At 68.2% G+C, this 110,874-nt stretch carries 117 protein-coding genes and 4 tRNA genes (2 of these 121 cut by a window edge); 62 read left to right on the top strand and 59 right to left on the bottom strand.

The genetic code is table 11. The features are described 5' to 3' along the window. Both recA and recX read left to right on the top strand, forming a co-directional pair. Positions 1-953, top strand: partial view of a recombinase RecA gene (gene recA / locus V4U86_RS16340; protein WP_395307006.1) — the 3' portion only. It extends 91 nt beyond the left edge of the window; only the last 953 of its 1,044 coding nucleotides appear in the window; the start codon falls outside the window, past its left edge; it ends in the stop codon at positions 951-953. Further along, a complete protein-coding gene (recX, locus tag V4U86_RS16335) occupies positions 922-1,464 on the top strand; it encodes a recombination regulator RecX (RefSeq protein ID WP_395307005.1) in 543 nt (180 codons plus the stop codon). The genes recA and recX overlap by 32 nt, the downstream gene beginning before the upstream one ends. On the opposite strand, the gene V4U86_RS16330 is transcribed toward recX, so the two are convergent. The 5 genes from V4U86_RS16330 to V4U86_RS16310 all read right to left on the bottom strand — a co-directional run bounded on the left by V4U86_RS16330 (position 1,461) and on the right by V4U86_RS16310 (position 5,466). Next, complete coding sequence (locus V4U86_RS16330) at positions 1,461-2,219, bottom strand: 3-oxoacyl-ACP reductase family protein (protein ID WP_395307004.1); 759 nt, start codon at positions 2,217-2,219, stop codon at positions 1,461-1,463. The two genes, recX and V4U86_RS16330, sit on opposite strands and share 4 nt — an antisense overlap. Positions 2,220-2,285: 66 nt before the next feature. Then, positions 2,286-3,152, bottom strand: coding sequence for an amino acid ABC transporter permease (locus tag V4U86_RS16325; RefSeq protein ID WP_395307003.1), 867 nt, complete (start codon positions 3,150-3,152; stop codon positions 2,286-2,288). A gap of 63 nt (positions 3,153-3,215) precedes the next feature. Then, positions 3,216-3,896 carry an amino acid ABC transporter permease gene (locus tag V4U86_RS16320; protein ID WP_395307002.1) on the bottom strand — a complete coding sequence of 227 codons (681 nt, stop codon included), beginning with the start codon at positions 3,894-3,896 and terminating at the stop codon, positions 3,216-3,218. 15 nt (positions 3,897-3,911) lie between these two features. Then, positions 3,912-4,721: a glutamate ABC transporter substrate-binding protein gene (locus V4U86_RS16315; protein ID WP_395307001.1), complete on the bottom strand. Its 810-nt coding sequence runs from the start codon at positions 4,719-4,721 to the stop codon at positions 3,912-3,914. Between the two features lie 16 nt (positions 4,722-4,737). Further along, positions 4,738-5,466: an amino acid ABC transporter ATP-binding protein gene (locus V4U86_RS16310; RefSeq protein WP_395312079.1), complete on the bottom strand. Its 729-nt coding sequence runs from the start codon at positions 5,464-5,466 to the stop codon at positions 4,738-4,740. An 81-nt stretch (positions 5,467-5,547) separates the two neighbouring features. Here V4U86_RS16310 and miaB point away from each other — a divergent pair, with 81 nt between their 5' ends. Then, complete coding sequence (gene miaB / locus V4U86_RS16305) at positions 5,548-7,074, top strand: tRNA (N6-isopentenyl adenosine(37)-C2)-methylthiotransferase MiaB (protein ID WP_395307000.1); 1,527 nt, start codon at positions 5,548-5,550, stop codon at positions 7,072-7,074. Beyond that, positions 7,062-7,661, top strand: coding sequence for an Rv2732c family membrane protein (locus tag V4U86_RS16300; protein ID WP_395306999.1), 600 nt, complete (start codon positions 7,062-7,064; stop codon positions 7,659-7,661). The genes miaB and V4U86_RS16300 overlap by 13 nt, the downstream gene beginning before the upstream one ends. Here V4U86_RS16300 and V4U86_RS16295 read toward each other — a convergent pair. Beyond that, positions 7,658-9,034 carry a DUF349 domain-containing protein gene (locus tag V4U86_RS16295; RefSeq protein WP_395306998.1) on the bottom strand — a complete coding sequence of 459 codons (1,377 nt, stop codon included), beginning with the start codon at positions 9,032-9,034 and terminating at the stop codon, positions 7,658-7,660. The genes V4U86_RS16300 and V4U86_RS16295 overlap by 4 nt on opposite strands. Positions 9,035-9,239: 205 nt before the next feature. Here V4U86_RS16295 and V4U86_RS16290 point away from each other — a divergent pair, with 205 nt between their 5' ends. Genes V4U86_RS16290 through hflX form a run of 5 tightly spaced genes read left to right on the top strand, consistent with a single transcriptional unit; the run spans position 9,240 to position 14,038 of the window. After that, positions 9,240-10,127: a DMT family transporter gene (locus tag V4U86_RS16290; protein WP_395306997.1), complete on the top strand. Its 888-nt coding sequence runs from the start codon at positions 9,240-9,242 to the stop codon at positions 10,125-10,127. 4 nt (positions 10,128-10,131) lie between these two features. Next, complete coding sequence (locus V4U86_RS16285) at positions 10,132-10,812, top strand: hypothetical protein (protein WP_395306996.1); 681 nt, start codon at positions 10,132-10,134, stop codon at positions 10,810-10,812. Between the two features lie 8 nt (positions 10,813-10,820). Further along, a complete protein-coding gene (gene miaA, locus V4U86_RS16280) occupies positions 10,821-11,726 on the top strand; it encodes a tRNA (adenosine(37)-N6)-dimethylallyltransferase MiaA (RefSeq protein WP_395312078.1) in 906 nt (301 codons plus the stop codon). Positions 11,727-11,734: 8 nt separating this feature from the next. Continuing rightward, positions 11,735-12,604 carry a diaminopimelate epimerase gene (gene dapF / locus V4U86_RS16275; RefSeq protein WP_395312077.1) on the top strand — a complete coding sequence of 290 codons (870 nt, stop codon included), beginning with the start codon at positions 11,735-11,737 and terminating at the stop codon, positions 12,602-12,604. A gap of 33 nt (positions 12,605-12,637) precedes the next feature. Continuing rightward, on the top strand, positions 12,638-14,038 hold the full coding sequence (hflX, locus tag V4U86_RS16270) for a GTPase HflX (RefSeq protein WP_395306995.1): 1,401 nt from the start codon (positions 12,638-12,640) through the stop codon (positions 14,036-14,038). 69 nt (positions 14,039-14,107) lie between these two features. Here the strand turns inward: hflX and V4U86_RS16265 are convergent, their stop codons facing one another. Next, positions 14,108-15,637: a PE-PPE domain-containing protein gene (locus V4U86_RS16265; protein WP_395306994.1), complete on the bottom strand. Its 1,530-nt coding sequence runs from the start codon at positions 15,635-15,637 to the stop codon at positions 14,108-14,110. Between the two features lie 105 nt (positions 15,638-15,742). Here V4U86_RS16265 and V4U86_RS16260 point away from each other — a divergent pair, with 105 nt between their 5' ends. Genes V4U86_RS16260 through V4U86_RS16245 form a run of 4 tightly spaced genes read left to right on the top strand, consistent with a single transcriptional unit; the run spans position 15,743 to position 20,173 of the window. After that, complete coding sequence (locus V4U86_RS16260) at positions 15,743-16,948, top strand: thiolase family protein (protein WP_395306993.1); 1,206 nt, start codon at positions 15,743-15,745, stop codon at positions 16,946-16,948. After that, positions 16,948-17,364: a Zn-ribbon domain-containing OB-fold protein gene (locus V4U86_RS16255; RefSeq protein ID WP_395306992.1), complete on the top strand. Its 417-nt coding sequence runs from the start codon at positions 16,948-16,950 to the stop codon at positions 17,362-17,364. The genes V4U86_RS16260 and V4U86_RS16255 overlap by 1 nt, the downstream gene beginning before the upstream one ends. A gap of 12 nt (positions 17,365-17,376) precedes the next feature. After that, positions 17,377-19,602 carry an acyl-CoA dehydrogenase family protein gene (locus V4U86_RS16250; protein WP_395306991.1) on the top strand — a complete coding sequence of 742 codons (2,226 nt, stop codon included), beginning with the start codon at positions 17,377-17,379 and terminating at the stop codon, positions 19,600-19,602. Between the two features lie 7 nt (positions 19,603-19,609). Continuing rightward, complete coding sequence (locus V4U86_RS16245; RefSeq protein WP_395306990.1) at positions 19,610-20,173, top strand: TetR/AcrR family transcriptional regulator; 564 nt, start codon at positions 19,610-19,612, stop codon at positions 20,171-20,173. Here the strand turns inward: V4U86_RS16245 and V4U86_RS16240 are convergent. Further along, complete coding sequence (locus tag V4U86_RS16240) at positions 20,122-22,446, bottom strand: molybdopterin guanine dinucleotide-containing S/N-oxide reductase (protein WP_395306989.1); 2,325 nt, start codon at positions 22,444-22,446, stop codon at positions 20,122-20,124. The two genes, V4U86_RS16245 and V4U86_RS16240, sit on opposite strands and share 52 nt — an antisense overlap. Before the next feature lie 96 nt (positions 22,447-22,542). Here V4U86_RS16240 and V4U86_RS16235 point away from each other — a divergent pair, with 96 nt between their 5' ends. Continuing rightward, a complete protein-coding gene (locus V4U86_RS16235) occupies positions 22,543-23,700 on the top strand; it encodes an acyl-CoA dehydrogenase family protein (protein WP_395306988.1) in 1,158 nt (385 codons plus the stop codon). Between the two features lie 116 nt (positions 23,701-23,816). Next, the gene (locus tag V4U86_RS16230; RefSeq protein ID WP_395306987.1) at positions 23,817-25,913 is read left to right on the top strand and encodes an LGFP repeat-containing protein; all 2,097 of its coding nucleotides are present in this window, start codon (positions 23,817-23,819) and stop codon (positions 25,911-25,913) included. A 19-nt stretch (positions 25,914-25,932) separates the two neighbouring features. Here the strand turns inward: V4U86_RS16230 and lexA are convergent, their stop codons facing one another. Together lexA and V4U86_RS16220 are read right to left on the bottom strand one after the other, a co-directional pair. Continuing rightward, positions 25,933-26,622, bottom strand: coding sequence for a transcriptional repressor LexA (gene lexA, locus V4U86_RS16225; protein WP_395306986.1), 690 nt, complete (start codon positions 26,620-26,622; stop codon positions 25,933-25,935). 32 nt (positions 26,623-26,654) lie between these two features. Then, entirely contained in the window at positions 26,655-27,608 is a 954-nt protein-coding gene (locus V4U86_RS16220; protein ID WP_395306985.1) for an oxygenase MpaB family protein, read from the bottom strand. Positions 27,609-27,752: 144 nt separating this feature from the next. Here V4U86_RS16220 and V4U86_RS16215 point away from each other — a divergent pair, with 144 nt between their 5' ends. The 3 genes from V4U86_RS16215 (at position 27,753) to nrdR (ending at position 29,487) form a co-directional block, all read left to right on the top strand. Beyond that, positions 27,753-28,319, top strand: a complete 567-nt coding sequence (locus tag V4U86_RS16215; protein WP_395306984.1) for a TetR/AcrR family transcriptional regulator — start codon at positions 27,753-27,755, stop codon at positions 28,317-28,319. 158 nt (positions 28,320-28,477) lie between these two features. Then, positions 28,478-28,963 carry a LysM peptidoglycan-binding domain-containing protein gene (locus tag V4U86_RS16210; RefSeq protein ID WP_395306983.1) on the top strand — a complete coding sequence of 162 codons (486 nt, stop codon included), beginning with the start codon at positions 28,478-28,480 and terminating at the stop codon, positions 28,961-28,963. 62 nt (positions 28,964-29,025) lie between these two features. Then, positions 29,026-29,487: a transcriptional regulator NrdR gene (nrdR, locus tag V4U86_RS16205; protein ID WP_395306982.1), complete on the top strand. Its 462-nt coding sequence runs from the start codon at positions 29,026-29,028 to the stop codon at positions 29,485-29,487. Here nrdR and V4U86_RS16200 read toward each other — a convergent pair. The 4 genes from V4U86_RS16200 to sthA all read right to left on the bottom strand — a co-directional run bounded on the left by V4U86_RS16200 (position 29,484) and on the right by sthA (position 33,781). Continuing rightward, positions 29,484-30,182: a PhzF family phenazine biosynthesis protein gene (locus V4U86_RS16200; protein WP_395306981.1), complete on the bottom strand. Its 699-nt coding sequence runs from the start codon at positions 30,180-30,182 to the stop codon at positions 29,484-29,486. The two genes, nrdR and V4U86_RS16200, sit on opposite strands and share 4 nt — an antisense overlap. Positions 30,183-30,207: 25 nt before the next feature. Further along, complete coding sequence (locus V4U86_RS16195; RefSeq protein WP_395306980.1) at positions 30,208-31,230, bottom strand: alpha/beta fold hydrolase; 1,023 nt, start codon at positions 31,228-31,230, stop codon at positions 30,208-30,210. A gap of 43 nt (positions 31,231-31,273) precedes the next feature. Then, positions 31,274-32,266 (bottom strand): proteasome assembly chaperone family protein, encoded by a 993-nt coding sequence (locus V4U86_RS16190; RefSeq protein ID WP_395306979.1) that lies wholly within the window; start codon positions 32,264-32,266, stop codon positions 31,274-31,276. Positions 32,267-32,365: 99 nt separating this feature from the next. Further along, a complete protein-coding gene (gene sthA / locus V4U86_RS16185; RefSeq protein WP_395306978.1) occupies positions 32,366-33,781 on the bottom strand; it encodes a Si-specific NAD(P)(+) transhydrogenase in 1,416 nt (471 codons plus the stop codon). 171 nt (positions 33,782-33,952) lie between these two features. Between sthA and V4U86_RS16180 the strand changes: the two genes are divergently transcribed. From V4U86_RS16180 to V4U86_RS16170, 3 genes are all read left to right on the top strand, one after another. Continuing rightward, complete coding sequence (locus V4U86_RS16180; protein WP_395306977.1) at positions 33,953-35,296, top strand: hemolysin family protein; 1,344 nt, start codon at positions 33,953-33,955, stop codon at positions 35,294-35,296. Beyond that, entirely contained in the window at positions 35,293-36,282 is a 990-nt protein-coding gene (locus V4U86_RS16175; protein ID WP_395306976.1) for a hemolysin family protein, read from the top strand. The genes V4U86_RS16180 and V4U86_RS16175 overlap by 4 nt, the downstream gene beginning before the upstream one ends. Before the next feature lie 90 nt (positions 36,283-36,372). Next, positions 36,373-37,425, top strand: a complete 1,053-nt coding sequence (locus V4U86_RS16170) for a DUF4192 domain-containing protein (RefSeq protein ID WP_395306975.1) — start codon at positions 36,373-36,375, stop codon at positions 37,423-37,425. A gap of 4 nt (positions 37,426-37,429) precedes the next feature. Here V4U86_RS16170 and V4U86_RS16165 read toward each other — a convergent pair whose 3' ends face one another. The 3 genes from V4U86_RS16165 to V4U86_RS16155 form a co-directional block, all read right to left on the bottom strand. Beyond that, positions 37,430-38,134 (bottom strand): metal-dependent transcriptional regulator, encoded by a 705-nt coding sequence (locus V4U86_RS16165; RefSeq protein ID WP_395306974.1) that lies wholly within the window; start codon positions 38,132-38,134, stop codon positions 37,430-37,432. A gap of 143 nt (positions 38,135-38,277) precedes the next feature. Beyond that, positions 38,278-39,237 carry a sigma-70 family RNA polymerase sigma factor gene (locus V4U86_RS16160; protein WP_087022366.1) on the bottom strand — a complete coding sequence of 320 codons (960 nt, stop codon included), beginning with the start codon at positions 39,235-39,237 and terminating at the stop codon, positions 38,278-38,280. A gap of 147 nt (positions 39,238-39,384) precedes the next feature. Beyond that, a complete protein-coding gene (locus V4U86_RS16155) occupies positions 39,385-39,798 on the bottom strand; it encodes a DUF3099 domain-containing protein (protein WP_395306973.1) in 414 nt (137 codons plus the stop codon). A 58-nt stretch (positions 39,799-39,856) separates the two neighbouring features. Here V4U86_RS16155 and V4U86_RS16150 point away from each other — a divergent pair, with 58 nt between their 5' ends. Next, the gene (locus V4U86_RS16150; protein ID WP_395306972.1) at positions 39,857-40,093 is read left to right on the top strand and encodes a DUF3039 domain-containing protein; all 237 of its coding nucleotides are present in this window, start codon (positions 39,857-39,859) and stop codon (positions 40,091-40,093) included. Here V4U86_RS16150 and V4U86_RS16145 read toward each other — a convergent pair. Together V4U86_RS16145 and V4U86_RS16140 are read right to left on the bottom strand one after the other, a co-directional pair. Further along, entirely contained in the window at positions 40,083-41,006 is a 924-nt protein-coding gene (locus tag V4U86_RS16145) for a YihY/virulence factor BrkB family protein (RefSeq protein WP_395306971.1), read from the bottom strand. The genes V4U86_RS16150 and V4U86_RS16145 overlap by 11 nt on opposite strands. Positions 41,007-41,067: 61 nt before the next feature. Then, a complete protein-coding gene (locus V4U86_RS16140) occupies positions 41,068-41,259 on the bottom strand; it encodes a DUF7455 domain-containing protein (protein ID WP_395306970.1) in 192 nt (63 codons plus the stop codon). Positions 41,260-41,394: 135 nt separating this feature from the next. Here V4U86_RS16140 and V4U86_RS16135 point away from each other — a divergent pair, with 135 nt between their 5' ends. The 4 genes from V4U86_RS16135 (at position 41,395) to V4U86_RS16120 (ending at position 44,034) form a co-directional block, all read left to right on the top strand. Then, complete coding sequence (locus tag V4U86_RS16135) at positions 41,395-41,763, top strand: DUF952 domain-containing protein (protein ID WP_395306969.1); 369 nt, start codon at positions 41,395-41,397, stop codon at positions 41,761-41,763. A gap of 84 nt (positions 41,764-41,847) precedes the next feature. Next, positions 41,848-42,663, top strand: a complete 816-nt coding sequence (locus tag V4U86_RS16130; protein ID WP_395312076.1) for an SDR family NAD(P)-dependent oxidoreductase — start codon at positions 41,848-41,850, stop codon at positions 42,661-42,663. Between the two features lie 59 nt (positions 42,664-42,722). Further along, the gene (locus V4U86_RS16125; protein WP_395306968.1) at positions 42,723-43,517 is read left to right on the top strand and encodes a hypothetical protein; all 795 of its coding nucleotides are present in this window, start codon (positions 42,723-42,725) and stop codon (positions 43,515-43,517) included. Positions 43,518-43,641: 124 nt separating this feature from the next. Beyond that, positions 43,642-44,034: a nuclear transport factor 2 family protein gene (locus V4U86_RS16120; RefSeq protein ID WP_395306967.1), complete on the top strand. Its 393-nt coding sequence runs from the start codon at positions 43,642-43,644 to the stop codon at positions 44,032-44,034. A gap of 5 nt (positions 44,035-44,039) precedes the next feature. Here V4U86_RS16120 and V4U86_RS16115 read toward each other — a convergent pair whose 3' ends face one another. Both V4U86_RS16115 and ppgK read right to left on the bottom strand, forming a co-directional pair. Continuing rightward, the gene (locus tag V4U86_RS16115; protein WP_395312075.1) at positions 44,040-45,470 is read right to left on the bottom strand and encodes an RNA polymerase sigma factor; all 1,431 of its coding nucleotides are present in this window, start codon (positions 45,468-45,470) and stop codon (positions 44,040-44,042) included. 137 nt (positions 45,471-45,607) lie between these two features. Further along, positions 45,608-46,387, bottom strand: coding sequence for a polyphosphate--glucose phosphotransferase (gene ppgK / locus V4U86_RS16110; RefSeq protein ID WP_395312074.1), 780 nt, complete (start codon positions 46,385-46,387; stop codon positions 45,608-45,610). 54 nt (positions 46,388-46,441) lie between these two features. On the opposite strand from ppgK, the gene V4U86_RS16105 reads away from it, so the two are divergent. Continuing rightward, complete coding sequence (locus tag V4U86_RS16105; RefSeq protein WP_395306966.1) at positions 46,442-47,263, top strand: inositol monophosphatase family protein; 822 nt, start codon at positions 46,442-46,444, stop codon at positions 47,261-47,263. A 1-nt stretch (position 47,264) separates the two neighbouring features. On the opposite strand, the gene cei is transcribed toward V4U86_RS16105, so the two are convergent. Beyond that, complete coding sequence (gene cei / locus V4U86_RS16100) at positions 47,265-47,924, bottom strand: envelope integrity protein Cei (RefSeq protein WP_395306965.1); 660 nt, start codon at positions 47,922-47,924, stop codon at positions 47,265-47,267. A 173-nt stretch (positions 47,925-48,097) separates the two neighbouring features. Between cei and V4U86_RS16095 the strand changes: the two genes are divergently transcribed. Further along, complete coding sequence (locus V4U86_RS16095; protein WP_087032037.1) at positions 48,098-48,400, top strand: DUF4193 domain-containing protein; 303 nt, start codon at positions 48,098-48,100, stop codon at positions 48,398-48,400. A gap of 9 nt (positions 48,401-48,409) precedes the next feature. Here the strand turns inward: V4U86_RS16095 and V4U86_RS16090 are convergent, their stop codons facing one another. Continuing rightward, positions 48,410-48,907 carry a DUF3093 domain-containing protein gene (locus V4U86_RS16090; protein WP_395306964.1) on the bottom strand — a complete coding sequence of 166 codons (498 nt, stop codon included), beginning with the start codon at positions 48,905-48,907 and terminating at the stop codon, positions 48,410-48,412. Positions 48,908-48,932: 25 nt separating this feature from the next. Here V4U86_RS16090 and dut point away from each other — a divergent pair, with 25 nt between their 5' ends. Both dut and V4U86_RS16080 read left to right on the top strand, forming a co-directional pair. Further along, the gene (gene dut, locus V4U86_RS16085) at positions 48,933-49,397 is read left to right on the top strand and encodes a dUTP diphosphatase (protein ID WP_395306963.1); all 465 of its coding nucleotides are present in this window, start codon (positions 48,933-48,935) and stop codon (positions 49,395-49,397) included. A 9-nt stretch (positions 49,398-49,406) separates the two neighbouring features. After that, positions 49,407-50,129, top strand: coding sequence for a DUF3710 domain-containing protein (locus tag V4U86_RS16080; protein ID WP_395312073.1), 723 nt, complete (start codon positions 49,407-49,409; stop codon positions 50,127-50,129). Here V4U86_RS16080 and V4U86_RS16075 read toward each other — a convergent pair. Further along, the gene (locus tag V4U86_RS16075) at positions 50,126-50,827 is read right to left on the bottom strand and encodes a serine aminopeptidase domain-containing protein (protein ID WP_395306962.1); all 702 of its coding nucleotides are present in this window, start codon (positions 50,825-50,827) and stop codon (positions 50,126-50,128) included. The genes V4U86_RS16080 and V4U86_RS16075 overlap by 4 nt on opposite strands. A gap of 120 nt (positions 50,828-50,947) precedes the next feature. On the opposite strand from V4U86_RS16075, the gene V4U86_RS16070 reads away from it, so the two are divergent. Then, entirely contained in the window at positions 50,948-51,319 is a 372-nt protein-coding gene (locus V4U86_RS16070) for an OB-fold nucleic acid binding domain-containing protein (protein WP_395306961.1), read from the top strand. Next, entirely contained in the window at positions 51,316-51,972 is a 657-nt protein-coding gene (locus V4U86_RS16065) for a DUF3159 domain-containing protein (RefSeq protein WP_395306960.1), read from the top strand. The genes V4U86_RS16070 and V4U86_RS16065 overlap by 4 nt, the downstream gene beginning before the upstream one ends. Here the strand turns inward: V4U86_RS16065 and V4U86_RS16060 are convergent. Both V4U86_RS16060 and V4U86_RS16055 read right to left on the bottom strand, forming a co-directional pair. Next, a complete protein-coding gene (locus V4U86_RS16060) occupies positions 51,969-52,634 on the bottom strand; it encodes a potassium channel family protein (RefSeq protein WP_395306959.1) in 666 nt (221 codons plus the stop codon). The two genes, V4U86_RS16065 and V4U86_RS16060, sit on opposite strands and share 4 nt — an antisense overlap. Beyond that, positions 52,634-53,305 carry a potassium channel family protein gene (locus V4U86_RS16055; protein WP_395306958.1) on the bottom strand — a complete coding sequence of 224 codons (672 nt, stop codon included), beginning with the start codon at positions 53,303-53,305 and terminating at the stop codon, positions 52,634-52,636. Before V4U86_RS16055 ends, V4U86_RS16060 begins: the two co-directional genes overlap by 1 nt. A gap of 109 nt (positions 53,306-53,414) precedes the next feature. Here V4U86_RS16055 and V4U86_RS16050 point away from each other — a divergent pair, with 109 nt between their 5' ends. Beyond that, complete coding sequence (locus tag V4U86_RS16050; protein WP_395306957.1) at positions 53,415-55,415, top strand: APC family permease; 2,001 nt, start codon at positions 53,415-53,417, stop codon at positions 55,413-55,415. Next, on the top strand, positions 55,403-56,596 hold the full coding sequence (locus tag V4U86_RS16045) for a class I SAM-dependent RNA methyltransferase (protein ID WP_395312072.1): 1,194 nt from the start codon (positions 55,403-55,405) through the stop codon (positions 56,594-56,596). Before V4U86_RS16050 ends, V4U86_RS16045 begins: the two co-directional genes overlap by 13 nt. On the opposite strand, the gene V4U86_RS16040 is transcribed toward V4U86_RS16045, so the two are convergent. Together V4U86_RS16040 and V4U86_RS16035 are read right to left on the bottom strand one after the other, a co-directional pair. Then, positions 56,597-57,862, bottom strand: coding sequence for an HNH endonuclease (locus V4U86_RS16040; RefSeq protein ID WP_395306956.1), 1,266 nt, complete (start codon positions 57,860-57,862; stop codon positions 56,597-56,599). 46 nt (positions 57,863-57,908) lie between these two features. Beyond that, positions 57,909-58,454, bottom strand: coding sequence for a TetR/AcrR family transcriptional regulator (locus V4U86_RS16035; protein ID WP_395306955.1), 546 nt, complete (start codon positions 58,452-58,454; stop codon positions 57,909-57,911). 63 nt (positions 58,455-58,517) lie between these two features. On the opposite strand from V4U86_RS16035, the gene V4U86_RS16030 reads away from it, so the two are divergent. From V4U86_RS16030 to V4U86_RS16005, 6 genes are all read left to right on the top strand, one after another. Beyond that, on the top strand, positions 58,518-58,814 hold the full coding sequence (locus tag V4U86_RS16030) for a hypothetical protein (protein WP_395306954.1): 297 nt from the start codon (positions 58,518-58,520) through the stop codon (positions 58,812-58,814). Positions 58,815-58,876: 62 nt separating this feature from the next. Further along, positions 58,877-59,161, top strand: coding sequence for a helix-turn-helix transcriptional regulator (locus V4U86_RS16025; RefSeq protein ID WP_395306953.1), 285 nt, complete (start codon positions 58,877-58,879; stop codon positions 59,159-59,161). Further along, a complete protein-coding gene (locus V4U86_RS16020) occupies positions 59,154-59,690 on the top strand; it encodes a hypothetical protein (RefSeq protein ID WP_395306952.1) in 537 nt (178 codons plus the stop codon). Before V4U86_RS16025 ends, V4U86_RS16020 begins: the two co-directional genes overlap by 8 nt. A 64-nt stretch (positions 59,691-59,754) precedes the next feature. Next, positions 59,755-61,044, top strand: a complete 1,290-nt coding sequence (gene nhaA / locus V4U86_RS16015; RefSeq protein WP_395306951.1) for a Na+/H+ antiporter NhaA — start codon at positions 59,755-59,757, stop codon at positions 61,042-61,044. 27 nt (positions 61,045-61,071) lie between these two features. Next, complete coding sequence (gene dxs, locus V4U86_RS16010; protein WP_395306950.1) at positions 61,072-62,979, top strand: 1-deoxy-D-xylulose-5-phosphate synthase; 1,908 nt, start codon at positions 61,072-61,074, stop codon at positions 62,977-62,979. A 5-nt stretch (positions 62,980-62,984) separates the two neighbouring features. Continuing rightward, positions 62,985-63,347, top strand: coding sequence for a glyoxalase superfamily protein (locus tag V4U86_RS16005; protein WP_395306949.1), 363 nt, complete (start codon positions 62,985-62,987; stop codon positions 63,345-63,347). On the opposite strand, the gene V4U86_RS16000 is transcribed toward V4U86_RS16005, so the two are convergent. Together V4U86_RS16000 and V4U86_RS15995 are read right to left on the bottom strand one after the other, a co-directional pair. After that, complete coding sequence (locus tag V4U86_RS16000; RefSeq protein WP_395306948.1) at positions 63,301-64,578, bottom strand: HRDC domain-containing protein; 1,278 nt, start codon at positions 64,576-64,578, stop codon at positions 63,301-63,303. The genes V4U86_RS16005 and V4U86_RS16000 overlap by 47 nt on opposite strands. A gap of 1 nt (position 64,579) precedes the next feature. Next, positions 64,580-65,116, bottom strand: a complete 537-nt coding sequence (locus V4U86_RS15995) for a DUF3000 domain-containing protein (protein ID WP_395312071.1) — start codon at positions 65,114-65,116, stop codon at positions 64,580-64,582. 124 nt (positions 65,117-65,240) lie between these two features. Between V4U86_RS15995 and hemE the strand changes: the two genes are divergently transcribed. From hemE to V4U86_RS15975, 4 genes are all read left to right on the top strand, one after another. After that, positions 65,241-66,290: a uroporphyrinogen decarboxylase gene (gene hemE / locus V4U86_RS15990; protein WP_395312070.1), complete on the top strand. Its 1,050-nt coding sequence runs from the start codon at positions 65,241-65,243 to the stop codon at positions 66,288-66,290. Next, entirely contained in the window at positions 66,287-67,630 is a 1,344-nt protein-coding gene (locus V4U86_RS15985; protein WP_395306947.1) for a protoporphyrinogen oxidase, read from the top strand. The genes hemE and V4U86_RS15985 overlap by 4 nt, the downstream gene beginning before the upstream one ends. Positions 67,631-67,634: 4 nt before the next feature. Further along, positions 67,635-68,327: a hydrogen peroxide-dependent heme synthase gene (gene hemQ / locus V4U86_RS15980; protein ID WP_395306946.1), complete on the top strand. Its 693-nt coding sequence runs from the start codon at positions 67,635-67,637 to the stop codon at positions 68,325-68,327. A 76-nt stretch (positions 68,328-68,403) separates the two neighbouring features. Further along, positions 68,404-70,698 (top strand): putative bifunctional diguanylate cyclase/phosphodiesterase, encoded by a 2,295-nt coding sequence (locus V4U86_RS15975; RefSeq protein WP_395306945.1) that lies wholly within the window; start codon positions 68,404-68,406, stop codon positions 70,696-70,698. On the opposite strand, the gene msrB is transcribed toward V4U86_RS15975, so the two are convergent. The 4 genes from msrB to V4U86_RS15955 are packed head-to-tail and all read right to left on the bottom strand — an operon-like array spanning position 70,646 to position 74,740. Beyond that, a complete protein-coding gene (msrB, locus tag V4U86_RS15970) occupies positions 70,646-71,074 on the bottom strand; it encodes a peptide-methionine (R)-S-oxide reductase MsrB (protein WP_395306944.1) in 429 nt (142 codons plus the stop codon). The genes V4U86_RS15975 and msrB overlap by 53 nt on opposite strands. Next, the gene (gene aftC, locus V4U86_RS15965) at positions 71,071-72,345 is read right to left on the bottom strand and encodes an arabinofuranan 3-O-arabinosyltransferase (protein WP_395306943.1); all 1,275 of its coding nucleotides are present in this window, start codon (positions 72,343-72,345) and stop codon (positions 71,071-71,073) included. The genes msrB and aftC overlap by 4 nt, the downstream gene beginning before the upstream one ends. A 35-nt stretch (positions 72,346-72,380) precedes the next feature. Beyond that, complete coding sequence (locus tag V4U86_RS15960; RefSeq protein WP_395306942.1) at positions 72,381-73,940, bottom strand: alpha/beta hydrolase; 1,560 nt, start codon at positions 73,938-73,940, stop codon at positions 72,381-72,383. A gap of 17 nt (positions 73,941-73,957) precedes the next feature. Further along, positions 73,958-74,740, bottom strand: coding sequence for a pyrimidine reductase family protein (locus tag V4U86_RS15955; RefSeq protein ID WP_395306941.1), 783 nt, complete (start codon positions 74,738-74,740; stop codon positions 73,958-73,960). Positions 74,741-74,775: 35 nt separating this feature from the next. Here V4U86_RS15955 and zapE point away from each other — a divergent pair, with 35 nt between their 5' ends. Further along, entirely contained in the window at positions 74,776-75,810 is a 1,035-nt protein-coding gene (gene zapE / locus V4U86_RS15950; RefSeq protein ID WP_395306940.1) for a cell division protein ZapE, read from the top strand. On the opposite strand, the gene V4U86_RS15945 is transcribed toward zapE, so the two are convergent. Genes V4U86_RS15945 through V4U86_RS15920 form a run of 6 tightly spaced genes read right to left on the bottom strand, consistent with a single transcriptional unit; the run spans position 75,807 to position 79,239 of the window. Continuing rightward, on the bottom strand, positions 75,807-76,331 hold the full coding sequence (locus tag V4U86_RS15945; protein WP_395306939.1) for a GNAT family N-acetyltransferase: 525 nt from the start codon (positions 76,329-76,331) through the stop codon (positions 75,807-75,809). The two genes, zapE and V4U86_RS15945, sit on opposite strands and share 4 nt — an antisense overlap. A 4-nt stretch (positions 76,332-76,335) precedes the next feature. Continuing rightward, entirely contained in the window at positions 76,336-76,878 is a 543-nt protein-coding gene (locus V4U86_RS15940; protein WP_395306938.1) for a hypothetical protein, read from the bottom strand. Positions 76,879-76,899: 21 nt separating this feature from the next. Continuing rightward, positions 76,900-77,325, bottom strand: a complete 426-nt coding sequence (locus V4U86_RS15935) for a PPOX class F420-dependent oxidoreductase (RefSeq protein WP_395306937.1) — start codon at positions 77,323-77,325, stop codon at positions 76,900-76,902. 8 nt (positions 77,326-77,333) lie between these two features. Then, the gene (locus V4U86_RS15930) at positions 77,334-78,050 is read right to left on the bottom strand and encodes a Clp protease N-terminal domain-containing protein (protein WP_395306936.1); all 717 of its coding nucleotides are present in this window, start codon (positions 78,048-78,050) and stop codon (positions 77,334-77,336) included. Positions 78,051-78,081: 31 nt separating this feature from the next. Next, the gene (locus tag V4U86_RS15925; protein WP_395306935.1) at positions 78,082-78,567 is read right to left on the bottom strand and encodes an SRPBCC family protein; all 486 of its coding nucleotides are present in this window, start codon (positions 78,565-78,567) and stop codon (positions 78,082-78,084) included. Between the two features lie 12 nt (positions 78,568-78,579). Beyond that, the gene (locus V4U86_RS15920; RefSeq protein ID WP_395306934.1) at positions 78,580-79,239 is read right to left on the bottom strand and encodes a class I SAM-dependent DNA methyltransferase; all 660 of its coding nucleotides are present in this window, start codon (positions 79,237-79,239) and stop codon (positions 78,580-78,582) included. A gap of 24 nt (positions 79,240-79,263) precedes the next feature. Between V4U86_RS15920 and V4U86_RS15915 the strand changes: the two genes are divergently transcribed. After that, a complete protein-coding gene (locus tag V4U86_RS15915; RefSeq protein ID WP_395306933.1) occupies positions 79,264-79,449 on the top strand; it encodes a hypothetical protein in 186 nt (61 codons plus the stop codon). Between the two features lie 226 nt (positions 79,450-79,675). Continuing rightward, positions 79,676-80,728: a 3-deoxy-7-phosphoheptulonate synthase gene (locus V4U86_RS15910; protein WP_395306932.1), complete on the top strand. Its 1,053-nt coding sequence runs from the start codon at positions 79,676-79,678 to the stop codon at positions 80,726-80,728. Between the two features lie 18 nt (positions 80,729-80,746). On the opposite strand, the gene V4U86_RS15905 is transcribed toward V4U86_RS15910, so the two are convergent. Then, complete coding sequence (locus V4U86_RS15905) at positions 80,747-81,586, bottom strand: class I SAM-dependent methyltransferase (RefSeq protein WP_395306931.1); 840 nt, start codon at positions 81,584-81,586, stop codon at positions 80,747-80,749. Positions 81,587-81,661: 75 nt separating this feature from the next. Between V4U86_RS15905 and V4U86_RS15900 the strand changes: the two genes are divergently transcribed. From V4U86_RS15900 to V4U86_RS15890, 3 genes are read left to right on the top strand one after another with little or no spacing between them, the layout of a single operon-like run. Next, positions 81,662-82,558 carry an extracellular catalytic domain type 1 short-chain-length polyhydroxyalkanoate depolymerase gene (locus V4U86_RS15900; RefSeq protein WP_395306930.1) on the top strand — a complete coding sequence of 299 codons (897 nt, stop codon included), beginning with the start codon at positions 81,662-81,664 and terminating at the stop codon, positions 82,556-82,558. Between the two features lie 44 nt (positions 82,559-82,602). Then, positions 82,603-82,908 (top strand): hypothetical protein, encoded by a 306-nt coding sequence (locus V4U86_RS15895; RefSeq protein WP_395306929.1) that lies wholly within the window; start codon positions 82,603-82,605, stop codon positions 82,906-82,908. 54 nt (positions 82,909-82,962) lie between these two features. After that, on the top strand, positions 82,963-83,304 hold the full coding sequence (locus tag V4U86_RS15890) for an LppA family lipoprotein (RefSeq protein WP_395306928.1): 342 nt from the start codon (positions 82,963-82,965) through the stop codon (positions 83,302-83,304). Positions 83,305-83,353: 49 nt separating this feature from the next. On the opposite strand, the gene V4U86_RS15885 is transcribed toward V4U86_RS15890, so the two are convergent. The 5 genes from V4U86_RS15885 to V4U86_RS15865 all read right to left on the bottom strand — a co-directional run bounded on the left by V4U86_RS15885 (position 83,354) and on the right by V4U86_RS15865 (position 85,144). Next, positions 83,354-83,428: transfer RNA gene (locus V4U86_RS15885), tRNA-Val, on the bottom strand. Positions 83,429-83,442: 14 nt separating this feature from the next. Continuing rightward, positions 83,443-83,516: transfer RNA gene (locus tag V4U86_RS15880), tRNA-Cys, on the bottom strand. A gap of 27 nt (positions 83,517-83,543) precedes the next feature. Further along, positions 83,544-83,616 (bottom strand) — tRNA-Gly (locus tag V4U86_RS15875). 95 nt (positions 83,617-83,711) lie between these two features. Further along, positions 83,712-84,125, bottom strand: coding sequence for a DUF6636 domain-containing protein (locus V4U86_RS15870; RefSeq protein WP_395312069.1), 414 nt, complete (start codon positions 84,123-84,125; stop codon positions 83,712-83,714). Beyond that, on the bottom strand, positions 84,125-85,144 hold the full coding sequence (locus V4U86_RS15865) for an alcohol dehydrogenase catalytic domain-containing protein (protein WP_395306927.1): 1,020 nt from the start codon (positions 85,142-85,144) through the stop codon (positions 84,125-84,127). Before V4U86_RS15865 ends, V4U86_RS15870 begins: the two co-directional genes overlap by 1 nt. Before the next feature lie 149 nt (positions 85,145-85,293). On the opposite strand from V4U86_RS15865, the gene V4U86_RS15860 reads away from it, so the two are divergent. Further along, a tRNA-Val gene (locus tag V4U86_RS15860) sits at positions 85,294-85,365 on the top strand. 38 nt (positions 85,366-85,403) lie between these two features. On the opposite strand, the gene V4U86_RS15855 is transcribed toward V4U86_RS15860, so the two are convergent. The 3 genes from V4U86_RS15855 to V4U86_RS15845 all read right to left on the bottom strand — a co-directional run bounded on the left by V4U86_RS15855 (position 85,404) and on the right by V4U86_RS15845 (position 87,383). Then, a complete protein-coding gene (locus tag V4U86_RS15855; RefSeq protein WP_395306926.1) occupies positions 85,404-85,772 on the bottom strand; it encodes an STAS/SEC14 domain-containing protein in 369 nt (122 codons plus the stop codon). A gap of 21 nt (positions 85,773-85,793) precedes the next feature. After that, complete coding sequence (gene fdxA, locus V4U86_RS15850) at positions 85,794-86,147, bottom strand: ferredoxin (RefSeq protein WP_395306925.1); 354 nt, start codon at positions 86,145-86,147, stop codon at positions 85,794-85,796. A gap of 75 nt (positions 86,148-86,222) precedes the next feature. Further along, entirely contained in the window at positions 86,223-87,383 is a 1,161-nt protein-coding gene (locus tag V4U86_RS15845) for a sulfotransferase family protein (protein WP_395312068.1), read from the bottom strand. A 111-nt stretch (positions 87,384-87,494) separates the two neighbouring features. Here V4U86_RS15845 and V4U86_RS15840 point away from each other — a divergent pair, with 111 nt between their 5' ends. Beyond that, positions 87,495-88,067, top strand: a complete 573-nt coding sequence (locus V4U86_RS15840) for a TetR/AcrR family transcriptional regulator (protein WP_395306924.1) — start codon at positions 87,495-87,497, stop codon at positions 88,065-88,067. Continuing rightward, positions 88,064-89,167: a DUF1214 domain-containing protein gene (locus V4U86_RS15835; RefSeq protein WP_395306923.1), complete on the top strand. Its 1,104-nt coding sequence runs from the start codon at positions 88,064-88,066 to the stop codon at positions 89,165-89,167. Before V4U86_RS15840 ends, V4U86_RS15835 begins: the two co-directional genes overlap by 4 nt. Here V4U86_RS15835 and V4U86_RS15830 read toward each other — a convergent pair. From V4U86_RS15830 to V4U86_RS15820, 3 genes are all read right to left on the bottom strand, one after another. Further along, a complete protein-coding gene (locus V4U86_RS15830; RefSeq protein ID WP_395306922.1) occupies positions 89,139-90,515 on the bottom strand; it encodes an NtaA/DmoA family FMN-dependent monooxygenase in 1,377 nt (458 codons plus the stop codon). The two genes, V4U86_RS15835 and V4U86_RS15830, sit on opposite strands and share 29 nt — an antisense overlap. Further along, on the bottom strand, positions 90,512-91,651 hold the full coding sequence (locus V4U86_RS15825) for an LLM class flavin-dependent oxidoreductase (RefSeq protein ID WP_395306921.1): 1,140 nt from the start codon (positions 91,649-91,651) through the stop codon (positions 90,512-90,514). Before V4U86_RS15825 ends, V4U86_RS15830 begins: the two co-directional genes overlap by 4 nt. Positions 91,652-91,747: 96 nt before the next feature. Next, complete coding sequence (locus V4U86_RS15820; RefSeq protein ID WP_395306920.1) at positions 91,748-92,842, bottom strand: NADH:flavin oxidoreductase; 1,095 nt, start codon at positions 92,840-92,842, stop codon at positions 91,748-91,750. A 111-nt stretch (positions 92,843-92,953) separates the two neighbouring features. Here V4U86_RS15820 and V4U86_RS15815 point away from each other — a divergent pair, with 111 nt between their 5' ends. Then, on the top strand, positions 92,954-94,234 hold the full coding sequence (locus V4U86_RS15815) for an HNH endonuclease (protein WP_395306919.1): 1,281 nt from the start codon (positions 92,954-92,956) through the stop codon (positions 94,232-94,234). Positions 94,235-94,246: 12 nt separating this feature from the next. Here the strand turns inward: V4U86_RS15815 and V4U86_RS15810 are convergent, their stop codons facing one another. From V4U86_RS15810 to V4U86_RS15795, 4 genes are all read right to left on the bottom strand, one after another. Further along, positions 94,247-95,482 (bottom strand): DUF445 domain-containing protein, encoded by a 1,236-nt coding sequence (locus V4U86_RS15810; RefSeq protein WP_395306918.1) that lies wholly within the window; start codon positions 95,480-95,482, stop codon positions 94,247-94,249. Next, on the bottom strand, positions 95,479-96,141 hold the full coding sequence (locus V4U86_RS15805) for an Abi-alpha family protein (protein WP_395306917.1): 663 nt from the start codon (positions 96,139-96,141) through the stop codon (positions 95,479-95,481). Before V4U86_RS15805 ends, V4U86_RS15810 begins: the two co-directional genes overlap by 4 nt. Before the next feature lie 338 nt (positions 96,142-96,479). Next, a complete protein-coding gene (locus V4U86_RS15800; RefSeq protein WP_395306916.1) occupies positions 96,480-98,858 on the bottom strand; it encodes a phosphoketolase family protein in 2,379 nt (792 codons plus the stop codon). 10 nt (positions 98,859-98,868) lie between these two features. Next, positions 98,869-101,367: a glycogen/starch/alpha-glucan phosphorylase gene (locus V4U86_RS15795; protein WP_395306915.1), complete on the bottom strand. Its 2,499-nt coding sequence runs from the start codon at positions 101,365-101,367 to the stop codon at positions 98,869-98,871. An 83-nt stretch (positions 101,368-101,450) separates the two neighbouring features. Here V4U86_RS15795 and V4U86_RS15790 point away from each other — a divergent pair, with 83 nt between their 5' ends. From V4U86_RS15790 to V4U86_RS15775, 4 genes are all read left to right on the top strand, one after another. After that, a complete protein-coding gene (locus V4U86_RS15790) occupies positions 101,451-102,503 on the top strand; it encodes a phosphotransferase family protein (protein ID WP_395306914.1) in 1,053 nt (350 codons plus the stop codon). 71 nt (positions 102,504-102,574) lie between these two features. Further along, on the top strand, positions 102,575-103,453 hold the full coding sequence (locus tag V4U86_RS15785) for an acyl-CoA dehydrogenase family protein (protein ID WP_395306913.1): 879 nt from the start codon (positions 102,575-102,577) through the stop codon (positions 103,451-103,453). Next, on the top strand, positions 103,440-104,522 hold the full coding sequence (locus tag V4U86_RS15780) for an acyl-CoA dehydrogenase family protein (protein ID WP_395306912.1): 1,083 nt from the start codon (positions 103,440-103,442) through the stop codon (positions 104,520-104,522). Before V4U86_RS15785 ends, V4U86_RS15780 begins: the two co-directional genes overlap by 14 nt. Before the next feature lies 1 nt (position 104,523). Continuing rightward, positions 104,524-105,291 (top strand): enoyl-CoA hydratase/isomerase family protein, encoded by a 768-nt coding sequence (locus V4U86_RS15775; RefSeq protein WP_395306911.1) that lies wholly within the window; start codon positions 104,524-104,526, stop codon positions 105,289-105,291. Positions 105,292-105,296: 5 nt separating this feature from the next. Here the strand turns inward: V4U86_RS15775 and V4U86_RS15770 are convergent, their stop codons facing one another. Genes V4U86_RS15770 through V4U86_RS15760 form a run of 3 tightly spaced genes read right to left on the bottom strand, consistent with a single transcriptional unit; the run spans position 105,297 to position 107,669 of the window. Continuing rightward, positions 105,297-106,199 (bottom strand): hypothetical protein, encoded by a 903-nt coding sequence (locus tag V4U86_RS15770; RefSeq protein WP_395306910.1) that lies wholly within the window; start codon positions 106,197-106,199, stop codon positions 105,297-105,299. A 3-nt stretch (positions 106,200-106,202) separates the two neighbouring features. Beyond that, complete coding sequence (locus V4U86_RS15765; protein WP_395306909.1) at positions 106,203-106,676, bottom strand: DUF1990 domain-containing protein; 474 nt, start codon at positions 106,674-106,676, stop codon at positions 106,203-106,205. 39 nt (positions 106,677-106,715) lie between these two features. Then, complete coding sequence (locus V4U86_RS15760; protein ID WP_395306908.1) at positions 106,716-107,669, bottom strand: GlxA family transcriptional regulator; 954 nt, start codon at positions 107,667-107,669, stop codon at positions 106,716-106,718. 121 nt (positions 107,670-107,790) lie between these two features. Between V4U86_RS15760 and V4U86_RS15755 the strand changes: the two genes are divergently transcribed. The 4 genes from V4U86_RS15755 to thrS all read left to right on the top strand — a co-directional run. Beyond that, on the top strand, positions 107,791-108,441 hold the full coding sequence (locus V4U86_RS15755) for an HD domain-containing protein (protein ID WP_395306907.1): 651 nt from the start codon (positions 107,791-107,793) through the stop codon (positions 108,439-108,441). 32 nt (positions 108,442-108,473) lie between these two features. Next, positions 108,474-109,094 carry a PaaI family thioesterase gene (locus tag V4U86_RS15750; RefSeq protein WP_395306906.1) on the top strand — a complete coding sequence of 207 codons (621 nt, stop codon included), beginning with the start codon at positions 108,474-108,476 and terminating at the stop codon, positions 109,092-109,094. After that, entirely contained in the window at positions 109,091-109,513 is a 423-nt protein-coding gene (locus V4U86_RS15745; protein WP_395306905.1) for a TIGR02611 family protein, read from the top strand. Before V4U86_RS15750 ends, V4U86_RS15745 begins: the two co-directional genes overlap by 4 nt. A 71-nt stretch (positions 109,514-109,584) precedes the next feature. Beyond that, on the top strand, positions 109,585-110,874 hold the 5' portion of the coding sequence (thrS, locus tag V4U86_RS15740) for a threonine--tRNA ligase (RefSeq protein ID WP_395306904.1). It continues 774 nt past the right edge of the window; only the first 1,290 of its 2,064 coding nucleotides appear in the window; its start codon is at positions 109,585-109,587; the stop codon falls past the right edge of the window.

Raw genomic sequence — 110,874 nt, 5'->3', positions numbered from 1 at the left:
TCGGTGAAGAGGTGCGCCAGCCCATCTCGGTGATCCCGACGGGATCGATCTCACTCGATGTGGCGCTGGGCATCGGCGGTCTGCCGCGTGGCCGCGTCGTCGAGATCTACGGCCCGGAATCCTCGGGTAAGACCACCGTGGCGCTGCACGCGGTGGCCAACGCGCAGGCCGCCGGCGGCATCGCGGCGTTCATCGACGCCGAGCACGCACTGGATCCCGAGTACGCCAAGAAGCTCGGTGTGGACACCGACGCGCTGCTGGTGTCCCAGCCCGACACCGGTGAACAGGCCCTGGAGATCGCCGACATGCTGGTGCGCTCCGGTGCCATCGACCTCATCGTGATCGACTCGGTGGCCGCGCTGGTGCCGCGCGCCGAGATCGAGGGCGAGATGGGCGACAGCCACGTCGGTCTGCAGGCCCGCCTGATGAGCCAGGCGCTGCGCAAGATGACCGGCGCCCTGAACAACTCGGGTACCACCGCGATCTTCATCAACCAGCTGCGCGAGAAGATCGGTGTGATGTTTGGTTCGCCGGAAACCACCACGGGCGGAAAGGCGCTGAAGTTCTACGCCTCCGTGCGTCTGGACGTCCGGCGCATCGAGACCCTCAAGGACGGCACCGATGCGGTCGGTAACCGCACCCGCGTCAAGGTCGTCAAGAACAAGGTCTCGCCGCCGTTCAAGCAGGCTGAATTCGACATCCTGTACGGCCACGGCATCAGCCGGGAGGGCTCGCTCATCGACATGGGTGTCGAGCACGGCTTCATCCGCAAGTCCGGATCCTGGTTCACCTATGAGGGCGAGCAGCTGGGTCAGGGCAAGGAGAACGCCCGAAAGTACCTGCTGGAGAACATCGATGTCGCCAACGAGATCGAGAAGAAGATCAAGGAGAAGCTCGGCATCGGCGCCGTGCTGACCGACGATGACGTCCTTCCCGCTCCCGTCGACTTCTGAGCCGGCTGATCCTCCGAAGCCGGCCGGCCCAAAGCGCGAGGAGCAGGCGCGGGACTTGTGCCTGCGCCTGCTCACCGTGCGCGCCCGTACCCGGGCCGAGCTCGAAACCAGGCTGACCGACCGCGGATTTCCCGACGAGGTCAGCACCCGGGTGCTCGACCGGCTGGTGGAGGTCGGACTGCTCGATGACGCCGCGTTCGCGCAGGAGTGGGTTCGTGCCCGACGGACCAATGCCGGAAAAGGCAAGCGCGCGTTGGCCGCCGAGCTACGCACCAAGGGTGTCGACGCCGATCTGATCGCCGCGACGCTGGACAGCGTGGATCCGGGGGAGTGGCGGGTTCGGGCCGAGGAACTGGTGGCGACCAAGCTGCGCCGGGAGAACCTCGACGACGAGACGAAGGTGACCCGGCGGTTGGTGGGCCTGCTCGCCCGACGCGGCTACAACCAGGGGATGGCCTTCGACGTGGTCAAGACGCAACTGGCCCAGGAGCGTGAACGGCGCTCCGTCTAGACCAGGAACCCGCCGTCGACGTTGAGTGCGGCGCCGGTGATGTAGTTGGCCTCCGGTAACGCCAGATAGGCCACGGCGCTGGCGATGTCGCGGGTGTGACCGTAGCGGCCGAGCGCCAGCAGGCTGGTCATCTGTTCGGCGAGCGGTCCCTCGGCGGGATTCATGTCGGTGGCGATCGGTCCCGGCTGGATGTTGTTCACGGTGATGCCGCGCGGTCCGAGTTCCTGGGCCAGGCCGCGGGTGAACCCAGCTACCGCGGCCTTCGACAGGGCATACACCGAAAACCCTGCCACCGGAACACGTTCGGCGTTCACGCTGCCGATGTTGATGATCCGCCCGCCGTCGCCCAGATGCGGTACGGCGGCCTGTGTGGTGGCAAAGACGCCGCGCACGTTGACGTTCACCACTCGGTCGAACTCCTCCAGGGAGAACTCCTCGATCGGGGCGCCGGAGGCGACACCGGCATTGTTGACCAGGATGTCCAGGCCGCCCAACGTGTTCACCGCCTGCTCGACGGCCGCGGTGGTGGCGGTGGCGTCGGCGCTGTCGGCCTGAATGGCCACCACCTGCGCACCGGACGCGGACACCTCGGCGACCAGTTTCTCCGCCGGTTCCGGGGACGAGTTGTAGGTGAACGCCACTGCGGCGCCGTCGGCGGCCAGCCGACGCACGATTTCCGCCCCGATGCCGCGGGACGCTCCGGTGACCAGGGCCCGGCGTCCGGCCAGTGGGGTGGAGTGCGAGTTGTCTGTCATGGCAGGTGAAACAGCCGCCGCCGAACTTCGTTCCCCGCTGTGGCGCACATCACCCCACCCGCCGGATCAGACCACCGGGGTGTCCTGGACGGCCGACTTCGCGACCGGTTCCGGGCCCTTCTTGGACCGCCGCAGCCGGGCCTCCAGGCGGGTGGCGAACGCCGAGAGTGCGAAGTTCAGCGCGATCATCAACGCCGCGATGACGATCAGGGCGGGGATGTAGTTGCCGTAGGCCGAACCGATGCTCTGCCCCTGGCGCACCATCTCCACGAAGGTGATCTGGTAGCCGATCGCGGTGTCCTTGAGCACCACCACCATCTGCGACACCAGCACCGGCAGCATCGAGGTGATGGCCTGCGGCAACTGGATCGAGCGCATCGACTGCCCCCAGGTCAGGCCCAGCGCCGAGGCCGCCTCGGCCTGACCCCGCGGCAGCGCGTGCACCCCGGTGCGCACGATCTCGGCGATCACCGCCGAGTTGTACAGCGTCAGGCCGGTGATCACGCCGGCCAATGCCAGGTACTGCGACGCGAACACGTTGTACTGCGCGAACAACGCATACGAGAACAGCATCATGATCAGCACCGGCACCGCGCGGAAGAACTCCACGAACACCGCGCACGCCCAACTGATCGCCCGCACCGGCGAGAGCCTGCCGATGCCCAGCGCGCAGCCCAGTACCAGAGCCAACACGATGGACACCGCGGCCGCGGTCAACGTGCCCTGGACGCCGGGCAACACGTAGGTCGTCCACAGATTGCCGGTGAGGAACGGCTCCCACTTGGAGGGGGCGAACTGATCGGCGGCCGCGAACTTCAACATGACCCAGCCGAGGATCGCGGCGAACACCAGCACTGTGGCGACGGCCAGGATGGCGTTGCGCCGACGCGCCCGCGGGCCGGGTGCGTCGAACAATACGGAGGCGCCCGTCATCTGTGCCCTCTGTTCTTCGCGCAAGCGCTCATCTGTGTTCTCTGTTCTTCGCGCAAGCGCTCATCACCGCAACACCGCCAATCGCTTGCCCAGCCACCCGAACAGCAGCCCCATCGGCAACGTCAGGATCACGAACCCGACCGCGAAGATGCTGCCGACGACCAGCAGTGCCGAGGTGTTCTCCACCATCTCCTTCATCAGCAGCGCCGCCTCGGCCACCCCGATCGCCGAGGCGATGGTGGTGTTCTTGGTCAACGCGATCAGCACCGAACCCAACGGGATGATCACCGCGCGAAAGGCCTGTGGCAGCAAGATGATCCGCAGATTCTGGGAGAAGGTCAGGCCGAGTGACCGGGCCGCCTCGGCCTGACCGATCGGCACCGTATTGACCCCGGAGCGGATCGCCTCACACACGAATGCCGCTGTGTAGACCGCCAATCCGAGCACTGCCAACCGGAAGTTGCTGTCCACGATGGAGGTCGGCGACATCGGGTCGGTCAGCGTGATGTGCAGCGTGTTGGCCAGACCCAGCGAGCAGAACACCAGAATCAGGGTCAGCGGGGTGTTGCGCACCACGTTCACATACGTGGTGCCCAACCACCGCATCACCGGTACCGGCGACAACCGCATCGCCGCCAGCACGGTGCCCAGCAACAGTGCGCCGACCGCGGCGTACACCGTCAACTGGATGGTGACCCAGAACGCGGCATAGATCCGGTCCTGGTACTCACTGAAGATCTCCACGCCACCGCCTGCCGGCTACTTGTCGACGGTAGGCGGCTCGGGCGCAGTGATACCGGCGGGCCCGAGGTTCTTGTCGAAGGCTTCCTTCCAGGCGCCCTCGGACACCATCTTGGTGATCGCATCGTTGATCTTGGTGCGCAGTTCGGTGTCGTCCTTCTTCAGGCCGATGCCGTAACGCTCCTCGGAGAACGGCTCACCGACGATCTTGAAGGTGCCCGGTGTCTGGGCCGCGTACCCGGCCAGGATCACCTCGTCGGTGGTCACCGCGTCGATGGCGCCGGTCTTGAGTGCCTCGACGCACGCCGAGTAGGTGTCGTACTGCTGCAGCTGCACGCCCGGATACTTGTCCTTGATCCGCTGGGCCGGGGTGGAGCCGGTCACCGAGCACAGCTTCTTGTTGTTCTCCAGCGACTCCGCGCCGGTGATGTCGGTGTTGTCGGCGCGCACCAGCAGGCTCTGCCCGGTGATCAGATACGGCCCGGCGAAGTCCACCTTCTCCTTGCGGGCGTCGGTGATGGAGTACGTCGCGACGATGTAGTCCACCTGTCCGTTCTGGATCAGCGTCTCGCGCTGCCCGGACGGGGACTCCTTCCACTCGATCTGCTCGGGTGTGTAGCCGAGCTGCTCGGCGACGTAGGTCGCCACGTCCACGTCGAACCCGCTCACCGTGCCGTCCGGGTTCTTCAGCCCCAAGCCCGGCTGGTCGAACTTGGTGCCGATGGTGATCTTGTCGCTGTCATCGCCTCCGCCGCCGCAGGCGGCGAGGGACAGCGGCAGCGCCGCAGCCAGAATGGCGGCAGCGGCCACCCGAACGCGAAATGACATCACGTGCTCCTTCGATTCAGTGATTGAGAATCTTGCCGAGGAAATCCTTGGCACGGTCGGACTTGGGACTGCTGAAGAACTCTTCGGGTTCGGCGTCCTCGACGATCGCCCCATCCGACATGAACACCACGCGGTGCGAAGCGCGGCGGGCGAAGCCCATCTCGTGGGTCACCACCAGCATGGTCATGCCCTCGCCGGCCAGGTCGGTCATCACCGCCAGGACTTCCTTGATCATCTCCGGATCGAGGGCACTGGTCGGCTCGTCGAAGAGCATCACCTTCGGGTTCATCGCCAGCGACCGGGCGATCGCGACCCGCTGCTGCTGCCCGCCGGACAACTGCGCCGGGTACTTGTCGGCCTGATTGGCCACCCCCACCCGCTCCAGCAGGGTCATCGCCTCCGCGCGGGCCTTGTCCTTGGCCAGCTTGCGCACCTTGACTGGGGCGAGCATCACATTCTCGACGATTGTCTTGTGCGCGAACAGGTTGAACGACTGGAACACCATGCCCACATCGGAGCGCAGATGCGCGAGCCTGCGGCCCTCCTCGGGGAGCAGTTCGCCGTCGATGGAGATGGTGCCGGTGTCGATCGGCTCCAGCCGATTGATGGTGCGGCACAAGGTTGATTTGCCCGAGCCCGACGGGCCGAGCACCACGACGACCTGACCGCGGGGGACATCGAGATCGATATCCCGGAGCACGTGCAGATCACCGAAGTGCTTGTTGACAGCCTGTAGCGAGATCATCGGGACCGAGGCCGCGGTGGTCATGGGGAAAGACCCTACCCACGGAACGCTCGGAATGGTGCGTATCCACCTCCCCGTAACATGAACGTCGTGACTTCGATAGTGGCCGACGGTGCGTTGGGGGCCGAGCAGGGGACCCCCGGCGAGCCGCAACGCACCTATCAGGTCCGCACCTACGGATGCCAGATGAACGTGCACGACTCCGAGCGGCTGTCCGGGCTGCTGGACGCGGCCGGCTACCGGCGCGCCCCCGAGGGCGCCGACGCCGACATCGTGGTGTTCAACACCTGCGCCGTCCGGGAGAACGCGGACAACAAGCTCTACGGCAATCTGAGCCATCTGGCTCCCCGCAAGAGCACCGACCCGAACATGCAGATCGCCGTCGGCGGGTGCCTGGCACAGAAGGACCGTGAGACGGTTCTCAAGAAGGCGCCCTGGGTCGACGTGGTGTTCGGTACCCACAACATCGGTTCGTTGCCGGTGCTGCTGGAGCGCGCGCGCCACCAGCGTGAGGCCCAGGTCGAAATCGCCGAGACGCTGCAGGAGTTCCCCTCGGCGCTTCCGGCCTCACGCGAATCTGCTTATGCCGCTTGGGTTTCCATTTCGGTCGGCTGCAACAACACCTGCACGTTCTGCATCGTGCCCTCGCTGCGGGGCAAAGAGGTGGACCGCCGGCCCGGTGATGTCCTGGCCGAAGTGCAGACCCTGGTGGATCAGGGTGTGCTCGAAGTCACGCTGCTGGGCCAGAACGTGAACGCCTACGGCGTGTCGTTCGGCGACCGGGGTGCCTTCGCCGATCTGCTGCGGGCCTGCGGGACCATCGACGGCCTGGAGCGGGTCCGGTTCACCTCGCCGCACCCCGCCGAATTCACCGACGACGTCATCGAAGCCATGGCACAGACCCCGAATGTGTGCCCCACACTGCACATGCCGCTGCAGTCCGGTTCCGACCGCATCCTCAAGGCGATGCGCCGCTCCTACCGCGGGGAGAAGTTCCTGGGCATCCTCGACCGGGTCCGCACGGCGATCCCGGAGGCCGCGATCACCACCGACATCATCGTCGGTTTCCCGGGGGAGACCGAAGCGGACTTCCAGGCCACCCTCGACGTGGTGGCCCAGTCCCGCTTTGCGAGCGCCTTCACCTTCCAGTACTCCAAACGTCCCGGCACCCCGGCCGCTGTGCTCGCCGATCAGTTGCCCAAAGAGGTCGTCACCGAGCGTTATCAGCGGCTCATCGAGCTGCAAGAGCAGATCTCGTTGCAGGAGAACCAAGCTCAGGTGGGTCGACAGGTCGAACTGCTGGTGGCCGCGGGCGAGGGTCGCAAGGACGCCGCCACCGCGCGGATGTCCGGGCGTGCGCGCGACGGCCGGCTGGTGCACTTCACCGCCGGTGACGCCGAAGTCCGCCCCGGCGACATCGTCACCACCACGGTGACCCGGGCGGCCCCGCACTTCCTGGTCGCCGACGGCCCGGTGGCTACGCATCGCCGGACCCGGGCCGGCGACGCGCACACCGCCGGGCTTCGTCCGGTGACCGGCGTCGGGCTGGGTATACCGGGCATCGGCGCACCGCCGGCCGCCCCCGTGACACAGGGATGTGGGTTGTGAACGCCAAGGATCAGAACGGCTTTGATCAGTTCAAGGACGATATCGAGGACGTCGAACGCCGCGTCGCCTCCGAGATCGACCCCGGCGCACGGGCGCTGGTGGTGGCGATCCTGGTGTTCGTCGTGCTGCTGTCGTTCCTGCTGCCGCACACCGGGTCCGCCCGCGGGCTCGACGTACTGGTCGGCACCGATGCCGCGACCGCCGACGGCATCTCGCTGCCGTCGCGGGTGTTCGTCTGGCTGGCCCTGGTGTTCAGCATCGGGTTCTCGATCCTGGCGCTGCTGACACGGCGCTGGGCGCTGGCCTGGATCGCCCTGGCCGGCACCACGGTGGCCTGCCCGGCGGGCATGCTCGCGGTGTGGTCACGCCAGACCGCCGGTGAAGGGATGCCCGGTCCGGGCATCGGGCTGATCATCGGCTGGATCGGTGTGCTGCTGCTGGCGTTCCACTGGGCCCGGGTGGTCTGGTCGCGCACCGCGCTGCAGCTGGCCGCCGAGGCGGAGCGTCGTCAGGCCATCGCCGAGCGGCGGCCCAGAACGGTCCTGGACAACACGTTTCCCGACGACCGGGGCGACGACCCGAACTAGCGCTTCTTGGTGACCGCCTCCGCGGCGGTCTCCGCCCACTCCCGCCACTGCGCGGCACTGGCCCGGGCAGCCTCGGCGTCCTTGGTCTTCCCCGCGGCCTCGGCCTTCTCGGCCTGGCGTTCGAACTGCTCGGCCCGCTCCCGGAACTGATCGGCACGCGCCTGCGCCTCGGCGTCGGGCTGGTTCGCGGTCCCCGCCTCGCGGACCTTCTTCTCCACCGCGCGCAACCGGCGTTCCAGGTCGGCGGATTTCTCGCGCGGCACCTTGCCGATGGCGTCCCATTTGTCGCCGATCGTGCGCAACGCCGCCTGGGCGGCTTTCGGGTCGGCGATGTCGATGCGTTCGGCCTCGGCCAGCAGCTTCTCCTTGGCCACGGCGTTGGCCTCGAACTCGGCGTCCCGTTCCGCGTTGATGGCGTTGCGCGCCTCGAAGAAGGTGTCCTGCGCCGCCTTGAACCGCGCCCACAGCGCGTCGTCGACATCCTTGGCGGCCCGGCCGGCCGCCTTCCACTGCGCCAGCAGATCCCGGAAGGTGGCCGCAGTGCCCGACCAGTCGGTGGACCCGCTGAGCTGCTCGGCCTTCTCGCACAGGGCTTCCTTGGCCTGCCGGGCCCCGACCCGCTCGCGATCCAGTTCCGCGAAATGTGACCCGCGGCGCCGGTTGAACGTCTCCCGGGCCGCCGAATACCGCTTCCACAGTGCGTCATCGGTCTTGCGGTCCAGACCGGTGATGGTGCGCCATTCGTCGAGAATCGCGCGCAACCGGTCGCCGGCGGCCTTCCACTGGCCGGTCGCCTGGGCGATTTCCTCGGCCTCGGCGGCCAGCGCCTCCTTGCGGGCGGTCTGGGCGGCGCGGTGCTCGTCACGGCGCGCCCGCTCCTCGGCGGCCGCGTCGTCGGCGTGCTCGACGATGGCGGTGAGGCGCTGTTCGACGGCGTCGACATCGCCGAGCACCGCGGCGGCCGGCAACGTCTCCAGCAGCGCCGACGCGGCGGACTTGATCTTGCGGGCGTCACCGCTGCCCGAGGCCAGCCGGGTCTCCAGCAGCGCCACCTCGGTGGCCAGGTCGTCATAGCGGCGGCCGAAGTGGGCGAACGCGGCTTCGGCGTCCCCTGCCTGCCAGGACCCGATGATCCGCTCGCCGGCCGCGGTGATCAGCACCACGGTGCCGTCCGCCTCCACGCGGCCGAACCGGTGCGGGTCCACCGAGGGCGGGACCGCGACAGCCGGAGCGGCGGCCGCTGCCGGGCGGGGATGGGGTGCGGGACGCGGGCCCGGGCGGGGAGCCGGTTTGGGGGTGGGCTTGGGCGTTGCCGGGGCCTGCTGTGCCGACGCCCCGGTGGTCTCGCCGGACCCTGGTTCGTTGCTGGTCATCTTCGTTCCTCACCCCTCCGCGCGGGCTGACCCACGCACCTGCCGCGCGACGCGGCGCCCAATAGCTTCCGTCGCTATTCAAGCAGGTCGCCTCGCGCCGTGCGCACAGCTTCGCGATGCGTGGTGTGCCGCGGTTGCGATCGGAGCCCATTTACCGGCACCCTCGGGGCCCGGACCGGTTGCATGGCCTTCGAGGGAGAACGGGTTGGACAAGGCGGATATCGCCGCGCTGTTGGCGCTCGGCGCTGCGCTTTTCGTCGCCATGGGCGACGTCATCCACCAGCGCAGCGCGCACGAGGTGACCGATCAGCCGGTCGGGCACCTGCAGCTGTTCGCGCAGCTGCTGCGCGACCGGATGTGGTGGCTCGGCAGCCTGGTCTCGGCGGTCGGATTCGGCCTGCAGGCCGCGGCGTTGGGGCTGGGATCGGTACTGCTGGTCCAGGCCCTGCTGGTGACCTCGCTGCTGTTCGCGCTGCCGCTCAACGCCCGCGCCAACCACCATCGGGTGAGCCGGTTCGAATGGACGTGGGCGGTGCTGCTGGCGGCTTCGGTGGTGGTCATCGTGACCGTCGGCAACCCCACCGCCGGGCAGGCGCGGGCCGGGTCGGAGGTCTGGCTGGGGGTCGCGGCGGTCCTGGGCCCGGCGTTGGTGCTGTGCGTGATCGGCGCCCGCGTGCTCAGCGGCAGCAAGGCGAGTGCGATCCTGCTGGCGTGCGTCTCGGGTGCGCTCTGGGGTCTGTTCGCGATCCTGACCAAAGGGGTGGTCGACCGGCTGGGCAACGGGATCTGGGCGGTGCTGACCGCCCCGGAGCTCTACGCCTGGGCACTTGTCGCGGTGGCCGGCACCGCCTATCAGCAGGCCGCGTTCCGGGCCGGGTCGATGACCGCCTCGCTGCCGACGATGACCGTCGTCGAGCCGGTGGTCGCCTCGGTGCTGGGCGTGGTGGTGCTCGGCGAGACGCTGCGGCCCGGCGAGTCCGGCTGGATCACCCTGGCGGTGGCGTTCACCGTGATGGTGGTCGCCACGCTGGCACTGGCGCGCGGGGAGGCGGGCTGGGCCGCGGAGCCCGATGCCGACAAGGCGATAGCGTGAAGGCGTGTTGGCGGCCATTGCACTGATTCCCTCGGCGCCGGTGCTGGTGCCCGAACTCGCCGGTGCGGCGGCGGCCGAGGTCGCGGATCTGCGTGCGGCCGTGCTCGCCGCGGCGGCGCTGCTGCCGGCGCGCTGGATCGCCGTCGGGGCCGGCCCGCAGGACGCGAACATCGGCGAGCACACGGTCGGCACCTTCGCCGGCTACGGCGTCGACGTCCCGGTCCGGTTGTCTCCGGAGGCCACCGGGCCGGTCACCGAGCTGCCGTTGTGCGCGCTGATGGCGGGCTGGGTGCGTGCGCAGGTGGCTCCGGCGGCCGTCGTCGACGTCTGCGCCTACCGGGCCGAGCACGGCGCGGACACCGCCCTGGCCTGCGGACGCGCGTTACGCGCCGAGATCGATGCGACGGGCGAGCCGGTCGGGGTGCTGGTGGTCGCCGACGGCTGCAACACGCTGACCGCCTCGGCGCCCGGCGGGTACGACCCCGATGCGGCAGCCGTGCAGGATGCCCTGGACGACGCGCTGGCCACCGGTGACGCCGCGGCCCTGGCCGATCTCCCGGCCCAGGTGGTGGGCCGGGTGGCCTATCAGGTGCTGGCCGGGCTGTGTGCCCACGCCTCGGCCGAGCAGCTCTACCGGGGTGCGCCCTACGGCGTCGGCTATTTCGCGGGTACCTGGCGCCCGTGACCGCGGACGTGCGTCCCGTCGCCGTCATCGGCCCGACGGGGACCGGGAAGTCGGCGTTGGCGCTGACCCTGGCCGAGCGCCTGGGCGGGGAGATCGTCAACGCCGACGCCATGCAGTTCTACCGCGGCATGGACATCGGGACCGCCAAACTGGCCCCCGAGCAGCGCCGCGGCGTACCGCACCACCAGCTCGACGTGCTCGACGTCACCGAGAACGCCTCGGTCGCGCGGTATCAGGAGAACGCGGCCGCCGACATCGAGGCGATCATGGCCCGCGGTGCCGTCCCGCTGATCGTGGGCGGATCCATGCTCTACATCCAGTCGCTGCTGGACCAGTGGTCGTTCCCGGCGACCGACCCGGCGGTCCGGGCCCGCTGGGAGGCCCGGCTCGCCGAGGTCGGCGTCGCCGCCCTGCACGCCGAGCTGACCCGGGTCGACCCCGCCGCCGGCGCGGCGATCCTGGACACCGATGGCCGCCGCATCGTGCGTGCGTTGGAGGTCGTGGAGATCACCGGGCAACCGTTCGCTGCATCGGCGCCGCGCATCGGCACCCCGCGCTGGGACACCACGATCATCGGGTTGGACTGGGAGACCGCCGTTCTCGATGAACGGCTGGCGCGACGCACCGACGGCATGTTCGACGACGGCCTGGTCGAGGAGGTGACCGGCCTGATCGGGCGTGGCCTGCGTGACGGCGTCACGGCGGCCCGCGCGCTCGGCTACGCCCAGGTGCTGGCCGCGCTCGACGCCGGCGACGACCCGGACAACGCGGCGGCCCGGTCCGCGACGTTCATCGGCACCCGCCGGTACGTGCGCCGGCAGCGGTCCTGGTTCCGCCGGGATCACCGGGTGCACTGGCTCGACGGATCGGCGTCGGACCTGGCCGATGCCGCGCTGCGTATCCTGGACAGGTGAAATCCGGCATTGCCTTCGCGAAGGGTCACGGCACGCAGAACGACTTCGTCGTGCTGCCCGACCCCGACGCCGCACTCGTGCTGACCCCCGACTGGGTCGCCGCACTGTGCGACCGCCGCCGCGGGCTGGGTGCCGACGGCGTGCTGCGGGTGACGACGGCCGGTGCCGCCGCCGCGGCCGGGGTATTCGCCGAGCTGCCCGAGGGGGTGGCCGCGACGGACTGGTACATGGACTACCGCAATGCCGACGGGTCGATCGCGCAGATGTGCGGTAACGGCGTCCGGGTGTTCGCGCACTACCTGCGGGCTTCCGGGATGGAGAGCCGCGACGAGTTCGTGGTCGGCTCACTGGCCGGCCCGCGGCCGGTGGTGTTGCACGGGTTCAGCGCCGATGAGCCCACCCACGTCGAGGTCACCGTCGACATGGGCAAGGCCAACCGGCTCGGTGTCGGTTCGGCCGTGGTGGGCGGGCGCACCTTCACCGGACTCGGCGTCGACGTCGGCAACCCGCACCTGGCCTGTGTGACCGAGCTGAGCGCGGCCGAACTCGCGGCCCTCGACGTCGCCGCACCGGTGACCTTCGACCCCGCGCAGTTCCCCGACGGTGTCAACGTGGAAGTGGTGGCGGTGCTCTCCGCTGACGCCGTCGACATGCGCGTCCACGAACGCGGGGTCGGCGAAACCCGTTCCTGCGGAACAGGAACCGTGGCTGCCGCGCTGGCCGCCCTGGCACACGCGGGGCGGGACACCGGAACCCTGGCGGTGCGGATCCCCGGCGGTGAGGTCACCGTCACCATCACCGAGGCGACCAGCTACCTGCGCGGGCCGTCGGTGCTCGTCGCGCGTGGCGAGCTGGCAGGAAATTATTCGGGTGCATGACCGCGGGTCTGCATGCCACCATCGAAAGCACATATGACTGAACCTGATTACATTCCGAGCACCGGCGAACTGGCGCTCGAGGACCGCGCGGCACTGCGCCGGGTGGCCGGGCTGTCCACCGAACTCACCGACATCTCCGAGGTCGAATACCGCCAGCTCCGCCTGGAGCGGGTGGTGCTCGTCGGAGTGTGGACCGAGGGCACCGCGGCCGACGTCGACGCGAGCATGGCCGAACTCGCGGCGCTGGCCGAGACCGCCGGCTCGGAGGTGCTCGAGGGCGTGGTGCAGCGCCGCGACAAACCGGACGCCTCGACCTACATCGGCTCCGGCAAGGCCATCGAACTGCGCGACATCGTTACCGCCACCGGCGCGGACACCGTCATCTGCGACGGTGAGCTCAGCCCCGCCCAGCTCAACTCGCTGGAGAAGGTGGTCAAGGTCAAGGTCATCGACCGGACCGCGCTGATCCTGGACATCTTCGCCCAGCACGCCACCTCCGCCGAGGGCAAGGCGCAGGTGGCCTACGCGCAGATGGAATACATGCTGCCCCGGCTGCGCGGCTGGGGTGAGTCGATGTCACGCCAGGGCGGCGGCGCCGGAGGCAGCAGCGGCGGGGTGGGTACCCGCGGTCCGGGTGAGACCAAGATCGAGACCGATCGCCGCCGGATCCGCGAGCGGATGTCCAAACTGCGCCGCGAGATCAAGGAGATGAAGAAGATCCGCGACACCCAGCGGGGCAGCCGGCGACGCAGTGAGGTGCCGCAGCTGGCCATCGTGGGTTACACCAACGCGGGCAAGTCGAGTCTGCTCAACGCGCTGACCGGCGCCGGTGTGCTGGTGGAGAACGCGCTGTTCGCCACGCTGGAGCCGACCACCCGGCGCGGGCAGTTCGAGGACGGCCGGCCGTTCGTGCTCACCGACACGGTGGGCTTCGTGCGGCATCTGCCGACTCAGCTGGTGGAGGCCTTCCGCTCGACGCTGGAGGAGGTCGCCGACGCCGAACTGCTCATCCACGTGGTGGATGGCTCGGATGTGAATCCGCTGGCCCAGATCACCGCGGTCCGCCAGGTCGTCAACGACGTCGTCACCGAGTACGGGATCGCGCCGCCGCCGGAACTGTTGGTGGTCAACAAGATCGACGCGGCGGGTGATCTGGCGCTGGCACAGCTGCGCCGGGCTCTGCCGGATGCGGTCTTCGTATCCGCGCACACCGGTGAGGGACTCGATCAGCTGCGCACCCGGTTGATGGAGCTGGTGGAACCGACCGACGCCTTCGTCGATGTGACGGTGCCGTACGACCGCGGGGATCTGGTGGCCCGGGTGCACTCCGAAGGCCGTATCGAGGACACCGAGCACACCGAACGCGGCACCAAGATCACCGCGCGGGTGCCGGTGCCGCTGGCGGCCAGCCTGCGCGAGTTCAGCAACTGGTAGTAGCCCGGGCAGGCGCACCGTCTCCCGAATCCCCCGGATTTCAAGGGGCGATGCGCCTGCCCGCGCGGGTCAGGCGGCCTTATCCGCGCGGTCGGCCGCCGAGGAATCCGACCCTGAGGGATCCGGCCCGGTGTCCTCGGTGGCTTTGGCGTACCCGGCGTCCCCGGAGTGTTCGCTGTCCTTCGTGTCCCCGGTCGGCTCGGCGGTGACCTCGGATTCCGTCTCGCCATCCGAGCCGGCCTCCGTGTCCGTGTCGGCGTCGGTGGTCTCGCCGGAATCCGCAGGCTCCGATGCGAGCCGGGAGTCGGTCCGCCCGCTCAGCACGCTGCGCGGGGCATCCCGTGCCTCGCGCAGCGCGGCGCGTTTCTCGGCGCGGGTCGGCTCGGCCGGGGCGGTCGCATCGAGGTCGGCTCCGGTGGGAACGAGAGTGGGAGTGGGCGTGGGCGCTACCTCAACCTCGTCGGTATCGGGGGACACTGCCGGCCGCGTGCCGAACGCGTCGCGGAATCCCTGGCCCAGCGCCTTGACCACGTCCCCGGCCAGGGTGATCGGATTGATCCGCGGGATGAGCCGGAACGGTGCGGGCACGCCGTAACTCAGCGACCGGTCATAGCCGGTCTCGATCAGCACTTCCAGCACCGGGCTGAGCAACGTGACGATCGGTTTGATCAGGAAACCGGTGCCGGTGGCGTTGGCGAACTCCAGGAACGGGCGCACGATTGGCAGCGTCTTGGTCGGGATGGTGATGTAGCGGGTGTCGCCGTGGTCCTGCCAGTTGTCCTCGTCGGCGAGTTGTTCGGCCAACTCCTCGGGGGTGTAGCCGTCGGGCAGCTCACCGGGATCGCTGTTCGCATTCGGGGCGAGATAGGTGCCGTGCACATACCAGAACCCGGCGATCGCATTCAGCACGGCGAGCGCATTGAGCGGATACAGCGGGAAATCGGCGACGCCGTCATAGCGGAACGCGATATCGGTGGCACAGATGTGATCACAGGTGTCGGTCGGGGCGGGCAGCCCGAACGTGGCGTCCAGGATCGGCACGTGCCCCAGGAAGGCCAGCCGCTCGAACAGCCCGCCGTTGGGTCGGTTGGCGTTGCCGATCATCACGAAGGACAGGTAGGTCTGGTCCTCGGGGAGATAGGCGAGATTGCGTTTCTCGCGGCTGACGATGTTGCCGCCCTGCGAATACCCGAACAGGATGACCGGCGTGTTCGGCGGATTCTGGGCCACGGTGTTCACCAGCGTGGAATTCAGATTTGCCAACCCCTCGCCGGTCGACACATCCCATTTGGCACCGCTCAGTCCGCCCCAGCCGGGCAGCGGTATGGGCCAGAACTGGGCCGGGTAGTCGATGCCCTGCAGCGCGCAGTCGTTCGCCTCAGTGCAGTCCGGATTGAACGGCGCGATGTAGTAATCGCGGGCGTTCTCCAGATAGTCGCCGACGATGTTGGCGTTCGGTGTGCCGGTGCCCGGGACGATGAGCGCGGTGGCGGCCAGCGCCACGGCCAACGACAGCGTCGAGGCGATGGTGATGACGACCGCTGCCAGCAGGGCCGACACGGTTGTGATCGATGTGCGTGCGATCTGAGCGATACGCATTCTTCGGATCGTCGCACCGCACGGCTTGACGGGCGGGTAAACCGCCGAATTGAAAGTAGAATCTCATTCTAATATTGTCGGTGGACCGAACGGAGGGAGCGTCAGATGGGCTTACGGGGTGAGGCCGCGATCGTCGGTTTCCACGAGCTACCCGCCACGCGTAGGCCGACCGGCACACCGGAGTTCATCATCGAACAGTGGGCCCGGCTGGCCGCCGCCGCGGTGGTCGACGCGGGCCTGTCGGTGGACCAGGTCGACGGACTGGTGACCACGGGGGTCTTCGAATCCGAGCTCTTCGTACCGTCCACCGTCGCGGAGTACCTCGGTCTGGCCGTCAACTTCGCCGAATACGTGGACCTCGGCGGGGCCAGTGGCGCGGCCATGGTGTGGCGTGCTGCGGCCGCCATCGAACTCGGCATCTGCCAGGCCGTGTTGTGCGCTATCCCGGCCAACTACCTCACCCCGATGCACGAACAGCGCCCGCCGAACATGGGCGACGCCGTGCACTTCGGCGCCTCCAGCTACCGGTACGGTTCCCCGCAGGCGGAGTTCGAGATTCCCTACGGCTATCTCGGGCAGAACGGCCCGTACGCGCAGGTCGCCCAGATGTACGGCGCCGCATACGGATACGACGAAGCCGCGATGGCCAAGATCGTCGTGGACCAACGGGTCAACGCCAATCACACGCCGGGCGCGGTGTTCGAGGACAAGCCGCTGAGCATCGCCGATGTGCTGGACAGTCCGATCATCGCCTCACCGCTGCACATGCTGGAGATCGTGATGCCCTGCATGGGTGGTTCGGCGGTTTTGGTCACCAACGCCGACCTGGCCCGCAGGAGTCGCAACCGGCCGGTCTGGATCAAGGGATTCGGTGAGCGGGTGCCCTACAAGTCACCGGTGTACGCCGCCGACCCGTTGCAGACCCCGATGGTGAAGGTCGCCGATTCGGCCTTCACGATGGCGGGCACCCGGCCCGCCGACATGGACATGGTCTCGATCTACGACTGCTACACGATCACCGCGCTGCTCACCCTCGAAGACGCCGGCTTCTGTGAGAAAGGGAAGGGCATGCAGTTCGTCACCGACCACGACCTGACGTTCCGCGGTGACTTCCCGATGAACACCGCGGGCGGCCAACTCGGGTACGGCCAACCCGGCAACGCCGGTGGCATGCACCATGTCTGCGACGCCACCCGGCAGCTGATGGGCCGTGCCGGGATGACCCAGATCGCCGACTGCAACCGGGCATTCGTCTCCGGCAACGGTGGCGTGCTCAGCGAACAAGAAGCACTCGTGCTGGAGGGGGACTGATGACCGACCCGACTGCCCGGCCAGTTCCCCTGCCGACCCCCACCTCGGCGCCGTACTGGGACGGGCTGCGCCGCGGGGAGGTATGGATCCAGTTCTCCCCGTCCCTGGACGCCTACGTGTTCTACCCGCGGGTGCTGGCCCCGGGCACCCTCGCCGACGACCTGCAATGGCGCCAGATCTCCGGCGCAGCCACACTGGTCAGCTTCGCCGCGGCGCAGCGCCCGGTGGCACCGCAGTTCGCCGACGCGGTGCCTCAGCTGCTCGCCGTCGTGCAATGGCAGGAGGGGCCGCGGCTGGCCACCGAACTCGTCGATATCGACCCGGACGAGCTGCGCATCGGGATGGCGCTGACCCCGGTGTTCGTCGAGCATCCCGAGGCCGATATCACCCTGCTGCACTACACCGCTGCCCGATAGGAGACCGGCACCGTGGTTGTCGCGCTGACCGACGAACAACTTCAACTCACCGAGTCGATGGCCGGTTTCGCAAAACGCCACGGCGGCCTCGACCTCACCCGGTCCCAGTTCGACGAGATCGCCGCGGGCCGCCGGCCCGACTTCTGGGACGCGCTGGTCGGGCAGGGGCTGCACGCCGTGCATCTGCCCGAGCACCTAGGCGGGCAGGGCGGCACCGCGGCCGAGGCCGCTTGCGTCATCGACGCCGCCGGTCACAGTCTGCTGCCCGGGCCCCTGCTGCCCACCGTCATCGCCGGTGCGGTGCTGGCCGGCGGGGCCGGCGGACCCGCCGCCGACGGTGTGCTGCGGGCGCTGGCCGCCGGCCGGACCGCGACGCTGGTGCTCCCGGCCGACGGCGAGATCCGTGCCACCGCAACCGAGACCGGTTGGCAGCTCAGCGGAACCGCCGGTCCGCAACTCGGGCTGGGCGCCGCGGAGACGATCCTGCTCGGCGCCAGAACCGAAGCGGGACAGCCGCTCTGGTTCGCGCTGCAGGCTGACACCCCGGGGCTCACCGTTCGGGCGCAGACTCCGACGGACCTGACCCGCGACGTCGGCACGCTGGAATGCCACGGCGTCGCGGTCGCCCAGACCGACGCGCTCGCCGGAATCGACGAAACGACCGCAGCCGGCACCGCGGTCGGGCTCATCGCGGCCGAGGCGGCCGGGATCGCGCGCTGGTGCGTCGACAACGTGGTCGCCTACCTGAAGGTCCGCGAACAGTTCGGCCGCCCCATCGGATCGTTCCAGGCGCTGCAGCACAAGGCCGCGATGCTGTTCATCAACAGCGAGCTGGCCGCCGCATCGGCGTGGGACGCGGTGCGCGGTGCGGACCGCTCGACCCAGCAGCAGCACATCGCCGCCGCCGGGGCCGCGGTCACGGCGATCGGCAGGCTGCCGGAACTGGTGGTCGATGCGCTGACCATGTTCGGTGCGATCGGCTACACCTGGGAGCACGACCTGCATCTGTACTGGAAACGTGCCATCAGTCTGGCCGCCGCCATCGGTCCGGTGGCGAATTGGGCACGGGCACTGGGCGATCCGGACCTGCCCGGACGTGATTTCACCATCGAGCTCACCGAGGTCGAACCGGAGTTCCGGGCGCAGATCGCCGCCGCGCTGGACAACGCCGCACGGCTGCGCAACGACACCCCGGGGCGGCAGAACCCGGAGTACGCCGAGTACTGGACGGGGCCGCAACGCACCGCGCTCGCCGATGCCGGGCTGGTCGCGCCGCACCTGCCCGCCCCGTGCGGACTCGCGGCGACACCGGCCCAGCAGCTGATCATCGACGAGGAGTTCGACAGGCGGCCCCATCTGGTCCGGCCGTCACTGGGCATCTCGGAATGGATCCTGCCCACGGTGCTGGCCGCGGGCACCGACGAGCAGCGCGCACGGTTCGCGGTGCCGACGATGCGCGGTGAGATCGGTTGGTGCCAGCTGTTCTCCGAACCCGGCGCCGGCTCGGATCTGGCGGCGCTGGCAACGCGGGCGACGAAGGTCGACGGTGGCTGGCGGATCAACGGCCAGAAGGTCTGGACCTCCTCGGCGCAGCGCGCCGACTGGGGTGCCCTGTTGGCGCGCACCGATCCGGATGCGAAGAAACACAAGGGGATCGGATACTTCCTCGTCGACATGACGAGCCCGGGTATCAGGGTGTCGCCGCTGCGCACCGCCAGCGGCGACGAGCACTTCAACGAGGTCTTCTTCGATGACGTGTTCGTGCCCGACGCCATGCTGGTGGGTGAACCCACCGCGGGCTGGTCGCACGCGCTGGCCACCATGGCCAACGAGCGGGTGGCGATCGGGGCCTACATCAAACAGGACAAGGAACGTGAGCTGCGTGCCCTGGCCGGGCGGGCCGGACCGCAGGACGCGCAGTTGCGCGTCGCCCTCGGCGAGGTGCGGGCGGCCACCAATGCCATCGGCGCGCTCGCGGTACGCGACACCCTCGGCCGGCTGGCCGGGCACGGTCCCGGACCGGCGTCGAGCATCGGCAAGGTGGGGACCGCGCTGCTGGTACGCCGGGTGACCGCCGATGCGCTCGCGTTCAGCGGGCGCGCGGCGATGGTGGGCGGCGGTGAACAGCCCGCGGTGGCGCAGAGTCTGATGATGCCCGCCGAGGTCATCGGTGGCGGCACCATCGAGATCCAGCTGAACATCATCGCCACGATGATCCTCGGCCTGCCGAGGACCTGAGCCGGCCATGACCGAGTTGCCCGGTTACAAGCAGGCCCGCCGGTCACAGATCGTGGCTGCGGCGCAGGCCCTGCTCAAGGCCCAGGACTACGACCAGATCCAGATGCGCGACGTCGCCGATGCCGCCGACGTCGCGCTGGGCACGCTCTACCGCTACTTCACCTCCAAGGAGCACGTCTACGCGGCGGTGCTGATGGACTGGGCCCAGCCGGTTTTCGACACCGCCACCGCCGACACCCGGCCCGCGGAACGCCGGGTCCGGGAGAAGGTACGCGGCATCATCGCCAGTTTCGAGCGCCGCCCGGCCTTCTTCAAGGTGTGCATGCTGTTGCAGAACTCCACCGACGCCAACGCCGAGGCGCTGATGGAACAGTTCGCCGCCGTCGCCCAGCGGACGTTGGCCGCGGACTTCGCTGCGCTGGGGCCGCAGGAATCGGTCGACACCGCGATGATGGCCTGGGGCATCATCAGCACCATGCTCTCCGGGGCGATCCTGCACGGTCACCCGATCGCCGACGCCTACCGGGTGGTGGAGGCATTCGTCGACCTGGTGGCGCCGCGGCTGAACTGACGGATCACCGGCGGTTCGTGGGCGCGTACCGGCGGCACCGGGCTTGTGAACTTCTCCACCTGCACCAGCACATGCGCGCCGGTGCAGCCACGGGCCAGCGACGAGGTGCCCACATCGGCGGTCAGCACGTTCGGATTGCCGTGCACGCACATCGAATTCGGGTCGGCGGGATCCAGCGGGTCGAACCACGCCCCGGTGGACAGCTGCACCACCTGCGGGCGCACCCGCTCGTCGATCACCACCCCGGCCAGGCAGGCACCGCGGTCGTTGAACACCCGGACCACCTCGCCGTCGGCCAGACCCCGGTGCGCGGCGTCGGCCGGGTGGATCCGGATCGGTTCGCGGCCGGACACCTTGGACTTCCGGCTGACCGCGCCGCCGTCGAGCTGACTGTGCAGCCTGCTGGCCGGCTGGTTGGCGATCAGATGCAGCGGATAGGTCTGTGCGCGTTCGCCGCCCAGCCATTCGGTGGGCTCGAACCAGGCCGGGTGGCCCAGACAGTCGTCGTAGCCGAAGCCGTCGATATCGGCGGAGAAGATCTCGATGCGCCCGCTCGGGGTGTTCAGCCGGTGCGTGTAGGGGTCGGCACGGAACTCGGCCAACAGCGTCAACCCGGGCTCGGTGGGCAACCGCAGCGCGCCGTCGGCCCAGAACTGGTCGAAGGACGGCACCGCGAAATCGATACCGGCCGACCACTTCTCGTACATGTGCACCAGCCATTGCCGGGCGGTGCGGCCCTCGGTGAACTGCGCCCCCACGCCGAGCCGCTCGGCCAGCGCCGCGAAGGTGGCGTAGTCGTCCTGCGATTGGGCGTACGGCGGTGCCAGCGCCGGCATGGCCGTCAGCATCGGATCGTTACGTGACCCGGAGAAGTCCTCGCGCTCGTAGGCGGTGGTGGAGGGCACCACGATGTCGGCATGCTTGGCCATCGCCGTCCAGTACGGGTCGTGCACGACGACGGTGTCCGGCCGGGCCAGCGCACGGCGGAGCCGGGGCAGATTCTGGTGGTGGTGGAACGGGTTGCCGCCGGCCCAGTACACCAGCCGGATGTCCGGGAACGTGAGCCGCAGGCCGTTGTAGTCGTACTCCCGGCCGGGGTGCAGCAGCATGTCGGACACCGCGGCCACCGGGATGAACGTCGACACCGGGTTGGGACCCTGCGGCAGGACGGGCAGCCGGTGCCGCAGCGGTGCCAGCCCGGGCTCGTTCATCGAGCCGTACCCGTGCCCGAAACCGCCGCCGGGCAGCCCGATCTGGCCCAGCATGGCGGCCAGCGTCAGGCCCATCCAGGGTGCTTGCTCACCGTGCCGGGTGCGCTGCAGAGACCAGCTGACGGTGACCAGGGTGCGACCGGCCGCCATTCGCCGGGCCAGCGCGGTGATGTCCTCGCTCGCCATGCCGCTGATCGCGGCCGCCCACGATGCCGACTTGGGCACACCGTCGTCGGTGCCGAGCAGATAGCGCTCGAAGCGGTCGTAGCCGATGCAGTAGGTGTCCAGGAAGTCCCGGTCGGCCAGCCCCTCGGTGGCCAGCACGTGAGCCAACCCGAGCATGATCGCCACATCGGTGCCAGGGACGGGTGCGTGCCATTCGTATTCGCCGTGCACGTCGTCGCGCAGCGGGGAGAAGGACACGATCGCCCCGCCCCGGTCCCGGAACCGGTCCAACGCGGCGCGGGCCGGATGGGCCGTGGTGCCGCCGTGGTTGATCCCGGTGTTCTTGCACGCGATACCGCCGAAGGCGACGAGCAGGTCGGTGTGCTCGACGATGACGTCCCATGCGGTGGAGCGTTTGAACAGATCGTCGTGGGTGCCGACGACCCGGGGCATGATCGCGCCGGTGGCGCCCAGGCTGTAGGAGTGCCGGGACGAGGTATATCCGCCGAGCAGTTTGAGGAACCGGTGCACCTGGCTCTGGGCGTGATGGAACCGGCCGGCGCTGGCCCAGCCGTAGGAGCCGCCGTAGATCGCCTCGTTCCCGTGGGTGTCGATCACCCGGCGGAGTTCACCGGCCAGCAGTTCGGTGAGCTCATCCCAGGACACCGCGACGAACTCGTCGGAGCCGCGCTTGTCGCTGGGCCCGGGCCCGTGATCCAACCAGCCCCGGCGCACCGCCGGTCCGGCGATCCGGGCGCGGTCCCGCAGGGAACCGGGAAGGTTGCCCAGCAGAGGGGACGGGTCGGTGTCACCGTCGGCCGGGGTGACCGAGACGATGTCCCCGTCGCGGACCTCGGCGCTGAAGGCACCCCAATGGGCGAGGCTGCTGCGCGACATCCCACCGATCCTAGGGCGGCCCGCCCGTCGGCCGACCAACCATCGGGTTGAGATATCTTGGCGCCGTCACCTGAACCCAGTACCGGAGGTATCACCATGGGCGTCGTCAAATTCGATCGCACCCTGTTCGAGCCCGAGCACGAATTGTTCCGGGAGTCCTACCGCGCCTTCCTGGAACGTCACGCCGCGCCGTTCCAGGAGGAATGGGAGAAGGCCAAGATCGTCGACCGCGCGGTCTGGCGCGAGGCCGGTAAGCAGGGATTTCTGGGTATGGCGGTGCCCGAGGAGTATGGCGGCGGGGGCAATCCGGATTTCCGGTACAACGTCGTCGTCACCGAGGAGACCGTCGCGGGGCGGCACAGCGGGCTGGGTTTCACCCTGCAGAACGACGTCATCGCCCCCTACCTGATCGAACTGGCCGACGAGGAACAGAAGCGTCGCTGGCTGCCCGGGTTCTGCAGCGGCGAACTGATCACGGCGATCGCAATGACCGAACCGGGTACCGGTAGTGACTTGCAGGGGATCAAGACCCGCGCGGTCCGCGAGGGCGACCACTACATCCTGAACGGCTCCAAGACCTTCATCACCAACGGCATTCACGCCGACCTGGTCATCGTGGTGGCGTGCACCGACCCGGACAAGGGCGCGCAGGGATTCAGTCTGCTGGTCGTCGAGCGCGGCATGTCCGGCTTCGAACGTGGTCGGCACCTGGACAAGATCGGCCTGGAGGCACAGGACACCGCGGAACTGTCCTTCACCGACGTGGCGGTGCCCGTCGAGAACCTGCTCGGTGAGGAGGGGATGGGCTTCGTGTATCTGATGCAGAACCTGCCCCAGGAACGCATCAGTATCGCGGTGATGGCCGCGGCCGCGATGGAATCCACCCTGGAGCAGACGCTGCAGTACGCCAAGGAACGCAAGGCGTTCGGCAGGCCCATCGGCAGCTTCCAGAACAACCGGTTCATGCTCGCCGAGCTCGCGACCGAGGCCACCGCCGTGCGGATCATGGTCGACGAGTTCATCCGATTGCACCTGGACCGCAAGCTGTCCGTCGACCAGGCGGCCATGGCGAAGTGGTACAGCACCGAGGCGCAGGTGCGCTTGGTGGACCGCTGTCTGCAGCTGCACGGCGGCTACGGTTACATGCGGGAATACCCGATTGCACGGGCATTCCTCGACTCACGGATCCAGACCATTTACGGCGGCACGACCGAGATCATGAAAGAGATCATCGGCCGCGGCCTGGGGGTATGACAGCCCCGACACGCTTAACCGCAGGTGGCGGATATCCCACGAGTTAGAGGTCAACTGAAGCAGAGTTGACGAACACGCTACTTTCGTGTGGTTTGTCCGACTTCGGGAGGGACCGAATGACCAGGCAGCGAACCCGGCTGGGCAGGATCGCCGGGCGGGCAGCAACAGGGCTGGTGAGCGCCGGGCTCATCGCGGCTACGGTGCTGCTCGCACCAACCGCTGCGGCGACTCCGGAAGCCGACGCCGACGCCGCGATCACCGCGGCGTGGGAGACCGGCGGCGGCGAAGGTGGGCCCCTGGGGCCGCGCGATGGTGGCGTCTATCCCGCCGGTGAGGGCTTCGGCCAGAAGTTCGCAGGCGGCCAGATCTTCTTCACCCCGGAGACCGGGGCGCACATCGTCACCGGCGCCATCCTGGAGAAGTACGAGTCGCTCGGCGGTCCCGCCGACAGCGATCTGGGCTTCCCGACCATCGACGAGGGTCCCGGCCGCGCGGCCAACAGCCGCAACTCCACGTTCAGCGCGCCGGACAACCCGGTGATCTTCTGGACGCCGGACACCGGCGCCCGGGTGGTGCGCGGGGCCATCAACTCGGCCTGGGATGCGCTCGGCGGATCGGCCGGGGTGCTCGGCGTGCCCAGCGAGGACGAGTCGACCAACGGCGACGTGCTTGCCCAGAAGTTCACCGGCGGCGAGATCTCCTGGAACCGCAAGACCCGCGCCTTCACCACGGTGCCGCCGGAGCTCGCCGATCAGCTCGGCGCGGTCGACGTTCCCTCCGATGCCACCTCGGCGATCAACGCCGCGCGCCGCGCCGCCGGTGGGGCACTGGGGCCGTTGGGCGCCGAAGAGGGCGCCCAGTACGCGATCGGCGCGGACGGCGTCGGCCAGAACTTCGCGGGCGGCAAGATCTTCTACAGCCCCGAAACCGGCGCGAATGTGGTGACCGGTCAGGTGCTGGCCAAGTACGAGAGCGTCGGCGGGCCCACCGGGGATCTCGGATTCCCGACCGCCAGCGAGGCCGACGGCGGCCTGGCGCCGCAGAGCCGCGTGGTCCCGTTCGCCGCCGAGGACAACCCGGTGATCTTCTGGACGCCGGACTTCGGTGCGGTGATCGTGCGCGGCGCGATGAACGCCGCGTGGCAGAAGCTCGGCGGCGCGACCGGTGAGCTCGGCGCCCCCAAGGGGGATCAGACCGAGAACGGCAGCGTCATCAGTCAGCAGTTCAACGGCGGGTCCGTCTCGTGGGACAAGTCGACCGGCAAGTTCAGCACCGAACCGGCCGGCCTGCAATCCCAACTCGCCGGTCTGGAGGTGCCGGGTGCCGACGCTCCGGCCGCCCCGGCCCCCGGCTCGGAGGCCGCTGCGGACACCGACAGCGGCGACAAGTGGTACACGTGGCGCTGGTGGTGGCTGCTCGGCCTGATCCCGCTGATCGGCGTGATCGGCCTCGTCGCGGTCGCGGTCCTGCGTAACCGGCGGTCCCATGCCGACGACGATTTCGGAGCGGGCTACGCCGACGACGGATACGACCACGGTTACGAGGACCAGGGCTACGACAACCAGGGCTACAACGACCACGGTTACGACCCCGAGTACAAGCAGCCCGAGCACACTCAGCCCGAGTACGGCGAACGGGATTACGACTCCACCCAGAGCCTGTGGGCCTCGGCACCGCCGGCCGGCGAGGTGCCTGCCTTCAGCAGTATCTCGGCCGGCGCGGAAGAACCGACCACCGACGACGGGTTCGACGACTACGAGACCGATGAGGACAACGGCGGCGACTTCGACGGCGGCGACTTCGACTCCGACGAGGGCGACGAGCTCGAGGAACTGCAGGCGCCGGCCGACGATCTGATTTTCGATTCCGATCCCGACGCGGTGGACACCGCGCCGACCCGGATCGAATCGCTGTCCGAAGAGCCCACTTTCGACCCGCCCACCACGGCGGTCCGGTCCGGTTACGAACCGGATTTCCCCAGTGGCCGGCACGCCGCCATCTCGGACGACGAACCGGAGGATCCGGGCTGGACGTCGATGCGACTGGCCACCGGTGACCGGTACCGCGCGCCGGAGGGCTATCCGATCAAGGCGGACACCAAATCGGGTCTGTACTGGGCTCCGGGTAGCCCCGGCTACCGGGACACCGAGGCCGAGATCTGGTTCGCCAGTGAGGAGTTCGCCCGGACGAACGGGTTCGTCCGGGCCGACTGAGCCTCCCCGGGCGAACCCGTCAGACCTTGCGGATGACGGTGACGACCTTGCCGAGCACCTGGGCGTCGTTACCGTCGATCGGGTCGAACGCCGGATTGTGCGGCATCAGCCACACCTGACCCTTGGTGCGCTTGAAGGTCTTGACGGTGGCCTCGCCGTCGATCATGGCGGCGACCATGTCGCCGTTCTCCGCGACGTTCTGCTGCCGGATGACAACCCAGTCGCCGTCGCAGATCGCGGCATCGATCATCGACTCGCCGACGACCTTCAGCAGGAACAGGGAACCCTCGCCGACCAGCTCGCGGGGGAGTGGGAAGACCTCTTCGACGGCCTGTTCGGCCAGGATCGGCCCGCCGGCGGCGATCCGGCCCAGGACCGGGACGAAGGTGGGCTCGGGCAGCGCGTCGGAACCCGCGACCTCGGTTGCCACGATCGGGGTCACATTGTTCGGGGCCACGTTGTCGTCCGCGCCGCGGACATCCACGGCGCGTGGGCGGTTCGGGTCTCTGCGCAGGTAGCCCTTGCGCTCCAGGGTGCGCAGTTGGTGGGCCACCGACGAGGTGGAGGTGAGACCGACGGCATCGCCGATCTCGCGGATGCTCGGCGGGTAGCCGCGCTCGGTCACGGAGGTGCGGATGACCTCCAGGATGGTGCGCTGACGCTCGGTCAGACTGGAGCGTGCCTCAGGGTGTTCGGTGCTCTCGCTCATGGCGCCGAATGTAGTCGCCGCCGGACAGATAATCAAACATGTGTTCGAGGCGTGTCGGGCAGGTGGTAGGCAAACGACTTCTGCTGCCGCTGCGTCATCTTCTGCAGGCACTCGTGGTGCTTGCGCGCGTGATAGGCCAGCGGGAAGTAGGTGAGCCGGTCCGGCAGCACCCGGTACGCCGTCCGGATCGCGGCGTAGATGAGCTGGAGTTGCAGCTCCTCCTGCCGGCTCCAGCCGACCCCCAGCTTGGCGCGCAGTCGCGGATCGAGCAGTCCGACGATGGACAGGTAGTTGAACCGCAGAGCGGGCCGCAACGCCGTCCGTACCGCGGGGCGCAGCGGCGCCGGTACCGAGGCCGGCAGGTCGACCTGCCCGGTCACCATCTCCTCGATCAGTTGCAGGGCCTGTGGGGTGGCCTCCAGCTTGTCGATCATGGCCTCGAAGTAGGCGTCCATTTCCACCCGGGTCCGCGGGTATCCCCGCATCGGGACGTGGAGCAGACGGGCCAACCGCCGGTTGTCCCGGAGTAGTTCGTCCTTCTCGGCATCGGTGAAGTCCCGGCCGATCAGCAACTTCCCGCCCTGTGCGGTGACGATGTAGCCGGTCGCGATCACCCACTGGTAGGCCTCGGTGTTGAGCGCGCTGATCTGCTTGCCTGTGGCGGCGCTGGTCATGGTGAGCGGTTTGTGCAGGGCCCGGACGCGGTCCCCCTCGGCGAGCGCCTCGGTGCCGCCGTAGGTCCAGCGCAGCACGGAGTCGATCGAGCGGATCGCCCGGCCGCCGGCGTCGCCGTGGAAGGCCGCCGAGTAGCGGCCGGTCACCTCCGCGATGACCGGATGCATGGCCTGCATCATGAAGGCCGCGCCGTCGACGATGAGAAACGTCCACCGCCCGGTGTGCTCGGCGGTCAGCGAGTCCATCGGGACGAGCTCGCGCTCGTCGCCGTCGTGGTTCCCCTGGATGGGCAGATCCGTTGTGGCAGTCATGGCTGCGCGCACCTCCTCGTGCTGAGGACCCGACGCTAATATGACCGAAAGGTCGCATTCAAGTCGCGTAAGGGGGCCTCCATGGCCACAGATAAACACAGTTCAGGGCCCAGAAAGCGGCCGCAGCAAGAGCGGTCTAGGGAAATGGTCGCAAAAATTGTGTCCACGGCCGCGCTTCTGCTGCGCCGGACCGAGCCGGATCGACTGACCACGAATGCGATCGCCGAGCAGGCCGGCATCAGCAAGGGGTCCATCTACCAGTACTTCTCCAACAAGGAGGAGATCATCGACGCGGCCATCGAGCGGCTCGCGGCCGAGCAGGCGCCCGCCATCGAGGACATGCTGCGGTCGGTGACCATGCACGAGCCCGAGGAGGCCATGCAGGCGTCCATCGACATCCTCATCGAGTTCACCCTCGCCAACCGGAAACTCATCCGCTACCTGGCGCAGCGGCCCGACCATGTGCGCACCTTCGACAACGTCTCCGGGCTGAATGCGACGCTGCTGGCGATGACGACCCTGCACATGGGCCACTACCGCGACCAGTACCGCAACGAGCTGAGTCCGCGCGCCCTGGCCTGGCTGTTCTTCAACATGGCCGTTGCCACGACCCTGCGGTATATCGAGAGCGACGACCCGATCAGCCTGGAAGAACTGCGCAGCGGCCTGAAGTTCGCATCCAGTGGGCTGCTGGCGGGCCGCCCCGGCTGATTCGCGCACGGACTACTTGTCGGTGGTCCGGTCTATCGTTTGGCAACAGTTCGATCACGTGTTCTATCCATCGAACACATGATCGACTATCGTTCGAACACAGAGGCGAAAGCCGCCAAGCGAGACCCAGCCCGACCCTACCGAGAGGCAGCAGTCCGATGACCATTCTCGAAGCTCGTACCAGCGCCCGGCAGTTCGATGCGCGTCCCCGGCAGACGGAGACGGTGCCCGAGGTGTGGCCGCTGCCCCGCGACGTGGTGGTTCGCCGTCGGCGCGTGCAGTCCCGGCGCCCCGGTGGGGCGCCGCTGGGCTACCGCAGCACCGGCGTGCTGATGTCGCGCGCCTCGCACCGCCGTCGGCCCATCACCCCGGTCGCCACCGTGCTGCTGGCGCTGCTGGCCGGCGGGTTCACCCTGTGGCTCGGGCTGGTCGCCCAGCTCGGCGGTCCCACCGAGGAACCCGTGCAGATGCCCACCCGGTTGTCCGTGGTGTACGTGGAAGCCGGTGAGACGCTGCAGCACATCGCCGCGCGGGTGGCACCGGATGTGCCGGCCGGGCCGGTGGTGGAGCGTATCCGCGAACTCAACAAGCTCGAAACCAGCACCGTGCAGGCCGGCCAGACCCTCATTGCCCCGATCGGTTGATCACCCAGGTACGCTCGAAGACACTCGAGTTGGTTGACCTGCGGTGGGGCGAAGGAGCGGTGATGCACTGTCCGTTCTGTCGCCATCCCGACTCGCGTGTCGTCGATTCCCGTGAGGCAGACGAGGGTCAGGCGATCCGGCGCCGCCGGTCGTGCCCGGAATGTGGGCGCAGGTTCACCACGGTGGAAACTGCGGTGCTCGCCGTCGTCAAACGCAGCGGCGTCACCGAACCGTTCAGCAGAGAGAAAGTCATCCGGGGTGTGCGGCGCGCATGCCAGGGCCGCCAGGTCGATGACGACGCACTGAACCTCCTGGCCCAGCAGGTCGAGGATGCGGTGCGTGCGGCCGGATCGCCGGAGATCCCCAGTAATGAAGTAGGTCTGGCCATTCTCGGCCCCCTGCGCGATCTCGACGAGGTCGCATACCTGAGGTTCGCCTCGGTGTACCGGTCATTCACCTCGGCTGATGATTTCGAGCGCGAGATCGAGGCGCTGCGCGCCCATCGCGTCTCCTCATCCGGTTAACCCAGCCGTACGCCGGTGTCCTCCACGACACGGCCTCCGACCTTCACCCACCCCGTCGGATCCCACCAGGTGCGGATCTCGGAACCCTTGCCCTGCGTGATGTGCAGGTCGCGGCTCAGATAATCGGTCATCCGCACCGCCGCCGAGCCGGTGGCCTCGTCCTCGATGATCCCTAGCTGCGGCGCGAACGACCGCGACCGCAACGCCCCGCGGTCGCGGTCCATCCAGGCCCACACGTAATGCTGGGCGTCGTCGGCGTAATCGGACGGATCCGCGGCGAGGACGTCGTCGGGCGAGTTCAGGTCGTAGATCATCAGCTCGGGGGCCCAGTCGGAGCGTGCCCTGATCGTGGTCAACTCGCCATCGGCCTCGGACAGATAGTTCACCTGCACGAGTCCGGCCGGGACCTGCAGTGTCCGCACCGGCGTACCCCGCTGTTTGAGCCACCATGCGGTGCCGACCGTCGGGTGCCCGGCGAACGGGATCTCGGTGGCCGGGGTGTAGATCCGGAGATGGGCACTCGCTGCGCCCGGCTCCGGGATATCGACGAATACGGTTTCGCTGTAACCCAATTCGGCCGCGATGCGCTGCCGGTCGGAGGGGTCGACCGTCGCGGCGTCGATCACGCCGAGTGGATTACCGAACTCACCGTGAGAATTGGTGAACACCCGCAGAACGGTCACATCGACGGCCATACCTCGATGGTATGTCCGTGACGTCTCAGGTGGCGCTGCGTTCGTCGGCTTCCATCGCGTCGAGTACCGCGACCCGGGTGTTCAGCGAGCCGGTGATGGCCCGTTCGGTGATACCGGTACGCAGCAGGTCGCGCAGCAGTTCGTGGTCGTACTCGGCCGGCATCGTGGTGTCGATGAAATGTTGTACCACCGCGACGAACCGATCCGGATCGTCATGGAACGGGAAATGTCCGGAGCCGTCGAAGATTTCGAGCGCCGAGCCCGGCATGGCGGAATGCGCCAGCCAGGCGTGGCTGACCGGGATGACCGAGTCGTGGGTGCCCCAGATCAGCTGAACCGGAACGGATTCGGTCAAATAACATCGGTCCAGCATGGTGACCACCTGCCCGCGCCAGTCCACCACCGCACGCAAGGTCCGGGCGAACGCGGACGACGCGGTCGGTTCGGGCAGATCGGACAGCACGCGCAGCACGTCGGGCAGATCGCGGCCCAGGCCGGTCGACCCGAGCAGCGCGCCGCCGATGCGTTCGGCCGCCTGCAGCGCGGGCAGCACCAGCGGTAGCCGCAGCAGGGCGAGCGCCTCGGTGGCCATCGGCAGCGCGGCGATCCGCAGCGCCACGTTGACGTCCTTGGTGACGCCGCCGGCGCCGACGAGCACCAACCGGTCGACGAGCTGCGGGAACTGGTAGGCGAACTGCATCGCGACGCCGCCGCCCAGCGAATGCCCGACCACCGTGACCCGGTCGATGTCCAGCACGCTCAACAGATCCCGCATGCCGTTGGCGTAGGCCGCCACCGAGTAATCCGCACGCGGTTTGTCGGATTGACCGTGCCCCAACAGGTCCGGCGCGATCACGGTGAACCGCTTCGCCAGCATGGTCTGCACCGTGTGCCAGGTCGTCGAGTTGTCGCCGATACCGTGGATCAGCAGGATCGCCGGACCCGAACCCGCGATCCGGTAGGCGCGCCGGTACCCGTGGATGGTGCGGAACTGCAGCGTGGGAGAGATCTCCGGCACGCTGCGCAGGTTGGTTTTGCGCTCAGTCATGTCCCGCCGTTCCTCGCCATCGGTCGGCGGTCAGCACCGCAGATCAGGGCGTTTCTCCGCCGTCGGAGAAACCGTCGCCGAAGCCCTCGCCGAACTTGCCGTCCGCCTGCTGGGCGAGGAAACGCTCGAATTCCGCGCCCAGTTCGTCACCGCTGGGCAGTTCCTCGTCCCGGGCGAGCAACGAGCGATTCTCCTGTGCGGCGACGAACGCATCGTACTGACGCTCCAGGGCGGTCACCACCTGAGCGACCTCGGCGCTCGCCTCGACCTGCTCGTTGATCTTGGTGTGCACCTCGGCCGCCGCCTCACCCAGCGCGGTCAGCGGGATCTGCAGGGAACCGGCTCTGGCCGCCTCGGCCAGCAGGGTCTCCGCCGCCGGCGGATAAGCGGTCTGCGCCAGGTAGTGCGGCACGTGCACGGTGAACCCGATCGCATCGTGGCCGTGCTGGCTCATCCGGAACTCCAGCAGGCTCGACACGCTGGCCGGCACCTGGACCTCGCCGACCCACGGGGTGTACTCGGCGATCAGCTCGGAGTTGGCCGAGTGCGCGGTCAGGGTGACCGGCCGGGTGTGCGGCACCGCCATCGGGATGGTGCCGAGCCCGATCACCTGGCGCACCCCGAGCCGTTCGGCCAGCAGCCGCACCGCGGTCACGAAACGCTCCCAGCGCAGGTCGGGTTCCAGTCCGGCCAACAGCAGGAACGGGGTGCCGACGCTGTCGTGCAGCGCGTACAGGTTCAGCTCGGGCTGGTCATAGCTGCTGAAGTGGTCGGTCTTGAACGTCATCATGGGACGGCGGGAGCGGTAGTCGAGCAGTTCGTCGATGGCGAACGAGGCCACCAACTCGGTGTCGAGGGTGTCCTTCAGGTGCTGGGCCGCCAGCCGGATCGCGTGACCGGCGTCGGAGAATCCCTCCAGGGCATGGATCATCACGGGTCCACGCCCGTCCGTCGCGGACAGCTGCGGTGCAGGGAACTCCAGCTCGTACATGCCGTTCTGGTCGGGCTGGTAATGCTGCTCCTGGTGATCGGCCATGTAATTCACCTCCTGTTCACTAGTGTCTCGCACTTTGCCGGGCGCGCGTTGCGGGCCCCCGGCTTCGGTGCAACACCGGTGAGATGACCGGCAATCCCGTCAGCTCCTGAATCGGCTGAGCGCGCGGAGTTTGTTCATCACGTCCAGCGCCGCCACCTTGTAGGCCTCCGAGAATGTCGGGTAGTTGAACACCGCATCCACGAGGTACTCGATCGTGCCGCCACACCCCATCACCGCCTGCCCGATGTGCACCATCTCGGTGGCATTGCTGCCGAAGATGTGCACTCCGAGCAGTCGCAGGTCCTCGGTGGAGACCAGCAGTTTCAGCATTCCGTAGGAATCGCCGGCGATCTGGCCGCGGGCCAGCTCCCGGTACCGGGACACCCCGACCTCATAGGGCACCGAATCCCTGGTGAGGTCGACCTCGGTGGCCCCGACATAGGACACCTCCGGAATCGAGTAGATCCCGATGGGCTGGAGTTCGGTCATCGCATGGCAGGGCTCGCCGAAGGCGTGGTACGCGGCCAGCCGGCCCTGATCCATCGACGTCGCCGCCAGGGCCGGGAACCCGATGACGTCGCCGACGGCATAGATGTGGTCGACCTTGGTCTGATAGTTGTCGTCCACGAAGATCCGGCCCCGGTTGTCGGCCTCCAGTCCGGCCTTGCCCAGGTCGAGGTGATCGGTCTGACCCTGTCGGCCGGCCGAGTACATCACCGTCTCGGCTGGGATCTGCTTACCGCTGGCCAGCGTGGTCACCGTGCCGGAGCCACCGACGTCGACGGCGGTGACCTCCTCGCCGAACCGGAACGTGACGGCGAGGTCTCGGAGATGGAACTTCAGCGACTCGATGATCTCCGGATCGCAGAACTCCAGCATGTTGGCGCGTTTCTCGACGACGGTCACCTTGGTGCCCAGGGCGGCGAACATCGATGCGTACTCGATGCCGATCACCCCGGCCCCGACCACGACCATCGAGGTCGGGATGGTCTTCAGGTCGAGGATGCCGTCGGAGTCCAGGACCCGGTTCTCGTCGAACTCCACCCCGCCGGGCCGGGCGGGCTTGGTGCCGGTGGCGATGACGATGTGGCGCCCGCTGACGGTGACCCGTTCGGCCCGCCCGGGATCCTCCACGTGCACGGTGTGCGGGTCGATGAACCGCGCGTGCCCGACGTAGAGCTCGACCCGGTTGCGCATCAGCTGCGAGCGCACGACGTCGATCTCCCTGCCGATGACATGTGAAGTCCTGGCCAGCAGGTCGGCCGGGGTGATCTTCTCCTTGACCCGGTAACTGGCACCGTAGAGCTCGCGTTGGCTCATGCCGGTGAGGTAGACGACGGCCTCACGCAGCGTCTTGCTCGGGATGGTGCCGGTGTTGACGCACACCCCGCCGAGCATCCGCCCGCGTTCCACCACGGCGACGGACTTGCCGAGCTTGGCGGCCGCGATGGCGGCCTTCTGCCCGCCGGGGCCGGATCCGATGACGACGAGGTCGTACTCCTGCGAGGAATCCATCATTGGAGTCAACGCCGGACGGTGCCGGTCCGCATGTCGAGGACGGCAAAATGCATGTGAACAAATTCCGGGAACTTCGACGTCGGCCCGTTCGTATTTACCGTTGATGAGACGCTCGAAGCGAAAACCTCGAAAGCCCCGAAAACCCCGACGAGCGCACGGTAGCGCGCCATGCTGACCGCGCTGGGGATCCTGGCCGGAATCCTGGTGGTGTGCGCCATCACGGCGCTGACCGGCTACTTCGTCGCTCAGGAATTCGCCTTCATGGCGGTGGACCGGTCCCGGCTGAAGGCGCGCGCCGAGGCCGGCGACGCGGGCGCGGCCCGCGCACTGGCCGTCACCCGACGGACCTCGTTCATGCTCTCCGGTGCGCAACTCGGGATCACCGTGACCGGGCTGCTGGTCGGTTACGTCGCCGAGCCGTTGATCGGTGCGGGCTTCGGCGAACTGCTCGGTGGCGTCGGCGTGCCGATCGCCGTCGGCGTCGCGATCGGCACCGTGCTCGCGGTGGTGTTCTCCACCGTGGTGCAGATGGTCTTCGGTGAGCTCTTCCCGAAGAACCTCGCCATCGCCCGTCCGGAGGCCGTCGCAGACAAACTGGCCTGGTCCACCACCGCGTATCTGGCGGTATTCGGTTGGCTGATCAAGCTTTTCGATGCCTCGTCGAACCTGCTGCTGCGCGCGCTGCGCATCGAACCGGTGCACGATGTCGAGCACTCGGCGACGGTGCGCGACCTGGAGCACATCGTCGCCGATTCGCGCGAGACGGGGGAGCTGCCCGAGGATCTGTCCACCCTGTTGGACCGCATCCTCGACTTCCCGACCCGCGATGCCGAGCACGCGATGATCCCGCGTGCCCGGGTCGACGTGGTGGCAGCCGACGATCCGGTGCGCGAGGTGCTGGACAAGATGGCCACCGGCCACACCCGGTACCCGGTCCTGGGTGCGGGGCCCGATGAGGTGCTCGGGGTGGTGCACCTGCACGACCTGCTGGGCGAGACGGACCCGGCGGTCACCGCGGGGTCGCGATGCCGCCCGGCGGTGATCGTGCCCGAGACGCTGCCGTTGCCGGCGGCGCTGCGGGCGCTGACCGACGCCGACGACGAGATGGCTTTGGTGATCGACGAATACGGCGGATTCGCCGGCGTGCTCACGATGGAGGATCTGGCCGAAGAACTGGTCGGCGAGATAGATGACGAGCACGACGCCGACGGCACGGGCACCGATGTCGTGACCACCGATCAGGGCTGGCTGGTCCGCGGTGACGTCGCCCTGGACGAACTCGGCCGAGTGATCGGCCACGACCTCCCGGAGGGGGATTACGAAACGTTGGCCGGACTGGTCATCGCCGAGTTCGGCGGGTTACCCGGCGTCGGCGACAGCATCACCGTGGATCTCGGGGTCGATCCCGCGGACCTCGTCGCCGAGGATCCGCCCGCCGGGCGGACTCTGAATGCGACCGTGCGCAGCATCGAGAAGCACGTTCCGGCAAGCATTCTGGTGGACCTGCGATGAGCAACCCGTGGGTGGTCGCACTCGTGACCGTGGTGTTGATCGGAGCGAGCGCGTTCTTCGTCGCGGTGGAGTTCGCGCTCATCGCCGCCCGGCGCCACCGCCTGGAGGACGCGGCGCCGCGCAGCCGCTCCGCACGCGCTGCGCTGCGTTCGGCCTCGGAACTGTCGGTGCTGCTGGCCGGATCGCAACTCGGCATCACCGTGTGCACGCTGGCTCTGGGCGCGGTGACCAAGCCCGCTGTGCATCACTGGCTCACCCCGGCGATCGCCGGCTGGGGAGCACCGGCCTGGCTGGCCGACGCCGGCGGGTTCGTGCTGGCCTTGATCATCGTCACCTTCCTGCACCTGGTGGTCGGCGAGATGGCCCCGAAGTCGTGGGCCATCGCGCATCCGGAGCGGTCGGCGACCATGCTGGCGATCCCGATGCGGGCGTTCATGTGGGTGACCCGTCCGCTGATCGCGGCCCTGAACCAGTTGGCCAACTGGTGCTTGCGCAAGGTCGGCGTCGAGCCGGTCGATCAGGTCGCGACCGGCCAGGATCCCGACGCACTGCGCCATCTGGTGGAGCATTCCGCGACCGTCGGCACGCTCGACGAGCGCTATCACGGGCACCTGGTCAGCGCGCTGGAGCTGCAGGCGCTGACGATCGGGGACATGGTGCGTGCGGACGCCACCCCGAGCAGCGTGCCGCCCCGGGCGACGCTCGCCCAGATCCAGTCCGAATCACGGGCGACCGGCCACCTGCGCCTGCTGGTGGCCGACGACGGTGTGGTGCACGTGCGGGACACCGTGAACGCACCGGCCGGCGCCACCGCCGCCGATCTGATGCGGCCCGCGTTGAAGCTGGCCGCCGAGACACCGGTTTATGCGGCGCTGCGGACGATGCGGGAGACCAGGAGCCATCTGGTCGTGGTCACCGACGGCGCACGGGTGCTGGGGTTGATCACCCTGGCCGATGTGCTGTCCCGGTTGCTGCCGACCGGCTGAGTTTCCACAATCGGCGATCGATCCACATCGCGGCGGGAGCGCTGCATCGACGGAGCCGCGCTGACGGTGCCGACTGCCACCGTCGGAGGCATGACAACACAACCTCGCGGCCTCGACATCGGTCGACCCGCCTCCCTGATCGCGGCGCTGCCCGCCGTGCTCGGCTTCGTCCCGGAACATTCGCTGGCGGTGGTGACCCTCGACTCCCTCGGATCCGGGGCGGAGTTGGGTGCCGTGATGCGGGTGGACCTGTCCGCGGGCCTGGCCGAGAACACCGATCATCTGGCCGAGGTGGTCGGTGCCTCCGCGCCGGAGGGCGCGATCGCGGTGATCATCGACGAGTTCGGCTCCGAGTGCGACGCCTGCGGTACCGATCACCTCGAGTTGGCCGATGCGTTGTCCCGGTCGCTCGCGGGGGAGGGGGTGGATCTGTTCGCCGTCCTGGTGGTGGACCGGGTGGCCGCGGGCGGGCGCTGGTTCTGCGCGGACGGCTGCGGGGCCAACGGCGTCGTCGACGATCCGGCGGCCTCCCCGCTGGCCGCTGCCGCGGTGCTCGACGGCCGGCGCCTGTATCGGCGCCGGGCCGAACTGCTGGATGTCATCGCGGTCGCCGACGCCGACCGCAGCGCCCGGTTGGCGGAGGCCATCGCCGCGCGCCGCATCCGCGAGCCGAGTGCGGCGCAGGTCCGCGAGACGGCGCAGCTGGCGATGCTGGTCGCGGCCCGGCTGGCCGGTGGCACGGAGCCGGCCGACGCCGAACTGGTGGCGCTGGCCTGCGCCCTGAGTGACCCGCGGGTCCGGGACATCCTCTACGCGTTGGCGGTCGGCGGTGCGGCGGCCGAAGCCGAGGAACTGTGGGCGCAGATGGCGCGGGTGCTGCCGGACCGGGCGCGCCCGGATGCGTTGTCCCTGCTGGCCTTTTCCGCCTATGCGCGCGGTGACGGGCCGTTGGCGGGTATCGCCCTGGAGGCGGCCCTGCAGCTCGATCCGCGGCACCGGATGGCGGCGATGCTGGACAGCGCCTTGCAGTCGGGGATGCGCCCGGAGCAGATCCGCGGGATGGCGCTGTCGGGCTACCGGACCGCGGAAAAACTCGGTGTCCGGTTACCGCCCCGGCTCGCGTTCGGGCAGCGCGCCGGTTGAGGGACTAGACCTTCTCGACCTTGACCGCGTGCGCCATGTGGTGCGGCAGTTCGACGTCCTGATGGCCCGGCATCAGGATGAGCACGCCGCCCTGGTCGCTGTGCTCATCGCTGACCTGGACGGTGACGCGCGCATTGGGCACCACACCGGCTTCCTTGAGCCGGCCGATCAGCTCGACGTCGCCCTGGACGTGCTCGGTGAGCTGGCGCACCACCACCGCGACCGGGGAACCGGCCGGCAGTTCGGTGAGCCGTACCAGGTTGGCGTCCTCGCCGTGGCCGGCGCCGCCGAAGCCGAGTTCGGACAGTCCCGGGATCGGGTTGCCGAACGGGGAGGTGGTGGGGTTGTCCAGCACCTGCACGAGGCGGCGCTCGACGTCCTCGCTCATGACGTGCTCCCAGCGGCAGGCCTCGGCGTGGACTTCCTCCCAGGGCAGGCCGATCACGTCGACCAGCAGCCGCTCTGCGAGGCGGTGTTTGCGCATCACCGAGACCGCGAGATAACGGCCCTTCTCGGTGAGTTCGAGATGACGGTCGCCCGCGACGTGCAGCAGGCCGTCCCGCTCCATCCGGGACACGGTCTGGCTGACCGTCGGACCGCTCTGCTCGAGCCGTTCGGCGATCCGTGCACGCAGCGGCACCACTCCCTCTTCCTCGAGGTCGTAGATGGTCCGCAGGTACATCTCGGTGGTGTCGATGAGATCGTTCATGCCCTACCTTCCAGGCCCTGCTGTCAGTCTCCGAGTCTAGCTGTCTGGCACCCTGAACAGGGGCTCAACATCCCCGTGACGATGTGATGCCCGCCGCTGGTCGCGACGGGCATCACCGGTGGTGCGAGTTTTGGCTGGTACGGCTAGCTGGCGTAGGAGCGCAACCGCTCGGCGCGGTCTCCATTGCGCAGCTTGGACATCACCTCGCGCTCGATCTGGCGGACCCGCTCGCGGGACAACCCGAACAGCTTGCCGATCTGATCGAGGGTGCGCGGCTGACCGTCGTCGAGCCCGAACCGCAGCCGGATCACCTGCTGCTCACGCTCGTCGAGCGTGGCCAGCACGTAGCGGATGTCGGTGTGCAGCAACTCGGAGATGACCGCGTTCTCCGCGGACATCGCCTCGGAGTCCTCGATGAAGTCACCCAGCGGGGCCTCTTCGTCGCTGCCGACCGGCATGTCCAGGCTCACCGGATCGCGGCTGTGCTCCAGCAGGTCGGCGATCTTCTCGGCGGGGATGCCGGACTCTTCGGCGAGTTCCTCGTCGGTGGCCTCGCGGCCCAGGTTCTGGTGCATCTCACGCTTGATCCGGGCGAGCTTGTTGACCTGCTCGACGAGGTGCACGGGCAGCCGGATGGTGCGGCTCTGGTCGGCCATGCCGCGGGTGATGGCCTGCCGGATCCACCAGGTGGCATAGGTCGAGAACTTGAATCCCTTGGCGTAGTCGAACTTCTCCATGGCGCGGATGAGCCCGAGGTTGCCCTCCTGGATCAGGTCCAGCAGCGGCATCCCGCGACCGGTGTAGCGCTTCGCCAGCGACACCACCAGACGCAGGTTGGCCTCCAGCAGGTGCCGGCGGGCCGCATCGCCGTCGCGTACGACGGCGGCGAGGTCGCGCTTGCGGGCGTCTCCGAGACGTTTCTTCGTGTTCAGCAGATGCTGGGCGTACAGGCCGGCCTCGATGCGCTTGGCGAGCTCGACTTCGTCGGCAGCCGTCAGCAGCGCGGTCTTACCGATGCCGTTGAGATACACGCGGACGAGGTCGGCAGCTGGGCTCTGGGCGTCCAGATCGGAATCGAAGCGGCTTGCGGTGGCGATCGCCATTTACGGCCTCCTGCTCGGTTGAACTGTCATGACGTACAACGCCGAGGGGGGCCTCAGAGTTCCCGTCACGTCCCAGTGGCATACCACCTGACCTGCAGTTTCAAACCGCAGACCTGAGAATGTGCTGAGAAGTCCGAAAGAGGGAGCTCAGTCGGGAACGCCGGGTTCGCCGCCGGCGTGCGGGGTCGGGCGTACCGGGGGCTGCAGGGCCGGGCGTTCGGCGGTGGGGAAGAGCGGCGCGCGCCGATGGGCGGCGTCGTAGCGGCGAGGTTCGGTGGCGCTGCGCGGCGGACGGTCGTTGGCGATGAGGACCGCGATCCAGGGCAGCGGGATGGAGACCAGGATGATCGCCAGCGAGATCAGACCGTTCTGCCAGACCCCGTAGGCGACGGCAGCGAGGACGAGCGCGGGAATCCGGAACGCCATCAGAGTCAGGTATTTGCGTACCCGCTCGCGGTGCTGCTCGTCCTGGGGGAGAGCAGCGCGTGTGATGAGGACCGGCCGACCTTCGTCGTCGAAACTCAGCTCGGGGCCGTGTTTCATAACTCCACTGTTCCACATCTTCGCCCCGGTGTGGCGTCCGGTATCCGGCCCAATCGATCTCGGGCACAATGGACCAATGCAGACCCAGACCATCGAGCGGCCCGACACCGACGAACGCGTCGACGACGGGACCGGTGACGACGCCCCCAAGGTCTTTCACTACGTGAAGAAGGACAAGATCGCCGAGAGCGCGGTCATGGGAAACCATGTGGTCGCACTGTGCGGTGAGGTCTTCCCGGTGACCAAGGCAGCCAAGCCCGGCTCCCCGGTGTGCCCGGACTGCAAACGGATCTACGAGTCGCTCAAGAAGTAGGGGTTCGCTTTCCGGAGATCCATGCGCGCACCCGCCGGGCGTGGGTGTCCGGGGCGGGCCATTCCTCCTGGATCGCGGCGTTGAGTTCGGCCCCGATCATCACCGCGAAGCCGGCCAGGAATGCGAAGAGCAGGAACGCGATCGGCGTCGCCAGCGCGCCGTAGGTATAGCCGGTCGCGGTGATCCAGGACAGATAGAAGCGCAGGCTGAACGTCGCGATCAGGAACACCGCCGTCGCCAGGACCGCGCCCACCACCAGTCGGTGGGTGGGCAGCGGTTCGGGTAGCGACACCCGGTAGAGGATCGTGACCACCAGGATCAGCGCGATGACCAGCACCGGGTAGTAGCCGTTCTGTAGGACGTGGAACCAGCTGTCCGGGATGTATTCGGCGATCTTGCGCGGGCCCAGTGCGATGAACGGCGCCGTCACCACCGCGCACACCAGCATGATCACGTACAGCCCGAGCGCGAAGAACCGCTGCCGCACCGGGTGGCGCAGCGGGGTCTGGTCATGGGCCTCAACGACCGAGTCCACGAATGCCGACACCGCCGAGGACCCGGCCCACAGCGAGATCACGAAGCCCAGCGACACCACCTCACCGCGGGCCGCCCGCACGATGTCGTAGATGGTCGGGGCGATGATCTCGTTGACGACGTTCTGCGAGAAGAACCGCTCCGAGGTGCTGATGAGTTGGTTCTCGATCGTCGGCAACGTGTCCGGCCCGAACAGCGGCGCCAAGTAGGCCAGACTGCCGAGCATGCCCAGCAGCAGCGGGGGCAACGACAGCGCGCACCAAAACGCAGCTTGGGCCGACTCCGAGAAGATGGAGTCGTCCCAAGCTTTGCCGAGAGTGCGCTTGGTGATCGGCCAGACGTGGTGACGTGATGGCTTCGCCGGGGTCTGGTCGGTCATCACCCGTCCAGCATTCCCGACGATCGACCCCGCCGCCCGTAATCACCGAGCGGGCGGGTCGTTACGCGTCGGCTGCGCTGACCTCGATCACGGCCGCCAGCTCGATCAGCTTGGCTTCGTGTTCGTTGGCATGGTGCTGGCAGAACAACAGTTCCGCGCCCGACGGTAGCTTCGCGCGTACACGCGCGGCGGCACCACAGCGGTCGCAGCGATCGGCCCGGGTCAGTTCCGGACTGGTCAGAGTTGCGTTCACGGCACATCCTCCGTTCAGCTTTGGTGCGTATGTCTACTGTGTCAGACGTTTTGGGTTCTGGCCTTGTTCCCCTGGTGTACACCGGTGTGTCGTGTCTCACTCCGTCGTCGTTACCGGGCGGGCAGCCTGGACGGCATGAGTACCCCATCTGGAGTCCTGGTGCACCTGTGCGCCGAAGACGAATGGCAGCGCGCATCGTCGACCGCCGAGTACCGGCCGCCGTCCCTGGCCGAAGTCGGGTTCATCCATCTTTCGTCCCCTGAGCAGGTGCATCTGCCCGCCAACCGGCTGTACGCCGGGCGCACCGATCTTGTTCTGCTCGGCATCGACCCGGCCCGGCTCGTCGATCCCGTTCGCTGGGAACTCGGTGTGCCGACCGATCCGGAGTCGATGCTGTTCCCACATCTGTACGGCCCGTTGCCCACTGGCGCTGTGACAAGTGTCACCCGTTATCTGCCCGCCGCCGACGGCTCATTCGCTGAGTTGCCGCCATCGGACGAATAGTCAACGGCCGCCTCCAATTCCACGCCGCCATCGTAGACGGGGCGGGCGAGGACGTAGGTTGGGGGAGTGAGACCTTCTGCACGGGTGGCCGTGGTCACCGGCGCCAGCCGCGGCGCGGGACGTGGCATCGCCGCCGCCCTGGGCGCACACGGGTGGCGGGTGTATGTCACCGGCCGGTCCGTCGCCGAGGCCGGTACCGCCGATCTGGTCAGCGCCGGCGGTGGTGAGGGCATCGCGGTCACCGTCGACCACGCCGACGATGCGGCCGTGGCCGATTTGTTCGCCCGAGTCGACGCGGACGGCTCCGGCCTGGACCTGTTGGTGAACAACGCGGCGGTGATCCACGACGAACTGACCGGCGCCCAACCGTTCTGGGAGAAGCCGCTCGGGCTGGCCGACGTGCTCGACGTCGGACTGCGCTCGGCCTACGTGGCGTCCTGGCATGCGGCGCCGCTGCTGACCGCCCGTGGCGGCGGGCTGATCGCGTTCACCTCCTCGCCGGGTTCGGTCTGCTACATGCACGGGCCGGCCTACGGCGCCCAGAAGGCCGGGATCGACAAGATGGCCGCGGACATGGCCGTCGACTTCTCCGGCACCGGGGTGGCCTGTGTGTCGATCTGGATGGGTATCCTGCTGACCGAACGGCTGCGCGCGGCGTTCGCCGGGAACCCGGATGCGCTGGCGGCGACGGCCGCGCACGCCGAGACCCCGGAGTTCACCGGCCATCTCATCGATGCGTTGTTCGGCGACCCGCAGCGCGACGAGCTCAGCGGCCGCAGTGTGATCGGCGCCGAACTGGCCGCCCGCTACGACCTCACCGACGAGGGCGGGCGTAGGCCCCCGTCGCATCGCGAAATGCTCGGATCGCCAAGGGAACCCAGCACCGTCGTGTTGCGCTGAGCTTCCGCGAGCGGCAAAGCGGCGTGACAAATGCCGTGCGTTTCGTAAACTGACGAACCATGTCGATACTGTCCGGCTTCGCGCCGTGGATCGTGTACTGGGTGCTGGTCGGGAACGTTCCCTTCAGCACCGCCGTGCTGGTGGCACTGGCCGTCGCGGTGGCGACGTACACGATCGGGCGGGTCCGGGGCAGTGCCGGCCGCACGCTGGAGATCGGTGCCATCGCCACCTTCGCGGTGCTCGCGGTCCTGACGTTCACCCTCGACCAGGAGTTCATGGAGCGCTGGATCCAGCCGTTGAGCAGCCTGGGCATCTTCCTGGTCGCACTGATCGGTTTGCTGGCCGGCCGCCCGTTCGTACGGGAGTTCGCCGAGGCCGACCAGTCACCCGAGGTGATCAAGAGCGAACTGTTCGGCCGCATCACCACGCTGGTGACCTGGATCTGGGTGGCCGCCTTCGCCGGGATGACGGTGTCTGCGGCCATCCCGCCGATCGTGCAGGCGGACGCCTCGATCCTGGACACCAGGACCCCGCTGTCGTTCGTCTGCTACTGGGTGGTGCCCTTCGTGCTCCTCGGCGCCGCGGTGCTGGGCGGTCGGGTGTTGACCGAGCGGATGGTCGCCGAGGCCACCAGCCCACACACCGTCCGCCGGTCGACATTCGTCGCGTTCAAGGAGCTGGAGATCGACCAGCTCTACTACCTGGCCCGCGAGCGCGCCGAGCGGGAGGCCGGCCCCGATCTAGAGGCCTATGACGTCAAGCTAGGTAGCCAGGGGGTGCCGCTGACCGGCGACGAGTCGCGAGAATCCTGGCCGATGAGCTACAAACTCCGGGAGCGCCGCGTCAAGCATTAGCCAGAATTCCGGCACTACTTTCCTCGGCAAGCGTCGGGGGCATCGTGCCTGTACAGAGGCTATTTCGCGGGCGTAGATTCCGATCTGGGGTGGGGTTAGGGATCGGCTCGGAGGGAGCGGGGAGATGTCTGAGCAGCAGGACAACATGGAAGTGATCAGGAAGGGTTACGAGGCGTTTTCCAGCGGCGACGTGGAGGCGGTCATGGCCCTGTTCGACGACAACGTCGAATGGGTGCAGCCGGGGAACAGCTCGATCAGCGGCACCTACCACGGCAAGGGTGAGGTGGCCCAGTACCTGGCCAACCTGGGCGAGAAGAACCCGACGGTGAAGCTCAACCGGCTACTGGCCGACGGTGACATGGTCGTGGCGCTCACCGACGTCACGGTCGGCGAGGAGAAGGGCAGCAACGCCGATGTCTTCACCGTCCGCGACGGCAAGACGACGCGGGTGGAGATCCACACCGACACCGCCCTGATGGAGCGTATCTACGGCACCAAGCAGCGCGCGGCGCACTGACCGCGCTAGTCGAGGTAGTCGCGCAGGACCTGCGAACGGCTCGGGTGGCGCAGCTTGCTCATGGTCTTCGACTCGATCTGGCGGATCCGCTCACGGGTGACCCCGTAGACCTGGCCGATCTCGTCGAGCGTGCGGGGCTGGCCGTCGGTCAGGCCGAAACGCAGCCGCACCACGCCGGCTTCACGCTCGGACAGGGTCTCCAGCACGGACTGCAACTGGTCCTGCAGCAGGGTGAAGGAGACGGCATCCACGGCCACCACGGCCTCGGAGTCCTCGATGAAGTCACCGAGCTGGCTGTCGCCCTCGTCGCCGATGGTCTGGTCCAGCGAGATGGGCTCACGCGCGTACTGCTGGATCTCCAGCACCTTCTCCGGCGTGATGTCCATTTCCTTGGCCAGCTCTTCGGGCGTGGGCTCGCGGCCCAGGTCCTGCAGCAGCTCGCGCTGGATGCGGCCCAGCTTGTTGATCACCTCGACCATGTGCACCGGGATACGGATGGTGCGGGCCTGGTCGGCCATGGCGCGGGTGATGGCCTGCCGGATCCACCAGGTGGCGTAGGTGGAGAACTTGTAACCCTTGGTGTAGTCGAACTTCTCGACGGCACGGATCAGGCCGAGGTTGCCCTCCTGGATCAGGTCCAGGAACGCCATGCCGCGGCCGGTGTAGCGCTTGGCCAGCGAGACCACGAGGCGCAGGTTGGCTTCCAGCAGGTGGTTCTTGGCGCGGTCGCCGTCCCGGCAGATCCACTGCATGTCGCGGCGCTGGGCGGCGGGCAGCTTCTCGCCCTTCTCGGCCAGCTCGGTCATCAGCTGGGTGGCGTACAGCCCGGCCTCGATGCGCTTGGCGAGCTCGACCTCTTCTTCGGCGTTGAGCAGCGCGACCTTGCCGATCTGCTTCAGATAGGCGCGCACCGAGTCGGCCGACGCCGTGAGCTCGGCGTCCTTGCGGGCCTGCCGCAGAGCCTCGGATTCCTCTTCGTCCCAGACGAAGTCTCCGGACGCCTTGTCCTTCTCCGAAGGCTCGGCGATCTCGTCGTCGCCCTTGGCGGCCTTGGTCTTGGTGTCGCCGGCTTCCTCGGCCTCTTCGGCGTCCTCGGCCTCGGCCTCCTCGGCGTCGTCTTCGGTGTCGAGGTCGTCGATCTCGACGTCTTCGAGGTCGTCGCCGGGTTCTACTTCGAGGTCATCGCTTTCGATGTCGTCGCCGAGGGTGACGTCTTCGGCGGACTCGTCCTTCTTGGCGCGGGAGCCGGCGGCCTTCTTGGCGGGAGCTTTCTTCGCGGCGCGCTTCGCCGGCGCCGCCTTGGCGGCAGCCTTGGCCGGCGCCTTCTTGGCGGGCGTCTTGGTGGCGGCGGTGGGCTTGGTCAGCTCTTCGGTTGCCGGGCTCTTTGTCGCTGCCACGTACACCCTCTCGGTCTTGCGGATCGGCGACGCGCGCAGGCGCCATCGAAAAGTTGTCGGCTGTCTCGAATATTGGCGTTTGATCTCTGCTGGGATATCCGCCGGTTATGTCGGTAGGCGGCCGCCACCGACCATTGTAACGACACTGTGGGGGTGCGCTGCGCCGAGTGGGGATTTCACTCGACGTGGATGCCGCGGGCGGCCATCGCCGCACCGACGATGCCGGCGGTGTTGAGCAGCGCCGCGGGCACCACCGGGGTCCGGTTCTTCAGCATCGGTATCCACCGGTCGGCCTTGCGGCTGATGCCGCCGCCGGCGATGAACAGATCCGGCCAGATCGCGTTCTCGATGACCACCAGCACCTTGGTGACCTCTTCGGTCCAGCGCTGGTAGCTCCACTCCTTGCGTTCCTTGACCGAGGAGGCGGCCCGGTGCTCGGCCTCCTTGCCGCCCACCTCCAGGTGACCGAACTCGGTGTTGGGCAGCAGCACGCCGTTGTGGATGACGGCCGACCCGATGCCGGTGCCGAAGGTCAGCAGCACGATCAACCCGGTGTTGTCCTTGCCGGCGCCGTACTTTTCCTCGGCCAGGCCCGCCGCGTCGGCGTCGTTGAGCACCGTCACGGGCTGCCCGTCGAGTTCGGCGCTGATCACCTGTGCCGCGTCGGTGCCGATCCAGCCCTTGTCCACGTTGGCCGCGGTCCGCACGATCCCGCCGGTCACCACGCCGGGGTAGGTCACGCCGAGCTTGCCGGTCCAGCCGAACTCGCGCACCACCGCGGCGACCGTCTTGGCCACGTCGGCCGGGGTGGCCGGCTGCGGGGTGGCAAGTTTGAAGCGGTCACCGATGAGCTGGCCGGTGTCCAGGTCGACGAGGCCGCCCTTGATTCCGCTGCCGCCGACGTCGACGCCGAATCCGGTGTTGGTCGATCCGGTCACGGGAACGCTCCTAAGCAGGCGGCGGGCAACGGAATTCGACACCACAGTAGTGGGTTGTGGTGCGATGTACCCATGAACGAACCAGTCGCCCTGCGGGCGGTGGCCGTCCGGTTGGCCGAGCAGGCCGCAACCTTCGTGCGAACCAGGCGGGCCGAGGTGTTCGGTGCCGGCGCGCAGCACACCGACGCGGTCCGCACCAAGAGCACGCCGACCGATCCGGTGACCGTGGTGGACACCGAGACCGAGCGGTTGCTGCGGGACCTGCTGGCCGAGCACCGCCCCGAGGACCAGGTGCTGGGGGAGGAGGAGGGCGGCTCCGCCCACGCGGCCCCGGGGGTGCCGGTCTGGGTGATCGACCCGATCGACGGAACGGTCAACTTCGTCTACGGCATCGAGGCCTACGCGGTGTCGGTGGGCGTGCAGATCGACGGTGTCGCGGTGGCCGGCGCGGTGGCCAATGCCGCGACCGGGGAGATCTACTCGGCCGCGCTCGGTCACGGTGCGACCGTGACCCGCGACGGCGTGTCAACGACGTTGCGCGCCAATGCCATCGACGACCTGTCGATGGCGTTGGTGGGCACCGGGTTCTCCTACGAGTCCGAGCAGCGCAGCCGGCAGGCGGCGGTGCTGGCCGCGTTGCTGCCGACGGTGCGCGATGTGCGCCGCATCGGTTCCTGCGCACTGGACCTGTGCATGGTCGCGGCGGGGCGCCTCGATGCCTATTTCGAGGACGACGTGCGGGTGTGGGACTGGGCCGCCGGCGCGCTGATCGCGGCCGAGGCCGGTGCGGTGGTGCGATTGCCCGCCGGCGGCGGCAGCGCCGGCGATGCGCTGGTGGCTGCCGCGCCCGGGATCGCCGCCGAGCTGGACGCGGCCCTGCGGCACACCCGCTGACTCAGCAGGTGGCGCTGTGGATCTTGGTCAGCAGCGCCGCGTCGGCCGGCTGGGTGGCGTCCGGCCGCAGACCGGCCAGCATCGCGTCGATGTCGTCGCTGCGGCTGAACTCGGTGAATTCGGTGCCGACGGCGAGGTCCACCGAGTCGTCGGGGCGCCCGTCGAGGAACAGTTCGGTGCACGGTGCGACCAGCCACACCGCCGCCGCGGCGGCCTTCCCGGATTCCCCGAACCGGATCTGGCCCTGGCATTCCAGCCGGGCGTTGGCGTACACGGTGTCGTTGGCCGCGGTGGGCTGAGCGAAGCCGAGGTCGCGCAGCGCCCCGGACACCTCGGCGGCCTGGCCGCCCTGGCCGCTGGCGTTGAGGACCTGAACCTTGGTGTCGGCGAGCCGGGCCGGCATCACCTCGGCCATCTCGGCGGGGGCGACCTGCTGGCCGAGCGACGCCGGGGCGGCGGTGCTGTCGGGGGCGGGCGCGGGCGGCGGGTTGCACGCCACCGCTTCCGGCACCTCGGTCGACTGGTTGAGCGCGACGACCCACACCACGCCGGTCACCAGGGCCAGGGCCACGAACAGGCACAGCGCGGGGACATGGTTGCGGCGGCGGAACGGACGACCGTGTTTGTCGAACGCCGTGCCCTCGGTGATGGAAGCGACCACCCCTGCACCTTAAGGGCTCGTGGACGCGCCATTCGCCACGAGCAGTTTCGCGCTGTGATATAAATCACAGTCAATCTGGGTCGATTCCGGGCACGAATCATTTGGTGTAGGCGTTCGACGCTGGTACAAAGCACTGCTGCAAGGGTGCTGCACCGGTACCGGAGGGGATGAAAATGGCTACCGACTACGACGCTCCACGGCGGACCGAGACCGACGATGTGTCCGAGGATTCGCTGGAAGAGCTCAAAGCGCGACGCAACGAGGCCCAGTCGGCCGTCGTCGACGTCGACGAATCTGAGTCCGCGGAATCGTTCGAGCTTCCCGGCGCCGACCTTTCCGGTGAGGAACTGTCGGTTCGGGTCGTCCCGAAACAGGCCGACGAGTTCACCTGCTCGAGCTGCTTCCTGGTTCACCACCGCAGCCGGCTGGCGAGCGAGAAGAACGGCCAGCTGATCTGCACCGACTGCGCGGCGTGACCCGCGGGGTCAGCTGCGCAGCGCGGCCAGCACCCGGTCGGGGTGTCGGCAGCTGACCAACCAGTACGGGGTGGGGTCGTCGGGGTCATCGAGCACGATCAGAACCATCGGTCCCACCCAGGCCTTGTGCAAGACGAAGGCGGCCGGGTCGAGTTGTCGGCCCAGGGCCGCCGACTTCGCTGATTTGGGCACCTCCGCCGACCGCGCGATGGCGCTCACCGGCAGGTGGGCGTGTCCGGCCCACAACTCGACCGTGGGCCTGGCGGACGGGTCGGCCGACTCGTCGGCGACCACCCGGATCTCCGCCCGCCCCGCCCACACCAGGACGGCCGCCGCCGCGGGCAGCAGCACCGCGAACGGCAGCCATTCGGGCATTCCCTCGACGCCCATGTTCACTTCGGTGGCGATCAGGGCGGCCAGGCCCAGACCGGGCAGCCAGAACCACAGCGGGAGCCGAAGGCGCTCGCGATAGCGCACGGTTTGGGTGGTAGCACGCGTGTCAGACACGTGCCCAAGAGTAATCTCATCCGTCGTGCCTACTTCTCTGGCGGTTGTGAGATTGGATCGCGAACTCCCGATGCCCAGCCGCGCGCATGACGGCGATGCCGGTGTCGACCTGTTCAGCGCAGTCGATGTGGAGCTGGCCCCCGGCCACCGCAGCCTGGTCCCGACCGGGATCGCGGTGGCGATTCCGCACGGGATGGTCGGGCTGATTCATCCGCGGTCGGGATTGGCCACCCGCGTAGGGCTTTCGATCGTCAATACGCCGGGGACCGTCGATGCCGGTTACCGTGGTGAGATCAAGGTGACACTGATCAATCTCGACCCGGAGGAACCGATCATGGTGCGGCGCGGAGACCGCATCGCGCAGCTGCTGGTGCAGCGCGTCGAGCTTCCGGAGCTGGTCGAGGTGTCATCATTCGATGAGGCCGGACTGGCCGACACCTCCCGTGGCGCAGGTGGTCACGGATCATCTGGCGGACATTCGAGTTTGTGAAAGAGGACGATCAACGTGACTGACGAAGCCGAAGACTTCGACGGACCGTTCGACATCGAGGACTTCGATGATCCGGAGTCGGCGAAGCATGCCCGGCTGGATCTGGGATCGGTCCTGGTTCCGATGCCCGCCGCCGGCCAGGTGCAGGTGGAACTGACCGACCAGGGCGTGCCCAGCTCGGTGTGGATCGTGACGCCCAACGGACGGTTCACCATCGCGGCCTACGCGGCTCCCAAGACCGCCGGGTTGTGGCGTGAGGTGGCCGGCGAGCTGGCCGATTCGCTGCGCAAGGACGGCGCCAAGGTCCGGATCGAGGACGGTCAGTGGGGCCGCGAGGTGGTCGGCGCGAGCACGACCGCTCCGCAGGGTCAGCAGCCCGGCGTCGTCCGGTTCATCGGCGTGGACGGGTACCGCTGGATGATCCGCTGCGTGGTCAACGGACTCCCGGAGAACGTCGACGCGCTCGCTACCGAGGCCCGGGAGGCGTTGAAGGACACGGTGGTCCGCCGAGGCGACACGCCACTTCCGGTACGTACACCGCTGACCGTGCAGCTGCCCGAGGCGATGGCCGCCCAGCTGCGTGCCGCCGCCGAGCAGGCCCAGGCGCAGGCATTGGCGCAGGCGCAAGCGCAAGCCCAGGCTCAGGGGCAGGTGCCGCCGGAACCCGCGGCGCGTCGCAGTGCCGAGGGCTCCGCGATGCAGCAGATGCGCAGCACCATCACCGGGGGCTAGGTCTCCAGCAGGGCGGCGACGCATTCGGCGCCCAGCCGCGACTCGTCGGCCCCCATCTCGTCGAGCGTCACGGTGCGCAGCGCCGCGTGCGGAGCGGCGGCGACCCATTCGAGCGCGACGTCCACCGGGTGGACCGGGTCGTCGACGGCGGCCACCACCCCCATCGGGGTCCTCAGCGTGGTCAGCTGCGCCACGGTGGGCGCGACATAGCCGGCGGCTTCCTCCATCGCGTCGGGCAGGCCCGGCCACTGCGCCAGCCAGGACCGGGTCAACTCGGCGGCCAGCCATGCCGGGCTGGATGCCTGCATCGCCGAGACGGTCTCCGACAGCCCGTTGGCGCGGAGCTGCTGGGCCGAGTGACGGGCCGTCAGCGCCGCCGGGGCGTCACCGGGCTCTCCGGACCAGGCGGGCAGCGCGATCAACAGGCCGGTGACCCGGCTGGGATGGGCCAACGCCCAGGACGCCGCCACCGCAGCTCCGATGGACACCCCGCCGGCCACGATCGGCCCGGCGCCGCGCGCGGCCTCGTCGAGCGCCGCGAGGTATCCCGCGACCAGTCGGCTCGGATCCGGTGCAGGTGTGACCACCGTCGCACCGGCATCGTGCAAGGCGCCGGAAAATGCCCGGTAGACGTAGTCGTCATCGGATCCGGTACCGGCCAGCAGAACCGTTGTCACGCCACGTAAGTTGACCGCCATCACACGATGGTGACACCCCCGGCGCGCCACCCGCGCGCGACGTGGCGAAGAGGAACCAACAGGTCTACGGTGGCGTTGGTCAGATAGTGCATCCACCGCGGATTCACAGCAGGGAGAGGTATGGCTACGGCCGAAGGGTATCTGCGCCGGCTCACTCGTCGGCTGACGGAAGATCCCGAACAACTCGACGTCGAGGAACTCAGCGACGAGGCCGCTGCGACCGGCGCGCAGAAGGCGATCGACTGCCGACGCGGCCAGGAAGTCACCATGGTCGGCACCCTGCGCAGCGTCGAATGCAACGGTAAGGGCTGCGCCGGTGGTGTGCGCGCCGAACTGTTCGACGGCACCGATGCGGTCATGCTGGTGTGGCTGGGGCAGCGGCGTATCCCGGGGATCGAGTCCGGACGCACCCTGCGGGTGCGCGGTCGGCTCGGCACGCTCGACAGCGGTGCGAAGGCGATCTACAACCCGCTCTACGAGATTCAGAAGTGACGGAACCAGACACAGCGTCAGCGACCGAAGAAGATCCGCCCAAGAAGGGCGCTCAGGCCGTCCTGGAGCAGATGGGTGGCGTCAGCGGTCTCATCTACTCCTCGCTACCGGTGCTGGTCTTCGTGCCGGTGTCCACCAACGCGGGCCTCATGCCCGCCATCTACGCCGCCCTCGGCACCGCTGCGCTGGTCCTGGTGTGGCGGCTGATCCGCCGGGAATCGCTACAGCCCGCGGTGTCCGGGTTCATGGGTGTCGGCATCAGCGCGCTGATCGCCTACCTGGTCGGTGAGTCCAAGGGGTATTTCCTGCTGGGCATCTGGTCGTCGCTGGTCTGGGCGGCGGTGTTCGCGCTCTCGGTGCTGATCCGCCGGCCCGTGGTCGGCTACATCTGGGGCTGGGTCAACAACCACGACCGGGGCTGGCGGCAGGTGCGCCGCGCCGTGCTGGCCTTCGACATCGCCACCCTGACGTGGGTGGCGGTGTTCTCGTCCCGCTTCGTGGTGCAGCACCACCTGTACGACGCCGATGAGACCGGTCTGCTCGGCGTCGCCCGGATCGCGATGGGCTGGCCGCTGACCGGGGTGGCCGCGGTCATCACGTACTTCGCCATCCGCGCCGCGCAGAAGGCGCTGCGCGCCCAGACCGCGGCTTAGCGCTGCTGCGCGCGGAGCAGCAGTTCGCGCAGTTCGTCCTCGGACTCGGCGGTGGCCACGAAGACCAGTTCGTCGCCGCCCTCCAGTGGTTCGTCCCCCTCGGGGACGATCACCCGTTGCCCGCGCAGGATGGTCACCAGCGAGGCGTCCCGGGGCAGGTTGAGCCGTTTGACCGCTTTGCCGCCCCACGGGGTGTCGTCGGGCAGGGTGATCTCGACCAGGTTGGCCTGCCCCTTGCGGAAGCTCAGCAGCCGCACCAGATCGCCGACCGCGACCGCCTCCTCGACCAGGGAGGCCAGCATGCGCGGTGTGGACACCGCGACGTCGACGCCCCAGTTCTCGTCGAACAACCACTCGTTGCGCGGGTCGTTCACCCGGGCCACCACCCGTGGCACCGCGAACTCGGTCTTGGCCAGCAGGCTGAGCACCACGTTGGCCTTGTCGTCGCCGGTCGCGGCGATCACCACGTCGAACTCCTCAAGCTTCACCGATTCCAGCAGGGACAGCTCGCAGGCGTCGCCGAGGCGCCAGTGCGCCGCCGGGATGGCGTCCACGTCGATATGTTCGGGATCCCGTTCGAGCAGGGTGACCTCATGGCTCGAGACGAGCTCGCGGGCGATGGAACGGCCTACGGCACCCGCTCCGGCGATGGCGACTTTCATCAGCGCTCGTTGTCCTCGCTCGGGGGCAGGGCGGAGATGGCCAGGGCTTCGGCGATGTGCCCGGCGATGGCGGCGATGAAAACCTGGTCGCCTGCCTGGATGATGGTCTTGGTGTCCGGCAACAGCCCGGAGCCCAGCCGCAGGATGAACGCCACCCGGCCGCCGGTGGCGGCCTCCAGTTCGGTCACGGGGTGCCCGGCCCAGCCCTCGTGCAGCGGCAGTTCGGCGACCCCGACGTTGCCGGACGGGTCTCGCCACTTGGTGGTCTCGGATTCCCGGGTGAGCACGTTGAGCAGCCGGTCGGTGGTCCAAGGCACGGTGGCGACGGTCGGGATGCCGAGGCGTTCGTAGACGGCGGCGCGTTTTGCGTCGTAGATGCGCGCGACCACTCGTTCGACACCGAAGGTTTCCCGCGCCACCCGGGCGGAGATGATGTTCGAGTTGTCGCCCGAGGACACCGCGGCGAACGCGCCGGCTTCTTGGATCCCGGCGCGCAGCAGCACATCCCGGTCGAAGCCCATGCCGAGGACCCGTTCACCGGGGAACTCGGGGGAGAGCCGGTTGAACGCGGTGGACTCCCGGTCTATGACGGCCACCTCATGGCCGATCCTGGCCAGTCCGTCGGCCAGCGACGCGCCGACGCGGCCGCACCCCATCACCACTACCCGCACTGTCGGTCCTCTCTGGCCTGTCCAGGAATACCGTTACATCGAACACGCCGTTGCACCAGCGCACCCGGAACGCTACAGCCACCCCGCTTCGGGCCTAGTGTTGGCACTCGTGTCAAAGCTTTCGACCGCCGCCCGGCGGCTGGTCCTGGGGAGACCGTTTCGCAGCGATACGTTGTCGCACACCCTGCTGCCGAAGCGGATCGCCTTGCCGGTGTTCGCCTCCGACGCCCTGTCCTCGGTCGCCTACGCGCCCGAGGAGATCTTCCTGGTCCTGTCGGTAGCCGGTCTGGCGTCCTACTCGTTCGCGCCGTGGATCGGCCTGGCGGTGGCCGCGGTGATGATGATCGTGATCGCCAGCTACCGGCAGAACGTGCACGCCTACCCGTCCGGCGGCGGGGATTACGAGGTCGTCACCACCAATCTCGGCGGTACCGCCGGGCTGACGGTGGCCAGCGCGCTGCTGGTCGACTATGTGCTCACGGTCGCGGTCTCGATGTCCTCGGCGATGGCGAACATCGGTTCGGCCATACCGTTCATCAACCAGCACAAGGTGCTGTTCGCGGTGGCCGCGATCCTGCTGCTGGCATCGCTGAACCTGCGCGGTATCCGGGAGTCGGGCACGGCGTTCGCCATCCCGACCTACCTGTTCATGTTCGGGGTCACGGTCATGCTGGGCTGGGGTCTGTTCCAGATCCATGTGCTCGGTGTTCCGCTGCAGGCGGAGTCCGCCGCGTTCGAGATGCGCGCGGAGAACGAGCACGAGGACGTGGCGGCGATCGCCATGATCTTCCTGGTGGCGCGCGCGTTCTCCTCCGGGTGCGCGGCGCTGACCGGCGTGGAGGCCATCAGTAACGGGGTGCCGGCATTCAAGAAGCCGAAGTCCCGCAACGCGGCGACCACCCTGCTGATGCTCGGTGTGATCGCCACCACGTTGTTCATCGGAATCATCATGCTGGCCAAGGAAACCGGCGTGCAGATCGCCGAGCGCCCGCATGAGCAACTGGTGGGGGCGCCGGCGGACTACCACCAGAAGACGCTGATCGCCCAGCTTGCCGATGCGGTGTTCCACGATTTCCCGCTCGGCCTCTACCTCATCGCCGGTGTCACGGCGCTGATCCTGGTGCTGGCGGCCAACACCGCGTTCAACGGGTTCCCGGTGCTGGGATCGATTCTGGCGCAGGACCGCTTCCTGCCCCGTCAGTTGCACACCCGCGGTGATCGGCTGGCGTTCTCCAACGGCATCCTGTTCCTGGCGTTCGCGGCCATCGCGTTCGTGGTCGCCTTCCAGGCCGAGGTCACCCATCTGATCCAGCTCTACATCGTCGGGGTGTTCGTATCGTTCACGCTCAGCCAGATCGGCATGGTCCGGCACTGGACGCGGTTCTTGCGGATCGAGACCGATCCCGTCGCGCGACGCAACATGCACCGATCCCGGGTGATCAACGCCGTCGGCTGTGTGTGCACCGGCACCGTCCTGCTGGTGGTGGTGGTCACCAAGTTCGTGGCCGGGGCGTGGATCGCGATCCTGGCGATGGCCGCGCTGTTCGTGATCATGAAGCTGATCCGCAGGCACTACGACACGGTGGCGCGCGAACTCGACGAGCAGGAAGCCGACCTGGAGGACATCGTGCTGCCCAGCCGCAACCACGCGGTGGTGCTGGTGTCCAAGCTGCACCTGCCGACCCGCCGCGCGCTGGCCTACGCCCGGGCCACCCGGCCGGACGTACTGGAGGCCATCACCGTCAGCGTCGACGACGCCGAGACCCGGGAGCTCGTGCACACCTGGGAGGAGAGCGACGTCAGCACGCCGCTGAAGGTCATCGCCTCGCCGTACCGCGAGATCACCCGGCCGGTACTGGATTACGTCAAACGGGTCACCAAGGAGTCCCCGCGCACGGTGGTCACCGTCTTCATCCCCGAGTACGTGGTCGGGCACTGGTGGGAGCAGGTGCTGCACAATCAGAGCGCGCTGCGGCTGAAGGGCAGGCTGCTCTTCGAGCCGAACGTGATGGTGACTTCGGTACCCTGGCAGCTCAACTCGTCGGAGCGGCTCAAGACACTGCAGCCGCAGTCCGCGCCCGGCGATGCACGAAGAGGATTTCTGGATTGACCGGATCGGACCTGACTCTCACCACCGGGCCGGCCGCCAACGGCGGTAGTTGCGTGGCACGCCACGACGGGCGGGTGGTGTTCGTCCGCTATGCGCTGCCCGGTGAGGTGGTGCGGGTGCAGGTGGTTTCCGAGCGCGGATCTTATTGGCACGCAGACGTTGTCGAGGTGATCGAACCGTCACCGGACCGCATCGACTCGCTGTGCGACATCGCCGGACGCGATGGGGCGGGGTGCTGCGATCTGGCGTTCGCGGACCCTGCGGCCGCCCGCCGGATCAAGGGCGAGGTGGTGGCCAACCAGTTGGGCCGACTCGGCGGCCACGAGTGGTCAGGTGTGGCCGAGGAAGTCGGTGGGGCCGGCCCGACGGGCTGGCGCACCCGGGTGCGCCTGGACGTGTCCCATGCCGGGCGCGCGGGGTTTCACCGCTACCACAGTGCGGAGCTGGCCGAGGACCTGAACTGCGCGCAGCTGCCGGTGGGGATGCTCGAGGGTCTGGACGGATCCCGCTGGCCGCCGGGGGCGCAGCTGCATGTGGCCCTCGACGACGAGGGACGTCGTCATGTGGTGCAGGCCGGCCCGCGCAACGGGCGCAAGAAGGCCACGACCCAGGTCGCCGAGGGCGAGTACGAGGCGGTACAGCGCATCGGCGGTCGGCAGTGGCGCATCCCGGTGACGGCCTTCTGGCAGGCGCACCGGGACGCACCGCAGGTGTACAGCGACCTGGTGGCCGAGGCCGCGGGTCTGCAGCCGGGAATGACGGCATGGGATCTCTACGGCGGTGCCGGGGTCTTCGCGGCCGTGCTGGCCGACGGCGTCGGCGAGTCGGGCCGTGTGCTCACCGTCGACACCTCCCGAGGTGCCGCGCGTGCCGCCCGTGCGGCGCTCGCTGACCTGCCGCAGGTGTCGGTGGTCACGGAGTCGGTGCGCCGGGCCATCGCGGACCAGCCGGACCGCCCGGACGTCGCGGTGCTGGACCCGCCGCGCGCGGGCGCCGGCCGGGAGATCATCGAGCAGCTGGCCGGGATCCCCCGAATCATCCATATCGGTTGCGAGGCAGCCTCATTCGCCCGGGATGTGGGGGAGTACCTGCGGCAGGGCTACACCGTGGAGCAACTGCGGGTGTTCGATTCCTTCCCGCTCACCCATCACGTCGAATGCGTGGCTGTGCTCACGCGCTAATCAGGCCGCACGGTGGATCGTGACCACGTGGATGTCCCGGGTCAGGATGCGCAGCCCACCGGCGATCGGTGGCGCGATGGAGCGGTAGGTCGCTCCGGTGGGTGTGGTGTGTTCGGCGACGTGGCGTCCGCCGGGGTCGAACAGAGCGCGGACTTTCCAGCCCGGCTGTTCCTTCACGTAATTGCAGCGTTCGCAGCGGCCACTGCCGTTCAGTGCGTTGGTCGGGCCGTGGTGGGTGTGCGGCTCGGCGTGGTCGATGTGGCGGATCGGGGCGTCGCAGTACGGCGCCCGGCAGGTCTGATCGCGTAGCCGGATGAACTGGGCCAACCCGGCGGGGAAGGCCCGGGCCCGAGACTCCATCGCTACCAGCGCCCCGCTGTCCGGGGCGGCGTAGAGCCTGCGTAACTCGACCCGGCCCTGCTCGTCGATCGCATCGGTGATCATCTGGCGCGCCACTGCAGCCGGGATCGGTCCGTGGTCCTGGATTGCTGCGGCTGCGTCGCTCTGCCCGAGTAGGGCCTCCTCGGGGAGCACCACATTCACCGTGATCGGCACCGGCTCAGCGGCGGAGCGGCCGGTGACGCGCTCGTACATGGTGTCGGACATTGTCTGCCCGCGCGACCGCCCGTCGGGGTTGATATCGGCCTCGCGTTTGAGGCTGGCGTAGACCGAGACGCCCTGCGCCAATGGCATCAGTGCGGTCACATAGACCATGTTGTCGGGTGCGGGCCGAGTGGAGACGTTGCGGTCTGCGGGCGCCTTGGCCGCGCGGTCCACGATGGCCTGCGGATCCAGTTCGTAGGCGATCTCTTTGGCCTTTGCGGTGATGCGCTTGTTGCCCAGACCGTCGAGTGCGGCCGGATCGCCGCACATCCGATGATCGAATCGCCGACGATCCTCGACGGTCAGGCAGGCCGATTCGCGGACGATGATGGTGGCGCGCCATTCCGACAGCACGCCGGCTTCCAGCGCGGCCAGGGTGCAGGGCATCTCGTTGACCAGGGCCTTGGCGAAACCCAGGTGCCGATCGCCGTGGGTGGGCGAATCTCGGCGTGCCAGAGCGACTTCGGCGGCCATGCCGCGGCCGCGCTTCTTGGCCGGTATCCCGACCCGCCCCTCGAGCTGGCGGCGGATGGCGTCCCATTCGGCGGTGCTGCGGGCCTGCTCGGCGGCGGCGGCCGATTTCTGTCGTTCCAGGTCGGCGATGCGATCCCGCAGCGCCGCTTCCCGGGCCTGCAGATCGTCGGTAGTCGACTGTTCGAACATATGTTCGACACTACACCGATTCGGCTTCGCTGGAAAGGGTGAAGTCTCAGATCTGCACAGCCGACCAGAGCATCGCAAAAAGCCTCGCTTCCCAGTCCTGGCGAGACTTTCCGGTCCGGGCGCGTTCGGCGATGTAGGCGCCGACGAGGGCGTCGATGAGGGTGTCGGGATCGAGGTCGGGTCGAACGTCGGAGTCGCTCTGCATCTCTTCGATCACCGTCACCAGTGCGGCCCGCTGTGATCCGAGCACCTCCCGGAACAGCGCATTGAACTCCGGGTCCGCCTCGGTCAGCAGGGAAGCGAATCCGCCGAATCCGATCCCGTCGCCGACTGCGGCGACGGCCTGTCGAACCACCCAGTGCAGGCGCTCGGACGCTTGTGTGCGCGGTGGCGCAGGGCTTGCCGCCATCAACCGGGACAACGCCGCGCGCAGCACGTCGCGCCGATCGCTGTAGCGACGGTAGATGGTCGTCTTCGCAATGCCGGAGTGTGCTTGCACTGCCTGCACGGTGACTGCACTGGGTCCGCCGGTGCGTAGGAGTTGCAGGGCGGTGTCGGCGATGCGGTCGTTGACGTTCGCTGCCGCTGTCATGGGCTACAGTGTACGTAGCGCTACGCTTTGCGTAGCGTAGCGATATGTGAAAGGGGTTCGAGGATGAAGAAGATGTCCGGTGGCGCCGTTGTGTACCTCGGTTATGTGCTGATCCTGTTGGCCTTCGTGGCGTTGGGGGCGTGCGTGGCCGCGCTGGCATTCGGTAGCCCGTCGCTGGCTCTGGGTGCCGGCATCGCGCTCGTCGTTGCGCTGGGTGCCGGGGTCGCGGTGATCCGGAGCGGCCTGCGCATCAAGGGCGGCATCTGGTCGAAGCCGGCGGTCGGCACAGCGTCGAGAGCTACCTGGCGACCTACCGCAAAGCGGCTGACAGTGCGGCCGGTGAACCCGCCGACGTCGTGAGGATGCGCCGCGCGGCGTAGGAACGGTTGACAGATCGTTGGGTTTTCCCAACAATCGGTTATATGAGTCCGGTTAGGCGGGATAACTCCCGCCCGATCCTTAACCGCATCCCGGTGTTACGGGCGGAGCGGGGGATGAGCCGGGCCGACCTGGCGGCACTGATCGACGTGAACCCGCAGACCGTCGGAGCGCTGGAGCGGGGCGATCACTACCCGAGTCTCGATCTGGCGTTCCGTATTTGTGACGTCTTCGACCTTCCCGTCGAGGCTGTGTTCTCGCGGACCGAGTTCACACCGCTGTCCGTCCAGGTCTACCGACGATCCGAAGGGGGCAGTGCCGATGGCTGAGACAGATCTGATCGAGCGGTATCAGGATTTCCGCACCAGAAGGTTCCTGAAGCAAGAACAGGTATGGGCGAACTTGCTGCCGCACTGGCGCACACAGCGTCGGCGGCGCCTGCTCGTCATCACGCTGCTCGTCACCTTCGCGTTCATGTTCGGCGTCAGCGTGCTCTGTGCTTTCGGAGTTCAGTGGGCGCCACTGCTGTGGCTGCCGGCCTGCGCCGTGTTCTTTCCGGGCTGGATCGCGTTGCAGATCGTCTCCAGTCGCCGCGGTGACGCCCCGAGGGGAGCACTCGACGAATTCGAGATCGCTCAGCGCAACAGTGCGAGGTCCATCGGATTGACGATCACTCAGAACCTGATGATGATCCCGGTCTGCTACCTGATCTTCGGCGCTGTGATCACCGGCGGTACCGATACCGCCATGGCCTACGCGGGTGGTCTGATGGCGCTGACGGTTCTGTCGATCGGTGGGTGCTCACCCGCGATGATCCTGGGCTGGACTCGCCCCGACCCCGAACCCGACGTGCACTAAAATTACGACCCGGTGTGCCGGGAAGTCTGGTCGGCGACTGCCGAACGCTGACCAGAGGAGCCCGATGAACCGACCCCGTCTACTTTCACTGGGCTCCTGGCCCGAGACCCGCAGGGTCACCGAGATCCTCCGCAAGGAGACCGTCGGCGGTGTCATCCTGCTGATCGCCGCGGCCGCGGCAATCGTCTGGGCCAACTCGCCGTGGGCGGACAGTTACTTCGCGTTGCGGGATTTCACGATCGGCGGCGAACCGTTCGGTCTGCACCTGAGCCTGAGCATCGGGCACTGGGCCTCCGACGGCCTGCTCGCGGTGTTCTTCTTCGTGGTCGGCCTGGAACTCAAGCGCGAGTTCGTCGCCGGTGACCTGCGTGACCCGGGCCGGGCAGCGCTACCGATCGCCGCCGCGGTCGGCGGCATGGTGGTCCCCGCGCTGATCTTCGTGGCGGTGGCCGCCCGCCAGGGCGAGGGCGCCGTGCACGGCTGGGCCATCCCGACAGCCACCGATATCGCGTTCGCGGTGGCCGTGCTCGCGGTGATATCCACGCATCTGCCGTCCGCCCTGCGGATGTTCCTGCTCACCCTGGCGGTGATGGACGATCTGCTGGCCATCACCGTCATCGCGATCTTCTACACAGACACCCTCAACATCGCCGCGCTGGCACTGGCCCTGATCCCGCTGCTCATCTTCGCCGTATGCGTACAGCGCGGGGTACAGGCCTGGTGGATCCTGATTCCGCTGTCGATCGCCACCTGGGTGCTGATGCACGAGTCCGGGGTACACGCGACGGTGGCCGGTGTGTTGCTCGGGTTCATGGTGCCGGTCCACAAGAAGGCCCGCGAAGTCGATGCCGGGATGGCCGAATACTTCGAGCACCGGTCCCGCCCCATCTCGGCGGGCATCGCGATCCCGGTGTTCGCGTTCTTCGCCGCCGGGGTCAGCCTGGGCGGCTTCGGCGGGCTGGCCGGCGCCCTGAGCGACCCGATCACCCTGGGCATCGTGCTCGGGTTGGTACTGGGCAAACCGGTGGGGATCTTCCTCACCACCTGGACGCTGTCGAAGGTGACCCGCGCCGAACTGGACTCCTCGTTGCGGTGGATAGACGTGCTGGGTGTCTCGATGCTCGCGGGTATCGGATTCACCGTGTCACTGTTGATCGGCGACCTCGCCTATGCCGACGCGTCCCGTGAGGAGTTCGTCAAAGTCGGCGTGCTGACCGGTTCGGTGCTGGCCGCAACCCTGGCCTCGGTGCTGTTGGCCACCAGGAACGTCGCATACCGCCGAATCCACGAGACCGAGACTGCCGATCAAGATCACGACGGAGTGCCCGACATCTACCAGGCTCGACAGGACTGATGGGTGTTACGTGGGTAAACTATCGGGATGCTTAAACAGATCCGCGGTCCCGCAGATCTGCAGCACCTGTCCCAGTCACAGCTCGAAGAGCTGGCCGGTGAAATCCGTGAATTCCTCATTCACAAGGTCGCTGCAACCGGGGGACATCTGGGCCCGAATCTCGGCGTGGTCGAACTGACCCTGGCGCTGCACCGGGTCTTCGACTCGCCGCACGATCCGATCATCTTCGACACCGGGCATCAGTCCTACGTGCACAAGATCCTGACCGGACGCGCCGCGGATTTCGACCAGCTGCGCATGAAGGACGGCCTGTCGGGCTACCCGGCGCGCGCCGAGAGTGAGCACGACTGGGTCGAATCCAGCCATGCCAGCACCGCGCTGTCCTACGCCGACGGCCTGGCCAAGGCCTTCGAACTGTCCGGCCACCGCAACCGGCACGTGGTCGCCGTCGTCGGTGACGGCGCACTCACCGGCGGCATGTGCTGGGAGGCCCTCAACAACATCGCCGGCTCGAACCGGCCGGTCGTCATCGTGGTCAACGACAACGGCCGCAGTTACGCGCCCACCATCGGCGGGCTGGCCGATCACCTGGCGGCGCTGCAGCTCCAGCCGGGGTACGAGAAGTTCCTGGAAAAGGGCCGCGATGTGGTGCGCGGGGTGCCGGTCATCGGCGAGATCTGCTACCAGTGCATGCACAGCGTGAAGGCCGGTCTCAAGGACGCCCTGCAGCCGCAGGCCATGTTCACCGATCTGGGCCTGAAGTACGTCGGCCCGATCGACGGTCACGATGAGCATGCCGTCGAGACCGCGCTGCGGCACGCCCGCGGCTTCAACGCCCCGGTGATCGTGCACGTCGTCACCCGCAAGGGCATGGGCTACGCGCCCGCCGAAGCCGACGAGGCCGAACAGATGCACGCCTGCGGCGTCATCGACCCGCTCACCGGTCTGGCGACCTCGGAGTCGGCACCCGGTTGGACCGGCACCTTCTCCGACGAGCTGATCAAGATCGCCCGGCGCCGCCGCGACATCGTCGCGATCACCGCGGCGATGCCGGGCCCGACCGGCCTGGCGGCGTTCGGTCAGCAGTTCCCGGACCGGCTCTTCGATGTCGGCATCGCCGAGCAGCACGCGATGACGTCGGCGGCCGGCCTGGCGATGGGCGGCATGCACCCCGTCGTCGCCATCTACTCGACGTTCCTCAACCGTGCCTTCGACCAGATGATGATGGACGTCGCCCTGCACCAACTGCCGGTGACGATCGTGCTCGACCGGGCCGGCATCACCGGGCCGGACGGTGCCAGCCATCACGGTGTCTGGGACCTCTCGATCCTCGGCGTCGTGCCCGGTATGCGCGTCGCCGCCCCGCGCGACGCCGCCCGGCTGCGGGAGGAGTTGGGCGAGGCGCTGGAGGTCAAGGACGGTCCGACCGCCATCCGGTTCCCCAAGGGCGCTGTCGGCGAGGACATTCCGGCGATCGAACGTCGCGACGGGGTGGACATCCTGGCCAAGCCCGGGCCCGAGGCCACCGAGGACGTCCTGCTGATCGCGGTGGGATCGTTCGCCCAGATGGGGCTCGCCGTCGCACAACGCCTGCAACAGCACGGCATCGGCGTGACGGTCGTCGACCCGCGCTGGGTGCTGCCGGTGCCCGAGGCTCTGCACGCGCTGGCATCCGCGCACAAGCTCGTCGTCACCCTGGAGGACAACGGTGTGCACGGCGGCATCGGATCCACGGTGTCGGCCGCGCTACGCGCCGCCGAGATCGATGTGCCGTGCCGCGATGTGGGTGTGCCGCAGGAGTTCCAGACCTACGCCTCGCGCGGTGAGGTGCTCACCGAGGTCGGATTGACCGACCGACACATCTCCCGGCAGATCACCGGTTGGGTGTCGGCGTTGAGTTCCGTGGGTGACCAGGTCGGCCACCCGGTCGACTAACTGCGATGCGAATCAGTCCGCCGATACCTGTTCTGCGGATGTTCGACGTCGCGCGCACGCTCGACTTCTATTGCGGCTACCTCGGTTTCGGTAAGGACTGGGAGCACCGGTTCGAGCCGGGGTTTCCGCTCTACGTACAGGTGAGTCGGTCGGAGGCGACGATCCACCTGTCGGAGCACTACGGCGACGGCAGCCCGAACACGGTGCTGTGGATTCCGGTCGACGACGTCGACGCGCTGCACGCCGAGCTGACCGCGCGGCAGCACGGGTACTCCAGTCCCGGTATCGAGGACGACGGTCCGGGCGGCCGATGCATGACGGTCATCGATCCGTCGGGGAATCACCTTCGGTTTGCTCAGCCGGACTGAGTGCCTCCGTCAGCACCGGCACGGTGAGCTCGCGCTGCCAGGGCCGCGCCTTGGCAGCCGCCAGGAAATCGTCGACCGCCGCACGCACATCGGGCACCGGCTTCCAATCCCAGCACAACCGGCGCACGGTGTCGGGGGTCAGCAGATTCTCGGTGGGCACCGAAACCCGTTCGGACAACGCCGACAACGCGGTGCGGACGGCCTCCAGCCGTTCGGCGGCCTCCGGCTTGCGTCGCGACCAGCGGGCCGGGGGAGGCGGGCCGTTCAATGGTTCCGAACCCGACGGCGGATTCGGATCCTGCCGCGCCCGGGCCAACGCGTCCAGCCAGACCGCAGCGGTGCGCCGCTGCCTGCTGCCGCCGAACACCGGTAGCGCGGTGAGCTTTTCGACCGTGTCGGGATCGGCGGTGGCGGCGTTGATGATCGCGGCGTCCGGAAGGATCCGGCCGGGGGCGATATCGCGGCGCTGGGCGATCTGGTCCCGGGTGGTCCACAGCTCGCGCACCGCGGCCAGCGCCCGGGGATCGCGAACCTTGTGGATACCCGAGGTGCGCCGCCACTTGTCGCGGCGGGTGACCGTCGGCTCGGAGGTGCGAAGGAACTCGAATTCCTGTGCCGCCCAATCCGTTTTGCCCTGCTCGTCGAGGACGGCGGCGAGCGCCTCCCGCAGTTCCAGCAGCACCTCGACATCGAGCGCGGCGTAGTTCAGCCAGTCGGCCGGCAGCGGACGTTTGGACCAGTCGGCGGCACCGTGGCCCTTGACCAGGCCCAGCCCCAACAGCCGGCGCACCATCTCGGCGAGATTCACCCGGTCGAATCCGGCCAGCCGGGCGCCGAGTTCGGTGTCATACAGGCGCGGCGGGATCATCCCCAGCTCGGCCAGGCAGGGCAGATCCTGGTCGGCGGCATGCAGCACCCACTCGTCGGTGCTCAGCACCTCGGCCAGCGGCGCCATCACCTTCAGCGCGTCACCACCGTGGTTCACCGGATCGATCAGCACCGTCCCGGCACCGGTCCGGCGGATCTGGACCAGATAGGCACGGTTGGAGTAGCGGAACCCCGAGGCGCGTTCGGCGTCGATCGCGAACGGTCCGGACCCGCCGGCCAACAGCTCGGCGGCCCGGGCGATATCGCTGGGATAGAGGGCGACCGGCGGCACACCGTCGGCAGGGGCCAGCAGGGGAGTCGCTTCCGGTTCGGGTGCGGCCCCGGAGTCTTCGGGTTCGGTCATGTCAGGCGCGGGTGCGGGAACCCAGCGTGGTTACCCCGGTGGGCGGCAGTCCGGCCGCATGCTCGAGTACCTCGCAGAACGCCTGGACGTGCGGACCCAATTCCAGGTCGGTCGCCGTCCACGACGCCCGCAGCTCCAGCTGATGGGCCCGTGGCGGGCCGGAGATGTCGCCGTAGCGCACCGAGGTGGTCGCGGTGACGGTGCCGCCCAGCGCGGTGACGGCGTCCCCGTGCTGTTCCAGTGCGTCCTGCAACCAACTCCATGCCACCTCCGGCAGCAGGGGATCGACGGCCTCACTGGAGTCAAGGTCGGCTTGGATGTAGGCGACCAGGCGCATGGTTCCGTCCCAGGCCTCGGCGCCCTCGGGATCGTGCAGCAGAATCAACCGGCCGAATGCATCGCCCTCGGACCGCTCCGGCACGACGGCGGCGTCCGGGTGGCGGACTTCGGCGCCCAGCGCATAGCTGAAGGGCGCCAGCCGCTGCGGCGGACGGATCGGCCCCAGCTCGATCTCCGGCCGAACGGTGGCGGCATTCATGGCAGCAACCGCAGTGCGGAACTGAGCCGGTTCGGCGGACGTCACAAATCTGGACGGTAGCCCCAACTCGTCTCAGCCGTGCGCAGGCGCGCCGATCATCGGACACATGGCACGATGGGGCCCGATGAACACCCGTCGTGACCTGCCCGAGTCGCCCTATCTCGCCGCCGCTGCCGGCCGCACCCCGAACCGCACCCCGGTGTGGTTCATGCGCCAGGCCGGACGATCGCTGCCGGAGTACCGCGCGCTGCGCGCCAACCACAAGATGCTTGCGGCCTGCTTCGATCCGGAGCTGGTCTGCGAGATCACCCTGCAGCCGGTGCGCAGGCACGGCGTCGACGCCGCCATCCTGTTCTCCGACATCGTGGTGCCGCTGAAGGCGGCCGGCGTCGCGCTGGACATCGTCCCGGACGTGGGGCCGGTCATCGAGCACCCGATCCGGTCCCGTGCCGACGTCGCCGGTCTGCCGCGCCTGGAACGCGGTCAGGTGGCCCCCGTCACCGACGCGGTGTCGCTGCTGGTGGCCGCCCTGGGTGAGGTCCCGCTGATCGGATTCGCCGGCGCGCCGTTCACCCTGGCCTCCTACCTCGTGGAGGGCGGTCCCAGCCGCAACCACGAGAAGACCAAGGCGATGATGTTCGCCGAGACCGAGACCTGGCACGCGCTGATGACCGCGCTGACGGAGTTGACCATCGAGTTCCTGGAGGCGCAGCTCGACGCCGGTGTCGATGCCATCCAGTTGTTCGACTCGTGGGCCGGCACGTTGTCGCTGGCCGACTACCGCAGCCATGTGCTGCCGCACAGCGCGCGGATCTTCGCTGCGCTCGCCGACCGCGGCGTGCCGATGACCCACTTCGGGGTGGGTACCGCCGAACTGCTCGGCGCGATGGGTGAGGCCGGGGCCACCATGGTGGGCGTGGACTGGCGCACCTCGTTGACCGCGGCCGCCGGCCGGGCACCGGCGGGCACCGCGCTGCAGGGCAACCTCGACCCGGTCGTGCTGCTGGCGGGCTGGCCGGTGGTCGAGCGCGCCGCCCGCGCCGTCGTCGAGGACGGCCGCGCCGCCATCGCCGCGGGCGCCTCCGGTCATGTCTTCAACCTCGGACACGGCGTGCTGCCGGCCACCGATCCCGGGGTGGTGACCGATCTGGTGAGTCTGGTGCACTCATTGTGAGTTCCACCTACTGCGTCGTCGGGGGAGGCATCTCGGGCCTCACCGCGGCGTACCGGCTGCGCGTCGCGGCCGGGCCGGACGCCTCGATCACCCTGTTCGACCCGGCCGACCGGCTCGGCGGGGTGCTTCGGACCGAGACCGTCGGCGGGATGTCGATGGATGTGGGCGCCGAGGCGTTCATCACCCGCCGCCCCGAGGTGCCCGCGCTGCTGGCCGAACTCGGCCTCACCGGCCGGCAGGTCGCCAGCGCCGGAGCCCGGCCGCTGATCTACAGCCAGGGCCGGCTGCATCCGCTGCCCGTCGGCACCCTGCAGGGGATCCCGGCGCGCGCCGACTCGGTCGCCGGCCTGGTCGACCCGCAGACGGTGGCCCGAATCGCCGAGGAAGACCGCCGCGCCTTCAGCTGGCGCCCGGGCGCCGACCCGTCGGTCGCCGAGCTGGTCGGGGACCGGTTCGGCGCACAGGTGGTCACCCGGTCGGTGGAACCGCTGCTGACCGGGGTGTACGCCGGGTCGGCGGCCACCATCGGGGTGCGTTCGGCGTTGCCGGGGCTGGCGGCCACCTTGGACCGTGGCGCACGCAGCCTCACCGAAGCGGTGCGTAATACCCTGCCGCCCGTACAGTCCGGCCCCGTCTTCGGGGCCCTCGATGGCGGCTACGCCGTCCTGATCGAGGAACTGGCCCGGCGCGCGGACATACGCTGGGCCCAGGTCGGGATCGATCGGTTGGTGCGCTCGGCGCACGGCTGGGAGCTGATCGACGACGAGGGGGAGCACTGGACCGCCGACGCGGTCGTCCTCGCCGTCCCGGCGCCCCGGCTGGCACGGCTCGTCGAACCCGTCGCCCCGCGCAGCGCGGCGGCGGCCCGGCGCATCGGGGTGGCCTCGACGGCACTGGTGGCGCTCGCCCTGCCCGGTGGCACACCGCTGCCGGATCAGTCCGGGGTGTTGGTCGCCACCGGAGAACGGTTGCACACCAAGGCGATAACCCTCACCTCGCGCAAGTGGGGACGGCGCGGCAACGTGGAACTGGTGCGGTTGTCCTACGGGCGGTTCGGCGACAATCTGGCCCGCAGCATCGGTGACGACGAGCTGCTGAACTGGTCGCTGGAAGACCTCCAGAACGTGTTCGGCATCGCCGCCGACCCGGTGGACCACCGGGTGCAGCGCTGGATCGACGCGATGCCCCAGTACGGTCCCGGCCACGGCGATCTGATCGCCGAACTGCGGGCCGGGCTGCCGCCCGCGCTGGCTGTCGCGGGCGGCTACCTCGACGGCATCGGAGTCCCCGCCTGTGTGGGATCCGGGGCGAAGGCAGCCGCACGGTTGGTGGCAGGATAGGGACATGGCCAAGCTCGATTACGACAAGCTCAACTCGGTGACCAGGTACATGATGATCTCGGTCTTCGCGGTTCAGCCGGAGGCTCTCGACGCAGACCGATCCGCGGTCATCGACGAGACCGCGACCTTCCTCAAGCAGCAGGAGGACAACGGAGTCGTCGTCCGCGGCCTCTACGACGTCGCCGGCTTCCGTGCCGATGCCGACTTCATGATCTGGACGCACGCCGAGCGGGTCGAGGACCTGCAGGCCACCTACTCGGCGTTCCGCCGGACCACGCTCGGCCTGGCCAGCGACCCGGTGTGGAGCGTGGTGGCGCTGCACCGGCCCGCCGAATTCAACAAGAGCCACGTCCCGGCGTTCATCGCCGGCGAGGATCCCGGCGACTATGTCTGCGTGTATCCCTTTGTCCGGTCCCTGGATTGGTACCTGCTGCCCGACGACGAGCGCCGCAAGATGCTCGTCGATCACGGGATGGCCGGTCGCGAGTACCCGGACGTGCGGGCCAATACGGTGCCGGCCTTCGCCCTCGGCGACTACGAGTGGATCCTGGCGTTCGAGGGGCCCGATCTGGGGCGCATCGTGGAACTGATGTGGAAGCTGCGCTACACCGAGGCCCGCCGGCACGTCCGCGAGGAGACCCCGTTCTTCACCGGGCCGCGGGTGGGCGTCGAGCAGTTGCTGACCAAGTTGCCCTGAGTCCCCCCGGAAACGACACCCGCTGCCGAGGGTTTGCTAGCGTCGCAGGATGCCGAGAGTCGGCCGAGTGGGGACGGTGGCTACGGTTGTAGCCCTGGCGTTCTGTGCATGGCTCCTCAGCGGACGGGGTTCACCGGAAATCCGGATCGCCGTCGAGGACATCGGCTTCGTCGTTCTCGCACTGTTCGTCACCGCGTGTTGCGGACACGCCGCCCGGCGACACCAGGGCCGGCAACGCACGGTCTGGCTCTGGGTCACCCTCGGGATGGTCGGCTACACGGCCGGGTCGGTGATCTGGGCCTATCACGAATGGTGGCGTGCCGAATCGCCGTTCCCGACTGCGGGCGACATCGGCTACCTGATGCTGCCGGTCGCGGTCTGCGTCGCTTTGCTGCTCATGCCGGTCGGGACCTCGGGCTATACCCACACCCGGTTGGCGCTGGACGGGTTCATCGTGGCGGTGGCGTTCTTCCAGATCGGCTGGTGGACGCTGCTGGACCCGCTTGTCCACGCCGGTGGCGCCAGTAGGTTCGCGGTCGGAGTCGCGCTGGCCTACCCGGTGCTCGATCTCGGCGTGCTGACGGTCGCCGTTCTGGTGCTGGGGCGCATCCACTCCACGCAGCATCGGGCACTGGCCCTGCTGGTCAGTGGCATAGCGCTGATGGCCTTGGCCGACTGCGTGTTCGTGTACTCGAACATGTGGGACGACTTCACCGTCGTGAAATACGGCAGCGTCGGCTGGGCGTCCGGGCTGCTGCTGATCGCCCTCGCGGCGCTGAGTCCGGACGCGCCCGAGACCGAAGTCGCCGGCGGTGAGCGGCAGATCTCCCGATGGGCGATGTGGCTGCCTTATGTGCCGATCGTGCTGGCCATGGCCGCGGCGCTGGTGCGCTTCGCCGCAGCCCCCGCGCTGGCACCCGCACTGAGCGCCTCGGTGCTGCTGATCGTGCTGGTGCTGCTGCGTCAGTTCGTCGTGGTGGGGGAGAACCGCCGCCTGCTCAGGGCCGTGGAAGCGCAGGCCATGAGCGACCCGCTGACCGGCCTGGCCAACCGGGCCCTGTTCCAGGACAGGTTGGCGCACGCCATGGTGGTGCACCGGCGCGACCAACAGACGGTGTCGGTGCTGTCCCTGGATCTCGACGACTTCAAGCTCGTCAACGATGGGCTGGGCCACCCGGCCGGGGACCGGTTGCTGGTCCAGGTGGCCGAGCGGATCCTGGGCCGGGTGCGGTCCAGCGACACGGTGGCACGGGTCGGCGGAGACGAGTTCGTGGTGTTGATGGAGGGCGATCCCGACGAGTCCCGCGAGGTCATCGGGCGGGTGTTGCGGGCCTTTGACCGACCGTTCGACGTCGACGGGCACGACCTGCTGTTGCGCCCCAGCGCCGGCTTGGCGGTCGCCTCCGCGGAGGACCCGGAGCTGTCTGCCGAACGGCTGCTCAAACAGGCCGACGTGGCGATGTATTCGGCGAAGCGGTCCCGGTCGGGCGGGGTGCACATCTACAGCCCCGCCGACATGCCGGACGTTGACGAGCGCGGCAGCACCGCATCGGATGCCGCCGGGCAGGACAGCGCCGTGGCATACCAGCTGCTCGGGCAGTTGCGTCAGGCGATCGACAACCGGGAACTCACGCTGGCCTATCAGCCGAAATTCGATCTGGTCGACGGCTCGATCGCCGGCGTGGAAGCCCTGGTGCGCTGGCCGCACCCCGATCGTGGGCTGCTGGGCCCGGATCAGTTTCTGCAGCTGGTCCGCGATCACGGGCTGATGCGGCCGATCAACGAGCTGGTGCTCACCCTGGCGCTCGATCAGATCGCCCGGTGGCGGGATCTGGGTCTGGAGGTGGCGGTGGCGGTCAACGTGTTCGCCCCGTCGTTGAGCGATCTGGCGTTGCCCGGGGGAGTCGCCCACGAGCTGAGCAGGCGCGGTTTGCCGTGCGGGGTCCTGACCGTGGAGATCACCGAGGATCTGTTGCTGGGCAATCAGGAACACACCCGCGCGGTGATCGAGCAATTGCGCGAGCGTGGGGTCCGGGTGGCGATCGACGACTTCGGCAGTGGCTATTCGGCGTTGTCGTACCTGCGGGAACTGCATGTCGACGAACTGAAACTGGACCGCGGGTTCGTCACCGCGGTGCTCGGCGACCGGCGCGCGGCGGCGATTGTCCGGGCGGTCATCGACCTGGCCCGCGAACTCGGCCTGACCACTGTCGCCGAAGGTGTGGAGAATGCCGAAACCGCAACGATGCTAAGGGATTACGGCTGCCAGGTGGCGCAGGGCTATCTGTACAGCCCGCCGCTGTCGCCGGACGACATGCTCAGTCTGCTGAGGTCGCGCCGGCCGGCACCAGACGCAACGATATCGAGTTGATGCAGTAGCGCTGATCGGTGGGCGTCGGATAGCCCTCACCCTCGAACACGTGGCCCAGATGGCTGTGGCAGTTGGCGCAGATGACCTCGACCCGGGTCATGCCCAGCGAATCGTCGCGCCGCAGGATCACCGCATCCGAATCGGCGGGGTCGTAGAAAGACGGCCAGCCGCAGTGGGATTCGAACTTCTCGGTGCTGCGGAACAGCTCGGCCCCGCAGGCCCGGCACTCGTAGACCCCCGCGGTCTTGGTGTCGGTGTACTCGCCGGTGAACGGCCGCTCGGTGCCGGCTCGGCGCAGCACCTGGAACTCGGCGGGGTTGAGCTTCTCGCGCCACTGATCGTCGGTCAGCTCAAGCTTGGGGCCCGGGGTTGTCATGATTTAACGCTAGCGCGCCGAGGCTCATCCGTCATCCACGGCGGATCGATGCCGGAATCCAGCCGGCCCTCGGACTTGGCGTCCAGGTAGCGGAAGTACAGCACGCAGAACACCACGATCAACATCAGCGACCAGCCGTAGGTGATCTTCATGTACTCCAGGAAGCGCCCGGTGGTCGGCCAGTGCACGAGCAGCCAGCGGTCCATCGTCATGAACCCGTACACCGCCAGCCAGGCCGGCCAGTTGTGCAGCACCGAGTTGCGCAGCACCACCGTCATCAGGAACGGGAACAGCATCGTCGAGTAGTAGCCCTGGCCCAGCGAGAGCACCAGGAAGGACGCGGTCAGCAGCACACCCGAAGAAGTCAGCAGCCAGAACATCGGGTCGCGTTCGCGGTAGTACCGGTAGAGCAGGTACAGGCTGCCGGCGGCCAGCAGCAGGAAGATGATGCGCAGCGACAGGATCAGCCACATCGGCAGGCCGTAGTAGATGCCGTTGCCCAGGATGGAGGAGTTGAAGTAGTCGCGCGTGGACATCAGGTAGGGCACGGTGTTGTGGACCCAGCTCATCGGGTCCGAGACCAACGGCCACGCGGCCGCGTTGAACACCAGCGGCACACCGAAAGCGGTGACGAGCGTGTAGAACTGGCGGTTGAGCACCGGCAACAGCAACAGCGGCGCCAGCGATGGTTTGACCACCAGGGTCAGGCCGATCGCCGCGCCGGCCAACAGTTCCGCGCGCACACCGCCTTTGAGCAGGAACCGGAAGAACAGCACCGCACCCAGCAGCATGCAGCCGTTGATGTTGGTGAACACCAGTGTGTTGGTGACGGATTCGGTGCAGAACATCGCCAGCACCAGAGCCGGCGCGGCCACCGAGGACAACGTGTAGTTGAACATCCGCAGCAGCAGGTAGGCCGCGATCAGGAAGGCCAGCACGTTGAACGTGATGTACCAGTAACGGGCCGCGTCGACCGGCAGGTACCCGAACGGGGCGAGCAGCAGTGTGCCGCCGGGCGGATACAGATAGTGCGGGTCGACGTGGTCGAAGTTCTCGTTGTAGATGTCCCAGCCCATTTTGAAATTGATCACCGCGCGGTAGACCGGGCCGAAGTCGTCGGTGATGTAGCCATTGGTCCCCAGCACATAGCTGCGGTGGATCACCGACATGATGGCCAACGGCCACAGGATGGACCGCAGAATCGTTGCGGTGCTGGGCGGTGTGGTGCTGGGACGGAAGGCGTTCAGCACACCGGAGGGCAGGAACGACACCAGCGCACCCTACATCGCAGCCTGTCGCAGCTTGATCAGGCGGGGCAGAACGTGTCCGTCTCGGGTAGTTTGCCGCTTTCCAGGTAGCCCAGAACCGGCGGCAGCGCGCACGGCGAATAGATGCCGGCGCCGTGGCCGATGCCCTGCCAGATCACCCTCTTGCTGTTCGCACCGGCGTTGATGATGGTGGCGGCCACCGCTGCCACCCCTTCGTTGCCGACGATCGGGTCGTTCTGCACCCCGAGCAGCATCACCGGGATCTTGAGGTCCTTGGGATCCTGTGGCGCGGTACCGCTCGGCCAGCTCAGGCAGTTGACCATCCGCAACGCACCCACGGTGCCGAACTGCGGGTAGAGGCGGTCCCAGGCGACGACGAGCTCACGCACCCGGTCCGGCGTCGGCCGGTTCAGGGCGTCGCTGCACCCGTTGACGAACTGGCCGTCGGTCTGGCGGGTCTGTTCGGCCCGGCTGATCAGCTCGGACATGGCGCCGGTGTCCCCGCCGCGGGCCGACGCGATCGCACCGGCCAGCGCGTTGGTCGCCGCGACCCGGTCACCGCGCGGGAAGGCCAGCGCGGTGGTGATGGCGTCGGCGACCGCGGCCACCGAGGCGCCGTTGGGTCCGTCGCCGTTGCGGGCCGCGGTCAGCAGTGCGTCGACCGCGGCCTTGGGGTCCGGGCCGAGCGCGCAGTTGGTGGCCGCGCACTGTGCGGCGAAGGCGTCCAGCGCCGCCTGCTGTCCCTTGACCTTCTGTTCGGTTGCGCTCTCCGCGCCGACAGCCAGCGGCAGCGGGGAGTCCAGCACCAGCCGCGACACCTTGTCCGGATGCGCGCCGGCGTAGGCCAGCGCCACCTGGGCGCCGTTGCCGACTCCCCACAGCGCGAGCGTCGGGACGTCCCAGGTGCTGCGCAGGCGTTCGATGTCCTCGGCGGCGTGGGCGTTGTCGTAGGCCGAGTCGCCGGGGGCGATGGTGTCGGTGCACGTGGTGGTCGCGGTCTGCACGATCGCCCCGAGCTTGGCCACCGGGTCGTCACCCGGTTCGAACTGGGTCTGGTCGATCATCTCCTGCCGGTCGAACAGGTCGCGGCAGTCGATGTCCTCGGACAGGCCGGTGCCGCGCCGGTCCACCGCGACGATGGGGTTGGTCTTGAGGATGTCGGAACCGGCGCGGGACAGCCACACCGGCAGTTGCGCCGAGGACGGCAGATCGGTCCCGGTGGTCATCACCACCGGTCCGGCGTCGGCCGGGGTGTCGGCGGAGGTGGCCCGCACCACGCCGATGGTGATGGACCCGTTGGCGCCCTTGATCGAATCCAGGTCGGCGTCGTACGTCGCGCAGTCCAGGGTGATCCCGGACGGCACGGGCACCGCGGCGTCGGCGAACACCCGGCCGGTGCAGTCCTGCCAGGACAGGTCGTTCTTGGGGGCCTCCAGGGCCGGCGGCCCGGCGGCGACGCTGGTTTCCGGGGGCGCGCCCTGCGGTCCGGCGCCGGCGTCGGTGGCGAACCGCGGGTTGGCGGCCAGCAGCGGGGCGCACGAGGTCAGCAGCAGCGTGACCGACGACAAGGCCAGCGTCTGGCCCCAACGAACTCGCATGCCGACCACAGTAGCGATCAACCGTGCTGTTCCCTGCGGCTGTAGCGCGTGTACAGGTAGCCGTCATCGTCGCTGAGGACGTGGCGGCGCTGCAGCCGGGTGATCAGCTCACCGTGCCCGCCGGAGATCCGGGTGGATCCGCCGCCGACGATGGTCGGTGCGATCGTCAGGCACAGATCATCGAGCAGGTCCGCGGCGATGAATGCGCCGAGCAGACTGGGCCCGCCCTCGGTGAGCACCCGGGTCAGCCCCCGGCCGGCCAGCGTCCGCAACAACACGATCAGATCGACGCTTCCGGTGTCGGCCGAGGAGCAGTCGTACACCTCGGCGATGCCGGCGAACCGGGACCGCGCATCGGCAGCCGCATCGTGGGTGGTCAGCAGCAGCGGCGGCACCTCGGTCTGGCCGAACACCGGCAGGTCGTGGTCGAGATCCGCCGAGCGGGTGACGATGGCGATCGGCGGTACCTCGTCCTGCCCGCGGGCGTGCCGGTGCTGGCGCTGGGCCACTCCCAACTGGGCGCCCGAATAGGTCTCGACGCGCACCGTGCCGGCACCGACCACCACCACGTCGGCCAGCTCCCGCATCAACCGGAACACGGCCCGATCCCCGGGCCCGCCGAGCGCGCCGGAGCGCCCCTCGGCGGTCGCGGCGCCGTCCAGACTGGTGATGAAATTGGCCCGCACCCAGCAGCCGTCCAGCTTCTCGGGATACGCGTAGAGCTGCTCGAGCTCACCGTCACCGGCGGTCCAGACCGGTCCGAGTGCTGTGAGTTCCGTCCCAGCGGCGCTATCCGGCATGGGGATCATTGCAGCACGTCGATAGGGTGCACGACATGCAAAGTGCGGGTGAGGTCGCGGGTCTGACGGACCGGCACCCAAAAGTGACCCCCGAACGGTTGGTCGCCCAGTTGGTGCCACCGCCGACGTTCGCCGACGTCAGTTTCGACAGCTACCGGCCCGATCCGGCGGAGCCGTCGCAGGCCGCGGCCGTCGGGCACTGCCGGAAATTCTGCGAGCAGGCCGCCGAGCGTCGGGCCGGTAAGAAGAAGCTGTTCGGCAAGCGCGAGGTCCTGCCGGGTGTGGGCGTCTACCTCGACGGCGGGTTCGGTGTCGGTAAGACCCACCTGCTGGCGTCGACGTACTACACCCTGTCCGGCGGGGATGCCAAGACCGCGTTCGCGACGTTCGGTGAGCTGACCCAGCTGGCCGGCGTGTTCGGGTTCACCGAGTGCATCGATCTGCTGGCCGAGTACACGGTGCTGTGCATCGACGAATTCGAGCTCGACGATCCGGGCAACACCACGTTGATCTCCCGGCTGCTCTCGGCGCTGGTGGAGCGGGGCGTGTCCATCGCGGCCACCTCGAACACGCTGCCCGAGCAACTCGGTGAGGGCCGGTTCGCCGCACAGGATTTCCTGCGCGAGATCAACACGCTGTCGGCGATCTTCACCACCATCCGGATCGAGGGCCCCGACTACCGGCACCGCGGCTTGCCGCCCGCGCCCGAGCCGTTGACCGACGAGCAGGTCCGTACCGCGGCCGCCGCGAAACCCGGTGCCACACTGGATGATTTCGACGCGCTCTGCGCGCACCTGGCAACGATGCACCCGTCGCGCTATCACGCGCTGATCGATGACGTCACCGAGGTGTTCATCACCGGGGTGCACCCGATCGACGATCAGAGCGTGGCGCTGCGCCTGGTGGCCCTGACCGACCGGCTGTATGACGCGGGTATCCCGGTGCTGGCCTCGGGTACCAAGCTGGACACCATCTTCAGCGACGAGATGGTCGCCGGCGGATTCCGCAAGAAGTACCTGCGTGCGACCTCACGGTTGCTGGCCCTGACGGCCGCCGCGCAGAGCAGCTAGCCGGGGCGCACCATCACGTAGTCGTTCTCGATGCCGGCGCCGACCCGAAAGGTCTTGGTGCCGCCGACCTGGAACCCGAACTTGGCGTAGAAGCGCTGTGCGCGTTCATTGCTCTGGTTCACGCCCAGCCACACGCAGGCCGCGCCGGACTGCGTGCCGCGTGTCAGTGCCTCGGTCATCAGGGCGGCGGACACGCCGGTGCCGTGCACATCGGGCAGTGCGTACATCTTGGAGATTTCCAGGGCCGGACGCTGCGGCACCGCCTGCTGCACATCCGCGTCGTCGGGCACACCGTGAATCAGCATGGCGTAGCCCAGGATTCGGTCCTCGTCGCGAGCGACCAGAATGATCCGGGCCGGGTCGGCGAGGTAGTCGGCGAACTTCTCGGCCGACAGGTTCTCCGCGATGAAAGCGGCCGCATCGGCATCGGTGACGCTGGGCGGGCAGGCCAGCGGGAAGGTGGCTGCGGCGACGGCGGCGAGTTCGGTCAGATCGTCGCGGCCGGGTTCCTCGATGCGCACCCGGTCAGGGTAGCGGGGTGCCCGGCTGCCAGATGTTCCACTGCGCCAAGTGAGTTCCGGTCTGCGGATTGATCATCACCACGTTGGTGACCAGTGCGCGGTAGACGTCCCAGTAGACGCCGCCGGTGACGGTCGATCCGGGGGGCGCGTTGAGCAGCACCTTCTCCAACGCATCGGGCGCGTCGGTGTGCTTGGAGGAGTAGGCGTCCGCGTAGGGGGTCACGCCGTTGAAGGTGGTGGACAGCGCCAGCTTGTACGGATTGGGTGCGGAGATGACGTGCACCGTCACATTGGCGCGCCACGGGCTGCCCTGCGCGCGCCAGCGCGGGGATCCGTTCCAGCCCCAGCCCGGCGGCACCGGGGCGGGCAGGACGTCGTGCACGGTGACGTCGGCGACGAAGTCCCCGAACTCCACCCGCAACGTCTCACCGAGGTTGCCGATCGGGGTGACCGCTGCCGCGGACGGCGGCGCGATGCCGATCGCGACCGCGGCCGTCAGGCTCGTCAGGAGAACGGCGAACCAGGACCGCGTCTTTGCCAATCGCATGCATCGCATGATGGCACATGGTTACCCGATCCAGGGTCCCTGTCCGCCGATCGACTCGATGCGGATCCGGGTGAGGTAGCCCTCCGGGGCGTCCTTGGGCGGGAAGAACTCGTCGGTACCGAGCAGCGCGGTGGCCAGGTCCTTGAGCAGGGCGGGTGCACCGCCCTCCACGATGCGGGCGGTGCCGGTGACCGAGAGGTACTGGCGCTGCTGTCCGGGACGGCTGGGCGCGAGAACGGTCGCGGTGACCCGCGGATCGCGCCGGATGTTGCGCACCTTGCGGTAGGAGTCGGACAGGTGCGCCGCGACGAGTTCGTCGCCGTCGGGTGTGGACTGCAGCGCGACCCAGACCACCGAAGCCTGCGGGCTGCCGTCGGCGTTGACGGTGACCAGGGTGGCGTCGGCCCCGGCGCCGATGAGCTCGCGCGCTGCCTCGTTGAGTTCCATGCGGTGTTCTACAGCTGGGGGTCCGGATTCATTCCCGTGATGGAGGCGAGCATCTCGATGAGCGAGGCGGTGACGCGTTCCTTGTCGATGCCCAATCCGTGCAGCGGACCGTTCCCGTCTTCGGACTCCAGCAGTGCCAGCAGGATGTGTTCGGTGCCGATGTAATTGTGGCCCAGTCGGAGTGCCTCGCGGAAGGTCAGCTCCAGGACCTTCTTGGCGGGCCCGTTGAAGGGCACCAGGTCCAGTTCTTGGCCGGTCGAGGGCGGCAACGTGATGGCCGCACGGACCTGGTCGGGTTCGGCGCCGTGGGCTCGCAGCAGGGCGATGGCCAGCGAGTCGGTGTCGCCGAGCAGGCCCAGGATCAGGTGCTCGGGGGCGATCTCGGTGTTACGGGCGTCGCGGGCCGCGGTCTGCGCGGCAACCACGGCGGTGCGGGCGCGCGGGGTGAACCGGGCGAAGCCCTCGTTCGGGTCGATGCCGGCGGCATCTGCCTTGGGGACGAAGCGTTTCTGGGCGGCCTGTTTGGTGACGCCCATGCTGTTGCCGATATCGGTCCACGAGGCGCCGGAGCGACGGGCCTGGTCGACGAAGTGGCCGATCAGGTGGTCGGCGACCTCGCCGAGGTGTTCGGCCGCCAGTACGGCGTCGGTGAGTTGGTCCAGGGCGTCGGTGTGTACGGACTTGATTGCGCGGATCAGGGTGTCCAGGCTGACGGAATCGGTCATGCGTCAACCGTAAGTTGACTTCAGCGGTTCGTCAACCCTGGGTTGACTTGGGGTAGCCGCGCCGGACCGTCCGATCGAGGATGCCCAGCGTGGCCCGCAGCGCGGTTTCCGGAATGACCGGGAAGATGCCGGCCGCCCGCCATTTCTCGCCGATGGTCGACCAGTCGTAGAACGAGGTCACCACCGTGCCGTCGGCGGTCGGTTCCAGCCGGTAGCCGTAGACGTGGCCGATCTGCGGATCGATGTTTCCCAGGATCGTCCAGGCGATCAGGCGGTCCTGTTCGTACTCGGTGATATCGACCGTCACGTCGTAGCGGCCCATCGGAAAGTCGTTCAGCGCTTCACGATCCATGTGCACGACGAAGCGGTCGCCGACCTTGCGGGCCGGCTCGCCGGTGGCGGCCTGCAACATCCCGGAGGCGTCGATGGCCACGTGTCCTTGCGGGTCGCTCAGCACCGCGAAGATGTCGGCCGCGGGCGCGGAGATGGTGCGCTGCACTTCGATGCGCTCGGTCATGACACGGGCTCCTCAGGTGGCGGCGGGTGCGGGCTTGCGGGCGATCAGATACCCCTGCGGTGTCGATTCAACACCGTCGCCGTCGGGTCCGCGGAGGAGTTGCGCGTGGACCGGTAGTCCGGCGTCTTCGAGCAGTTCTGCCACCGCCGATGGGTGGCGCCGGTAGAACATCAGATCGACAGATTCGCCGAACGCCTCGGTCAGGTGGCGGGGCCGGTCGCCGACCTGGAACGCCAGCAGGGCGACTCCGCCGGGGACGAGCACCCGGTGGAACTCGGCGAAGACGGCCGGCAGCACATCGTCGGGAATGTGGATCACCGAATACCAGGCGCAGAGCCCGCCGATGCGGGCGTCGGGCAGGCCGAGATCCGTCATCGATCCGACCGTGAAGCCGATGTCGGGGTGTAGGCGGCGCGCTTCGGCAATCATGTTCGGCGACAGGTCGATTCCCGACACGTCGACGCCGTGGTCGCGAAGGACCGCGGTTGCCACCCCGGTTCCGCAGCCGACGTCGATCACCCGGTGATGTCGGGGCACCAGCTCGGTGAATGCCTTCAGCATCGCGTGATCGAGCGGTTTCGCGTCCAGGTGGTGCTGGAATGCGCTGACGTAGCCGCGCGCGGTGCGGTCGTAACCGTCGCGGGTGCGGTCCAGAAACGAGGTTTCAGACATCGCCGTCAGGCTACTGTCGCAGGTATGCGTATCGCGGTGCTGATCATCGGAATCGTCGTCGCCTTGTTCGGGACGTTGTTCGCACTGCAGGGGTTCGGCGCGGTCGGCGGCAGCCCGATGAGCAACACCACGACCTGGTCCGTGCTCGGCCCGATCATCGCGCTGATCGGCATCGGCATCGCCGGCTACGCGTGGCGGTCGAAGACCTAGCTTTTTGACTCATCGCGGACCCGGTGTAACGTGGCCGGCGTGAACATCCGCGTGTGCGCCGGCTATTGGCGCTTTATCGAGGCTCCGGGCGGAGCCGATAAAGCGCAGCACTAAGCGACGCATCCACCCGGAGCCCAGGCAGTGACCCTCGCGGTCGCTGCCTTTCGTCATTAAAGGGCGCCCGGGAATGTTGGCTCAGGTGCCCACCACCAGGAAGGTACCTCCCATGAATCTGGCGCAGACCGCCACCGCACCCGCGACGTCGGACCGTCGGATACGCAGCTTCAGCGAGATCCCCAGCCCGCACGATGTGCTCACCGAGTTCCCGCTGGGAGCGCGCCGGGCCGAGCGTGTCGCGCGCGACCGCGACGAGATTGCCGACATCCTGGCCGGCCGCGATGACCGCCTGCTGGTGGTCGTCGGACCGTGCTCGGTGCACGACCCGGCCGCGGCGCTGGATTACGCCAGCCGGCTGGTCAAGGTCGCCGATGAGCTCGGTGACCGGCTCAAGATCGTGATGCGGGTCTACTTCGAGAAGCCGCGCACCACCATCGGCTGGAAGGGCCTGATCAACGATCCGGGCATGGATGGCACCTTCGATGTCGCGCGGGGGCTGCGGACCGCGCGGCAACTGCTGCTCGACATCATCGACATCGGTCTGCCGGTCGGCTGCGAGTTCCTCGAGCCCACCAGCCCGCAGTACATCGCCGACGCGGTCGCCTGGGGCGCCATCGGCGCCCGGACCACCGAGTCCCAGGTGCACCGCCAGCTGGCGTCGGGCCTGTCGATGCCGGTCGGTTTCAAGAACGGCACCGACGGCAACATCCAGGTCGCGGTGGACGGCGTCAAGGCCGCTGCCGCCCAGCACGTCTTCTTCGGCATGGACGATATGGGCCGCGGCGCCCTGGTGACCACCGAAGGCAACGAGGACTGCCACGTGATCCTGCGCGGCGGCACCGCCGGGCCCAACTGCGACGCCGAGACCGTGCGGGTCACCGCGGACAAACTGGTCGCCGCCGGATTGCCGGGCCGCGTCGTGATCGACTGCAGCCACGCCAATTCCGGCAAGGACCACGTCCGGCAGGCCGGGGTGGCGGCCGAGGTGGCCCAGCTGGTCCGCGACGGGCTGCCGGTCAGCGGCGTCATGCTGGAGAGCTTCCTGGTCGCCGGAGCCCAGGCGCCCGAGGCGCGTCCGCTCACCTACGGTCAGTCCGTCACCGACAAGTGCATGGATTGGGCGGCAACTGATCTGGTGTTGCGCGAGCTTGCCACCCGCTGACCGGCGGGGCCACCGCCGTCAGCCGAACTCGATCAGGGTGTACGCGCCGCGGTGCTGCTTGACCCGCTTCCACTGCCAGAACGCGGGGAACAGCTTGGCGAACAACAACCCGCGGCCCTTCGGGATGGGCAGGTCGTGCACCGCGCGGATCCCGGGCACGGTGTTCACCAGATCGGCGAGTTCGGCGGCGGACAGGCTGAACGGCATCGGCGGCACCCGGTAGCGGCGCGATGAGCGCATCCCGTTCTTACGGGTCAGCTTCTTCACGATCACCGGGGGCAGGTCGAACATCATCTGTCCGCCCGGAAAACGCCTGGCGCACTCGGTGATCAGGCCCAGCGCCTCGTCGGGTTGCAGGTACATCAGCAGGCCCTCGGCGGTGACGAAAACTCCGTTGCCGGTGTCCACCCGGTCCATCCAGCTGTAGTCCAGCGCGGACTGGGCCAGATTGGTGATCCGGTCCGAGGGCGGCAGCAGCTGTTCGCGCAGCGCGATGATCGGTTCGAAATCGACGGTCAGCCAACGGAAATCGGCGTCCGGTAGCGCGTGGCTGAGCCGCCAGAAGCTGGTCTGTAAGCCCTCTGCCAGGGCGACCACGGTCGCCGACGGATGGGTGGACAGGTACTCCGTGGCCGCTCGGTCGAAGCCCAGTGCGCGCAGCGCCATCTCCTGGCCCTTGCGGCCGAACTTGGCGAAGTCGAAGTCGATGGCGTCGACCAGTCGGATCGCCATCGGATCGTCGATTACGGGCTTGGGATGGCGGGCCTGATGCGCTCGGGCGTTGAGCGTCAGCAACGCGGTCTCCGAGACCCCCGTCAGATTGCCGGCGCCGGCTTTGGCGTTGTCTGCGTCGTGCACTTTTCCAACCTACCCGCCAGGCCGGAGTTCCCCGTTCCGGTCTTGCCCGGAGCTCGCAGTCTCTAGGCTGCGGACGTGCGCGGCAAACTCGCGGTACTGGTCGGGGTCGTGGTCTGTGTCCTCGCGGCCGCACCGCCGGCCCCCGCTCAGCCCGCCGTGGCGATGCTCGATTTCGGGGGACTGCAGCGCACCTACGACGTGCACGTGCCGCCCGGTCCGCCGACCGGTCTGGTGGTCAATCTGCACGCCGGCGCTCAGACCGGCGCGCAGCACGCAGCGTTGACCCACTACGACGCGGTCGCCGACGCCCACGGTTACGTCGTGGTGTACCCCGACGGTATCGACTACAGCTGGGCCGACGGGCGCGGCGCCTCGGTGCCGGACCGCACCGGCGTGGACGATGTGGGATTCATTGTCGCCCTTGTGGATCAGCTGACCGCCCAGTATGGGATCGACCCGGGCCGGGTATTCGCCACCGGGCTGTCGGCGGGCGGTTTCATGGCCAACCGGCTGGCCTGCGAGCGTGCCGACAGGTTCGCCGCCATCGCGCCGATCGGAGCGACCCTGGGGGATCACGTGGATTGCCATCCTTCGCGGCCGGTGTCGGTGCTGGCCTCGCACGGCACGGTGGACCCGATCGTGCCCTTCAACGGTGGTCCGATGGTGGGGCGTGGCGGCCCGAGCACCATCCTGGCGGCCTACGCGGTGGTGGACCGGTGGCGTGAACTCAACGGGTGTGCGGCCGACCCGGTGATCGAGAGAATCCCGGGCAACGGCGATGGCACCAGCGCCGAGCGGGTGGCTTACGAGTGCGCCGAGGGCGCCGAGGTGGTGTTCATGCGAGTCGACGGTGGTGGGCACACCTGGCCGGGTGCGCCGGAGATTCTGCCGGCGAGTGCGGTGGGGCCGGCCACCCGGGCGTTCGACGCGTCAGAGGCCTCGGCGCAGTTCTTCGACGCGCACGCGCGGTAGTGGGCGGGTTTCCCCTCCCCATCATTCGAACATATGATCGAACGGTGGGTGAGCTGCAGGGCCTGGGGCATGGCGGGCAGCCCGTGCGCGAGGTGTTCCGGCGGGTCGATCCGCCGCGCCCCGTGCTGGTGGATCTCGCCGCGCTGTTCCCGCGCCAACCGCACTGCCGGTGGGGCCGCTACCACCCGTCCGGACTGCAGATGCACAAGGTGGTGGAGGGGGAGTTGACCTGCTGGGGGCTCTGCGAGCAGGGCGCCTGGTGGGGCCTGGTCACCTATCCGATCGCGTTCGGCGGGTCGGAAAAGTCGGTGACGCACTGGATCCCGGCATGGATGCTGACGGTGCGGTAGTTCCGGTTCGGCCCGGCGCCATGTGTTTTACGGATACCGGTTCAAATCGCATCGATGGCACCGGGATTGACCTGGCGGGTGAAAGAAGACAGCTGGGGCGGGTGCAGCGGTGACTATGCGAACACGCCGGGAGTGCACGTGTACATATATGTCGTCTTCCGCGGACCCATACCCGACGGTGCATGGCCGCAGGCGCTGGCGGTGGTGCAGGGAGGCGCGGCCCAGTTGGGTGCCACCGAGCTGGCCAAGACGGTTGACCGGCCCGGGGACCGAGACGTGATCTTCTCCGGAAACGACGGCATCACAGTGGAATTCGGTACGAAGGCCGCAGGTGTGTTGTCCGCGAAGTCGGATTGCCGGTTGCGCCGTGCAGACATGGCGGTGAACAGTCCGTAAGCCACCCGGGGCGATTCCGCCGACGGCGTGCCGTGACCGGCAAAGATTATGGTGCGCGATACTGGGATTGAACCAGTGACCTCTTCCGTGTCAGGGAAGCGCTCTCCCGCTGAGCTAATCGCGCCGGGTCGAAACTGTTGGAGGTGGAGACGGGAATCGAACCCGTGTGCACGGCTTTGCAGGCCGTTGCCTCACCACTCGGCCACTCCACCGTAGGGTTGATGCCCACTGAACCTTCGAGCGGATGACGGGATTCGAACCCGCGACCCTCACCTTGGCAAGGTGATGCGCTACCAACTGCGCTACATCCGCGTGCCTCGGGTGAGATCGTCACCCGGTGCGGAAAGGAACATTAGTCCACCGGTGCGAAGAACTACAAATCACCTGGAACATCGCGGCAAGCGGACTCAAAACAGCTGGTAAACCTCTCGTGCGAGCGAGAAGCCGTGACCAGAGTTGCGGTCGAGACAGGTGATACTCGTCTCAGCGCTGTCACATTTCAGACTTCCGCGGACCATCGATCGGCCGTACGCGAGCACTTCGGTGCGCCCCAGGGTGGTGTCCCCGGCGCAAACGAACTCCGCCGGTTCGCCGGCCTGCAGCATGACGCCCTGACCGTAATCAAGATCACAGTCGGCCGGCTTCGGCGGCGACGCCCAGGCCCGCTCGTCGATATCGCAGCGCACGTACCCGACGTCCATCACGCAACCGACGTTGCCGCTCGGCGAGGAGAAGTCCACGAACTCGTCGGCGCCGGCCGGTGCGGCGCACCACCCGGCGGCCAGTCCTGCCGCCGCGGCAACCGTCGCCGCCCGGCCCATCACGGGGTCACCCGCAGCACCATCCGGTAGCGGGCGCGGCCGCTGTCCATGGCCGCGTAGGCCTCCGCGGCCTGGGCAAGCGGCAGTTCCTGCACGCGTGCCCGCACCCCGGACTGCACCGCGAACTTCATGGTGTCCTCGACGTCGCGCGCCGTGCCCGACGGGTGACCGGTCACGCTCACGCCGGGAGTGATCAACTGCAGCGGGCTGATCGGCAGCGGATCGGGCGTCACGCCCACCACGATCAGCTCACCGCGCGGCAGCAGCCCGCCCACGGTGTCGGCCATCGCCTGCGAATTGGCGGCGGTCGCCAGCACCACCGAGACACCGCCGAGTGCCTGCAACGCCACGCCGACATCGCCGGCTGTCGAGTCGACGTAGTGGTGCGCGCCGAGATCCAGTGCGTCCTGCGCCTTGTCTGCGCCGCGGGCGATGGCGACGGTCTCGAATCCCATCGCCCGGGCGAACTGCACCCCGAGATGTCCCAGCCCGCCGATGCCCAGCACCGCCACCCGGTCACCCGGCTTGGCCCGGGTCTCGCGCAGCCCGTGGAACACCGTGACGCCCGCGCAACTCATCGGGGCGGCCTCGACAAAGGACAGCTCGTCGGGAATGCGGGCCAGGGCGTTGGCCGGCACGGTCACCGACTCTGCGTATCCGCCCGGGTAGTGCCAGCTCGGGATCTGCCCGTTGGCGCAGTGGATGAAATCGCCCCGGCGGCACGGCACACAGTGTCCGCAGTGCCCGCCGAACCAACCGACGGCCACCCGGTCGCCCACCGCGTACTCCTGCACACCCTCGCCGATTTCGGCGATGGTTCCGGCGATTTCGTGCCCGGGGGTCAGCGGCCAACTGAGCCCGGGGAACGCACCGTTGACGAAGGCGTGGTCGGTGCCGCACACGCCGCACGCCGCTACGGCGATGCGGACGTGGTCGCGGCCCGGTGGTGCGGTGTCGACTTCGGCGAGCTCCAGGGTGGCGCCTGCCGAGGCGACCTGAACTGCGTGATGACGTGCCATATTCATCCTCGGGGTCGATGCTGGGGTGATGTCTCCTGTCTACTCGCGTAGGGGGTCGACGGCAGCGGAGTTGGCGCAGATTGCGGGCAACGTGACCAGGCGATTCCAGCTGCCCGGTAGCGGCGTGCTAGTCTTCCTCCTCGTTCCCCGGTCTCGTAGCTCAGGGGGAGAGCGTCCGCCTCACACGCGGAAGGTCACTGGTTCGATCCCAGTCGGGACCACAAAGAAAAAGCCGCCCAATCGGGCGGCTTTTCTCGTTTCAGCCGGCGGCCCACTCCTTGGCCCTGTCCAGCTCGTCGAGCCCGAACACCGCCAACTCGCCGGGCACCATCCACCCCAGCGCGTGCATGGTGTGGTGGACCCACTCCTTGTCGGAGACCACCGCGATCCGCTTGAACGCCGAGTGATGCGCCAGCAGCGTGCCGAAGCCCATCTTCAGATCTGCTGCCAGCCCGCCCGGGCCGAAGCCCTGGTAGTCCGGCGCGATGATCTCGACGATCCGGATCTCACCGGACTGTCCGAGTTTTTCCATCGTCGGCTCGAAGGCGCGGAAATCCTCGCCGCTGATCCGGCCGGAGGCGCGGATGCCGGTCACCCCGGCCGGCATGTCGGTCAGTACCTCGATCATCACCAGTCTCCTTCGAACCGGTCAGTGCGCGGGCCCGGTGCGCGCTGGCATCGCGGCCACCAATGGAGTGTCTACCCCGACCCGTCCGAGGCCATGCGCACCGCCCGGCGATCCCAGCGGCTCGTCCCGGCCCGGCAACACCGTCAGGAAGAATGCCGCGTTGTCGGCCAGATGTGCCGCCTCTTCTTCGGGCAGATCCGTCTCGTATTCGATGGCGTCGAGGCGGCAGGCGATTCTGCAGGCACCGCAGTCCACGCATTCGTCCGGATTGATGTAGAGCGTGCGCTCACCTTCGTAGATGCAGTCCGCGGGGCATTCCGCCACGCAGGACTTGTCCATCACGTCAACGCAGGCCGAGGTGATCACGTAGGTCATGATGTGACCGTACGAAACCGAAGTCGATCCGCGCCCGGGTCGAAAGCCACCAGCGGGAGGGACTTTGGTCCTTCGCTAGGACAGGAACCGGGCGGTGTAGCCGGCGAACCGCGCCCGCACCGCATCCGGGTCCAGCCCGAACATCTCCGGTGAGGTGGCGACCCGGCCCAGCCGTCCGCGCCGGTGCCCGGTGAGGTAGTCGACGATCGCGCCGCGCGCGGGCTCGTCGAACGGTTCACCGGCCAGCGCATACAACCCCTCGGCGGTGCCCAGTTCGTCGGCCAGGAAGTCGTCGAACCGGATGTCCACCGACCGCTCCGGTGCGATGACGTGGCGGTCGCGCACACACCCCTCGAGCAACTGCCCCAACCGGTCCACCCACCGGTTGGCGATGCCGGACACGTCGACGGTGTCGCGGTGCATCCGCTCGCTGTAGGCGATCATCGCGATCATCGACAACGCCACCGGCACCGGATCGCGATGGGTGAACGCCACCACGACACCGGGAAACACCTTGTCGAGCACCGGAAGCTGGCCGAGGTGCTGCGGGGATTTGAGCACCCAGCGCCGGCCGCCGCGCAGGAACTGCAGCGCCTTGAGCTGAAGCGCAAGGTACTCGTATGAGGACGTCTGGTCCCGGGACCAGTAGAACTCGCTCCAGCGCGGGACGTCGGCGAGGGTGTCCATCAGCATGGTGGAGAAGTCGTTGGCCAGCAGCTGGATCTCTTCGTGGGCGTGCTCGGTGGTCATCTCGTGCATCAACGCGAAATGCGGCATCAGGATGTTCATCACCTGCACGGCGACATCCATCCGCCCGATCCGCGGATCCGGGTGCAGGCCCACTTCGGCGGGCAGCGGGAACGGTTCGACCGACTCCCAGTAGGGCAGGCTGCGGAAGGTCGGTGCCGCGGCCAGCAGATTGTGCAGATGCGTGGTGCCGGACCGGGGGAGACCGGCGATCACCACCGGCGGCAGCAGCTCGACGTCATGGATCTCGGGATGCTGTTTGAGCAGGTCGGTCAGCAGCAGCCGGTTCTTCAGCCACTGCACCAGCTGGCTGTGGAAGTTGACGATTCCCGGACCGTGCATGTCGATCGCGCGCAGTTCGGCGACATAGAGCTCGAGGCGCTCGCGGTAGTCCTCGGCGCCGAAATCGTCCAGCCCGGTGTCGGACCGGGCGCGATCGTGCAGCACGTCTGCGTCGAGCGGGAAGTCGGCGGCGACGGCGGCCATCATCTCCCGGATCGCTTGGGCTTCCGTGCTGTACCGGGGTGTGGACAGGTCGTCGAGGTGCACGACATCTGCTGTGGTATCGGTCACGCCAGTTATGTTACTGTGAGTTTCGTAATGGCGAAGGAAATTGGGCGACCTCGCAATCGGGGCATCGACGAGGCGGTGCTGCGCGCGACCGTCGAGTTGCTCGGGCAGACCCCCTACGCCGAGTTGTCCGTCGAGGCCATCGCCGCGCGCGCCGGTACCTCCAAGCCAGCCATCTACCGGCGCTGGCCGAGCAAGGCCGCGCTGGTGCACGAGGCCGCCTTCCCGCTCGACAGCACCACCGAATTGGTCTTCACCGGAACGCTTCTCGGTGACATCGCGGCGATGGTGAGGCGCACCGTCGCGGTGTTCAGCACACCGGCGGCCCGGGCCGCGCTGCCCGGGCTGGTCGGTGAGATGGCCGCAAACCCGGCATTGCACACCGCCCTGCTGCAGCGGTTCTCCGGCATCCTCGAGCACGGACTCGGCGACTACCTTGCGGCCGCGGTCCGACGCGGTGAGGTGCGGGCCGGGGTCACCGCCGCCGAACTCGCCGAATCCGTCGCCGGCATCACGTTTCTCGCGCTGCTGACCCGCGGAGTCCCCGACGACGCGTGGATCGACCGCACCGCCATACTCATCACGAAAGGAATCAGCGCATGACGCACGAATCCCGTACGGCCTGGCGGGAGTTGCTCGATACCCTGCGCGACCTGGACCGCTCATTCCTGGAGGGGGACAAGGCCGTCACCGACGACCGTCATGTCGCCGACGGCTACCGGATGCTGGCGACCACCCTCGGCGTCGCGCTGGACACCTACCTGTTCGCCGACCCGAGCCGGCCGCAATGGCTGGAGGTCAACTCACCCTGGCGGCCCGACCGGCGCTGGGGCGGGGACAACACCGACGCCATCTACTACATGTGCCCGGTCGACCCCACCCGTCGTTACCGGATCAGCGGCAATCGCGGTGACAGCGTGTACTTCTCGGTCACCGCCTACAACGAGCCGGCCCCTGGGTCCTGGTCGGACCGCATCGTGGCGCTGCTGCGCGACGACGATCTGGAATTCGACGCCGACGGGAACTTCTCCTTCGACTTCGGTCCGACACCGGATGCCGCCGTCCTGATGACCCGCGACTACCAGGCCGACCCGCACGTCGGCCGGCCGGTGAGCTGGCACATCGATGCGCTCGACGAGCCCGAACCGTTCCGGCACGGCGACGAGGAAACCGCGGCGGCGCTGCGGGCGAGCGCGGCCTGGCTGCGCACCATGTTCGCCATCGTGCCGCTGGCGGTCGGGGTACGCAACGACGACGCCCACAACCTCGGCCACGAAACCAACATGGGCGCCAACGATTTCGCCGCCCCGTACCAGGTGCCCGACTTCAACTTCGGCTGGTCGGCCCGGGATGCCTGCTACTCCTACGGCAGCTTCGACCTCGCCGAGGACGAGGCGCTGGTGATCACGCACCGGCCACCGGCATGCCGATTCTGGAATCTGGTGGTGTGGAACCAGTTCATGGCCGTACCCGGTGTCCGGGACGCCCGCAGCTCGGTCAACGGGCACACCGCGGTGCCCAACAGCGACGGTTCGGTGACCGTGGTGCTGTCCCGCGGCATGACCAAGCACCCCAATTCGCTGACCACGCTGGACTATCCGCGCGGCAACCTGGCGTTCCGCTGGTTTCTCGCCGACCGGGTGCCCGACCAGCCGCAGGTGCGGCTGGTCAAGGTCACCGACGCTCCGGAGGAGGTGCAGTGACGGATTTCCGCTCGGACACCGACGCCAGGCCCAGATGCTCACGCAGCGTGCGGCCTTCGTAGTCGGTGCGGAACACCCCGCGCTCCTGCAGTAGCGGCACCACCGTGTCGACGAACGGGTCCAGCCCCGCCGGCGTGACGTGCGGCACCAGAATGAAGCCGTCGCTGGCGTCGGCCTGCACCAGCGTGTTGATCTGCTCGGCCACCGTCGCCGGCGAACCGATGAAGTTCTGCCGCCCGGTGACCTCGACGATGAGCTCCCGGGTGCTCAGCCCCTCGGCTTCGGCCTTGGCCCGCCACTCGTCGGCCACCGCAACCGGATCGCGGTGCATCCGCACGCTGGCCCGCCCGCGGGCAATGGTGTTCTCCCCGACGACCGGATCCACCGAGGGCAGCGGTCCGTCCGGATCGTGGTCGGACAGATCGCGATTCCACAGCTGTTCCAGGAACTTGATCGCGGTGGCGGGGGAGACCTGGGCCAACCGGACCTGGTGTGCGATATCGGCGGCCTCGGCGTCGGTGTCGCCGAGCACGAACGTCGCGGCGGGCAGGATGAGCAGATCCTCGGGCCGGCGGCCGTACCTGTCCAACCGGCCCTTCACATCCCGGTAGAACGCCTGCCCCTCCGCCAGGGTGCCGTGCCGGGAGAAGATGGCATCGGCGGCGCGGGCGGCGAACTCGCGGCCGTGATCGGAGTCCCCGGCCTGGAAGATGACCGGCCGGCCCTGCGGGCTACGTGGCACGTCGAATCGTCCGGAGATGTCGAAATGCTCGTCCCGGTAGGAGAACTCGCCGGGCCGTCCGGTACGCAGGAACTCCCCGGACTCCTTGTCGGCGACGATCTCGTCGCCGTGCCACGAGTCGAACAGGGTGTGCGCGGCGGCCAGGAAGCTCTCCGCCCTGCTGTAGCGCTGGTCCTCGGCGAGGAAGCCGCCGCGACGGAAGTTCTCTCCGGTGAACGCATCCCAGGAGGTGACCACGTTCCAGGCGGCGCGGCCGGCGGACAGATGATCCAGCGTCGCGAACTGTCGCGCCACCTCATAGGGTTCGTTGAAGGTGGAATTGATGGTGCCGGTGAGGCCGAGTCGCTCGGTGACCGCGGCCAGCGCGGCGAGCACCGTGAAGGTGTCCGGGCGGCCGACCACGTCCAGGTCGTAGATCTGGCCGCCCTGCTCGCGCAGCCGCAGCCCCTCGGCCAGGAACAGGAAGTCGAACTTGCCCCGCTCGGCGGTCTGTGCGAAGTGTACGAACGAGCTGAAATCGATGTGGCTGCCCGAGTCCGGGTCGCTCCACACCGTGGTGTTGTTGACCCCGGGGAAGTGTGCGGCGAGGTGAATCTGCTTGGTCATGCGCTCACATATCGGTTGGCCGGGCGGGACAGGCCGAACAGTCCGCACAGCGTGGAATCTCGATAACCGGTGCGGAACACACCGCGCCGTTGCAGTTCTGGGACCAGGCCGTCGGTGACGCCCAGCAAGTCGTGCGGGACGGTGGCCGGCCGCAGCCGGAAGCCGTCCGCACCGGCGGCCTGCCAGTGCGTCAGCAGATCGGCGAGGTCGGCCGGGGTGCCGACGAAAACCTCGGCGTCGCTGATGTATTCGCGACCGAGCAGGGAATCCAGTTGGGCGCGGTGCGCGGCGGCGGCGGCCGGGGTGTCGCCGAGGAAGACGACCAGGTCGACCAGTATCTGCACGCGCGGAGCGCCGGCCGGGCGCAGCGCGGCGATGGAGCCGCTGATCGTCGTGATGTCGTGTTCGCTGTGCGGGGTGACGAACCCGAGGTCCGCACCCGCGGCGATCAGCCGGTACGCCGGATCACCGTGGCCCAGCGCCGCGACCAGCGGCTGACCCTGCGGCGGCCGCGGGGTGATGGACGGGCCCTTCACCGAGAACCAGCGTCCCTCGAAGTCGATGTAGTGCAGCTTGTCCCGGTCGATGAACCGGCCGGTGGCCGCGTCGCGGATCTCGGCATCGTCCTCCCAGCTGTCCCACAGCCGGCGCAGCACCTCGACGTAGTCGGCGGCCTCGGCCATGGTGTCCTCGGCGACGGTGCGGCCGAAATGCCCCGCCGATTCCGGGTTCGCGGACACCTGCACCCGCACTCCGGCCCGCCCGCTGCTCACGTAGTCCAGCGTCGCGATGGCCTTGGACAGGTGGAAGGGTTCGGTGTGGGTGGTGATCGCGGTGGGGATCAGCCCGATGTGCCGGGTGCGCGGCGCCACCCGGGCGGCGACCTGCACGGCATCCAGCCGGCCGCGGACCCGGTCGGTGCGGGCGTCGGCGCGCCACGGGTGGTCGGACTGCAGCGCCAGCCCGTCCTCGATGGTGACGAAGTCCAGCAGGCCCCGCTCCGCCGTCACCGCCAGGTCGGTCCAGTAGTCGGCCGTCAGCAGGTCTTCGGGCCGGGCGTCGGACTGCCGCCACGATGACGGGTGCCATCCGGTGCCGTCCAGCGCGACGCCGAGGTGGAGCGGGGGAGCAGCCAACGAGATCTCCTCACAGGGTGGTCCATCCAGTCTGCCGGTTCGACGAGACTGTTCAAGGGATTCGTGCACGCTGATTCAGGAACACGCACCGGAGGTTTACGCCAGCCCAGCCAGTGCTGTTTCCGGGTCGTAACCACGGAAGCCGTCAATTGTGCCGTCGCGTAGGCGGTTAACCCATGACGGGTCGGCCAGTAGTGCACGCCCTAGGGCCGCGATATCGAACTCACCGGCACTGAACTGGGCGACCAGCCAATCGGCCGACTCGGGCTCGATCAGCTGGCCCGGCTTCTCGCTGCGGAACTGCGTCTGCAAGCCGACAGAACCGACTGCGATGACCGGTGCACCGGTCACCTTCTTGGTCCAGCCCGCCAGGCTCAATGCACTGTCGGAGTCGGGGAAGGCGGGTACGTAATGTCTGCGTGTCGATGGGTGGAAGATATCCACACCGGCGGTGACGAGCGGGGCCAGCAACGCGGCGAGTTCGGTGGCATCGGTGGCGATAGAGGCAGCGTAATCGGTGCCCTTCCACTGCGAGAACCGGAAGATGATCGGGTATTCCGGACCGACCGCAGCCCGTACCCCGGCCACCACCTCCGCGGGGAAGCGGGTTCGCGCTGCCAGCGAACCGCCGTAGTCATCGGTGCGCAGATTCGTTCTCTCCCAGAGGAACTCGTCGAGCAGATAACCGTGCGCACCATGAAGCTCGACCGCGTCGAAGCCGATATCGCGGGCCGTGGCCGCCGCCCGGGCGAAGTGCTCGACCACCTGGCTCAGCTCATCGCGTTGCAGTGCGCGGCCTTTCGGGTTGCCGTGACCGTCTACACCGGACGGACTGACCGGCACCACTCCGTCGGCATCCTCGCGCTCGGCACCCTGATGCCACAGTTGCGCAGCGATCGTGGCGCCCTCCCGGTGTACTGCCTCGACGACCCGCGTCCAGCCGGCCAGAACACTCTCGCCCGCGATGGTCGGAATCGACGCCGGATAGCCGGCGGTGGGGTCGGCCAGCCTGACTCCCTCGGTGATGATCAGGCCGACGCCGCCGGCGGCGCGCCTACGGTAGTACTCCGCCACGTCCACGCCGGGCACCCCATCGGGGGAGGCCTGCCGGGTCATCGGCGCCATCGCGAAGCGGTTGGGCACCGTGAGCGAACGCACGGTCAACGGTCGGAAGAGATCTTCGATGGACACGGATCAATACAACCCGAAGGCCGGTCGGAAAAGTCCCTGACCGGGTAGCGGTGCCCCGCTCGTGCGTATCGGCCCACAACAATGTCGGACAGCAGGTGTACCGTCGTCATTGTGTTCGAAAGTTTGTTCGATATCGATCCCGACGCCTCTGAGGAAGAGCTCCGGGTCCTGGTCGAGCGCTGTGAACAGTTGAAGTCCACGGCTGCGGCGGTGCAGGCCCGGGCGACCGCGTTATGGGCCGAGAAGCGAGCTTGCTCCGAACGCGAGCGTGGAGTCTCTCGAGCGCGGCGTGGGAAGGGCTTGGCCACCGAGATCGCATTGGCCCGTCATGACGCGCCGGTCAAAGGCCACACCCATCTCGGGGTGGCCAACGCATTGGTGCATGAGATGCCGCACACCCTGGCCGCGTTGCATTCCGGCGTGCTGTCTGAGTATCGGGCCACCGTGATCGTGCGGGAGTCGGCCTGCCTGAGTGTGGAGCACCGCCGTGAGTTGGACGCAGAATTATGCGCCGAGCCGTCGCGGTTGGTCGGATGGGGCAATAGCCGAGTCGAAGCCGAAGCCAAGAAGATCACCGCCCGCCTGGACGCCGCCGCGGTGGTGGAGCGCAACAACAAAGCCGCCGGCAGTCGCTGTGTCACGACCCGGCCAGCACCCAACGGCATGGTCTATGTGACCTTCCTGATGCCACTGTCGCAGGGTATCGGCATGTACGCCGCACTCAAGCGGGGTGCCGATCTGACTGGCGACGGACGTTCCCGAGGCCAGGTGATGACCGACATCGCTTACGAACGCGTCACCGGCCGATCCGTTGCCCAGCCTGTTCCAGTGGCGCTGAGCTTGGTGATGTCCGACATCACCCTCTTCGGCGGCGATGACTGCCCCGGCGCGATCGCCGGGTACGGGCCGGTTCCCGCGCAGATCGTTCGGCACCTGCTCGACGCAGCAATTGCCGACGAGAACGCCAAGACCACCCTGCGCCGGTTGTACCGGCATCCAGCTAGCGGGCAGTTGGTGGCGATGGAATCTCGGGCCCGGACCTTTCCGAAAGGCCTCGCGAGATTCATCGGCCTGCGCGACCAAACATGTCGTACCCCGTACTGCAACGCCCCGATCCGCCACCGCGACCACGCCACACCGGACCGTGACGGTGGAAAAACCAGCGCCAGCAACGGACTCGGGCTCTGCGAAGCATGCAATTACGCCAAAGAAGCCGATGGTTGGACGGTCACCACCAGCGACCGGGACGGGGTTCACACCGCGCGGTTTGTCACGCCCACCCACGCGAGGTACTACTCGATCGCTCCGCCGGCGCCAGGTACACCCATCACCCGGCGCAGTATCACCGAAGACCAGTTCAGCATCGACCTGGCCACCTTCAGGGCTGCCTAGCTAGCCGCGGCCTCAGTGTGCCAGGAGCAGGATGAGCTGCAACTGCAGCTCGCCGCACAGAAAGCCGAGGGCGGAGCCGAGCACCACGATGATCCACTCGTCGTCCTTGAACGCCGGCCGCAACAGATTCTCGTACGAGGCCGAATCCAGTTCGTCCATCTTGGAGACCATCACGTTCTCCAGGTCGAGCCGGCTGGCCGCGTATTCCTCGATGTAGGAGGAGGTCTCCGGCAGCTTCTCGATGATCGAGTTCGCGATCTGGACCTTCATCTCCTGGTACTGGCGGCCGCCCAGGACATTGATCACCCGTCCCGCGAAGCCCATCTGGTCGTCGATGGTGCGGCCGATCTCGGTCTGGATGATGTCGAAGAACTTGTCCGACATGGGGCCGGTGAGCAGGCTCTCCATGATGGCCTTCGGGGTGAAGATCTCGCGCGCCATCAATGCGGCGTACCCGCGGATGACCTCTTTGCGGTGCGCCTGGAAGACGCCCTGCCATTTGATGCCGAGGAAGACGTTCTTGCGCTCCAGCGGGCGGAAGATCATCTGCAGCGCCACCCAGTCGGTGAGACCGCCGGTGATCAACCCGAACAGCGGCAGCGCCAGATGCCAGCCGGTGACACCGAAGACCAGCATCTGGACCAGGCCGATGACGAACCCGAAGTACAGGCCGGACTTGATCAGGAACTTGAAGGCCGGCCGGCCGATGTCCTGGAAGACCGCGTTCAGGGTGTGCTTGTCGCGGACCAGGTTGGTCACGACCATGTGCTTGATGTCGAAGATCTGGTCGACCTGGCCGCGGAACTCCTCGAACATGCCGCGCGCGGCGCCCGGGATACGGCCCTCGACGTTGCTGATGATCAGGTTCTTGACTTGATCCGGAGTGGCCCGCCACACCTGCGGCTGGAACGCCATCATGATGGTGTCGACGAGTTCCTCGGACGCCTCACGCAATGGCTCGCCGAGTTCCTTGACCAGTTCGTCCGGGTCGATCTTGTCGAACAGTTCCTCAGGTTTGAGAATGCCCGAGGTCAACGAATCGACCGCCACCGCAGCCATTTTCGGCGCCCGCTTGGGGATCTGCCCCTGCCAGCCCAGATAGGGCTTGATGCCCCTGAACTCGACGGGCTGGAACATCATCTTCAGCGCGAGGATCTTGGTGATCCAGCCGACGAAGGCCGCCCCGAACGGGATGGTGATGTAGACCCACAGCGGGTAGGAGAACGCGTTCTCCCAGAACTCGCTCACTTGGCCGCCTCCCACAATTCTTGACCGAGGTCACTGATGCGTACCGTGCGCCGGATGACCCGGGCCGCCCGCACACCGCGGCGTGCGGTCGCCAGCGCGACGTTCACCGCCGAGTCGGTCAGCAACATCTCGTACTCGTCGTACATGGATGAGGCCTCCGGTCCGATCCGGACCAGGCCCAGTCGCAGCATCCTGGTCAGATACAGCGGTGTGTAGCGGGGCAGGGAAACTCCGGCCGACCGGCCCACCGTGGAGGCGTTCCTGAGCGCGTAGACGGTCGCCGCGCCGGTGCCCGGTTCGGCGACGTGGATCACGGGATAGGCCGAACCATCGGACAGCGCGGCCAGGATGCGTGCCTCGTCCGGGACCAGTGATCCCAACAGATCCAGGTACAGGGCGTCGCGGCTCTTGTCGGGACTCGAGTACATCGACCGGTCCAGCAGGGTGCGCAGCAGCTGATTCGGCGATGCGGCAGGTTCATCCTCGTCAGAGGTCACCGCCGGCGGCGGGTCCAGATCGGTCAGGTGCTTGCGCAGCACCCGCACCACGGCGCGCTCGGCGTCGGCCAGCAGGGGCAGGACGTCCGCGGCCAGCGGCGCCCGTTTGGCGACGCCGCCGAGGAGGGTCAGCCCCCCGCCGATCAAACCCTCCAGATCCACGCGGCCCCTCGGTGTTACGACAGCAACTCTGGGTAGCACCCTAGTGGTCGGGGACGGCGGGCCCGCAATATTCCCCCGCAAACGGCCGCGTGTGCGCATTGCGCACGGGTTTTCTCACTATCGTCCGCCGAACGACGGACAGTGCTGCGGCGGACGGACATCGTTCCAGCAACGTCACGCCAGCAGCCGGCAAACTGATGATCCGTTGCCTGGCCAACGGCGCAGACGCGGGGCGTCGTTGCCCCGGCGTCTGCGCGGCTGTGGTGAATCGCCGGGCTGAACCCCTCGTGTCGGCCGGGCGTCCCCCTTCAGTACCCGGCGGGTGCGGGCGGCAAACGTCAGTCGAGGCGTTCCCAGGTCCAGCCGCTGATGGCCGGATCGTCTTCGCCGTGCTCGCGGGTGTACCGCCGGGCGGCCAGCCGGGCATCGATCATCTCCTGCCGCAGGCCCGCGGCATTGCTGCCCAGCCCCGGCACCCGGTCGATGACGTCGATGACCAGATGGAACCGGTCCAGGTCGTTGAGCATCACCATGTCGAAAGGTGTGGTGGTGGTGCCGCGCTCCTTGAATCCACGGACGTGCAGCTGGCTGTGGTTGGCATGCCGGTAGGCCAGCCGATGGATCAGCCACGGATAACCGTGATACGCGAAGATGATGGGCTTGTCGGTGGTGAACAGCGCGTCGAACTCGTGGTCGGTCATCCCGTGCGGGTGCTCGGACTGCGGCTGCAGGCGCATGATGTCCACCACATTGACCACGCGGACCGCCAGGCCGGGCAGTCGGCGCCGCAGGATATCCGCTGCCGCAAGGGTTTCCAGCGTCGGAATGTCGCCGGCGCAGGCCAGGACCACATCGGGTGCCCGGGTGCCCTCTTCGGAACCGGCCCACTCCCAGATGCCCGCACCCCGCGCGCAATGCGCGATGGCTTCGTCCATGCTCAGGTAGTTCAGCGCGGGCTGTTTACCGGCGACGATCACGTTGATGTACTGCCTGCTGCGCAGGCAGTGGTCGGCCACCGACAGCAGGCTGTTGGCGTCCGGTGGCAGGTACACCCGCACGACCTCGGGCCGCTTGTTGGCGATGTGGTCGATGAACCCGGGATCCTGGTGCGAGGCACCATTGTGGTCCTGTCGCCAGACATGGGATGTCAGAAGGTAATTCAGCGAGGCGATGGGCCGGCGCCAGGCCAGTTCATTGGTGGTCGCGAGCCACTTCGCGTGCTGATTGGCCATCGAGTCGACGATGTGCACGAATGCCTCGTAACAGCTGAACAGACCGTGCCGCCCGGTCAGCAGATAGCCCTCCAGCCAGCCCTGGCACAGATGCTCGGACAGGACTTCCATCACCCGTCCGTCCGGGGCCAGGTGTTCGTCATTCACCGACTGCTCGGCCTGCCAGGCCTTGTCGGTGGCCTCGAACACCGCCGAGAGCCGGTTGGAAGCCGTCTCGTCGGGCCCCATCAGCCGGAAGTTGTCGGGATTGCGGGCGATCACATCACGCAGGAAGGTGCCCAGCACCCTGGTGGCCTCACCGGTGCCGACTGCGGGTTCGTCGACCTCGACGGCGTAGTCGGTGATCGGCGGTAGGTCCAGTTCCCGTAGCAGCAGCCCGCCGTTGGCATGCGGGTTGGCGCTCATCCGGCGCTCACCCTCGGGTGCGAGCGCCCGCAGTTCGGGACGCAACGCACCGGCCTCGTCGAACAGTTCTTCTGGACGGTAGCTCTGCAGCCATTCCTGAAGCTGACCCAGATGAGCTGCGTTGGTGCGTGTTTCGGACAGCGGGACCTGATGGGATCGCCAGGTCCCCTCGACCAGCTTGCCGTCGACCTCGTGTGGGCCCGTCCAGCCCTTGGGGGTGCGCAGGATGATCATCGGCCACAGCGGCCGTCCGGTCTGGCCGTCGACCCGGGCCGCGCGCTGGATCGCGCCGATCTGGTCGAATGCGTCGTCGAGGGCGGCGGCGAGCAGACGGTGCACCTCGGCCGGGTCGTCACCGGCGACGGTGATCGGCACATAGCCGTAGCCCCGCATCAGCGCATCCAGCTCGTCGGACGGAATGCGGTCCAGCACGGTCGGATTGGCGATCTTGTATCCGTTGAGGTGCAGGATCGGCAGCACCGCGCCGTCGCGGACGGGATCGAGGAACTTGTTGGAATGCCAGCTGGCGGCCAGCGGACCGGTCTCCGCCTCGCCATCCCCGACGACGGTGGCCACCACCAGGTCCGGATTGTCGAACGCGGCGCCGTAGGCGTGCACCAGCGCGTAGCCGAGTTCGCCGCCCTCGTGGATCGAGCCCGGGGTCTCCGGCGCCACGTGGCTGGGGATGCCGCCCGGGAAGGAGAACTGGCGGAACAGCTTGCGCAGGCCCTCGACGTCCTCGCCGATCCCGGTGTACACCTCGGAGTAGGTGCCCTCCAGATAGGCGTTGGCCACCAGGCCGGGGCCGCCGTGGCCGGGACCGGTGATGTAGATGACGTCGGCGTTGCGTTGCCGGATCACCCGGTTCAGATGCGCGTAGAGCAGATTGAGTCCGGGCGTGGTGCCCCAATGGCCCAGCAGCCGGGGTTTGACGTGCTCGGGGGTCAACGGTTGACGCAGCAGCGGATTGTCCAGCAGATAGATCTGCCCGACCGACAGGTAGTTCGCCGCCCGCCAGTACGCGTCGAGTTCGGCGACCTCGTCGTCGGAGAGAGTTACAGCTGTCGTCGGTGTGTCCATGGTTACCCCTCTACCCATTATTCAAAGACTGCACCTTCACCGGCCGAACTCCCCAGATTTCGTCGCAGTACTCTTCGATCGCGCGATCGGAGGAGAACTTGCCGCTGCGGGCCGCGTTACGGATGGACATCCGCGACCACGCGTCGCGGTCCTGCCAGGCGGCACTCACCCGATCCTGGCACTCGACGTAGGACGCGTAGTCCGCGAGCACCAGGAACGGATCGTCGTGGATCAGGTTGTCGATCAACGGGCGGAACACCTCGGTGTCACCGTGTGAGAAGTGCCCGCCGGCAATCAGATCCAGCACCGCACGCAGTTCCGGGTTCTTCGCGACCACAGCTGCCGGGCGGTAACCCTCGCGCTTGAGCGCCTCGACCTCGTCCACCGTCAGCCCGAACAGGAAGAAGTTCTCCGCACCGGCCTCCTCGCGGATCTCCACATTGGCCCCGTCCAGGGTGCCGATCGTCAGGGCGCCGTTCATCATGAACTTCATGTTCCCGGTGCCGGAGGCCTCCTTGCCTGCGGTCGAGATCTGTTCGGAGAGATTGGCCGCGGGGTAGATGAGGTGGGCGTTCTGCACGTTGAAATTCGGTAGGAACACCACCTTCATCAGGCCGTTGACCTCGGGGTCGAAGTTGACCATCGCCCCGACCGCGGTGATCAGCTTGATGATGCGCTTGGCCAGGAAATACCCGGGCGCAGCCTTGCCGCCGAAGATGTAGGCCCGCGGCGCCATGTCGATGCCGGGGTTGTTCTTGATCCGCAGATACTGGGTGACGATGTTGAGCACGTTGAGGTGCTGGCGCTTGTATTCGTGGATCCGCTTGACCTGGATGTCGAACATCCAGGCCGGGTCCAGGATCACCCCGGTCTCGTCGCGCACGAAGTCCGCCAGCCGTGCCTTGTTGGCGCGCTTCACATCTCGCCATTCCTGGCGGAATCCGTCGTCGTCGATGAACGCCTCGAGCCCGCGCAGCCGGTCGAGGTGGGTGAGCCAGCCGTCGCCGACGGTACGGTCCAGCAACCGGCGCAGCCCCGGATTGGACAGGGCCACGAACCGCCGCGGTGTCACACCGTTGGTCTTGTTCGAGAAGCGTTCCGGCCACATCTCGTAGAAGTCCCGCAGCACGCTGTCCTTGAGCAACTCCGAGTGCAGCGCGGCGACACCGTTGATCGCGTGACTGCCGACGGTGGCCAGATGCGCCATCCGCACCGTCTTGCCGCCGTTCTCGCCGATCAGCGACATCCGCCGGACCCGGTCCTCGTCGCCGGGGAACTTGGCCCGCACCTCGTCGAGGAAGCGGCTGTTGATCTCGTAGATGATCTCCAGGTGCCGGGGGAGGCTCTCGCCGAACATCTCCAGCGGCCACTTCTCCAGCGCTTCGGGCAGCAGGGTGTGGTTGGTGTAGCCGAAGGTCGCCACCGTGATGTCCCAGGCGTGCGCCCAGTCCAGGCGGCGTTCGTCGACGAGCAGCCGCATGAGTTCGGCGACGCCGATCGACGGATGAGTGTCGTTGAGCTGGATGGCGAATCGTTCGGGCAGATCGTAGACGGACGAGTCGGCCAAATCGTCGATGATATGCAGCACATGCTGCAGCGAGCAGGACACGAAGAAGAACTGCTGCAGCAACCTCAACCGCTTGCCGGCCTCGGGTTCGTCGTTGGGGTAGAGCACCTTGGTGACCGTCTCGGAGGTGACCTCCTCCTCGACGGCCTTGTAGTAGTCGCCGGTGTGGAACGCCTCCAGCGCGAAGGACTGCACGGCGCGGGCACTCCACAGGGTGAGCGTGTTGCAGGTCTTGACCCCGTAGCCCTGGATCGGGGTGTCGTAGGCGACCCCCTGGATGACCCGGTGCGGGATCCAGCGCACCCGCTGCACACCGGCGTCGTCGGCGTAGCGTTCGGTGTGCCCACCCCAGAGCACGGGGTAATGCACATCGGGTTTGGCGATCTCCCACGGGTTTCCGTTGAGCAGCCAGTTGTCGGTCTTCTCGACCTGCCAGCCGTCGTGGATCTCCTGGTCGAAGATGCCGAACTCGTAGCGGATGCCGTAGCCGATCGCCGGGCGTTCCAGGGTGGCCAGTGAATCCAGGTAGCACGCCGCCAGCCGGCCCAGCCCGCCGTTGCCCAGGCCGGGCTCCTCCTCGCAGGCCAGGACCTCCTCGATGTCCTGGCCCAGCTCGGCCAGCGCCGCGCGGGCAGCGTCCTCGATGCCCAGGTTGAGCAGATTGGCCCCGAGTTGCGGTCCCATCAGGAACTCCGCGGACAGATAGCAGGTGACCTTGCTGCCCAGGTCCAGAGATGTCTGGGTGGAGTCAGTCCGGTTGTCCTGCATACGGTCCCGCACCGCCAACGCCAGCGCGCGGTAGTAGTGCTCGGGACGCAGGGCCGCGGCAGGCCGACCGACCGTGTAGCGGATGTGGTCGATGATGGCCCGGCGTAATGCGTCCGCCGACAGACCGGTGCGGGTGCGTTCGGTGGCCTGGATGTTCGCAACAAGATCGGTCATGGGGGCAAGTCTGTCAGGGGTTCGCCCACATCGCGCGCGCAAATGAGCGTCGGTCCGGTGAACGGATGTGAGACGCTGCCGGGATGTCCGGTGTCCCCGAACTCGTCGACGTCCTCCCGCAGCACCGCTTCGACGAAGCGGCCCTCACCCGATATCTGGGTGGTCACGGCATCGAAGGTCCGTTGCTGATCCGGCAGTTCCAGGGCGGTCAGAGCAATCCGACCTTCCATTTACAAAGCCCTACAGGAGAATTCGTCCTGCGTAAGAAGCCGCCCGGAACGTTGCTGCCGCGCGCGCACGATGTGGGCCGGGAGTACCGGGTGATGTCCGCGCTGGCCGACAGCGACGTGCCGGTGCCGCGGATGCGCACCATGTGCACCGACGACTCGGTGCTGGGCACGCCGTTCTTCGTGATGGACCACGTACCGGGCAGGATCTTCCCCGACCGGGTGCTGCGCGACGGCACGCCGGAGGAACGCGCCGCTGTGTACCGGGACATGGCCCGGGTGCTCGCGCGGCTGCACACCGTGGACTGGCGGGCGGCCGGGCTGTCCGATTTCGGGCGGCCCGATGGCTATCTACCGCGCCAGGTGGCGCTGTGGACGCGAACGTGGGAGACCGTCAAGGTCGAGGAATGCGAAGAGATGGACCGGCTGGCCGCCTGGTTGCCCCAGCATCTGCCGGCCGGGGACGAGGCGTGCATCGCCCACGGTGACTACCGGCTGGGCAATGTCCTGCTGCACCCCACCGAACCGCGCGTCGTCGCGGTACTGGACTGGGAGCTGTCCACGATCGGCGACCCGCTCGCCGATCTGGGGTACGCCGCGATGACGTACTACCTGCCCGGGGACACCGACCCGCTGATGGGAGTGGCCGGGGAGGACCTGAGCGGCACCGGCATCCCCGCCGAGTCCGAATTCGTCGCCGAGTACTGCCGGGAGGCGGGCCGGGATGTTCCCGATGAGCTGCCCATCTTCGTGGTGTTCTCGATGTTCCGGCTGGCCTCGATCGTGGCCGGGGTGTGGCGGCGGGGACTGGACGGCAATGCCTCCGACGCGCGCGCGGGCACCGATCTGTTCCGGGACCGGTACCGCGGTCTGGCCGAGCGAGCCTGGGTGCTGGCCGGCGGGCTGTGACATTCGACCGTCTGGTAGTAAAGTTCTGGCCTGATGAGAATCGGATTCTCCAGAAAGGATAGGCTCCTCTCATGGATGTTCGGCTGACCAGTGAGCAGCAACAACTGCGGGACGCGGCCGCCAAGCTCGCCGATGACCTCGGCCCCGGAGCGGTGGGCGAGCTCGACGACGGCGACCGGGTGGCCCGGCTGGAGAAGACCGTCGCGGCCACCGGGTGGCGTTCGCTGCGCTCCGACGGCGCATCCGGGGTCGAAGTGGCGCTGGTCGCCGAGGAATTCGGGCGTGGACTGGTCGATGTGCCGTTCCTCGGTCCGGTGCTGGCCGACGACCTCGGGCACACCGGCGCGACCGTGGTGTTCGGTGACAGTGCGCCCGACGCCCGCGGGCTCAGCCGTGGAGTCTGGCTGGACGGGGGCAGCGTCACCGTTGCCGATCTCGGTGACGCGAGCCCCGGGGTCGATCTGACCCGGTGGGCGGCACCGGTAGTGGGCGAAGCCGCCGTGGCCGGTGAGATAGATCCCCAGCGGGCCCAGGCGCTCGCCCTGGTGGTCACCGCCGCCGACATCCTCGGGGCCGCCCGCGGTGCCTTCGACCTTGCCTGTGACTACGCCAAGGTGCGCGAGCAGTACGGCAAGGCGATCGGCTCCTACCAGTCCATCGCGCACATGCTCGCCGAGAGCCTGGTGCTCATCGAGGGCTCGATCAGCATCCTGCGGTATGCCGCCTGGGCCGTCGACGAGGAGGAGCCCGGCGTCGCGGCCGAAGCCGCCCGCGTCGCCAAGGTCTACTGCGCGAAATCCGCGCACACCATCTGTGAGACGTCCATCCAGGTGCACGGCGGCATCGGCAACACCTGGGAATGCGCGGCGCACGTCTACCTGCGCCGGGTACTGGTGTCCACCGGCTTGTGGCCGGTCTCGTTGAAGGAGATCTCCGTTGGACTTTCGTGACTCCGAACAGGAACTGGCCTTCCGGCAGCGGCTGCGGGGGTGGCTGACCGAGCAGGCACCGAACTTCCCGAAATCGACCGAGGAATACTGGGCTCGGCAAGGGGAGTGGCACCAGTCCCTGCATGCCGCAGGGTTTTTCGGCGCCACCTGGCCCAAGGAGTTCGGCGGGCTGGAGCTGCCGCCGGTCTATGACGTCATCGTCGACGAGGAACTGGCCCGCGCCGGCGCCCCGCCGCGGCCAAGCCTCGGTTATCTGGTGACCGGTCTGGGCCGGCACGCCGGCAAGGAACTGCAGCAGCGTTTCCTGCCCGGCATGATCGACGGCACCGAACGCTGGTGCCAGGGCTTCTCCGAACCCGGCGCGGGATCGGACCTCGCGTCGCTGACCACCACCGCCACCCTCGATGGCGACGAGTACGTGATCAACGGGCACAAGATCTGGACCAGTTACTCCGACGTCGCCGACTGGTGCCTGCTGCTGGCCCGCACCGACAAGGATGTGCCGCGGCACAAGGGCATCTCGGCATTCCTGGTCAACATGCACCAGCCCGGCATCGAACAGCGCCCGCTGAAGATGATCAACGGCGTCAGCAACGAATTCGGCCAGGTGCTCTTCGACGGCGCCCGGGTGCCCGCCGCCAATATGGTGGGCAATCCGGGGGACGGCTGGGCGCTGGCGATGACCGTGGTCGGCCACGAACGCGAGCCCTCCACCCTCGGGTACGCCGCGCGCTACGAGAAGACCGTCAACCAACTGGCCCGCCGCGGCGAATCGAGCGACGAACTCGCCTGGGCCACCGTGCAGGTGCAGGTGCTGCGCCAGCACGTGCGCCGCCGGCTCTCCGAACAACTCGACGGCATCTCGCACGGGCCGGAGGGTTCCATCGACAAGCTGCTGATGACGTGGGTCGAACAATCCGTCGGGCACGCGGTGCTGGCCCAGACCGGGACGACGGATCCCGACCTGTTCAACACCTACCTCTACAGCCGCTCGCAGAGCGTCATGGGCGGCACATCGCAGATCCAGAAGAACATCATTGCCGGCCGAATCCTGAGAATGGCGGTTTGACATGTACGACATGCCCAAGGAAATCCAGGTCGAGGCCGACGGCCCGCTGCGCATCATCACGCTGAACCGGCCCGAGGAACTCAACGCCGTCAACGACGATCTGCACGTCGGGCTGGCCCGGCTGTGGAACCGGCTCAGCCAGGACCGCACGGCCCGCGCAGCGGTGATCACCGGTGCGGGCAAAGCGTTTTCGGCCGGTGGTGACTTCAACTACATCCAACAGATCAGCCAGGACGCGGACCTGCGGGCCAAGACCATCGCCGACGGCCGCGAGATCGTGATCGGGATGGCGCGCTGCCGGATCCCGGTGATCGCCGCGGTCAACGGGCCCGCGGTCGGGCTGGGCTGCAGCGTGGTGGCGCTGTCCGACATCGTCTACATGGCGGAGAAGGCCTTCCTGGCCGACCCGCACGTGCAGGTGGGGCTGGTCGCCGCCGACGGCGGCCCGCTGGTCTGGCCGATGCAGATGAGCATCCTGCAGGCCAAGGAATACGCGCTCACCGGGGCGCGGATCCCGGCCGCCAAGGCCGTCGAACTCGGCCTGGCCAACCACGTCGTCGCCGACCCGCTGGCCGAGGCCATCACGGCGGCCAAGAAGATCCTCGAGCTGCCGCAGAAGGCCGTGGAATCCACCAAGCGCATCCTCAACATGCAGTTGGAGCGTCAGGTGCAGATCACCCTCGACTACGCCACCACCGCAGAGGAACTCACCTTCGGTACCGACGAGTTGAAGAACAACGTCGCCAAACTGCTGCAGGGCGGTAAGTAGGGCGCTCAGGCCAGCCGACTGGCCGGCACATCATCGGTGCCGGCCAGGAAATCCCGCACGTGGGTGAAGCCGTCCAGGCGCCACGCGCTGAAGGCCCAGATCGCGGCGATGCCCGGCAGCGGACCGAAGGCGGCCCACCATCGGGCGTGAGCAGGCAACACATCGGCGATCACCTGGGCGCGCGGCACGCCGTCCACGGACGCCGGTAACCATTCGTTGAGCAGGATGGTCAATAGTCGCACCGTCTCGAACGGGCCCACGATGGACGCCAAAGACCAACTGGTGCAAGCGATCACCAGCGCCCACGGCCAGGCCAGCATCAGCGACTGATCGTCGACGATATCGGCGGCGCAGCGCACCGACTCGGCGATGAACGCCAACCCGAGCACGGCGAGCAGCACACCGACCTGCGCGGCGAGCAGATCGTCGAGCACCGAGTTGGCCAGCTCGTCGGCACTGCGGGTGGGCAGCCCGATCGCCAGCGACACCAGACCGGCCACCAGCGCCAGCAGGGTGATGTGTGACGTCCAGTCGCTGACCCGGCCGAACGACGCGGTGAGCGTGCGGATCACCAGGTGCGAGGACGCGGCCGGGCCGGTGCGGTAGAGCAGCATCACCACCAGCGCGGAGATCACCACCGAGGTCAGCCACGCCACCACCGCGGTGCAGATGATGACCAGGGCCACCGAGCCGACCAGCGGGACCAGCAGGGAGTCGGTGTCCGCGCTGCTGCGGATGACGATCAGTGGCACCACACCGACGCTGAGCACCCCGACGAGGCCGACCAGCAGCGGCAGTGTGAACACCGTGATGGCGCCGGCATCCAGATCGGGGTCGCGACGCCGGATCGCAGCCACCTCGGCGGCCAGCACCGAGCGCGCCCTGCGCAACGAATACCGCGCGGGCACCGGTCATACCGCCTTCAGGTAGCGCCGGGTGATCAGCCGCTGGGTCAGCCTGGTGACCGGACCGCCGAGCCGGCTCCACCACGTCGCGTGCCGGGCGAAGGCCGTCACCTCGGCATGCACCGTGCCGTCGGCCGGGTCGTAGCGCACCGCGAACAGTTCCTCACCGGACTCCGGGTGCCCGGGCAGCGTGCCGTAGGCGAAGCCCCGCCGGTCGGTCTCGTCGAGCAGGTACACCACCCGGCACGGTGCGCGCAGCGGCCAGATGCCGACGGTCACTTCGGTTCCGACCTCCGCGGTGTCCGCATCGGCCCGCACCAGCACCCCCGCGCCGCGTTGCATGCCCCAGTGCAGGACCGCGTCGGCGGCCTCCTGGAAACGGGCCCGGCCGTGGCCGATCACCGCGTGGGCGTGCACGTGTTGATAGCCCTCGGGCAGCGGGCCCCGCGTCGCGCCCACTTCCGGGTAGGTGAGATCCACCCCGCCACTATGGCATTTGCGGGCGCGCCGGCGGGTCGATCAATCACCCACCGCGCTGCGAAATCTGTCCCGGTACGCGCGCGGGCTGACCCCCAGATGCGCGACGAACACCCGGCGCAGAGTCTCCGCACTGCCGAATCCGGCGATGTGGGCCGCATCGGTGACGGTGTGCCCGCCGTCGAGCGCGCCGCGGGCGGCATCGATGCGTACCGACTCCACGTACCGCGCCGGGGTGGTGTCCAACTCGGTGCGGAACAACCGGCTGAGCTGCCGGGTGCTCATCGAGGCCAGTGCCGCAAGGGTTTTCACGCTGTGGTCCCCGGCGGGATCGGCGGCGATGGCGGTCAGCACGGTACGCAGGGTGGAGTTCGCCGGCGGGTCGCTCTCCAGCAGGGTGGAGAACTGTGACTGTCCGCCGGCGCGCTTGAGGTACACCACCAGTGATCGTGCGACCGTGCGCACCAGTTCGGCACCGTGGTCCTGCTCGACGAGGGCGAGCGCGAGATCTATGCCTGCGGTCACCCCCGCCGAGGTGTAGACGTCCCCGTCCCGGACGAAGATGGCGTCCGGGGCCACCTCGATGTCGGGGTAGGCGTCCGACAGCAGCCGGACATGCCGCCAATGCGTGGTGGCGCGCCGGCCGTGCAGTAGCCCGGCCCGGGCCAGGATGAAGGCGCCGGTGCAGATCGAGGCGGTCCGGCGGGCCCGAGCGTGCAGTGTGGTCACGGCCTCGACCAGGGCCGGGTCGATCGGTGCGCGCACCAGAGCGTCGCCGCCGGCCACCAGTGCGGTGTCCGCCGCCTCCACCGCGTCGATCCGGTCGGTCACCGCGAGTCGGGTGCCGATCGAGGTGAGCACATCGGTGCCGTCGATTGATGCGTAGCGCAGCCGGTAGGACGCCCCGAACCGGTTCGCCTCGGCGAACACCTCCGCCGGGCCGACCACGTCGAGCAGTTTCACGCCGTCGAACACGGTGATGACGATGTCGGGCACCCGGCCATTGTGTCCCAATTTGAGGGAAAGATGGCAGATCTGCCATGGGTGCCCGCCCCCAACCCGGTCCAGACTCGATCTCAGAAGGCCCGAGAACCGCACGACCACAAGGAGATCCGATATGACCAGCAGTACAGACGAGATCGTCGCCGGCGTCGTCATCCCCGCCACCAACCTGGTGCGCGAGGTCACCGAGTACATCCGTGACACCGAGGACGACCTGCTGTTCCACCACTCCCGGCGGGTGTATCTGTTCGGCTCGTTGCACGCTCAGCGGCTGGGGCGCACCCCGGACCCCGAGCTGCTCTACACCGGCGCGATGTTCCACGACATCGGCCTGACCGCCGGCTATCGCGACTCACAACTGCGCTTCGAGGTCGACGGCGCGAACGCGGCCCGGAACTTCCTGCTGGCCCGCGGGATCGACGAGACCCGGGCCGGCCTGGTCTGGCTGGGCATCGCCCTGCACACCACGCCCGGCGTGCCGGAGTTCCTCGACCCCGAAGTCGCCTTCGTGATCGCCGGCGTGCAGACCGATGTGGTCGGCATCGGGCGCGCGGAGTTGTCCGCCGAGCAGATCGCCGCGGTGACGGCCGCCCATCCGCGGCCGGACTTCAAGAACCGCATCCTGCACGCATTCACCGAGGGCAACCTGCACCGCCCGGCGAGCACCTTCGGCAATATCAACGCCGACGTGCTGGCGCGCTACGCGCCCGGTTTCGAACGCACCGACTTCGTCGACGTCATCCTGGGCAGCGACTGGCCGGAGTGAGCACGCCGCCCGCGTGCAATACCGTTGCTGGTGTGACGACCGGCGTAGCGCACTCAGGAGGCGGATTCAATCCGCCGGATCCCACCGACCGCGGCGGGCCCGACTACGGGCGCTTCATCGAGGCGGTCCGGACGCTGCAGGACCACGCCCGCGCCGCGGACGCCCCCGACGAGGTGATCACCGAGGCCGCCGGACTGATCGAGAAAGTGTCGGCGTTGCTGGCTCCGTACGAGGCCGACGAGTGGCACTCGCCGTCCGGCCGACGGCTCGATCTGCCCAACCGGGGAAACGTCAGTTCTGTGCCACTGCGGGTGCACACCACCGAGGACGGCCGCGTCGCCGGCACCGTGCGTTTCCGTCGCTACCACCTGGGCCGCAACGGTGCCGTGCACGGCGGGATGCTCGGCCTGCTGTTCGACTCGCTGCTGGGGTACACCACCGCCGTGCTCACCAAGAGCCCGTACCAGCGCACCGCGCACCTGGGCATCGACTACCGCAAGATCGTGCCGATCAACTGCGAACTGCAGGTCGACGCGGGTATCGACCGGATCGACGGGCGCAAGATCAACGTGTCGGGCCGGATCCTGGACAACGGCGAGGTGCTCACCGAGGGTGATGCGCTGTTCATCAGGTTGAAGCCCGGGCAGCCGTGACCGGCGACGGTGAACGCAAGCGGGCCTGGGCACGGTGGCGCGACAAGATCCGCAACCGGCCGGTGATCGACCTCGGCTACCGGATCACCGTCGGGGTCATCGGGTCGATCGTGCTGGTCGTGGGAATCATCGCCATTCCGTACCCCGGACCCGGCTGGGCGATCGTCTTCCTGGGCCTGGCCATCCTGGCAACCGAGTTCCGGGTTGCGCAGGTGGCGCTGCACTGGGTGCGGGCCCGTTACGACAAGGCGATGGCGTGGTTCACCCGTCAGCACCTCGCGGTGCAGGCACTGGGCGCGCTGTTCACCACGGCGGTGGTGCTCGGCACGCTGTGGCTGTTCGGGGCGGTCGGTCTGGTCGCCGGCTGGGTCGGTATCGATTGGCCCTGGCTGAAGAGTCCGATCGGTATCGGGTCCTAGCAGGTACGCCCGGGCAACCCCGATAGCATGGGCCCGATCGTTTCATCGCCCGCACCGTAGGAGACACCCCGATGACCGCCGCCGCCAGTTCCGCCCCCGCAGCCCTGATCAGGGTCGCTGCCGGGACCACCGCCGGGGCTGCGGTGCGCGCGGCGGGGCTGCCCGAACGCGGCGCCCCGGACGCCGTCGTGGTGGTGCGCGACGCCGAGGGCCGGCTGCGCGACCTGAGCTGGACGCCGGACACCGACGTCGAGGTCGAAGCCGTCGCCGCCGACACCGAGGACGGCCGCAGCGTGATCCGGCACTCCTGCGCCCATGTGCTGGCCCAGGCCGTGCAGGAGCTGTTCCCGCAGGCCAAGCTCGGGATCGGCCCGCCGATCACCGACGGCTTCTACTACGACTTCGACGTCGCCGAACCGTTCACCCCGGAGGACCTGGCGAAGCTCGAGAAGCGGATGGCCAAGATCGTCAAGGACGGTCAGCTGTTCTCCCGGCGGGTGTACGAGTCCAAAGACCAAGCACGCCAAGAACTTGCCGGGGAGCCCTACAAGCTCGAACTGGTCGACGACAAGTCCGGCGACCCCGATGTCATGGAGGTCGGCGGGGACGAGCTGACCGCCTACGACAACCTGAATCCGCGCACCAAGGAGCGGGTCTGGGGCGACCTGTGCCGCGGACCGCACATCCCGACCACCCGGTTCATCCCGGCGTTCAAGCTGACCCGCAGCAGCGCGGCGTACTGGCGCGGCAACCAGAACAACGCCAGTCTGCAGCGGGTGTACGGCACCGCGTGGGAGTCCCAGGAGGCGCTGGACCGTCACCTCGAGCTGATCGAGGAGGCGCAGCGCCGCGACCACCGCAAGCTCGGCGTGGAACTCGACCTGTTCAGCTTCCCCGACGAGCTCGGCTCCGGCCTGCCGGTGTTCCACCCCAAGGGCGGCATCATCCGCAAGGAACTGGAGGACTACTCGCGCGCCAAGCACGAGCAGGCCGGCTACCAGTTCGTCAACACCCCGCACATCACCAAAGAGCATCTCTACGTCACCTCGGGTCACCTGGAGTGGTACGCCGACGGCATGTTCCCGCCGATGCACATCGACGCCGAGTACGACGAGAACGGTGAGGTGCGCAAGCCCGGCCAGGACTACTACCTGAAGCCGATGAACTGCCCGATGCACCACTTGATCTACCGCTCCCGCGGCCGGTCATACCGCGAACTTCCGTTGCGGCTCTTCGAATTCGGGTCGGTGTACCGGTATGAGAAGTCCGGCGTGGTGCACGGGCTGACCCGGGTGCGCGGGATGACCCAGGACGATGCGCACATCTACACCACCCGCGAGCAGATGCGCGAGGAACTCAGC

This window comes from Mycobacterium sp. AMU20-3851 (assembly GCF_043974665.1).
Lineage (GTDB): Bacteria > Actinomycetota > Actinomycetes > Mycobacteriales > Mycobacteriaceae > Mycobacterium.
The sequence above is the reverse complement of the archived record's forward strand: the minus strand, read 5'-3'. Positions and strand labels throughout refer to the sequence as shown.

Excerpts from the sequence above, each read along its gene's own strand:
- V4U86_RS15840 (WP_395306924.1), top strand. The coding sequence starts at position 87,495 with ATGGCGAAGGAAATTGGGCGACCTCGCAATCGGGGCATCGACGAGGCG.
- V4U86_RS16005 (WP_395306949.1), top strand. The coding sequence starts at position 62,985 with ATGCGAATCAGTCCGCCGATACCTGTTCTGCGGATGTTCGACGTCGCG.
- V4U86_RS16300 (WP_395306999.1), top strand. The coding sequence starts at position 7,062 with ATGTGGGTTGTGAACGCCAAGGATCAGAACGGCTTTGATCAGTTCAAG.
- V4U86_RS16120 (WP_395306967.1), top strand. The coding sequence starts at position 43,642 with ATGTCTGAGCAGCAGGACAACATGGAAGTGATCAGGAAGGGTTACGAG.
- V4U86_RS16000 (WP_395306948.1), bottom strand. The coding sequence starts at position 64,578 with ATGACCGAACCCGAAGACTCCGGGGCCGCACCCGAACCGGAAGCGACT.
- V4U86_RS15910 (WP_395306932.1), top strand. The coding sequence starts at position 79,676 with ATGAATCTGGCGCAGACCGCCACCGCACCCGCGACGTCGGACCGTCGG.
- V4U86_RS15800 (WP_395306916.1), bottom strand. The coding sequence starts at position 98,858 with ATGGACACACCGACGACAGCTGTAACTCTCTCCGACGACGAGGTCGCC.
- V4U86_RS15940 (WP_395306938.1), bottom strand. The coding sequence starts at position 76,878 with ATGCGATTGGCAAAGACGCGGTCCTGGTTCGCCGTTCTCCTGACGAGC.
- hemQ (WP_395306946.1), top strand. The coding sequence starts at position 67,635 with ATGGCCAAGCTCGATTACGACAAGCTCAACTCGGTGACCAGGTACATG.
- hflX (WP_395306995.1), top strand. The coding sequence starts at position 12,638 with ATGACTGAACCTGATTACATTCCGAGCACCGGCGAACTGGCGCTCGAG.
- V4U86_RS15960 (WP_395306942.1), bottom strand. The coding sequence starts at position 73,940 with ATGCGAGTTCGTTGGGGCCAGACGCTGGCCTTGTCGTCGGTCACGCTG.
- V4U86_RS16310 (WP_395312079.1), bottom strand. The coding sequence starts at position 5,466 with ATGATCTCGCTACAGGCTGTCAACAAGCACTTCGGTGATCTGCACGTG.
- V4U86_RS16105 (WP_395306966.1), top strand. The coding sequence starts at position 46,442 with ATGAACGAACCAGTCGCCCTGCGGGCGGTGGCCGTCCGGTTGGCCGAG.
- V4U86_RS16245 (WP_395306990.1), top strand. The coding sequence starts at position 19,610 with ATGACCGAGTTGCCCGGTTACAAGCAGGCCCGCCGGTCACAGATCGTG.
- V4U86_RS15890 (WP_395306928.1), top strand. The coding sequence starts at position 82,963 with ATGGCACCGGGATTGACCTGGCGGGTGAAAGAAGACAGCTGGGGCGGG.
- nhaA (WP_395306951.1), top strand. The coding sequence starts at position 59,755 with ATGAACCGACCCCGTCTACTTTCACTGGGCTCCTGGCCCGAGACCCGC.
- V4U86_RS15925 (WP_395306935.1), bottom strand. The coding sequence starts at position 78,567 with ATGACCGAGCGCATCGAAGTGCAGCGCACCATCTCCGCGCCCGCGGCC.
- V4U86_RS16170 (WP_395306975.1), top strand. The coding sequence starts at position 36,373 with ATGACAACACAACCTCGCGGCCTCGACATCGGTCGACCCGCCTCCCTG.
- V4U86_RS16150 (WP_395306972.1), top strand. The coding sequence starts at position 39,857 with ATGCAGACCCAGACCATCGAGCGGCCCGACACCGACGAACGCGTCGAC.
- V4U86_RS15935 (WP_395306937.1), bottom strand. The coding sequence starts at position 77,325 with ATGGAACTCAACGAGGCAGCGCGCGAGCTCATCGGCGCCGGGGCCGAC.
- V4U86_RS15915 (WP_395306933.1), top strand. The coding sequence starts at position 79,264 with ATGCGTATCGCGGTGCTGATCATCGGAATCGTCGTCGCCTTGTTCGGG.
- V4U86_RS16230 (WP_395306987.1), top strand. The coding sequence starts at position 23,817 with ATGACCAGGCAGCGAACCCGGCTGGGCAGGATCGCCGGGCGGGCAGCA.
- V4U86_RS15755 (WP_395306907.1), top strand. The coding sequence starts at position 107,791 with ATGACCAGCAGTACAGACGAGATCGTCGCCGGCGTCGTCATCCCCGCC.
- V4U86_RS16125 (WP_395306968.1), top strand. The coding sequence starts at position 42,723 with ATGTCGATACTGTCCGGCTTCGCGCCGTGGATCGTGTACTGGGTGCTG.
- V4U86_RS16155 (WP_395306973.1), bottom strand. The coding sequence starts at position 39,798 with ATGTGGAACAGTGGAGTTATGAAACACGGCCCCGAGCTGAGTTTCGAC.
- V4U86_RS16200 (WP_395306981.1), bottom strand. The coding sequence starts at position 30,182 with ATGGCCGTCGATGTGACCGTTCTGCGGGTGTTCACCAATTCTCACGGT.
- V4U86_RS15775 (WP_395306911.1), top strand. The coding sequence starts at position 104,524 with ATGTACGACATGCCCAAGGAAATCCAGGTCGAGGCCGACGGCCCGCTG.
- miaB (WP_395307000.1), top strand. The coding sequence starts at position 5,548 with ATGAACGTCGTGACTTCGATAGTGGCCGACGGTGCGTTGGGGGCCGAG.
- V4U86_RS16330 (WP_395307004.1), bottom strand. The coding sequence starts at position 2,219 with ATGACAGACAACTCGCACTCCACCCCACTGGCCGGACGCCGGGCCCTG.
- V4U86_RS16040 (WP_395306956.1), bottom strand. The coding sequence starts at position 57,862 with ATGTTCGAACAGTCGACTACCGACGATCTGCAGGCCCGGGAAGCGGCG.
- V4U86_RS16220 (WP_395306985.1), bottom strand. The coding sequence starts at position 27,608 with ATGACTGCCACAACGGATCTGCCCATCCAGGGGAACCACGACGGCGAC.
- V4U86_RS16165 (WP_395306974.1), bottom strand. The coding sequence starts at position 38,134 with ATGAACGATCTCATCGACACCACCGAGATGTACCTGCGGACCATCTAC.
- V4U86_RS16195 (WP_395306980.1), bottom strand. The coding sequence starts at position 31,230 with ATGACTGAGCGCAAAACCAACCTGCGCAGCGTGCCGGAGATCTCTCCC.
- V4U86_RS16070 (WP_395306961.1), top strand. The coding sequence starts at position 50,948 with ATGGCTACGGCCGAAGGGTATCTGCGCCGGCTCACTCGTCGGCTGACG.
- nrdR (WP_395306982.1), top strand. The coding sequence starts at position 29,026 with ATGCACTGTCCGTTCTGTCGCCATCCCGACTCGCGTGTCGTCGATTCC.
- V4U86_RS15865 (WP_395306927.1), bottom strand. The coding sequence starts at position 85,144 with ATGGCACGTCATCACGCAGTTCAGGTCGCCTCGGCAGGCGCCACCCTG.
- V4U86_RS16265 (WP_395306994.1), bottom strand. The coding sequence starts at position 15,637 with ATGCGTATCGCTCAGATCGCACGCACATCGATCACAACCGTGTCGGCC.
- V4U86_RS15870 (WP_395312069.1), bottom strand. The coding sequence starts at position 84,125 with ATGGGCCGGGCGGCGACGGTTGCCGCGGCGGCAGGACTGGCCGCCGGG.
- V4U86_RS15995 (WP_395312071.1), bottom strand. The coding sequence starts at position 65,116 with ATGAATGCCGCCACCGTTCGGCCGGAGATCGAGCTGGGGCCGATCCGT.
- V4U86_RS15845 (WP_395312068.1), bottom strand. The coding sequence starts at position 87,383 with ATGATGGCCGCCGTCGCCGCCGACTTCCCGCTCGACGCAGACGTGCTG.
- V4U86_RS16095 (WP_087032037.1), top strand. The coding sequence starts at position 48,098 with ATGGCTACCGACTACGACGCTCCACGGCGGACCGAGACCGACGATGTG.
- V4U86_RS16030 (WP_395306954.1), top strand. The coding sequence starts at position 58,518 with ATGAAGAAGATGTCCGGTGGCGCCGTTGTGTACCTCGGTTATGTGCTG.
- V4U86_RS16295 (WP_395306998.1), bottom strand. The coding sequence starts at position 9,034 with ATGACCAGCAACGAACCAGGGTCCGGCGAGACCACCGGGGCGTCGGCA.
- V4U86_RS15830 (WP_395306922.1), bottom strand. The coding sequence starts at position 90,515 with ATGACCAAGCAGATTCACCTCGCCGCACACTTCCCCGGGGTCAACAAC.
- V4U86_RS16145 (WP_395306971.1), bottom strand. The coding sequence starts at position 41,006 with ATGACCGACCAGACCCCGGCGAAGCCATCACGTCACCACGTCTGGCCG.
- V4U86_RS16210 (WP_395306983.1), top strand. The coding sequence starts at position 28,478 with ATGACCATTCTCGAAGCTCGTACCAGCGCCCGGCAGTTCGATGCGCGT.
- fdxA (WP_395306925.1), bottom strand. The coding sequence starts at position 86,147 with ATGACCTACGTGATCACCTCGGCCTGCGTTGACGTGATGGACAAGTCC.
- V4U86_RS16240 (WP_395306989.1), bottom strand. The coding sequence starts at position 22,446 with ATGTCGCGCAGCAGCCTCGCCCATTGGGGTGCCTTCAGCGCCGAGGTC.
- V4U86_RS16180 (WP_395306977.1), top strand. The coding sequence starts at position 33,953 with ATGCTGACCGCGCTGGGGATCCTGGCCGGAATCCTGGTGGTGTGCGCC.
- V4U86_RS15920 (WP_395306934.1), bottom strand. The coding sequence starts at position 79,239 with ATGTCTGAAACCTCGTTTCTGGACCGCACCCGCGACGGTTACGACCGC.
- recX (WP_395307005.1), top strand. The coding sequence starts at position 922 with ATGACGTCCTTCCCGCTCCCGTCGACTTCTGAGCCGGCTGATCCTCCG.
- V4U86_RS16035 (WP_395306955.1), bottom strand. The coding sequence starts at position 58,454 with ATGACAGCGGCAGCGAACGTCAACGACCGCATCGCCGACACCGCCCTG.
- V4U86_RS15785 (WP_395306913.1), top strand. The coding sequence starts at position 102,575 with ATGGATGTTCGGCTGACCAGTGAGCAGCAACAACTGCGGGACGCGGCC.
- zapE (WP_395306940.1), top strand. The coding sequence starts at position 74,776 with ATGCAAAGTGCGGGTGAGGTCGCGGGTCTGACGGACCGGCACCCAAAA.
- V4U86_RS16190 (WP_395306979.1), bottom strand. The coding sequence starts at position 32,266 with ATGGCCGATCACCAGGAGCAGCATTACCAGCCCGACCAGAACGGCATG.
- V4U86_RS15955 (WP_395306941.1), bottom strand. The coding sequence starts at position 74,740 with ATGCCGGATAGCGCCGCTGGGACGGAACTCACAGCACTCGGACCGGTC.
- V4U86_RS15795 (WP_395306915.1), bottom strand. The coding sequence starts at position 101,367 with ATGACCGATCTTGTTGCGAACATCCAGGCCACCGAACGCACCCGCACC.
- V4U86_RS16160 (WP_087022366.1), bottom strand. The coding sequence starts at position 39,237 with ATGGCGATCGCCACCGCAAGCCGCTTCGATTCCGATCTGGACGCCCAG.
- V4U86_RS16215 (WP_395306984.1), top strand. The coding sequence starts at position 27,753 with ATGGTCGCAAAAATTGTGTCCACGGCCGCGCTTCTGCTGCGCCGGACC.
- V4U86_RS15790 (WP_395306914.1), top strand. The coding sequence starts at position 101,451 with ATGTCCGGTGTCCCCGAACTCGTCGACGTCCTCCCGCAGCACCGCTTC.
- V4U86_RS16135 (WP_395306969.1), top strand. The coding sequence starts at position 41,395 with ATGAGTACCCCATCTGGAGTCCTGGTGCACCTGTGCGCCGAAGACGAA.
- V4U86_RS16020 (WP_395306952.1), top strand. The coding sequence starts at position 59,154 with ATGGCTGAGACAGATCTGATCGAGCGGTATCAGGATTTCCGCACCAGA.
- hemE (WP_395312070.1), top strand. The coding sequence starts at position 65,241 with ATGAACACCCGTCGTGACCTGCCCGAGTCGCCCTATCTCGCCGCCGCT.
- V4U86_RS16255 (WP_395306992.1), top strand. The coding sequence starts at position 16,948 with ATGACCGACCCGACTGCCCGGCCAGTTCCCCTGCCGACCCCCACCTCG.
- dxs (WP_395306950.1), top strand. The coding sequence starts at position 61,072 with ATGCTTAAACAGATCCGCGGTCCCGCAGATCTGCAGCACCTGTCCCAG.
- V4U86_RS16060 (WP_395306959.1), bottom strand. The coding sequence starts at position 52,634 with ATGAAAGTCGCCATCGCCGGAGCGGGTGCCGTAGGCCGTTCCATCGCC.
- sthA (WP_395306978.1), bottom strand. The coding sequence starts at position 33,781 with ATGGATTCCTCGCAGGAGTACGACCTCGTCGTCATCGGATCCGGCCCC.
- V4U86_RS15930 (WP_395306936.1), bottom strand. The coding sequence starts at position 78,050 with ATGACCGATTCCGTCAGCCTGGACACCCTGATCCGCGCAATCAAGTCC.
- V4U86_RS16025 (WP_395306953.1), top strand. The coding sequence starts at position 58,877 with ATGAGTCCGGTTAGGCGGGATAACTCCCGCCCGATCCTTAACCGCATC.
- lexA (WP_395306986.1), bottom strand. The coding sequence starts at position 26,622 with ATGAGCGAGAGCACCGAACACCCTGAGGCACGCTCCAGTCTGACCGAG.
- V4U86_RS15835 (WP_395306923.1), top strand. The coding sequence starts at position 88,064 with ATGACGCACGAATCCCGTACGGCCTGGCGGGAGTTGCTCGATACCCTG.
- V4U86_RS15855 (WP_395306926.1), bottom strand. The coding sequence starts at position 85,772 with ATGATCGAGGTACTGACCGACATGCCGGCCGGGGTGACCGGCATCCGC.
- V4U86_RS16315 (WP_395307001.1), bottom strand. The coding sequence starts at position 4,721 with ATGTCATTTCGCGTTCGGGTGGCCGCTGCCGCCATTCTGGCTGCGGCG.
- msrB (WP_395306944.1), bottom strand. The coding sequence starts at position 71,074 with ATGACAACCCCGGGCCCCAAGCTTGAGCTGACCGACGATCAGTGGCGC.
- V4U86_RS16235 (WP_395306988.1), top strand. The coding sequence starts at position 22,543 with ATGGGCGTCGTCAAATTCGATCGCACCCTGTTCGAGCCCGAGCACGAA.
- V4U86_RS16175 (WP_395306976.1), top strand. The coding sequence starts at position 35,293 with ATGAGCAACCCGTGGGTGGTCGCACTCGTGACCGTGGTGTTGATCGGA.
- V4U86_RS16260 (WP_395306993.1), top strand. The coding sequence starts at position 15,743 with ATGGGCTTACGGGGTGAGGCCGCGATCGTCGGTTTCCACGAGCTACCC.
- V4U86_RS16325 (WP_395307003.1), bottom strand. The coding sequence starts at position 3,152 with ATGACGGGCGCCTCCGTATTGTTCGACGCACCCGGCCCGCGGGCGCGT.
- V4U86_RS16075 (WP_395306962.1), bottom strand. The coding sequence starts at position 50,827 with ATGGCGGTCAACTTACGTGGCGTGACAACGGTTCTGCTGGCCGGTACC.